The organism is Armatimonadota bacterium, from assembly GCA_022563855.1.
In the GTDB taxonomy this organism is placed as follows: domain Bacteria; phylum Armatimonadota; class Fimbriimonadia; order Fimbriimonadales; family Fimbriimonadaceae; genus JADFMN01.
Genome location: JADFMN010000010.1, coordinates 1 through 115343, shown reverse-complemented (window position 1 = coordinate 115343; position 115343 = coordinate 1). Strand labels below are relative to the sequence as shown.

Annotated in this window: 107 protein-coding genes and 1 tRNA gene (1 of these 108 running past the window's edge); 55 read left to right on the top strand and 53 right to left on the bottom strand. The window is 59.6% G+C overall.

Going from position 1 to position 115343, the window contains the following annotated elements; genetic code table 11:
• The 11 genes in view from rplN to rplC are tightly spaced (at most 23 nt apart) and all read right to left on the bottom strand, a layout consistent with a single transcriptional unit that may run on beyond the window.
• Positions 1–362: the 5' portion of a 50S ribosomal protein L14 gene (rplN, locus tag IH944_12365; GenBank protein ID MCH7905342.1), read on the bottom strand. Its footprint begins 4 nt before the window's first position; only the first 362 of its 366 coding nucleotides appear in the window; the start codon lies at positions 360–362; its stop codon lies off the left edge, out of view.
• Positions 359–691 carry a 30S ribosomal protein S17 gene (gene rpsQ / locus IH944_12360; GenBank protein MCH7905341.1) on the bottom strand — a complete coding sequence of 111 codons (333 nt, stop codon included), beginning with the start codon at positions 689–691 and terminating at the stop codon, positions 359–361. Before rpsQ ends, rplN begins: the two co-directional genes overlap by 4 nt.
• Positions 692–703: 12 nt before the next feature.
• Positions 704–898, bottom strand: coding sequence for a 50S ribosomal protein L29 (rpmC, locus tag IH944_12355; protein ID MCH7905340.1), 195 nt, complete (start codon positions 896–898; stop codon positions 704–706).
• A complete protein-coding gene (gene rplP / locus IH944_12350; protein ID MCH7905339.1) occupies positions 895–1314 on the bottom strand; it encodes a 50S ribosomal protein L16 in 420 nt (139 codons plus the stop codon). Before rplP ends, rpmC begins: the two co-directional genes overlap by 4 nt.
• Before the next feature lie 12 nt (positions 1315–1326).
• Complete coding sequence (gene rpsC / locus IH944_12345; GenBank protein ID MCH7905338.1) at positions 1327–2028, bottom strand: 30S ribosomal protein S3; 702 nt, start codon at positions 2026–2028, stop codon at positions 1327–1329.
• An 18-nt stretch (positions 2029–2046) separates the two neighbouring features.
• A complete protein-coding gene (rplV, locus tag IH944_12340) occupies positions 2047–2559 on the bottom strand; it encodes a 50S ribosomal protein L22 (protein MCH7905337.1) in 513 nt (170 codons plus the stop codon).
• 23 nt (positions 2560–2582) lie between these two features.
• A complete protein-coding gene (gene rpsS, locus IH944_12335; GenBank protein MCH7905336.1) occupies positions 2583–2882 on the bottom strand; it encodes a 30S ribosomal protein S19 in 300 nt (99 codons plus the stop codon).
• Between the two features lie 2 nt (positions 2883–2884).
• Positions 2885–3724 (bottom strand): 50S ribosomal protein L2, encoded by an 840-nt coding sequence (gene rplB, locus IH944_12330; GenBank protein MCH7905335.1) that lies wholly within the window; start codon positions 3722–3724, stop codon positions 2885–2887.
• A 2-nt stretch (positions 3725–3726) separates the two neighbouring features.
• Positions 3727–4110 (bottom strand): 50S ribosomal protein L23, encoded by a 384-nt coding sequence (rplW, locus tag IH944_12325; protein MCH7905334.1) that lies wholly within the window; start codon positions 4108–4110, stop codon positions 3727–3729.
• 15 nt (positions 4111–4125) lie between these two features.
• Positions 4126–4923, bottom strand: coding sequence for a 50S ribosomal protein L4 (gene rplD / locus IH944_12320; GenBank protein ID MCH7905333.1), 798 nt, complete (start codon positions 4921–4923; stop codon positions 4126–4128).
• Positions 4920–5177, bottom strand: coding sequence for a 50S ribosomal protein L3 (rplC, locus tag IH944_12315; GenBank protein MCH7905332.1), 258 nt, complete (start codon positions 5175–5177; stop codon positions 4920–4922). Before rplC ends, rplD begins: the two co-directional genes overlap by 4 nt.
• Here rplC and IH944_12310 point away from each other — a divergent pair.
• The 4 genes from IH944_12310 to IH944_12295 all read left to right on the top strand — a co-directional run bounded on the left by IH944_12310 (position 5163) and on the right by IH944_12295 (position 7333).
• Positions 5163–5732, top strand: a complete 570-nt coding sequence (locus tag IH944_12310; protein MCH7905331.1) for an aminotransferase class I/II-fold pyridoxal phosphate-dependent enzyme — start codon at positions 5163–5165, stop codon at positions 5730–5732. The genes rplC and IH944_12310 overlap by 15 nt on opposite strands.
• Positions 5729–6292, top strand: a complete 564-nt coding sequence (locus tag IH944_12305) for a hypothetical protein (GenBank protein MCH7905330.1) — start codon at positions 5729–5731, stop codon at positions 6290–6292. Before IH944_12310 ends, IH944_12305 begins: the two co-directional genes overlap by 4 nt.
• A 150-nt stretch (positions 6293–6442) precedes the next feature.
• The gene (locus IH944_12300) at positions 6443–6604 is read left to right on the top strand and encodes a hypothetical protein (protein ID MCH7905329.1); all 162 of its coding nucleotides are present in this window, start codon (positions 6443–6445) and stop codon (positions 6602–6604) included.
• Positions 6605–6826: 222 nt separating this feature from the next.
• Positions 6827–7333: a hypothetical protein gene (locus tag IH944_12295; protein MCH7905328.1), complete on the top strand. Its 507-nt coding sequence runs from the start codon at positions 6827–6829 to the stop codon at positions 7331–7333.
• A 264-nt stretch (positions 7334–7597) separates the two neighbouring features.
• Here IH944_12295 and IH944_12290 read toward each other — a convergent pair whose 3' ends face one another.
• Both IH944_12290 and IH944_12285 read right to left on the bottom strand, forming a co-directional pair.
• On the bottom strand, positions 7598–7849 hold the full coding sequence (locus tag IH944_12290) for a TlpA family protein disulfide reductase (GenBank protein MCH7905327.1): 252 nt from the start codon (positions 7847–7849) through the stop codon (positions 7598–7600).
• Between the two features lie 36 nt (positions 7850–7885).
• Positions 7886–8164, bottom strand: a complete 279-nt coding sequence (locus IH944_12285) for a hypothetical protein (protein ID MCH7905326.1) — start codon at positions 8162–8164, stop codon at positions 7886–7888.
• A 538-nt stretch (positions 8165–8702) separates the two neighbouring features.
• On the opposite strand from IH944_12285, the gene IH944_12280 reads away from it, so the two are divergent.
• Positions 8703–9584, top strand: coding sequence for an HDOD domain-containing protein (locus tag IH944_12280; GenBank protein MCH7905325.1), 882 nt, complete (start codon positions 8703–8705; stop codon positions 9582–9584).
• Positions 9585–9892: 308 nt separating this feature from the next.
• Here the strand turns inward: IH944_12280 and IH944_12275 are convergent, their stop codons facing one another.
• Entirely contained in the window at positions 9893–10180 is a 288-nt protein-coding gene (locus IH944_12275) for a GIY-YIG nuclease family protein (protein MCH7905324.1), read from the bottom strand.
• 216 nt (positions 10181–10396) lie between these two features.
• Between IH944_12275 and IH944_12270 the strand changes: the two genes are divergently transcribed.
• Both IH944_12270 and IH944_12265 read left to right on the top strand, forming a co-directional pair.
• A complete protein-coding gene (locus tag IH944_12270; GenBank protein MCH7905323.1) occupies positions 10397–11095 on the top strand; it encodes a trypsin-like peptidase domain-containing protein in 699 nt (232 codons plus the stop codon).
• Positions 11096–11372: 277 nt separating this feature from the next.
• Positions 11373–12125, top strand: coding sequence for a hypothetical protein (locus IH944_12265; protein MCH7905322.1), 753 nt, complete (start codon positions 11373–11375; stop codon positions 12123–12125).
• Between the two features lie 566 nt (positions 12126–12691).
• Here IH944_12265 and IH944_12260 read toward each other — a convergent pair.
• From IH944_12260 to IH944_12220, 9 genes are all read right to left on the bottom strand, one after another.
• Positions 12692–13399 (bottom strand): hypothetical protein, encoded by a 708-nt coding sequence (locus tag IH944_12260; protein MCH7905321.1) that lies wholly within the window; start codon positions 13397–13399, stop codon positions 12692–12694.
• Positions 13400–13567: 168 nt separating this feature from the next.
• A complete protein-coding gene (locus IH944_12255; protein MCH7905320.1) occupies positions 13568–13993 on the bottom strand; it encodes a hypothetical protein in 426 nt (141 codons plus the stop codon).
• 149 nt (positions 13994–14142) lie between these two features.
• The gene (locus IH944_12250; protein ID MCH7905319.1) at positions 14143–14559 is read right to left on the bottom strand and encodes a hypothetical protein; all 417 of its coding nucleotides are present in this window, start codon (positions 14557–14559) and stop codon (positions 14143–14145) included.
• A gap of 42 nt (positions 14560–14601) precedes the next feature.
• Complete coding sequence (locus IH944_12245) at positions 14602–15501, bottom strand: PD40 domain-containing protein (protein ID MCH7905318.1); 900 nt, start codon at positions 15499–15501, stop codon at positions 14602–14604.
• Between the two features lie 215 nt (positions 15502–15716).
• Positions 15717–16634: a PD40 domain-containing protein gene (locus IH944_12240; protein ID MCH7905317.1), complete on the bottom strand. Its 918-nt coding sequence runs from the start codon at positions 16632–16634 to the stop codon at positions 15717–15719.
• A 166-nt stretch (positions 16635–16800) separates the two neighbouring features.
• Positions 16801–17229: a hypothetical protein gene (locus tag IH944_12235; protein ID MCH7905316.1), complete on the bottom strand. Its 429-nt coding sequence runs from the start codon at positions 17227–17229 to the stop codon at positions 16801–16803.
• Positions 17230–17391: 162 nt separating this feature from the next.
• On the bottom strand, positions 17392–18381 hold the full coding sequence (locus IH944_12230; protein ID MCH7905315.1) for a PD40 domain-containing protein: 990 nt from the start codon (positions 18379–18381) through the stop codon (positions 17392–17394).
• A gap of 144 nt (positions 18382–18525) precedes the next feature.
• Entirely contained in the window at positions 18526–19434 is a 909-nt protein-coding gene (locus IH944_12225) for a PD40 domain-containing protein (protein MCH7905314.1), read from the bottom strand.
• A gap of 262 nt (positions 19435–19696) precedes the next feature.
• Entirely contained in the window at positions 19697–20698 is a 1002-nt protein-coding gene (locus IH944_12220) for a PD40 domain-containing protein (protein ID MCH7905313.1), read from the bottom strand.
• A 362-nt stretch (positions 20699–21060) separates the two neighbouring features.
• Here IH944_12220 and IH944_12215 point away from each other — a divergent pair, with 362 nt between their 5' ends.
• The 5 genes from IH944_12215 to IH944_12195 all read left to right on the top strand — a co-directional run bounded on the left by IH944_12215 (position 21061) and on the right by IH944_12195 (position 25609).
• On the top strand, positions 21061–21402 hold the full coding sequence (locus IH944_12215) for a VOC family protein (GenBank protein MCH7905312.1): 342 nt from the start codon (positions 21061–21063) through the stop codon (positions 21400–21402).
• 124 nt (positions 21403–21526) lie between these two features.
• Positions 21527–21988 (top strand): (2Fe-2S)-binding protein, encoded by a 462-nt coding sequence (locus tag IH944_12210; protein ID MCH7905311.1) that lies wholly within the window; start codon positions 21527–21529, stop codon positions 21986–21988.
• Entirely contained in the window at positions 21985–24057 is a 2073-nt protein-coding gene (locus IH944_12205; GenBank protein MCH7905310.1) for a xanthine dehydrogenase family protein molybdopterin-binding subunit, read from the top strand. The genes IH944_12210 and IH944_12205 overlap by 4 nt, the downstream gene beginning before the upstream one ends.
• 3 nt (positions 24058–24060) lie before the next feature.
• Positions 24061–25050: an XdhC family protein gene (locus tag IH944_12200; protein MCH7905309.1), complete on the top strand. Its 990-nt coding sequence runs from the start codon at positions 24061–24063 to the stop codon at positions 25048–25050.
• Positions 25043–25609 carry a nucleotidyltransferase family protein gene (locus tag IH944_12195; GenBank protein ID MCH7905308.1) on the top strand — a complete coding sequence of 189 codons (567 nt, stop codon included), beginning with the start codon at positions 25043–25045 and terminating at the stop codon, positions 25607–25609. The genes IH944_12200 and IH944_12195 overlap by 8 nt, the downstream gene beginning before the upstream one ends.
• Positions 25610–25629: 20 nt before the next feature.
• Here the strand turns inward: IH944_12195 and IH944_12190 are convergent, their stop codons facing one another.
• From IH944_12190 to IH944_12155, 8 genes are all read right to left on the bottom strand, one after another.
• Complete coding sequence (locus tag IH944_12190; protein MCH7905307.1) at positions 25630–27135, bottom strand: hypothetical protein; 1506 nt, start codon at positions 27133–27135, stop codon at positions 25630–25632.
• Positions 27132–27665 (bottom strand): RNA polymerase sigma factor, encoded by a 534-nt coding sequence (locus IH944_12185; GenBank protein MCH7905306.1) that lies wholly within the window; start codon positions 27663–27665, stop codon positions 27132–27134. Before IH944_12185 ends, IH944_12190 begins: the two co-directional genes overlap by 4 nt.
• A gap of 353 nt (positions 27666–28018) precedes the next feature.
• Positions 28019–28675, bottom strand: coding sequence for a PEP-CTERM sorting domain-containing protein (locus tag IH944_12180; GenBank protein ID MCH7905305.1), 657 nt, complete (start codon positions 28673–28675; stop codon positions 28019–28021).
• Positions 28676–29070: 395 nt separating this feature from the next.
• On the bottom strand, positions 29071–32091 hold the full coding sequence (locus tag IH944_12175) for a hypothetical protein (GenBank protein MCH7905304.1): 3021 nt from the start codon (positions 32089–32091) through the stop codon (positions 29071–29073).
• A 190-nt stretch (positions 32092–32281) separates the two neighbouring features.
• Positions 32282–32941, bottom strand: coding sequence for a hypothetical protein (locus tag IH944_12170; GenBank protein MCH7905303.1), 660 nt, complete (start codon positions 32939–32941; stop codon positions 32282–32284).
• Between the two features lie 302 nt (positions 32942–33243).
• Complete coding sequence (locus IH944_12165) at positions 33244–33822, bottom strand: hypothetical protein (protein MCH7905302.1); 579 nt, start codon at positions 33820–33822, stop codon at positions 33244–33246.
• Positions 33823–33877: 55 nt separating this feature from the next.
• Positions 33878–34063 carry a DUF2158 domain-containing protein gene (locus IH944_12160; GenBank protein ID MCH7905301.1) on the bottom strand — a complete coding sequence of 62 codons (186 nt, stop codon included), beginning with the start codon at positions 34061–34063 and terminating at the stop codon, positions 33878–33880.
• Between the two features lie 92 nt (positions 34064–34155).
• A tRNA-Ala gene (locus IH944_12155) sits at positions 34156–34231 on the bottom strand.
• A gap of 197 nt (positions 34232–34428) precedes the next feature.
• Here IH944_12155 and IH944_12150 point away from each other — a divergent pair.
• The 4 genes from IH944_12150 to IH944_12135 all read left to right on the top strand — a co-directional run bounded on the left by IH944_12150 (position 34429) and on the right by IH944_12135 (position 41763).
• Positions 34429–36762 carry a VWA domain-containing protein gene (locus IH944_12150; protein MCH7905300.1) on the top strand — a complete coding sequence of 778 codons (2334 nt, stop codon included), beginning with the start codon at positions 34429–34431 and terminating at the stop codon, positions 36760–36762.
• A gap of 78 nt (positions 36763–36840) precedes the next feature.
• Entirely contained in the window at positions 36841–39249 is a 2409-nt protein-coding gene (locus IH944_12145; GenBank protein MCH7905299.1) for a VWA domain-containing protein, read from the top strand.
• Positions 39250–39287: 38 nt separating this feature from the next.
• A complete protein-coding gene (locus tag IH944_12140; protein MCH7905298.1) occupies positions 39288–40673 on the top strand; it encodes an HD domain-containing protein in 1386 nt (461 codons plus the stop codon).
• Positions 40666–41763 carry an AI-2E family transporter gene (locus tag IH944_12135; GenBank protein ID MCH7905297.1) on the top strand — a complete coding sequence of 366 codons (1098 nt, stop codon included), beginning with the start codon at positions 40666–40668 and terminating at the stop codon, positions 41761–41763. Before IH944_12140 ends, IH944_12135 begins: the two co-directional genes overlap by 8 nt.
• A 135-nt stretch (positions 41764–41898) precedes the next feature.
• Here IH944_12135 and IH944_12130 read toward each other — a convergent pair whose 3' ends face one another.
• Positions 41899–42846 carry a hypothetical protein gene (locus IH944_12130; GenBank protein ID MCH7905296.1) on the bottom strand — a complete coding sequence of 316 codons (948 nt, stop codon included), beginning with the start codon at positions 42844–42846 and terminating at the stop codon, positions 41899–41901.
• A 125-nt stretch (positions 42847–42971) separates the two neighbouring features.
• Between IH944_12130 and IH944_12125 the strand changes: the two genes are divergently transcribed.
• Positions 42972–43133 carry a hypothetical protein gene (locus IH944_12125; GenBank protein ID MCH7905295.1) on the top strand — a complete coding sequence of 54 codons (162 nt, stop codon included), beginning with the start codon at positions 42972–42974 and terminating at the stop codon, positions 43131–43133.
• Between the two features lie 219 nt (positions 43134–43352).
• Here the strand turns inward: IH944_12125 and IH944_12120 are convergent, their stop codons facing one another.
• The gene (locus tag IH944_12120) at positions 43353–44969 is read right to left on the bottom strand and encodes a CTP synthase (protein ID MCH7905294.1); all 1617 of its coding nucleotides are present in this window, start codon (positions 44967–44969) and stop codon (positions 43353–43355) included.
• Positions 44970–45186: 217 nt separating this feature from the next.
• Here IH944_12120 and IH944_12115 point away from each other — a divergent pair, with 217 nt between their 5' ends.
• A complete protein-coding gene (locus IH944_12115; protein MCH7905293.1) occupies positions 45187–46386 on the top strand; it encodes a bifunctional 3,4-dihydroxy-2-butanone-4-phosphate synthase/GTP cyclohydrolase II in 1200 nt (399 codons plus the stop codon).
• Between the two features lie 425 nt (positions 46387–46811).
• Here the strand turns inward: IH944_12115 and ggt are convergent, their stop codons facing one another.
• Complete coding sequence (ggt, locus tag IH944_12110) at positions 46812–48503, bottom strand: gamma-glutamyltransferase (protein MCH7905292.1); 1692 nt, start codon at positions 48501–48503, stop codon at positions 46812–46814.
• Positions 48504–48659: 156 nt separating this feature from the next.
• On the opposite strand from ggt, the gene IH944_12105 reads away from it, so the two are divergent.
• A complete protein-coding gene (locus IH944_12105; protein MCH7905291.1) occupies positions 48660–49094 on the top strand; it encodes a DUF3276 family protein in 435 nt (144 codons plus the stop codon).
• Positions 49095–49248: 154 nt separating this feature from the next.
• On the opposite strand, the gene IH944_12100 is transcribed toward IH944_12105, so the two are convergent.
• Positions 49249–50076 (bottom strand): DUF559 domain-containing protein, encoded by an 828-nt coding sequence (locus tag IH944_12100; GenBank protein ID MCH7905290.1) that lies wholly within the window; start codon positions 50074–50076, stop codon positions 49249–49251.
• Positions 50077–50303: 227 nt separating this feature from the next.
• Between IH944_12100 and IH944_12095 the strand changes: the two genes are divergently transcribed.
• A complete protein-coding gene (locus IH944_12095) occupies positions 50304–51593 on the top strand; it encodes an adenylosuccinate synthase (protein ID MCH7905289.1) in 1290 nt (429 codons plus the stop codon).
• Here IH944_12095 and IH944_12090 read toward each other — a convergent pair.
• On the bottom strand, positions 51590–52567 hold the full coding sequence (locus tag IH944_12090; protein MCH7905288.1) for a hypothetical protein: 978 nt from the start codon (positions 52565–52567) through the stop codon (positions 51590–51592). The genes IH944_12095 and IH944_12090 overlap by 4 nt on opposite strands.
• The gene (gene dut, locus IH944_12085) at positions 52545–52937 is read right to left on the bottom strand and encodes a dUTP diphosphatase (protein MCH7905287.1); all 393 of its coding nucleotides are present in this window, start codon (positions 52935–52937) and stop codon (positions 52545–52547) included. The genes IH944_12090 and dut overlap by 23 nt, the downstream gene beginning before the upstream one ends.
• A gap of 83 nt (positions 52938–53020) precedes the next feature.
• Here dut and IH944_12080 point away from each other — a divergent pair, with 83 nt between their 5' ends.
• Genes IH944_12080 through IH944_12065 form a run of 4 tightly spaced genes read left to right on the top strand, consistent with a single transcriptional unit; the run spans position 53021 to position 55588 of the window.
• Entirely contained in the window at positions 53021–53668 is a 648-nt protein-coding gene (locus IH944_12080; GenBank protein ID MCH7905286.1) for an allophanate hydrolase subunit 1, read from the top strand.
• Positions 53665–54339, top strand: a complete 675-nt coding sequence (locus IH944_12075; GenBank protein MCH7905285.1) for a LamB/YcsF family protein — start codon at positions 53665–53667, stop codon at positions 54337–54339. Before IH944_12080 ends, IH944_12075 begins: the two co-directional genes overlap by 4 nt.
• Positions 54336–55217, top strand: a complete 882-nt coding sequence (locus tag IH944_12070) for a biotin-dependent carboxyltransferase family protein (protein MCH7905284.1) — start codon at positions 54336–54338, stop codon at positions 55215–55217. The genes IH944_12075 and IH944_12070 overlap by 4 nt, the downstream gene beginning before the upstream one ends.
• A 53-nt stretch (positions 55218–55270) precedes the next feature.
• Positions 55271–55588, top strand: coding sequence for a DUF393 domain-containing protein (locus IH944_12065; protein MCH7905283.1), 318 nt, complete (start codon positions 55271–55273; stop codon positions 55586–55588).
• A gap of 66 nt (positions 55589–55654) precedes the next feature.
• Here the strand turns inward: IH944_12065 and IH944_12060 are convergent, their stop codons facing one another.
• On the bottom strand, positions 55655–56005 hold the full coding sequence (locus IH944_12060; protein ID MCH7905282.1) for a hypothetical protein: 351 nt from the start codon (positions 56003–56005) through the stop codon (positions 55655–55657).
• Positions 56006–56231: 226 nt separating this feature from the next.
• Here IH944_12060 and IH944_12055 point away from each other — a divergent pair, with 226 nt between their 5' ends.
• The 3 genes from IH944_12055 (at position 56232) to IH944_12045 (ending at position 58891) form a co-directional block, all read left to right on the top strand.
• Positions 56232–57488: a DNA adenine methylase gene (locus tag IH944_12055; protein MCH7905281.1), complete on the top strand. Its 1257-nt coding sequence runs from the start codon at positions 56232–56234 to the stop codon at positions 57486–57488.
• Positions 57489–57498: 10 nt separating this feature from the next.
• Positions 57499–58245 (top strand): DUF2071 domain-containing protein, encoded by a 747-nt coding sequence (locus IH944_12050; protein MCH7905280.1) that lies wholly within the window; start codon positions 57499–57501, stop codon positions 58243–58245.
• Between the two features lie 145 nt (positions 58246–58390).
• Positions 58391–58891 carry a transposase gene (locus tag IH944_12045; protein MCH7905279.1) on the top strand — a complete coding sequence of 167 codons (501 nt, stop codon included), beginning with the start codon at positions 58391–58393 and terminating at the stop codon, positions 58889–58891.
• An 88-nt stretch (positions 58892–58979) separates the two neighbouring features.
• On the opposite strand, the gene IH944_12040 is transcribed toward IH944_12045, so the two are convergent.
• Positions 58980–59768: a hypothetical protein gene (locus tag IH944_12040; protein MCH7905278.1), complete on the bottom strand. Its 789-nt coding sequence runs from the start codon at positions 59766–59768 to the stop codon at positions 58980–58982.
• A 290-nt stretch (positions 59769–60058) separates the two neighbouring features.
• Between IH944_12040 and IH944_12035 the strand changes: the two genes are divergently transcribed.
• The 10 genes from IH944_12035 to IH944_11990 all read left to right on the top strand — a co-directional run bounded on the left by IH944_12035 (position 60059) and on the right by IH944_11990 (position 70392).
• On the top strand, positions 60059–60535 hold the full coding sequence (locus IH944_12035; GenBank protein MCH7905277.1) for a hypothetical protein: 477 nt from the start codon (positions 60059–60061) through the stop codon (positions 60533–60535).
• A gap of 169 nt (positions 60536–60704) precedes the next feature.
• Positions 60705–61781 (top strand): aromatic ring-hydroxylating dioxygenase subunit alpha, encoded by a 1077-nt coding sequence (locus IH944_12030; protein MCH7905276.1) that lies wholly within the window; start codon positions 60705–60707, stop codon positions 61779–61781.
• 281 nt (positions 61782–62062) lie between these two features.
• Positions 62063–62434, top strand: a complete 372-nt coding sequence (locus IH944_12025; protein MCH7905275.1) for a DUF423 domain-containing protein — start codon at positions 62063–62065, stop codon at positions 62432–62434.
• Positions 62431–63654 (top strand): MFS transporter, encoded by a 1224-nt coding sequence (locus IH944_12020; protein MCH7905274.1) that lies wholly within the window; start codon positions 62431–62433, stop codon positions 63652–63654. Before IH944_12025 ends, IH944_12020 begins: the two co-directional genes overlap by 4 nt.
• Before the next feature lie 55 nt (positions 63655–63709).
• Entirely contained in the window at positions 63710–63949 is a 240-nt protein-coding gene (locus IH944_12015; GenBank protein ID MCH7905273.1) for a TM2 domain-containing protein, read from the top strand.
• A gap of 39 nt (positions 63950–63988) precedes the next feature.
• A complete protein-coding gene (locus IH944_12010) occupies positions 63989–65203 on the top strand; it encodes a DUF1080 domain-containing protein (protein ID MCH7905272.1) in 1215 nt (404 codons plus the stop codon).
• Positions 65204–65377: 174 nt separating this feature from the next.
• Positions 65378–66436: a zinc-binding dehydrogenase gene (locus IH944_12005; GenBank protein ID MCH7905271.1), complete on the top strand. Its 1059-nt coding sequence runs from the start codon at positions 65378–65380 to the stop codon at positions 66434–66436.
• Entirely contained in the window at positions 66433–68361 is a 1929-nt protein-coding gene (locus IH944_12000; protein MCH7905270.1) for an alpha-L-fucosidase, read from the top strand. Before IH944_12005 ends, IH944_12000 begins: the two co-directional genes overlap by 4 nt.
• Complete coding sequence (locus tag IH944_11995) at positions 68361–69356, top strand: aldo/keto reductase (GenBank protein ID MCH7905269.1); 996 nt, start codon at positions 68361–68363, stop codon at positions 69354–69356. Before IH944_12000 ends, IH944_11995 begins: the two co-directional genes overlap by 1 nt.
• A gap of 115 nt (positions 69357–69471) precedes the next feature.
• The gene (locus tag IH944_11990; GenBank protein MCH7905268.1) at positions 69472–70392 is read left to right on the top strand and encodes a polysaccharide deacetylase family protein; all 921 of its coding nucleotides are present in this window, start codon (positions 69472–69474) and stop codon (positions 70390–70392) included.
• Positions 70393–70485: 93 nt separating this feature from the next.
• Here the strand turns inward: IH944_11990 and icd are convergent, their stop codons facing one another.
• The 8 genes from icd to IH944_11950 all read right to left on the bottom strand — a co-directional run bounded on the left by icd (position 70486) and on the right by IH944_11950 (position 81525).
• Positions 70486–71784, bottom strand: a complete 1299-nt coding sequence (gene icd / locus IH944_11985) for an NADP-dependent isocitrate dehydrogenase (GenBank protein ID MCH7905267.1) — start codon at positions 71782–71784, stop codon at positions 70486–70488.
• A 441-nt stretch (positions 71785–72225) separates the two neighbouring features.
• Positions 72226–73488 (bottom strand): BNR repeat-containing protein, encoded by a 1263-nt coding sequence (locus IH944_11980; protein ID MCH7905266.1) that lies wholly within the window; start codon positions 73486–73488, stop codon positions 72226–72228.
• A 93-nt stretch (positions 73489–73581) separates the two neighbouring features.
• Positions 73582–76350, bottom strand: coding sequence for a hypothetical protein (locus IH944_11975; GenBank protein MCH7905265.1), 2769 nt, complete (start codon positions 76348–76350; stop codon positions 73582–73584).
• Positions 76351–76793: 443 nt separating this feature from the next.
• Positions 76794–78140 carry a PD40 domain-containing protein gene (locus tag IH944_11970; GenBank protein MCH7905264.1) on the bottom strand — a complete coding sequence of 449 codons (1347 nt, stop codon included), beginning with the start codon at positions 78138–78140 and terminating at the stop codon, positions 76794–76796.
• Between the two features lie 66 nt (positions 78141–78206).
• On the bottom strand, positions 78207–78548 hold the full coding sequence (locus IH944_11965) for a cupin domain-containing protein (GenBank protein ID MCH7905263.1): 342 nt from the start codon (positions 78546–78548) through the stop codon (positions 78207–78209).
• A 4-nt stretch (positions 78549–78552) separates the two neighbouring features.
• Positions 78553–79470, bottom strand: a complete 918-nt coding sequence (locus tag IH944_11960; protein MCH7905262.1) for a carbon-nitrogen hydrolase family protein — start codon at positions 79468–79470, stop codon at positions 78553–78555.
• Positions 79471–79568: 98 nt separating this feature from the next.
• Positions 79569–80771 carry a TlpA family protein disulfide reductase gene (locus IH944_11955; GenBank protein MCH7905261.1) on the bottom strand — a complete coding sequence of 401 codons (1203 nt, stop codon included), beginning with the start codon at positions 80769–80771 and terminating at the stop codon, positions 79569–79571.
• Positions 80772–80898: 127 nt separating this feature from the next.
• On the bottom strand, positions 80899–81525 hold the full coding sequence (locus IH944_11950; protein ID MCH7905260.1) for a DinB family protein: 627 nt from the start codon (positions 81523–81525) through the stop codon (positions 80899–80901).
• A 105-nt stretch (positions 81526–81630) separates the two neighbouring features.
• On the opposite strand from IH944_11950, the gene IH944_11945 reads away from it, so the two are divergent.
• Together IH944_11945 and IH944_11940 are read left to right on the top strand one after the other, a co-directional pair.
• Complete coding sequence (locus IH944_11945) at positions 81631–82164, top strand: PadR family transcriptional regulator (GenBank protein MCH7905259.1); 534 nt, start codon at positions 81631–81633, stop codon at positions 82162–82164.
• The gene (locus tag IH944_11940) at positions 82161–82793 is read left to right on the top strand and encodes a LysE family translocator (GenBank protein ID MCH7905258.1); all 633 of its coding nucleotides are present in this window, start codon (positions 82161–82163) and stop codon (positions 82791–82793) included. The genes IH944_11945 and IH944_11940 overlap by 4 nt, the downstream gene beginning before the upstream one ends.
• Before the next feature lie 5 nt (positions 82794–82798).
• On the opposite strand, the gene IH944_11935 is transcribed toward IH944_11940, so the two are convergent.
• Both IH944_11935 and IH944_11930 read right to left on the bottom strand, forming a co-directional pair.
• Entirely contained in the window at positions 82799–85909 is a 3111-nt protein-coding gene (locus tag IH944_11935) for a glycosyl hydrolase (GenBank protein ID MCH7905257.1), read from the bottom strand.
• A 243-nt stretch (positions 85910–86152) separates the two neighbouring features.
• Complete coding sequence (locus IH944_11930) at positions 86153–87604, bottom strand: DUF4173 domain-containing protein (protein MCH7905256.1); 1452 nt, start codon at positions 87602–87604, stop codon at positions 86153–86155.
• A 132-nt stretch (positions 87605–87736) separates the two neighbouring features.
• On the opposite strand from IH944_11930, the gene IH944_11925 reads away from it, so the two are divergent.
• The 3 genes from IH944_11925 (at position 87737) to IH944_11915 (ending at position 89852) form a co-directional block, all read left to right on the top strand.
• A complete protein-coding gene (locus IH944_11925) occupies positions 87737–88258 on the top strand; it encodes a nuclear transport factor 2 family protein (GenBank protein ID MCH7905255.1) in 522 nt (173 codons plus the stop codon).
• A gap of 794 nt (positions 88259–89052) precedes the next feature.
• Positions 89053–89355 (top strand): type II toxin-antitoxin system RelE/ParE family toxin, encoded by a 303-nt coding sequence (locus IH944_11920; GenBank protein MCH7905254.1) that lies wholly within the window; start codon positions 89053–89055, stop codon positions 89353–89355.
• A gap of 32 nt (positions 89356–89387) precedes the next feature.
• A complete protein-coding gene (locus IH944_11915) occupies positions 89388–89852 on the top strand; it encodes a helix-turn-helix domain-containing protein (protein MCH7905253.1) in 465 nt (154 codons plus the stop codon).
• A gap of 134 nt (positions 89853–89986) precedes the next feature.
• Here IH944_11915 and IH944_11910 read toward each other — a convergent pair whose 3' ends face one another.
• Positions 89987–91045: a M20/M25/M40 family metallo-hydrolase gene (locus IH944_11910; protein MCH7905252.1), complete on the bottom strand. Its 1059-nt coding sequence runs from the start codon at positions 91043–91045 to the stop codon at positions 89987–89989.
• A 4-nt stretch (positions 91046–91049) separates the two neighbouring features.
• Here IH944_11910 and IH944_11905 point away from each other — a divergent pair, with 4 nt between their 5' ends.
• From IH944_11905 to IH944_11885, 5 genes are all read left to right on the top strand, one after another.
• Positions 91050–92483, top strand: coding sequence for a hypothetical protein (locus IH944_11905; protein MCH7905251.1), 1434 nt, complete (start codon positions 91050–91052; stop codon positions 92481–92483).
• A gap of 45 nt (positions 92484–92528) precedes the next feature.
• Positions 92529–93329, top strand: a complete 801-nt coding sequence (locus tag IH944_11900; protein ID MCH7905250.1) for a prepilin-type N-terminal cleavage/methylation domain-containing protein — start codon at positions 92529–92531, stop codon at positions 93327–93329.
• A 140-nt stretch (positions 93330–93469) separates the two neighbouring features.
• Positions 93470–94654, top strand: a complete 1185-nt coding sequence (gene rocD / locus IH944_11895; GenBank protein MCH7905249.1) for an ornithine--oxo-acid transaminase — start codon at positions 93470–93472, stop codon at positions 94652–94654.
• 17 nt (positions 94655–94671) lie between these two features.
• On the top strand, positions 94672–96027 hold the full coding sequence (gene nhaA, locus IH944_11890) for a Na+/H+ antiporter NhaA (protein MCH7905248.1): 1356 nt from the start codon (positions 94672–94674) through the stop codon (positions 96025–96027).
• A complete protein-coding gene (locus IH944_11885; GenBank protein ID MCH7905247.1) occupies positions 96024–97370 on the top strand; it encodes a copper amine oxidase in 1347 nt (448 codons plus the stop codon). Before nhaA ends, IH944_11885 begins: the two co-directional genes overlap by 4 nt.
• Before the next feature lie 38 nt (positions 97371–97408).
• Here IH944_11885 and IH944_11880 read toward each other — a convergent pair whose 3' ends face one another.
• Positions 97409–98236, bottom strand: a complete 828-nt coding sequence (locus IH944_11880) for an SDR family NAD(P)-dependent oxidoreductase (protein ID MCH7905246.1) — start codon at positions 98234–98236, stop codon at positions 97409–97411.
• Positions 98237–98814: 578 nt separating this feature from the next.
• Between IH944_11880 and IH944_11875 the strand changes: the two genes are divergently transcribed.
• The 3 genes from IH944_11875 to IH944_11865 all read left to right on the top strand — a co-directional run bounded on the left by IH944_11875 (position 98815) and on the right by IH944_11865 (position 101991).
• Entirely contained in the window at positions 98815–99690 is an 876-nt protein-coding gene (locus tag IH944_11875; GenBank protein MCH7905245.1) for a hypothetical protein, read from the top strand.
• Between the two features lie 111 nt (positions 99691–99801).
• The gene (locus tag IH944_11870) at positions 99802–100320 is read left to right on the top strand and encodes a hypothetical protein (GenBank protein ID MCH7905244.1); all 519 of its coding nucleotides are present in this window, start codon (positions 99802–99804) and stop codon (positions 100318–100320) included.
• A 162-nt stretch (positions 100321–100482) separates the two neighbouring features.
• The gene (locus IH944_11865) at positions 100483–101991 is read left to right on the top strand and encodes a proline--tRNA ligase (GenBank protein MCH7905243.1); all 1509 of its coding nucleotides are present in this window, start codon (positions 100483–100485) and stop codon (positions 101989–101991) included.
• Here the strand turns inward: IH944_11865 and IH944_11860 are convergent.
• Positions 101988–103514, bottom strand: a complete 1527-nt coding sequence (locus IH944_11860; GenBank protein MCH7905242.1) for an erythromycin esterase family protein — start codon at positions 103512–103514, stop codon at positions 101988–101990. The genes IH944_11865 and IH944_11860 overlap by 4 nt on opposite strands.
• A 127-nt stretch (positions 103515–103641) precedes the next feature.
• On the bottom strand, positions 103642–106242 hold the full coding sequence (locus IH944_11855; protein ID MCH7905241.1) for a hypothetical protein: 2601 nt from the start codon (positions 106240–106242) through the stop codon (positions 103642–103644).
• Positions 106243–106773: 531 nt separating this feature from the next.
• On the opposite strand from IH944_11855, the gene IH944_11850 reads away from it, so the two are divergent.
• From IH944_11850 to IH944_11830, 5 genes are all read left to right on the top strand, one after another.
• Complete coding sequence (locus IH944_11850; protein ID MCH7905240.1) at positions 106774–107724, top strand: glycosidase; 951 nt, start codon at positions 106774–106776, stop codon at positions 107722–107724.
• 327 nt (positions 107725–108051) lie between these two features.
• On the top strand, positions 108052–110367 hold the full coding sequence (locus IH944_11845; protein MCH7905239.1) for a glycosyltransferase family 4 protein: 2316 nt from the start codon (positions 108052–108054) through the stop codon (positions 110365–110367).
• Positions 110368–110635: 268 nt separating this feature from the next.
• Positions 110636–111829: a P1 family peptidase gene (locus tag IH944_11840; protein ID MCH7905238.1), complete on the top strand. Its 1194-nt coding sequence runs from the start codon at positions 110636–110638 to the stop codon at positions 111827–111829.
• Positions 111830–111897: 68 nt separating this feature from the next.
• Positions 111898–114000 carry a CehA/McbA family metallohydrolase gene (locus tag IH944_11835; protein ID MCH7905237.1) on the top strand — a complete coding sequence of 701 codons (2103 nt, stop codon included), beginning with the start codon at positions 111898–111900 and terminating at the stop codon, positions 113998–114000.
• Positions 114001–114259: 259 nt separating this feature from the next.
• A partial coding sequence (locus IH944_11830) for a hypothetical protein (protein MCH7905236.1) occupies positions 114260–115343 on the top strand: 1084 nt, incomplete at its 3' end.

The window sequence follows — 115343 nt, the reverse complement described above, 5'->3', positions numbered from 1 at the left end:
AGCACTTCCGGTGCAAGCGAAACGATCTTACGAAATCCTCGCTCGCGCAGCTCGCGCGCTACGGGTCCGAAGATGCGTCCCCCTCGCGGCTCATGGCCGTCGACAATGACTGCCGCATTCTCATCAAAACGAATGGAGGAGCCGTCGCTTCTCCGGTACGGCCGTCTCTGCCGAACGATGACTGCACGCACCACCTGTCCCTTCTTCACGCTCTTGCGAGGCTCGGCAAGCTTGACGGATGCCACAATGAGGTCACCGAGCTGTGCGTAACGGCGTCCTGTACTGCCAAGAACAGTGATGCACTGAATGCGCTTGGCACCACTATTATCGGCAACTTTGAGTATAGATTGAGGCTGGATCATACACGAGAAGTCTCCTCTATTACCTCGTCCTGCTCTCCTGGCGTCACTGCTCGCTCAAGTACGTCGACCACCTTCCAGCGTTTCCGCCGCGAGCGTGGCCGCGTCTCCTCGATAAGCACGGTGTCACCCAGATGTGCACGGCCTTGCGCGTCATGCACGAGGAACTTCCGTGAACGCCGCATCACCCGCCCCACGCGTGGATGTCGGAAAAGCCGTTCCACCTGAACCGTCACCGTCTTCTCCATTGCTGAGCGCACCACGACGCCGCGCACGCGCCTGCGGTGCTTCGCTTCTTTATTCGCTTCTTTAAGAGATGTCTCCTCGGGCATACCTGGAATACTCTACGCAGATTGCTTCCGTTCCGCAAGGGCTGTGAGAATGCGCGCGATCGTGCGCCTCAACTCCTGAACAATACGGATATTCTTCACGCGCCCCGCAGCCAGCTCGAAACGCGCTTGCCGAAGCTGTTCGCGCGTTTCGGCAAGATCGCGTACGAGTTCTGCATCCTTCTTCGTTCGGATTTCCTGTGCTTTCATGATTTTCCCTCGCGCTTCACAAACAAGGTCTTGAGAGGAAGTTTGTGGCCGGCAAGGCGGAAAGTTTCACGTGCGATCTCCTCGGGAATCCCATCCACCTCGAAGAGGACGCGCCCCGGCTTCACGGGTGCGACGTAGTGGTCGACGGCGCCCTTCCCTCCACCCATCGGCACCTCATTGCCCTTTCGGGTAACGGGATGGTCTGGAAAAATTCGGATCCACATTTTCCCGCGTTTGCGCACGGCGCGCACAATCACACGCCTCGAGGCTTCAAGCTGCCGCGAGGTGATGCGCGCGCCCTCTACTGCTTTCAAGCCGTAATTACCGAACGCGAGTGTCGTGCCACGGCCGGAACGTACCGCGCGCGCGCGGACTTTGTGCCACTTCCGATGCTTCATTTTCTTTGGGAAAAGCATAGATATAAACCCTTACGGTCGCTCATGAATTTGCTCACCTTGGCGTTTTTTCTTCTTTTCCTCGAATACCTCCCCCTTGTACAACCACACTTTTACTCCTATCACGCCCCACGTAGTGTACGCTTCATCTTGCACGTAATCGATATCGGCACGAATCGTCTGCAACGGCACTTTTCCGCCTTTGACCCATTCGCGCCGCGACATCTCCATGCCACCGAGGCGTCCGCTAATCTGAATCTTGGCCCCCTCGACGCCCTTAGCGACGAGCGCTCGCTCCAAGGTACGGTTGATTATACGGCGGAACGGTAGGCGTCGTTCGAGTTGCTCGGCAATCGACTGCGCGAGGACGGCGGCATGCGCGTCGGGGTTTCGCACGTCCTGTACCTCGATACGGATCTCTTCCTCCATCGGCTCTCCGCGGATCTCGGAGAGCTTCTCGCGTACCGCCTTACGTAGTTCTTCAATGCCACCTCCTCCTCTCCCGATAAGAATACCGGGGCGGGCAGTATAGATCGTCAACTCAAGTTTTCCTCCACTCAAACGTTCTATGTTCACCTCGGTGACATACGCACGGCGTACTTTCTTGCGCAACCACTGCAAAAGCAGAACATCTTCACGAAGATACTGTTTGAATAAACGCGTCGAGAACCAACGCGAGGACCACCCGCGGTTCACGCCGAGCCGAAATGCAATTGGATGAACCTTATTGCCCATAATCGTTCTGCCTACAATTTACACTGATTTCCTGCGGAAGATACGACGACCGATCTTCGGCGTCCGTAGGCGTGCCTTTTTCTTCTCCTCGCCCTTTTTCGTCGGCCGCAGCCCACGATCTCGATCACGCGTACCCTCTTCTCCGACTTCCTCTTGCGGTACTGACGTCGCGGCTTTTACCTCTACCTTCTGCTTCCGTTCCGTATCCGGCATGCGTAAAGCGATGAAGACATGGCTCGTCCGTCGCCCAATGGGATGCACCATTCCTCGAGAACGCGGGCGAAAGCGCTTCAACGTCGGTCCTTGATCGACACGACACGAAAGCACGTGCATCTGCTCGGGTGCGACGTCGGTGAGCGAGCGGGCGTTAGCGACCGCGGACTGCAGAAGCTTCTTGAGTGGCTTCGCGGCGAGTTCACTTCGCGCGCTGAGCTCAGCTTCCGCACGTCCCACAGGAAGCCCCGGGAGGAGCCTTGCCACTCGGCGAACTTTTCGGGGACTCATATTTAGATAACGCAGTTTCGCAGTCACTTGCATAAGCAAACCAGAGAGTTCTACGTGCTCTTCGCTCGCGTCTTCTCCTCGACCTGTTTCTGGAGCTTCCCACCGTGCCGGACGAACTTCCGCGTCGGCGAAAACTCCCCAAGCCGGAAACCAACCATATCCTCAGTGATGAAAACGGGGATATGCTCCTTTCCGTTGTGGACACCGATAGTAAAACCAACCATCTCGGGTGCGATCATGGACGCACGCGACCACGTCTTGATGACGGTCTGATCACCGCGCTTGAGCGCACGAACCTTCTTGAGAAGCTTCTCGTCAGTGAATGGTCCTTTCTTCAGTGAACGTCCCATATCTACCTGCGTTTCTTCTTACGACGCTGGATAATAAGCCGATTCGACGACTTTTTCTTATGACGCGTCTTCACGCCGAGTGCGTGCTTCCCCCACGGGGTCTTTGGATATTTCAACCCGATGCCCGCCCTGCCCTCGCCCCCGCCATGCGGATGGTCCACGGGGTTCATCGCAGATCCGCGAACATGGGGACGGCGCCCCATCCAACGGGCACGACCCGCTTTACCGATCGTCACCGAAGACCACTCTGCATTCGACACCAACCCGATGGAAGCGAAGGCATCCTCGGGGATACGCCTCACTTCGCTGGAAGGCAGTCGGATGTGCGCATACCCGCCTTCATGTGTGAGGATCCGCGCAGAGGAACCTGCTGAGCGTACGGTCTTTCCCCCTTTACCGGGAAAGAGCTCGATGTTGTGGATCTCGATTCCCACAGGAATGTGCTTCAGCATAAGTCGGTTACCGGACTGAAGCGGCGTCTTCTCATCAACAAGCACCGGGTCGCCAACACTGAGATCCTCCGTTGCGAGGATGTAGCGCCGGTCGCCATCCCGGTAACGAATGAGGGCCAAAAATGCCGTGCGGTTGGGATCATATTCGATAGCTTCCACAACGCCCGGCACCCCGAGCTTCCGCTGTCCGAACTCCACCTCACGCAGAAGCCTTCGGTGACCGCCGCCTCGAAATCGCGCGGTGGTACGGCCCGTGTTGTTTCGCCCTCCGCTGCGGCGCTTCCCGCGCGTCAGACTTTTCTCGGGTCGCTTCTTCGTGATAGTCGAGAAGTCGGGAACAGACATCCCGCGCCTTCCTGGGCTCGTTGGCCGATGAAGTTTCATGATAATTTTTACTTCGGCAACACGTCGATACTCTTCCCCTCCGGAAGGGTAATCATCGCCTTCTTGTAGCCAGACACCCAACCTTCGCTTCTCCCCAAACGCCTTCGCTTTCGCGGAATACGCACTGTCGAAACGCGCGTAGGTCGAATCCCGTAAACCTCAAAAATCGCCTGCTTGATCTCGGGTTTCGTCGCGCTCTGCCGCACTTGGAACACGTACTGGTTGAGTGAGGAGAGACGTCCTGCCTTCTCAGTGACATGCGGGCGCAGGAGAACACGATAGGCGATCGCCTCGCCCCGCCCGACACGACTTCGCCTCTTGCGGGAATCTGTTTTAGGGACTTCGTCCTGCTTGGACTGATCGCTTTTCTTCGTTCTGGGAAAAATCGCCATAATGCAGATCCTAATTCATCTCGCCTTTACTTGTCCGCCTTTCCGGCCAGGGGACGGAGAGCTTTTAGCTTTGGACTTCTCTACCTGCCGCGCCTTTGTCGCCACCCGCCTGGTCCGCTTCACCACGCTCGTTCTTGTCTTTTCCGGCTTCTCCCTGCGAACACGCATGCGGTCCTCAAAGAAAGGAATGGCGTCTTTGGAGAAAACGAGATAACGAGAAGAGAGCACATCGATCACGTTAAGATCCTTCGCTGGGCGTTCACGCAGGCCGGGGAGGTTGCGCGAGGCACGCGTCAACTTCTCGTCACGTCGGGCGGTCGCCACAAGTATCGTCGGCTTTCGCTTCGCAGTATCTACACCGAACACACCTGTCGAGATACTCTTGACCACTTCTGCCATGTATTTCGTCTTCGCCTCGGCGAGTTCGATTTTTTCAAGAACGGCGATCTCTCCCTCTCGCGCCTTCGCCGAAAGCGCGATTGCCAACGCCTTACGACGCATCGCCTGCGGTAGACTGCGCGCGAAATGCTGATCGTTTCTTGGACCGAACGTCACTCCGCCACCACGCCACAGAGGTGAACGGATCGAGCCGTGACGCGCACGGCCGGTTCCTTTCTGTCTCCACGGCTTGCGTCCTCCTCCACGTACTTCACTGCGATCTTTCGCATGGGCAAGGGTACGTCGCCTGCGCGAAGTGGCAACACGCACCGCCTGATGGAGAAGGTCAGCATTCATCGGAACGTCGAAAATCTCGTCGGGGAGATCGACGGTGCCTTTTGCTTTTCCTGTTTGCGTGTACAACTTCACTTTCATATCTCACGGATTTCCAAAAGTGTCCCGCGTGCGCCCGGTACCGCACCTTTCAGAGTCAAAAGATGTTTATCGGGATCAACGTGTACCACCTCAAGATTCCCTACGGTCACGTTCTTATAACCCATGCGACCGGCCATGCGCGTTCCCTTAAAAACACGTTGTGGCCAGGCAGACCCGATGGAACCGCCCTGCCGGAGCGCATGTTTCGTCCCGTGCGACGCCGGAGCACCATGGAAACCGTGCCGCTTCACCACGCCGGCGAAACCTTTGCCCTTGGTGGTTCCGACGACATCGACGACACCAACATCTTCGTCATTGGCGCGGCGACCAAAGGCCTACAGGTGCCCGGGATGCGCATCGGATGGGCGGTCGCGTCGAAGAAACACATTGAGATTTTCCGCAACTATTCGTCGTTCGGCATGGGCGGCGTGTCGCGGGCGTCGCAGATATACGTGACGAGACTGCTGCAGCGCGAGAGGGTGACTCAAGCCCGTCGCGCAATTTGCAAATTCTATGGCGAGCAGAGAAAACGGTACGGCGACGGGCTCGCGGACTTAGGTTTCGAGCTTCATACAGGAACCGGCGGCTTCTATCATTGGGGCAAGTTGCCGATGGGCCTGACGGGCGACGAGTTTAACGATCGCCTGTTCGAGCATGATGCGGGGATCTTGCCGGGACGTCTCTGCGATATGGCGCGAACGGACTCCGCGCCCAGCAGTCTGGATCACTTCGTCCGCTTCTCGTTCGGCCCGCTCAGCGCAGATTCCTATGACGACGATATGCGAATACTGCGCGAGGCGCTTGGGTGAGAAGCGAGGCTGCGCCCACCGCGGAGACCAAAGGAGAAGACCTCTGCTTTAGCTGGCGTTTTCTGAACAGTGAAGAGGAGAGTGTCGCTCAGGGAGGGTACGGGGTATCAGGCTATGCGTTGACTTGGTTTGTTGCATGGTTTGCTCTTGGCACCTGGCTACTGCCGTTCCTTCTGCGCGATATCGCACTGTTAATAACAACCGTACCGGCGACGATCATGGCTCTCTACTTTGGCCACAGAGACCTACCCCACTGGTACTACAAGAAGAAGTTGGGTTTTACGGGCCAGCGGATCAGGATCGCGGAAACAGGCGCATACTTGGAAGACGTGTTCGGTGCTCACGACGAGAAGTCGATTGTCTTGTTGGCGCTGGAACCGCTTGAGTTTTGGGACTGGCGGCGCGACAAGGACTGCGTGACTCTCACTCACAAGGGTAAGAGGCAAACCGAGCTGCACATCCACGACAGATACCTACGCGAAGACGGTGCGAAGGACAAGCTGTTGTCATGGATAGCTGAGCAAGGAATATCGGAAGCGGACAATCCGGTCCGCGATTGAGGGATGCCGTCGTGCCAAGCTCGTGCCCAGTTCCCTCCCCCTTGGGGGAGGGTTAGGGAGGGGGTGCTGTGCGGGACACGCATTCGCACAACAGTGCCACCCGTTAGCCTGGTCACCCGTCGCCGCCCCAGCCTAGTGTAGAATCGTCCCATGCGAATCATCGCCGTACTTGTCCTTGTCGGCGTGTTGCTGACACTCCTTGGAGGCTGTAGCGCCGAAGTCAGTGAAGATGAGGCCGAGTCCGATCAGCTAGATATCGAGGTGGGGAGAACGGACCGCGCGAACGGGATCACGACAGGGGAACCGGAATAGCAGCGAGGACGGGCTAGCCGGGTGCGCTCGCCAGCCGCCGGTCGCGTCCTGAGGCTTTGTCGCACTCTTGCGGACGAAAGCCGAAGCCTCCGGACGTGGCGGTACCCACTCGGTGCCGTGTGCCTGGCCCGTCTGGAGGAATGGAGGTTTCACTCTTCGGTCTTGGGTCAGTTTGAACGTACACAACCGGGCCAGGCGTGCACTTGATATACTCACCGTGTTGTGAAGAAGCGCAAAGCCTGGTGGATAGCTGGGGCGGTCGGATTCTTCGCCCTGTTATACGGCACTATCTCATTAATTGGGGCGAATACTCCCGATGCTCGGCTGGCAGCGACGCTCGAAGAGGTGTTCGAGGAGTACGGATTCGACCAGTTCGAACCCCGATGGGGGTCAAGCACGGTGCTATCGGAACGAATTGTTGCGTATAGGTCGCCTTTACTCTATGACAGGGAGATTGATGAGATTGCGGCTCGAATTCGGGACGAGTTTGGGTCGAGCATAGAGTGGCCAAGTATCGGGGAGTCAAGCCAAGACATCTACAAAGACGGGAGCCGGGTTCACTATTTTTACCTGGACAGCAGCCACTTTGAGGTCCGTGCAGTGGCTGTCGCTCAGGAATATGGGCATTATATTGAGCTAAGTGATCCAGGGCCGTGGTCAGTAATCATTGTGTGGCGGAATCGGCCACCGAGCCCTCTGGATCGGATAAGACGCGTCTGGCCCTGGTGAGATCGAATCGTCTATTATCGGCAAGAGAGGGTAGGGGAGCATCCCCCATAGCATAGAAAGCTCAAACTGACCCATTACACGCTCTTCGATAGCAGCTGAAGGTCAGGTAGTGCGCGTGGTGCTCTTCGTCGTGGCTCTCCCTTCGCTTGCGCTGCGTTGGCTGTTGGGTCTGCTGTGGCGGTTGCAACTGCCCTCACCCACCGCCGTTCGGCACACGCATCCGAACAACAGTGCCACCCGCCCGATCCCGGGCTAGAAGACGCTTTACTCGTTCAGTAGTTCCTGCACAACCCCCTCGAGATCGACGGGGTCGATGTCGCGGAGGACGCCCTTCTTGTCGATCACATAGACCGTCGGGTAGCCCAATAATCCGTAGGCTTTTTGCGAAGCCCCGTCGACGTCGTTCGTGATCGGGAACTCGATCGGAATCTCATCGACTGCTTTGACCGCTTCGTCCCAATCGTCGCAGTGGATTCCAATGAAGACCAAACCTTGGTCTTTATAGGCCTGGTACAGCGTGTTGTGCGCTGGTACCGAGGCCCGGCATGGGCCTCACCAGTAGGCCCAAAAATCGAGCACGACGACCTGTCCGAGATAGTCGTCGAGGTTCGGGACTGCTCCGTCGATGTTGGTGGAGTTCGCGACAGTGATCGACGGGGCTTTGGCGCCGATAGCAGGTGCGCCGTCGCCCATCGACATCTCGGGTGAGCTGGTCGCCACATTTTCCTGTGGTGAACTGATGGTCGGCTCCCGTGCCTGGGCACTGTCCTTGTTGCATGCGACCAACGCAAACGCGACGGCCACGCCTAAAGCGATGACATAAGACCTCATACCAATATTGTATCGGTTCCTGGCAGCATTGGATCAGATTCTCTCCTCAAATGTTCCTTTCGGACTCAGGACGGGGTAGCCGGGTGCGCTCGCCAACCGCAGGTCAGGCAGCGCGTGATGCCCTTCGTCGTGGCTCTCCCTTCGCTTGCGCTGCGTTGGCTGTTCGGTCTGCTGTGGCGGTTGCAACTGCCCTCACCCACTGCTGCTCGGCACACGCATCCGAACAACAGTGCCACGCCTCGCCGGTTTGCGCTCGCGTCGATAGCACTTGGCGAGCCCCTGACCGTTCCCTAGCTGATGTCCACAGGGCAGACTCAACTTGATTCTGGTGAGCTCGTCAGAGACCAAGCACCCAGCTGTCAAGAGCATCTATGAAATGCGTATGAAACGCACAGATATTCTTATGTTCCCCACGCGATTCTAGCTTCAAAACACAAGACAGGCGCAACAAACTGGAAAGGTCGGCCTATTGTTTGATACAGAATCTGGCACGACATAGAACAGGTGGATCAAAGAGGATGCTTATGGGGAGTCCGAAATGAAGAATCATCTTCGACTAGACGGTGCTAGCTTGGAGCAAATGAGGCTGCTCATTAAGCGCGGATCGCCTCACTTCTTGGGCGCAGAACATGCGTTGAAGATCATGGGGCTGATACGGTCCGACGCTTCCGCACAAGCAATCGAGAACGAGGCAAATCGAATGCCGACTCTTGCAGCAAGCCTCGTCAAGCTCGCCTCATCGGCTATGTTTGGCGCCATAGAAATCAAAAGCGTCAGGTTTGCGATAGAACTGCTCGGTTTCGACGAGCTTTACCGGATCATGATGACTCTGGCGATGTCAAGTCTGAGCGCGAATACATCTACGCGCGGCATTTTCGACGAGGAGGTGTTTAGGCGTCGCTCAGTGACGACGGCATTCATCTGTGATCATTTGGCAAGGCAAAACAATCGACCGGCACCTGAAAAGTACTATCTTGCCGGACTGTTTCAGGACATCGGGTACCTGTTCCTTGCTATTCACCAGCCCATTTCCTTGATGCACGTGCGTTCGGGCGTGGAGAGGACGCCGGATTGTTCGCTGATCGAGGTCGAAGAGCACTGCATGGGGTTCAACCACGCAGAGCTGTCTGCAGTGGTGGCCGAAGAATTCCAGCTCCCGAACGACACTGTCCTTGCGATTAGGCACCATCACTCGCCGCTGGACTGTCCGGACGAGGCGTGCACTTTCGCTGACATCGCCTGTGTGGCGTCGGCGGTCGCAGATTCGATGAATCTATTCGCGGTGCCCGGAATACAGAGTGACGAATTGGATGTTCTGGCCTGTGCTCGGCTCGGAATCGACCCTGCGGTTATGCCGAGTATCGGAGAGACTTCGTACGAGAAAGGCTCGGAAGTGTCTTCGTTGATGATGGCCGCCTAGCTACGGGCGACGCGGCGACTGCGCCGACAGCGTCGCAGAGCACGTACCCTGTGCCGTCCACCCCGTCGGAGATGGACGACAAGAAGAACGACTGATCCTCGCGCGGGGAGAGGGCTCCGAAGTTTAACTCTTCGATCGCAGCTAAAGGTCAGGCAGCGCGCGTGATGCTCTTGTCGTGGCTCCCCCTTCGCTCGCGCTGCGTTGGCTGTTGGCTCTGCTGTGGCGGTTGCAACTGCCCTCACCCACTGCTGCTCGGCACACGCATCCGAACAACAGCGCCACCCGCTAGCCTGGTCACCCGTCGCTGCCTACTTGTCCTGTTTGTTGTACTTTGGCTGTTGCTGCTTGATGATCCGCTTCTCTTGTTGCCTCGCCTCCGAGATAGACTTCTTCTGCTCGATCTGGACTTTCGTACCGGGCACGTAGTCCTTGCCGCCCTTGAGGTGGTCACCAACGCGCTCCTGCACGTTGCCCCTCTTCGCGATGCCGGTGTAGTTATTCTTGCCGCTGTCGGACTTGATCTTGTAGACTACTGGTTTGTCGTCAGGGAGTTTGTCGACCCCGGACTTGTTCATCCGTACTGTCTTTTTGGCCATGTAGACGAGTATACACTTAGTGGGCGAAGCGGTCCCGGGTCCAAGTTCAAGAACGAGTTGCCTCTTGTCTGCCTGGTAATCGCGACTCGCCCGGTCTGACACCCGTGCAGACCGGGAACGTGAACGGTATTTAGCAGCACGGTCTGCCCTGACGGGTCAGACCGTGGAGCACAATGTGAACGGGGCCAGCATCGATACCCAGAAACGAGCGCAGAAATGATCTTGAGACGAGACGATACATTTCGGGTAGTTCTCAATTTGAGAACACCGCAAAACGGCAAGGAAAAAATCGGCACGGGCATTTTCGTATCTAAGAACAGCACTGAGCCATACATCGTCACTGCAACACACGTTGCGAAATCATGCGGCGCAGATTCCAAAGTCGTACTAAGCGATCAAGCGGGGAAAAGCTTGGAATTGGCTCTCGTAGCGTTCAGCCCAAAGTTAGCCTGGCGCCATCATCCTGTTGCGGACATCTCCGTCCTGCCCCTTACCATGACCCCTGCAATTGAAGCTCATATGACAAAGCGCTTCTTTCCTCTTGATCACTTTCACTTACAAAAAACACCTGTTTCAAGAGACTTCGAGTTGACCTCCGTCGGTTTTCCACATGGGCTCGGTGCCCAAGGCCTGTTCAGCCCGCTAACTTACAGATCTTACGCGTCATCGGCACTTATCACGCTGTTGCGATCCGATACTCATACCCCATGCGAGTTCTTTTGCTTAGAGAACCCAAGTGTCGGCGGATACAGCGGATGCCCGATATTTGACTTAGCCTATATGGTCGTGGGAGGAATGACGTCGACGCGGGAAAAGACCTTGTGCGTTGGGATCATGCACGGCACGATTTCCGATGACACAGGTGGAAAACTGTCAGCAGTTACACCAGCCTATTATTTGGACGGTTTCATCTAGAACTAACAATCAACGCACCACATCCGTTAACGTGATTGAGTTCTGGTAGGTCTATCACGCTTCTCAGTACACGACCGCCGTGCCTTAGGTTCAAACGAACCTGTGGGTGGGGTTTGTGCGCCGTTCACAACGTGCCGGGAGTGAGCCCGGCCCGTCCTACGGCCTGGAACAACGGTGCCACCCGTTACCCTGGTCACCGGTCGCTTGCGGACTTCTTCTCTCTTGACGAAATGATACTGAACGGCACGTGGAATAGCAACGGCTAAACTCGAGGCAAGTGAAAAAGCTCTTCTACGTCAGCAGTACCGGCAACGCCCTGGTCACCCCACTAGTCGCTTTCGCCTCATACCTGGATGAAAAGCTTGGCGTGCAAGCACGTATCGACAGCGACCTGCAGGAGTGCGAGGCAGCGCATGTGCTGCTGAGAAGTTCATTGCAGATGTTTCTGAATTCCGCCAATCGCTACATTTCAATTGTGCAAGACAATGCGTGGCAAATAAAGGAATCTGATCTAATCCCAGAGGGCATTGACGAAATTTGGGCGGCTCGCGATGCGAAGTCCAAGCAGGCTGAAGCGGAGCTTGAAGTACTTGTATCTGGCGTGCTCAATCACTTCTACGTGTTCCAACAGCACTTGCTCGAATTCACAAGACAGCTTCAGACGCTGCATGGCGTCCTAGTGGTACAGACTATGGTGGGTAAGGACTGGGAGGAGAAAAAGTGGGAGAAACTACTACGGCGACATTTGGGAGAAATGTACGACCCTAAGCCGGACAGCTCAAGGCTTGCCAACTACCTTAAGATCATGGAATTGCGCAGACAGCGAGTCCACGAATTTCATTTATACGTGCACGCCATTGACGACGGCGAATGGAGCGTCTGCTTCACGCACAGTCGACAACCATGGAAAGACTATGCAGATCCAATACTGACAAATCGAGACCTCGAGAACGCCTGGAATGAACTAAATGACTTTTTGGCGTGGTATCTCCAAGTCTGCGAGAGCATTCTCGGGCCTCGAGAGGAGTGACTGATGGGTGGCCAAGCCGATCCTTTGACACCTGTGCCGAGAACTGAGGAAGCTGACGTTCCAAACATGCGAGCAACGTCTGATTAGGTTCAAATGAACCTGCGGGTGGGGTTCTCGGGAAACGTCGCCCGCTACGCTGTCGCCTGGTTGTCGTCTGCCTTCGGCGTCGCCGTGAAAAGGGAGGGACATGTCGTCCGCTACGCTGTCGCCTAGTTGTCGTCTGCCTTCGGCGTCGCCGTGAAGGACGGCCCAGGGGGAACGTCGGCCACTTCGTTGTCGCCTGATTGTCGTCTGCCTTCGGCGTCGCCGTGAAACAAGCTGGGTGCACGTCGCCCGCTTCGCTGTCGCCTAGTTGTCGGTTGCCTTTGGCGTCGTCTGGAATTGCACCCTTCTCTGTCGGTGAGCAGCGCGAGTTCAGCTTGCAAGGCATGGAGGACCACTTCCGCACCGGCGTTCTGTCTGCGGTCTCGTCCGCTGTGACCGTGCCTTAGTCTGTCCCCTGGGCGGCGCGCGTCGCCCCAGTTTCCGTTGTTGTCGTATGTCATCGTGACCGGACCGCTGTTCGGTTAATCTTCCGACCAGGGATAGGTGTACCGAAGCTGGCCACTCTTTATGTTATAAGTTAGCCAGGTATAGGCGTCAGGTGTCAACGGTAAGTGTGCAATTTCAACGTCTACCTCTCCGCTCCCCTCGCCGATACCGAAATACCGACACCGGAATTCGAGCTCCCGCAGTCGATTCGTTCTCATCCAAACTAGAAGCTTCTGGGCGATTAATGTATTCAATTTGAATTGATCGGAGGTTTCTACGTGGCTCGACAGAGACAGCTCATCGTGTTCGCCATCTGGCCCTCCTTTGAACACAACCGTCGCTAGCAGTTCGGTTGCCACCCGGCCTGGTCCGACTGCAGGCCCATCCGTCGGGCGCAAGATGCGAAGAACAGAATTCCCTGTCTCCGTATCTGCGGACAGCTCAACATTAAACGGCGTCTGGAACACGTCTGTCGCCGCCAGTCGATCGACTTGCCGGGCCAGTCGATCCTTGTCAACCCGAAACTGCTCCTCAGGATCAATTCCGATGCTCGTGGCGTTCGACGTATTCGTCTCTGTCAAACGCTCCTCACTTTGCCCCTTGGCCTTCACGTACTCCTCGCTGGCACGTTCTGCCCCACCTTCTCCATTAGAGGACATGGTCTCCGTGTAACTACACCCGAGCGAGAACATCAGGGGCGTGGCCGCTATTGCGATCAAGACCAGTCCATACAGCTTGTTCATCCGTCAATCCTCTCTTGTCTCGCCTCCGCGTCCGCAGAATCGGAGGTTAGGCTTACATCCACTATACAACACGGGAGCGTCGACCGCTTCGCCGCCCCGACTGTAGTTGCTTTCAGTCGCTTTAGATCACCAGGGCCACCAGGACTTGACTCGATCCCAGGGGCTAGTTTAGAACCTCTTGTCCTGCAATTGGATATTTAGCGAGACAACGTCACCGCCAGGGCTCGTGTAGAAATATACGTAGAGCGCCAGACTCTGAGAGTCATCAGAGTGCCACATCGTTCCAGTACCCCCTTTCGTTATCTCGCTCCGCGTGCCGCCCTTGCACGCCGAGTCAAGCCTTTCCTCGATTCTCTTGATCTCACTTTCGTCCAGCCCCTTCGCTTCGTAATACTCGGGTGCCGAGAATCCGGGGGCATAATTAATCAAATACCCGGGTTCAACTTGTACGAAGCCATATTCGCGCACGATCGCCAGGGCCTCACGGTGGAGCTTGTCTGGAGTGGGCCCTGTCAACCAGCCGAAGGCTCCGGAAGCGACCACGAGCAACACGAAGCTCCCGACGATCCACCAGATCTTCCGCCTATTCGTCACACCTCTACTATGCCACGGCTTTTAGCAATCAACGCCAGTTCCGCGTGCAAGGCATGGAAGACAACGCCCGCGTCGGTTTCTTGTCAGCGGTTTCGACTGCTGTTACAGTTCCTTAGCTTTTGCCGGGGCGGTGCGCCGGTGTTCAAGTGTTAATCTTCGAACATCGGCGTGCCGTCCGCTCGCTTGACGTCAGTAAAAGGACGAAGGTCGGTCGCGAACCAGTACTCCGTCGACCACTCGTTATCACGCTTGACGTTGACGATAAACTGATGATGCACTCCGAGGAAATGTGGCTCCATGTAGTCGAGCTTGTATTCCTCGACGGCCCCAAACTCCTCGTCCAGGGCAAGGAAGTCTTCCGACACGTATTTGAATATCGGATTTGCGTTCAAGTGATCTGTCTCGCCACGTATCGAGGACTCGTAGGCCGCAGCAATCTGCTTAGGATATAGTTCGCCTGCATCGGCACGACGCTGGCCAACCATTCCGACGAACGAACCAACCTGCCAACTTACAAAGAGTAAGAGGATGCCAAGCACGGCTAGCAAAATGTGCGGCTTCTTCATGATTCAATCTTTGCACGTCGCGAATTGGTGTTCGTTCGCCGGTCAGTTCGTCTTGACAAGCGCAACGGACGGATCCATACCGATACGGTCGGATTTCGTCAGCCGAATCACGCCTGTGCCGTCCACGTTCATGATGAATATTCCCAAAACCTCGTTCCGATGGGACATGAACACGATCTTTGAACCGTCTGGGCTGAACGCAGGGTCGGAATCCGCCGACTCGTTTCTCGTCAACCGCGTTACCGCTGTGCCGTCCGCATTCATGATGTAAATGCCCCCAAACGCTATTTTCGCTCCGTCAGGGCTAAACGTTGGAGCGTCGCCGCTAACCGGAATTTCGTTACTTGTTAACTGTATCTTTCCTGTGCCGTCTGCGTTCATCACGAAGATGTCGGAGGTGTTCATGGCCAGAATATCGGAGGTGTCCACGCCGTATGCGTGATACACGATTTTCAAACCGTCTGGGCTGAAGGCAGGATCCCGCCCGCCAGATGTCGTTAGCCTCTTCTGCCCGGAGCCGTCCGCATTCATGACGAAAACATCGGGGGTATCGGCAGCGTACGACTCATATACGATCCGCGAACCGTCTGGGCTGAACGCGGGGTTGTTATCTTGCTGAAAGTTATTCGTCACTCGTCTTTCGTCGGTGCCGTCTGCGTTCATGACGTAGATTTCGCGGTTGCCGTCACGGTTGGACGCAAATGCGATCTTCGAACCATCAAGGCTAAATGCGGGCCGCCAATCTACAGCCTCGTTGTGTGTCAATCGCGTTATTGCTGAGCCGTCCGCATTCATGACGTAGATGTCCCAGTTGCCGTCATGATCGGAAGTGAATGCGATCTTGAGTTCACCTTCCTTGCCAGCGTCGGCATCCTGTTGCGCGCCGCTTTGTAGCGGCGTGACCGCGAGTGCGATTAGAACCAATCCGTACAGCTTCTTCATTGTTCCATCCTCGCTTGTCTCGCCTCCGCATCGTCAGGATCGTCGGCTAGGCCTGCATCCACTATACAACACGGGGACGTCGCCCGCTTCGCTGTCGCCTGGTTGTCGTCTGCCTTCGGCGTCGTCTGGATGTGGACCCTTCTCTGTCGGTGAGCAGCGCGAGTTCAGCTTGCAAGGCATGGAGGACAACTTCCGCACCGGCGTTCTGTCGCCGGTCAGTTCTTCTTCGGAAGGAGCGGGAAGGAAGGACTGGCATCGCGGGCCGCGCTGTTAGTCAGCCGCGTCTGTCCAGAGCCGTCCGCGTTCATGATGTAGATCTCAAAGTTGCCGTCGCGGTCAGACGCAAACGCGATCTTCGACCCGTCAGGGCTGAACGCAGGCTGCCAATCGTTAGCCTTGTTGGTCGTCAGCCGCGTTACCCCTGTGCCGTCCACGTTCATGACATAGATACCATAGGGGCCGTCGCGGCCGGACGTAAACGCGATCTTCGACCCGTCAGGGCTGAACGCAGGCCCGTTATCCCAAACAGCGCGTTTCGTTAGACGCGTCTGTCCTGTCCCGTCCGCGTTCATGATGTAGATGTCCCAGCCTCTGCGGCGGATCTCGGAAACAAACGCGATCTTCGAACCGTCAGGGCTGAACACGGGCTGAGGGCCGAAAGTTGTCGCAAAATCTTGGTCCACATCAGTCGTCAGCATCGTCACTCCCGTGCCGTCCGCGTTCATGACGTAGATGTTATAGTTCTCGTCGCGCTCAGACTCAAACACGATCTTCGACCCGTCAGGGCTGAACGAAGGCTCGTCCTCGATAGTCGAGTTGTTCGTCAGCCGCGTCACTCCCGTGCCGTCCGCGTTCATGACGTAGATCTCGGGGTTGCCGTCGCGGCCGGACACAAACACGATCTTCGTCCCGTCAGGGCTGAAAGACGGATCGTTGCCATCCGCGTGATTCGTCAGGTTCGTCTGTCCAGAGCCATCTGAGTTCATCACGTAGATCTGTGAGTTGCCGTCGCGCCATGATGCAAACGCGATCTTGAGTTCCCCTTCTTTCTTAGCGTCAGCATCCTGACTCGCGCTACCATGTAGCAACGGGACCGCTAGTGCAATCAAAACCAGACCATACAGCATCTTCACTGCTCAATCCTCTCTTGTCTTGCCTCCGCGTCCGCAGAATCGGAGGTTAGGCTTACATCCACTATACAACACGGGGCGGGGCGCGCACGCCGCCCCGACTGTAGTTGCTTTCCGTCGCTTTAGATCACCAGGGCCACCAGGACTTGACTCGATCCCAGGAGCAAGTTTAGGGAATCTTGTCGTACAAGATGATGTCTAGCGATACACCGTCACCGTTAGAGCTTGTGTAGAATGATACGGAGATCGCCAGACTCTCAGATTCCGCAGGGTGCCACATCGTTCCAGTACCCCCCTTCGTTATCTCGCTACGCGTGCCGCCCCTACACGCCGAGTCAAGCCTTTCCACGATTTTCTTGATCTCGCTTTCGTCCAGCCCGTTTGCGTCGTAGAACTTGTATTCCGGAATCCCGAGCTCCCAGCCAGTCATCGGCACGGGTCTCTGTACTTCAACGAAGCCATATTCGCGCGCGATCGCCAGGGCCTCACGGTGGAGCTTGTCTGGAGTGGCCCCTGTCAACCAGCCGAAGGCTCCGGAAGCGACCACGAGCAACACGAAGCTCCCGACGATCCACCAGACCTTCCGCCTATTCGTCACAGCTCTACTATGCCACGGCTTTGAGCAATCAACGCGAGTTCCGCGGGCACGGCATGGAAGCCAACGCGCGCGTCGGCGTTCTGTCAGCGGTTTCGTCCGCTGTGACCGTTCCTTAGCTACGCACCGGGGCGGCGTTCCTCCGCCCCGGTGTTCGTTCGTCGGTCAGTTCTTCTTCGGCAGGAGCGGGAAGGAGGGTTCGAAGTCGCCTGCCGCGTTATTCGTCAAACGCGTCACACCTGTGCCGTCTGCATTCATGGTGTATATCTCACTGTTATCGTCTTGCCGCCAGCTAGAAAACGCAATCTTCGATCCGTCGGGGCTGAACGCAGGATCATAGTTTCCGTCAGAATCATGCGTAAGCCTCGTCACTTCCGTGCCGTTCGCATTCATGATATAGATGTGTCCGGCGAGGTCGTCGCGATCTGAATCGAACGCAATCTTGGACCCGTCGGGACTGAAAGCTGGACGGTAGTCGACGACCGGGCCGTTGGTCGTGAGCCGCGTCACTCCTGTGCCGTCCGCGTTCATGACGTAGAGCTCCACGTTGCCGTCTCGCAGGGACTCAAATGCTATCTTCGACCCGTCGGGGCTGTAAACAGGGTCGCCATCTCGATGTGGGTGATTCGTCAGGTTAGTCACGCCTGATCCGTCCACGTTCATTACGAAGATATCTGTGTTACCGTCCCGTCCGGATTGGAAGGCGATCTTCGATCCGTCGGGGCTGAACGCCGGTCCACGATCGTAGGCCTCGTGGCGCGTGAGGTTTGTCTGCCCAGAGCCGTCTGTGTTCATGATGTAGATATCAGCGTTGCCGTCGCGGTCGGACGTGAAAGCGATCTTGGACCCGTCAGGGCTGAACGCAGGGAGATAATCGGAGGCGGCGTTATCTGTCAGCCGCGTCTGCCCGGAGCCATCCGCGTTCATCGTGTAGATTTCCCAGTTGCCATCACGGTCGGACATGAATGCGATTATTACTTTGCTGGCATCGAATTCTACGGCGCCTGTGGGCATATCGCTTTCGGTCGGTTCCATGGCGGCATTTGGTATGCCAGACGAGTCGCCGTTGGCTGAGGCGTCACCACGACAAGAGAGTACGGACACGAGCGGCAGGGCCGCGAATGCGGTCAAGAGCAAAGCGCACGGCTTCTTCATCGATCAATCATCTATTTCCTCGCCTCCGCGTCCGCAGAATCGGAGGTTAAGCTTACATCCACTATACAACACGGGGACGTCGCCCGCTGCGCTGTCGCCTGGATGTCGTCTGCCTTCGGCGTCACCCCGGTGTCCGTTCGCGGGTCAGTTCTTCTTCGGAAGGAGCGCGAAGGAGGGACTATCATCGTCGGCCTCGTTTTTCGTCAGCCGCGTCTGCCCCGTGCCGTCAGCGTTCATAAGGTAGATCTCACGGTTGCCGTCACGTTCCGAGACAAATGCAATCTTCGAACCGTCAGGGCTGAACGCAGGAGAGCTATCGACCGCAGCGTTGTTCGTCAGCCGCTTCAGCCCTTTGCCGTCGGTGTTCATGACATAGATATCCGCGTTGTCGTCACGCCTGGTCATAAACGCGATCTTCGATCCGTCAGGGCTGAACACAGGCTGAAATTCGACATCCTCGCTGAACGTCAGATTCGTCTGCTCGGTGCCGTCCGCATTCATGACGTAGATATTGTAGAAGCCGTCGCGTGAGGACCTGAACGCGATCTTCGAGCCGTCCGGACTGAACCCCGGCTGACCATCCCAGGCTGGGCTGTTCGTCAGGTTCGTCCGCCCTGTGCCGTCCGCGTTCATCACGTAGACGTCCGCGCCGTAATCGCCGTGGCTGGACACAAACACAATCTTCGACCCGTCGGGGCTGAACGCAGGAGACCAATCCCTAGCCGCGCTGTTCGTCAGATTCGTCAGCCCAGAGCCGTCAGCGTTCATGATGTAGATACTCATGTCGTCGTCGCCGACGCGCTTGGAATGAAACGCGATCTTAGAGCCGTCTGGGCTGAACGCAGGATATCCATCGTAGGCCGCGTTGTTCGTCAGGTTCGTCTGCCCGGAACCGTCCGCGTTCATGACGTAGATCTCGCTGTTGCCGTCGCGCATTGATGCAAACGCGATCTTGAGTTCCCCTTCTTTGCCAGTGTCAGCATCTTGCCGAGCGCTGCCTTGCGGCGACGAGACCGCTAGTGCAATCAAAACCAGGCCGTACAGCTTCTTCACTGCTCTATCCTCTCCTGTCTCGCCTCCGCATCCTCAGGATCGGAGGTTCGACTTACATCCACTATACAACACGGGGGCGTCGCCCGCTACGCTGTCGCCTGGTTGTCGTCTGCCTTCGGCGTCGTCTGGATGTGGACCCTTCTCTGTCGGTGAGCAGCGCGAGTTCCGCGTGCAAGGCATGCAGGACAACGCCCGCGTCGGCGTGCTTTCTGCGGTCTCGTCCGCTGTGACCGTTCCTTAGTCTGTTCCCCGCGGCGGCGCGCTACCGCCGCCCAGACATTCGTTCGCCGGTCATTTCTTTTTTTAGCTGCATCGAGAAGGATGGATCCGAATCACTGTGCCTGATGCCCGTCGCGGGCACAATAGCCGTACCGTCCAAGTTGATCGAGTAGATTCTGTAACCGCGAGACCTGGAGGATACAAACTTGATTTCCGAGCCGTCGGCACTGAAGACAGGATACAGGTCATTTGCCTCATCATGCGTGACGCGCCGCTGATCCGTGCCGTCCGAGTTCATCGTGTAGATTTCTTGGTTCCCATCGCGCTCGGACGCAAATACAATCATTGAGCCATCTGGGCTGAAGGCGGGCTGCCAATCGACCGCTGCATTGTTGGTCAACTGTGTTATGTCCGTCCCGTCAGCATTCATTGTATAGATGTCAAAAGTCGGTACCGTACCAGACACGAATGCTATCTTCGATCCATCTGAACTGAACGTAGGTTCTGCATCATAGACTAAGTTGTTCGTTAATCGCCTCGCTCCGCTGCCATCCGGTTTCATCACGTAGATTTCCCAGTCACCGTCTCGATCCGACATGAACACGATCAGTGAACCATCGGGGCTGTACGACGGTTCTCCATTCCTTCCCACACCGCTCGTCAGGCGCTGCAATCCTGTTCCGTCTGTGTTCATCAAGTAGATATCACTGTCACCGCCCCTTTCTGAAACGAACACGATTTTCTCGCGTTCAGGGCTGAACGCAGGCGACCAGTCGGCTTCTTCATGATTGGTTAACCGAGTCCGACCAGAGCCGTCTAAATTCATGATGTAGATATTGTCGTTTCCGTCGCGGCCCGACGTATATGCGATCTTGCCATCCTCAGATACGCCCTGTGCCGCACTGGCATTTGGTTGGTTCCAAACCGCCCCTGTAACTTCCTCGCTCTTGCTCGACGACATCCTCTCTGTGCAACTACACCCAAGCGAAAACATCAATGGCGTGATTGCAAGTGCGATCAAGACCGGTCCGTACAGCTTCTTCATTGCTCAATCCTCTCTTGTTTCGCCTCCGCATCCTCAGGATCGGAGGTTAGGCTTACATCCACTATACAACACGGGAGCGTCGCCCGCTTCGCCGTCGCCTGGTTGTCGTCTGCCTTCGGCGTCACCCCGAAAAGGCTGGGAAACGTCGCCCGCTTCGCCGTCGCCTGGTTGTCGTCTGCCTTCGGCGTCGCCCGCTACGCTGTCGTCTGGTTGTCGGCTGCCCTCAGCGTCACCAGGCGACGACTAGGTGACGTCGCCCCGAAGACTCGGCGAAACTTCGAACGGTCGTGACTATTCGGCGCAACGACGTATAGAATCAGTTGCAGGAAACCACCATGCCGACGATTCAAGGCAACAGGCACGTGCTCGCAGTGCAGAGCGTCGAGACCAGCAGCCGCTACTACCAAGACGTCTTGGGTTTCGAGGAGACGCTGGCAGTCGGCGACGACTGGCGATTCCTCTCGCATGGCTCGTGCCGTATCATGCTGGGCCAGTGCGTGGACGAGGTCCCTGCGGGCGAGACAGGGAACCATAGTTACTTCGCCTATTGGGACGTCGACGACGCGGCTGCAATTTATGAGTCCTGGAAAGAGAAAGGGGCAGAGATACTCAAGCCGCTCACGGACGAGTCCTGGGGGCAGCGCGAATTCACCGTGCGCACGCCCGACGGCCACAGGATTACAGTAGGAGAGGACATCGCTTAGCATCCGTGGCTTCGTGGCACGAAACTCGGGGAAGCGCTCAAAAACCCCGTCACAGCAGCAGAATCCTCGAACGGTGGTGACTATTCGGCGTTAAGACGTATAGAATAGATCGCAGGGAATCACCATGCCGGTTTACAAGATCAAAGTCAACGGTGTGGAACGGACGGTGACCGCCGTCCCGGACATGCCTCTTCTCTGGGTTCTGCGCGACAAGCTGAACCTCACTGGTTCGAAGTTCGGGTGCGGCGTGGGCGCGTGCGGCGCGTGCACCGTACTGATCGGCGGCGACGAGATGCGCAGTTGCCAGTTCCCGATTAGACTGGTCGGAACCGACGAGGTCACGACGATCGAGGGGCTTTCTGAAGACGGCTCTCACCCGATGCAGAAGGCGTTCGTCGAGTACGACGTGCCGCAGTGCGGATTCTGCCAAGGCGCAAAAATCCTCGCGGCAGTCGCACTGATCAACAGGAATCCCAACGCGACCGACGAAGAGATCGACGGAAAGCTCGGCGGGCACATCTGCAGGTGCGGGACGTATCAACGCATGCGCGATGCGATCAAGGCCGGGGCGGAGGAGATGAGATGATCCAGACCACACAACTCAGCAGGCGGACGTTTTTGCAGGTCGTTGGTGTCGGCGGCGCGGGCCTCGCGCTCGGTTGCTACACGGGCCCTGCGCTTGCGGCAGGTAGCGATGCAGAATCGCTGATTGCCAACGCGTTCGTCATGGTCGATCCCGACGGCAAGGTGACGATCACCGTCGCGCGGTCGGAGATGGGCCAGGGCGTGCGCACGTCGATGGCGATGATCGTCGCCGAGCAGATGGACGCCGACTGGAAGCACGTCGTCGTCGTTCAGGCGCCCGGAGACGGCGCTAAGTACGGAAGCCAGAGGACTTGGGGCAGCCAGAGCACGCTCTCGCAGTACGACCGATTGAGCGACATGGGCGCGGCTGCGCGCGTCATGCTCACTGCGGCTGCGGCAAAGAAGTGGGACGTCGAACCAGCGACCTGCCGGACCGACGCCTGCATCGTCTATCACGACGCAAGCGGCAGATCTGCCACGTACGGCGAACTGACAGAAGACGCTGCCAAGATGCCGATCCCCGAAGAGCCGAAGCTGAAGGACAAGTCCGAGTTCAAGATCATCGGACAGCCGCTGCTTCGGGTCGATAACCAGGACGTAGTCACCGGCAAAGCGATCTACACGCAGGACGTCCAGATCCCCGGCGCGGTCCACGCGGTCATCGAGCGGTGCCCCGCGTTCGGCGGCAAGCTGATCAGCTTCGACGACTCTGCGGCGCGCAAGGTCGATGGGGTTCTCGACGTCATCGAAGTTTCGAACGGCGTCGCAGTCATCGCAGAGCACACGTGGGCTGCGTTTCAGGGGCGCGACGCGCTCGACATAGAGTGGGATCTCGGTCCTAACGCAACGCTCGACTCAGCCGAGATCAACCGTCGGCTCCGTGCGGAAGTGAAAGAGCATCCGTCGGTGCCAGCTGGTTCCAAGCTCGTCGACGCGACCTATGATTTCCCTTATCTGGCGCACTTTACGATGGAGCCGCAGAACGCGATCGCAATCGTCAAGGCCGGCAGCTGCGAGATATGGGCTCCTTCACAAGCGCCCGATATGTTGCAACAAAACGTTTCGCGCTCGCTAGACCTTCCGATCGAGGCCGTAACGATCCATGTGCCTTTGCTGGGCGGAGGTTACGGCCGCAGAGGAAGAGGCGACTTTGCGATGGAGGCGGTCGAGGTCTCGAAGAAGATCGCCAAGCCGGTCAAGCTCCAGTGGTCGCGCGAAGACGACACGCGGCACGACTACTACCGCCCGCAGTCGCACCACTCTCTTCGCGGCGCGGTTTCAGCGGGCAGGCCCGTAGCTTGGAACCACCAGATGATCAAGGCTGGTGGTCGCGGTGGACGTGGGGGCGCGGCGCCGATTCCGTATGCGATCGAGGGCGCGAGCATGGTAACCGGCTCGGCTGCTTCGTCTGTGCCGACCGGCGCGTGGCGCGCGGTCGATCACGGCATGATCGGCCCGGCAGTCGAGTGCTTCATCGACGAAATGGCGGTCGCGGCAGGGAAGGACCCTTACGAGTTTCGCCGCGATAACTTGAGGGAGATGTTTAATCGGGACGGCACGAAGGACGAGCGGATGCTCAACATCCTCAATCTCGTCGCCGAGAAGTCAGATTGGGGCAAGTCGATGGGCGAGAACCGGGGACAGGGCATCGCGTGCTTTGACGGGTACGGCTGCCGAATCGCGCACGTTGTCGAGGTGACGATCAACGAGTACGACGAGATCAAGGTTGATCGCGTGACGATCGCTATCGATCCCGGTCTGGCGATCAATCCGAAAGGCGTCGAGGCGCAGTTGGAAGGGTGTTGCATAGACGCGATCTCGGCGACTCTTCTCGCGAAGATAACGATCCGGGATGGAGGCGTCGTCGAGGCCGATCCGAACGATTACCTGTGGGCACGGATGTACGACTCGCCAAAGATCGAAGTCCACATGATCAACGACACCGCGAGACCGGGCGGCATGGGAGAGACCGGTTTCCCGTCGATGCCGGCGGCGATTGCAAACGCTGTTTTCGCTGCGACCGGCAAGCGTGTTCGAAAGTTCCCGATCGTCCTGGACGAGCTAGTTTAGCCGATGCGCGACGTTCTACCCGCGCTACAGCGTTGGGCGGACGCAGGCGATAAATTTGCGCTTGCGACGGTCGTTAGGACGTGGGGGTCGTCGCCCCGTGCGGTCGGCTCAGTCATGGGCGTTCGCGCAGACGGTGCGACTTGCGGTTCTGTGAGCGGCGGGTGCATCGAGTCCGCCGTCATCGAAGACGCCATGCAGGCTCTGAGTTCGGGAGAGGCACGACGACTGCACTTCGCACACATCACTGACGAGATGGCGTGGGAAGTCGGCCTGTCGTGCGGCGGTGAGGTGGACGTCTGGATCGACTGCCTGCCTGCGGATCGCGACCGGAAGCTCTGGGACGAGCTGGTCGCAAAGCTTGAGCACGATGAACCGTGTGTGTTGGCAACTCTGTACGATCCCTTTCGTCAGCTCTTGTGGACGCCCGGTCAGGACGGCACGGAAATTCAAGCGGCGTACGACGCCCGCAGGAGCCAGGAGGTTGAAATCGACGGGAAAAAGTGGTTTTGCAACGTCCTCTCTTGCCGTGATCGGCTCGTCATCATCGGTGCAGTTCACATCGCGCAGTCGCTCGTAGGTTTTGCGAAGGCGGTCGGTTTTGAGACCGTCGTCATCGATCCGCGGACTGCGTTCGCGCAGAATGAACGGTTCAAGACCGAGCCGGATAAGATGATCGCAAAGTGGCCGAAGGAGGCACTGGAGAGCGTTGCCATCAACGAAGACACGTACGCGGTAGTTCTCACGCACGACCCGAAGATCGACGATGCGGCTCTTGAGATTCTGCTGCGCAGCCCGGTCGCGTACATCGGAGCGCTCGGAAGCCGGACGACTCAGGCCAAACGGCGCAATAGCCTCGCGGCCAAAGGTTTCACAGACGAAGAGCTTGATCGCATCCGCGGCCCGGTCGGGCTTAAGATCGGAGCGAACAGCCCGGAAGAGATCGCGCTCAGCATCATTGCTGAAATCGTTCAGGTAAAAAGATCGCGTGGTTAGCGCAGTCGTTCCTGCGGCGGGCATTTCCCGGCGAATGGGAGGACCGAACAAGCTGCTCCTCCCTTGGCATGGCGAGACTGTGCTGCGGGCGGTCGTGGACACTCTGCTCTTCTGCGAGTTGGAGGTCGTAGTCGTAACGGGGCGCGATGCGGAAGACGTTGCAGAGGAGGTCCCGCCAGCGCGCACGGTGTTCAATCCGGAGTTTGCTCAGGGGCTTGGCTGCTCGATAGCCGTCGGCGTCGAGGCGTGCCGACCGGGGATTCCAATCCTCATCGCTTTGGGCGACATGCCTCGTCTTGATCCAGAGGTCGTTCTCTCGATCGTGGCTCGCTGGCAGCAGGAGCCGGACGACGCGATCATCGCACCGGTGTATTCTGCGGAGCCGGATCGTTATGGCCATCCGGTGCTGTTCGGGCCTCCGTACCGCGACGCGCTGCTGGCCTTGTCGGGCGACGAAGGCGCTCGCTCGATCGTCAAGGCGAACCGCGAGCGGCTGGTGACTATCGACGTCGAAGGCTCGTTGACCGGGATCGAAGTCCCTGCCGACATCGCGCCTTAACCCCGATTCATGCTGGCGTGTTATTCACGTGAGCGTGGCCTGCTCAGTATTTGCCGGACAGCATCCAGCCGCCGGTGCGCATCGTCGAGCGAATACGGCCCGAACCCCTGCTCTTCATGTTCGCGCATCAGGCGCAGTTCCTCCTCGATCCAATGTTCGGCCTGCTTCCAGTCCTCGCTGTTCTCGTAATATCGCGCGAGCGAGGTTGCGCGGAAGAGCTGCGCCTTCATGTCGTGTGAGAACTCCGAGTATTGGATCTGTGCGAAGATATCAGGCCGCCATTCACAGCTCGGCTCGTCGAAGACGCCGTTCCAAATCTCCTCCAGCGGCGGAAGAGCCGCAACGTCCACGCCCAGCGTGTTCGGCATATAATGGAACCCAATGGTGCCGTCCGGGCGGCTGCTGACTCCGCCGACGAACAGCACTGGCTCGCGCGCGTCGGTGAACCGCATCGAGACCTTGACAGTACGCTTTCGCCATGCTTTGTCCGGAACGAGCTGTACGAGCACTTCCCTTTCGATCCGACCGTCTGGCGACTGTTGTGTTAGGTCGTCGTCAAAGGACAGCAACGAGGACGAAGGCGCATAGACTGTGCCGATGTCGTCGGTGACCGTCAGCCGGTACCCGCGCCAAGACCGTGTCTTGTCCCCGACTTGATAGGTGACGAACACGGTTCCATCACGCGCGACGTCGACGCTCCTCACGACGAGCCGTCCGCCCTTGATGTCGATCGTCGCAAGCTCTGTCGCCGCAAGTTCACGAAAGAGGTCGCTCTTGTCATCGTCTTTAGAAATGACGGGCACGCCAGGCTTCAAGAAAAAGTGGCCTTTCGGGAAGTTCGGCGAGTAGTCGAACGTCATCTCGCCTCGCAAGCGCCACACGTCCTGTTCGTTCGAGTAGTGCTCGACGCTGATCGGCAACAGCGTCCTGGCATCGGCAAAGATCAGCATGCGCTCACGCAGCCCCGTTGAATCGACAGTAGCGATCTTGACATCCGCCCCCCTAAACTTTCCGTCGGTCAAGGTGACCTCCTTACTGTTCATCCCGCCGGAGCTGAGCATCGAGGAGAGCCCTAGACCTTTTGTGTTGTGACTGAACGGGCCGGACGGCATCGAGGAGCGCACGTATCTCCCCGCTGCCGTATCGAGGCGGTATAGCCCGCCGTCGAACCACACGCTGTCCTCGTTGCCTGTCGTCAACCGCCAGCGACCTTCGTAGTAGGCGATCGTGCCCTGCGAGATTCGCGAACCGTCTTCCAAGATCGCAAAGCTCTCCATGCGGACGCTCTTCACATCGTCGAGCGCGCCGGCGACCTGAGCGAGGGTCGGTTGCGCCTGGGCACGCGGGAAGATGAAGACGCTCAGCACCACCGCCGCAGCGGCGCCGAGCGTTGCGCCCCATCTCCTTGCTTTGACCGAGGTCGTTGCCCGCTTCAGTTTCGCGTCGATCTTTTCGTCGAGCGCAGGTCGCTCCGTGATCGGTTCCATTGCGCTTTTCAGCGCGTGTTCGAAAGTTGTCTCGTTCATTTCGTTTCTCCTTCGGTCGCACGCCCGGAATAGTCACGGACGCGGTTTCGCGCGCGCTGAAGAAGGCTGTTGGTGGCTGGGTAGGTTCTGCCAATCACCTCGGCGATCTCAGCGATGGACATCTCCTCGAGCACTTGCATCGACAGCGCGTCTCGCTCCTCGTCTGGAAGTGAAAAGAGCGCCCGCATCGCCTGCTGCGACACGAAGTTTGCGACGAACTCTGCGAATAGGTCCGCCGATGGCTCTTCCGAACCGCGGATCGACCAGTCTTTTCGCCTGCGGTACGAATCGGCAATCTTGCGCCGTGCGATTCCTAGCAGCCAGAGACGCGGTTCGCCCTTCCTTCTCTTCCAGTGCCGGAACGCGTTGGCGAAGACCTCCGCCGTCACGTCCTCGGCCTCTTCGACCGGCCTGACCCGGCGTGAGACGAAGGCGAACACCAGCGACTGGTACAGCCTCCGCGCCTCAGGAAAGTCGATGTCGACGGCCTCCTCGACCATCGCATCACTCTGTGTTATTGATCCGCTCACCAACAGCTCCGTTCAAGCATACGCCTATAAGGGGAGTTCGCGCGGGAGCCGACTTTCTATCGAAATCTCCGAGGGTTCGCAACCTCGATCGACTTTAGACGTCAACGGTTGGAGCCTCGGACGTAGCTTGTCGCAGACCAACTGCTGTTGAGAGCGCGTCCTGAGGCATGAACGCATGAAGCGCCCGTCCACGGGCAATGCGGTTGCTTGCCCGTGCCACCCGGAGAGTTATCGCGTGCAAGCCTCCACGTCATGCTGCGCGCGGATGTGGAGGCAAACAAAGGAACACAGAAACCGGTGCCCTGCCTCTGGCGGAGGTAGGGCACCGCATCACTTGCTGGCTCGCGTGAGCCTTACTTTCGGCGTCGCCGCGCGGCGAGCGCTGCGAGGCCGATGCCGAGCGCGATCATCGAGGCGGGCTCCGGAATGAGCTGGAGCGAAGCGTTGTCCACGAACCCGGAGTTAGCTCCGATCGAGGCGTTGGTAAAAGCAACCTCGACCCCGACCCAGGTGGCAGGCCCAGGGATCGCCGAACGGTAGTACAGCCCTTGCCAGGTGGACGCGTCATTGTCCAAGACCATGGCCCGACTGTCTACGCTCAACGGGTTGCCCCAGTCGTTGGCGGTCTGAAAATAATGCAGTTTGAGCCTTATATCAGCGGCGGTAGCGTCCGAGTTGTACCAGGCCTCCACTTCCAAGATGCCTTGGGCGCCTCTGTTGGAAATGTCAACGAATTGAAAGGCCTGCGTTTGGGTCAAGTTATCGTCATCCATCTTGAGCATCCAGCTGCCCTTATAAGGAATGATGCCGTTGGTCGGACCCGTGTCACGAACGGCTACCTCGACTCCCCAGAGTCCAGGCTGGAGCGGGTTCACAATGCCCGCAAGGGGTACGACGTTATCAGTCTCAAACCCTCCCTCTATTAGGAGGTTTTGCGCGCTCCCGAGCGTTGGAAGCGCAAGGACCGCCAAGCCGGCCAAAGCAAGTTTGATCCTACGTGTCATTTTCATTCTTTGCTCCTCGATGCTAAGCGCCATCTCAACGATGGCCTGCCTAGTCCTTTACCATTGTGTCAGGTTTCCTGGCCCGCCGCGCCTAGCAAAAATACTAGCTTGTGGGCCTCCAGATCGCCCACACAAACAGAATGGCGAGGCTAGCGACGACGGCGTCGAGCCAACGCGACCAACCCAAGGCGGGCGCAGGCATCATGCAGGGCGCCTGTCGGCATCCGGATAGAGAAGTCGAACAAGACTCGCTAGCCGAACATCTTGCGAGCCGGAGCAGGTTGCTGTCTATATCGCTGTAGAAGGAGTCGGCGGATGGGAATCATGCCGCGACACACGCCAAAGCACCTTGGTAGCCTTACATGGCGTTCCGCATTGACGAAATGAAGGAAGACGGCTCGTCAGTCGTAAGGGTTGAGCTTGACTTCCAGCACGTCTCCCGGCTTTAGCACGAGGCCGTCTTTGAACTCGATAGTGACGCGTTGGCCGATCACCCTTGTGACCGTGTCCATCTTCTCTCCGTTGACCGAGATCGAAGCCCGGCCGCCCACGCTACTCGTCAGATCGAGTTTCTTCAGAGCCAGTTCGCCCCAAACGATCTCGATCCTGTTCGTCTGTGTGTTGCCGTTGATCGTCTGGCTGAAGGAGCCCCAGCCCTCGGCAGTCGTGAACGCCGCCTTGAAATCCTCGGGCGTGATGCGTGGGTCGAAAGCGAGCCGACCCGCCGGGCCGTCGTACTCGAATCCCAGCAGCGCAAGATACACGCCCCAGCTTGCGAGCGCGCGGGCGTAGTGGTCGCTGCACTCAACCTCGTTGTACGGGTTGCGTTTTGCTGGGTGGTAGCGGTCGTGGACCGCGCGGCAGATCGCAAGCCCCTCTTCGACCATCCCTTCCCAGATCATGTTCCCGGCGACTTGGTACTCGATGCCGGTCCAGACTTCGTTGCGGTATCGCACGGGCGTCTCCGGCCTTCCACCGTTCGGCCATGTGCAGATGAAAAGCCCCGCCTCGCTCGGCACGGCGAAGTCGCGCTCCGCCTTCCAAAGCTTGTTCTGCGGCGCGACGTCCGGCGCCCAGTTGTACTTCCACACGGCTTTCAACGAAGACAGGACGTTCTCTTTCGGATAGATGTAGCCGAGTCCGACCTGGTGCGCCCACCCCTGTCCGAACATCATGTCGGAGATGCACCCCGGCCCGTACTGGTATCTCGTGTGCTTCTCCGCATCCACGTCTTGGAAGTAGTACTCGCCGTTCCAGATGCGCTCGGTCGATTTTTCTCTACCGCTTTCAAAAATTGTGCGGCACTGGACTGCGAAATCACTGTCGCCTGTCAGTTTCGCCATCTCTTCGCCCGCTCTTAGTGCGGCGAGATACAGCGACCCGACGAACGTATTCGGCCCCTCGAAGTTGATGTCGAACGTGTTGTGCTGGCTGTCCTCGATCAGTCCGTCCTGATCCGGGTCGTGGCCGATCATGAACTGCAGCGCCTTCTTGATCTTTGGGTAATTGCGCTTGAGGAAGCCGTCGTCCGCGCTCATCAGGTGTTCGCGATACGCCTTCAGCACCGTGCCGCACTGGCCGTCGGCGGCGTAGGCGCGGTTGCTGCGGAAACCGACCAGCCCAGTCTCCTCGTCGAAGCCGTCGTCGAAGTCCTGCCGCTCTCTGATGTTGCGTTCAAGCTCCGGGAACAGCCGCGCGAGCGCGTGCTCGTAGTTCCAAACGTGCGTGCAAGTGCCTGCACAGCACACGACGCCCTCCCACGCCCAGAACCGCCCCGAGCCCCACCACTCGGTCGTGCCGGTCGCGAGGTTTCCGACCGTCGAATGCAATCTGTCGAGCAGCCAGTAGGGAAGGGAAGAGTCGTAATACGTATCGACCCACTTCTTGGTATCGCCGCTGAGTCGGTCGTAGTTTTCAATGATGTATTCAACGACTTCTCCGGCATCAGCGAACCAGTTTGCGTACTGCCGACCACGCTGGTGATTTGGGAAGTGCCAGGCGACGACTATTGTTATGGTCTCACTCTCACCCGGCTTGAGCTCGATAAAGTTGGATATTACGGATGAGTAATGCGGTTTGGCAAAGTCGTATGAGCCCTCGCCGCTGGCGTCGCCGCTGCTCAGGATAGCCAGCGCGAGCGTGCCATGGTCGTGGTTTGCGTCGCCGCGCCGCTTCCTAACATCTTCGCGGCTTCGGACAGTGTCAGCCTGCTCGATGTGGTCGATGTTGATGTGCCCCCATCCGCCGGTCGCAGTATCGACAATGACGAAGTGCGCCCTTTTCCCGTTGAACTCCGAGACGTTCCAAGTCTCCCATAGCAGCTCTTCGTCGTTCAGCCCTGTCGCCGTTCGCACGACTTTGCCATCGACGATCAGGTTCATGCACTCTTCACCGGGGTGGTTTCCTCCTCCGATCTTGAAGTTAATGTAGCGACGCTCAATCGTGAACTCCGGCGATGTGAGAGTGCCCGTCGTGCCGTCGCCTTGCAAGAAGGTGTTGACCAGTCCTTCGCCGACGTAGCCGCTAACGTTGTTCTGGTTAGCCAGCGTGCCACGTGCGGGACCCGTGCCGAACGAGTCGCCCGTCGCGATCCAACCGCCGTAGTTTTCGGCCTCGAAGTCCTCGATCAGTATCGAGGGGCGCGGATCGGTGACGTCTTCCTCGAATTCGTCAGTCGCAGGATCGGCGCTGTTCACGGCCATGCTCATATCAGAGCGAACAATGCACTTCGTATGTCTTTCGCGTCCGCCCGGATTGTCCTCCGCCGACCGCGCGACGGCGTTTTCCAGATTTGAACCGACTTTGAAGCGCACGTCTGCGTGCGAGGTGTTTGTGATCGTGACGTCAAAGATCGTCACAGGAAGAGACGAGTCCTTGGCATTCAGTGGGATGAACGGCGAATAGACCCGGCTCGTGGCTTGTAGCGGGCAGTCACCGGTTTCGTAGTTGACCGTAGCGACGGGGTACTGTCCGTTGAAAGTGATGTGGTCAAAGCCGTCTTTGTTTAGTTGCCACGCTCTTAGCGGAACTTCACCGTAAATGCGTAGGCCAATGATGTGATACACCGGCTTTCCCACAGAACGCTTGGCGTAGTTCGTCGCGCCGTAGCTGAGGAACTTGTGTTCGTTGAACACCTCCCAATGCCCGAGGGTGCCGTCGCCGCAGACGTACATCTGGCCCGCCGCGATCCCGCCACAAGGCATGCCGATGGACTCAAGCTCCGCGCCGCTCCAAACCTCTTTCACGCCCCGCTGGAAAAGCGCGTCCCGCCACGCCTTCGGCAGGTTCTTGTCGACAGGGATGAAATGATCTTGAACCACGATAGAACCGTCCTGAAGGAACTCGATGACGCCGGAAGCGAGCGGCACCGTCCCGGCCATCTGCAAAAAGTCGCGCCGCGTAAAACCTCTGAACCCCGCCATCGAATCGCTCCTTGAGCGAGTTTAACCCGAACTGGGCAAGATCGACAGCTAAGGAATCGTCATGAAGGTGCAAAGCCGATGATTTGGTATTTAAGTGGTGGTGCGGCTTGGTGGACGATCAGTGCACCCCTAGCGGCTTGGTCTGGAAAATCATGATGATGGTGTGCTCGGGCATAGCCAGGATGGCCAATCAGATGCGCAAGAACCTAACGAAGAAATAGTGCAAGAAGAAGCCTAACAGTCCAGTGCTGCATCCCCATATCCACGACTGCGGCTGCCCACCGTCAGACAGGAGATGCGTGCCTGAACCTACCATAAGTCCAAGGACGCCTCCGCTAAGAACAATCCAAATGACGACGATCAAGCAGAGCCGATGATATCTGTATTGCCCTGAAGTCTCCTCTTGCGTCTTAGAGATGAAATTCGACATGCTTCTTTCGGTCCCGGTGGATCCGGTCTGCTTGATCCACGTCTGGTGCTCAAGGGCCGTCTCACCCAAGTTCAGGGTCTGCTCGATGTTAAAGCCGGCCCAACCTAGACGGAGCATTTCGACAGTCAGAATCGAGAGTGTTATGAACATGCCCCAACTGACAACCCCCAAACCCATCAGTGCGAATGGCAACAGCTCTTTCAGATCATCGGCTACTGACGTGTCCGTAAGAGCGACCGACGCCACAACTAGTGCGACGACTAGCGTCGCAGCGGACGAAATCATTCCTCCGAGAAGCTTCGTTTCAAGCTCGATGATCTCGTTTCTAATTGACTTGTAGGTTTCAAGTAGGGCATGGTTCCGAAATGCCTCTGACACTCGTCGCCTGTCGTCCAGCAACGCGTCTATGCGCAGTAGCAATGCACCAATGCGATTCGTGGACCATGAACTTGAACCCCTGTCGGTCATATGTCGCACTCCTTCCCACAATCTCCTAGGCGTCGTGAACATTAGTGATGATACTCGGTTTGGGATTCATTGCTCCACAATACTGGCCACAGCCGGTAGCACGTATTCCGATTGCTCGTAGCCGACAGAATGAGGGGTTTTAACAGCTCGAATGCGCCACCATTGCGGGACGTACTGCAATACGCCGTCTGGTTTCTCGACAACTGAAATCGGTCGAATGCCCCTCGGCTACAGCCGGGGGGCGCGATTTTCGTTTAGTCGCCGAAGGTCTTTGTGATGGGGCGAGCGTTTGCGGCAGTGTCGCCTCGCGTGTGAAAATCTATCTGCCTTAGACATGTATCCAGTTCGTCCATCATGCCAGGAATGGATTTTTTAAGACCAGCCTTGAGAGCGACATAGTCGCTGTTCTGAACGCTAGTGAAGCCCGATACTCTCATGCCCAGTACGTCAATCGCACGGTCAAGTTTCGAGATGTTTGCTAGATGCTCATATAGGGCGTTCGCGAGATCGGAATCGAGCGGCAGATTGAGCGAATCGCTCGCGAGGAACTGAAGGATCGGCGACGGGTCTAACCCCGCAACGACTTGGTCCAGGCTTAAACTGTCTTCCAACTCAATCAGGCGTGACTTGTGATTGAGCAGTTGGCTGGCCAAGAGCCGCAGAGCCGCCTCCCGCTTCCTTCGACGTGTGCTCGCGTCGATGCAAAGGCGATAGACATGGGCTACGGCTACACCGATGAGCGCTGAGAACACGGCGACGCGGATCGGGTCTTTGATGAGTTCCGAGTACAAGGTTGCTATCGCTTCTGGGTTGATTGTTGTGAATTGCCTCACTTGATGCGCTTGGCGTTAATGTCCTCTGACTACGGTCGGGGGGCGCGTTTTTCGTTTACTCGGCACTCTTTTCGAGTGAATCGGGAGCGAACTGCCCAGTTTGCTTTTTCGTTCCGGAAAACCAGATGCAGTTAGCTAGCCGACTCCCCATGTAGTCCCCGATACTGTCGACGGTCATCGTTGGGCCGCCTGACTTCAATCGAACTGTGTCGCCTGCTTTAATGTCCGTTTGTTCGTTCATAATGTTCTTCTCGTGTGTTAGTTGGTGTGTTAGTTTCCTCGTGCTGGATTCCCGCCTCTCGGGACAAATCGTTCTGTTTCAGGTTGAAGTAGTGGTGGAGCCAAGGGGATTTGAACCCCTGACCTCCTCCATGCCATGGAGGCGCTCTCCCAACTGAGCTATGGCCCCACGTTGAAGGCGCCGCGACCAGCGCCAGAACTAACATGATACCCTCGGCGAAGTCGCGCGTCAAAGCAATGAGGGACTCCGATCTCGACGCGTCTGTCGGACCCCTCGAGTGAAAGAGCCGATGCTCCGCAGTGTGAAAAGGCAAAGTTTCCTTGAACGATCCGCGGCGCGTCTAACACTAACAGGTAGGGAAAACCATGATTGGGTCAATCGTTGTGTCGTTGGCGCTGTTGGAAGCGCTTCAGTCTTCGCCCGTTACTCCAGGACAGCTAATCAGCCCCCCTCAGCGAGAGGGTGAAGCGGTCCGCGTCCTTCCGCTCAAGAGCACGGACGTCACCGTGGACATCGCCGGACTAGCCGCGCGGGTCACCATCGTCCAAACGTTCACCAACCCGTATTGGACGCCTATCGAGGCCGTCTACACCTTCCCGATGAGGTCTAGCGCCGCAGTCAATCGTATGCGCATGAAGATCGGCGAGCGCATCATCGAGGGCGAGATCAAGCGCGCCGAAGAGGCGCGGCGGATTTATGAGGCGGCCAAGGCCGCCGGCCAGGCAGCAGCGTTGCTCGACCAGGAACGCCCCAACATCTTCACGCAGTCGGTCGCGAACATCATGCCCGGCGAAGAGGTTCGGATCGAGATCAGCTACGTCGACGTGCTGGATTACGAGGACGGCGAGTACGAGTTCGTGTTCCCGATGGTCGTCGGCCCGCGCAACGCGATGAACGCCGCCGATCCGAACGCGATCGTTCCTCCGATCATTCCTAAAGCCACGCGCACCGGCAGCAACATCTCGATCATGGTGAAGCTCGACGCGGGAGCAGACCTCGACAGAGTGACTTCGCAGCTGCACGCGATAGACGTAAAGCGGCGGGGACTGGCCAACTTTGAGATCAGCCTCGCCCGCAAAGACGAGATTCCCAACCGAGATTTCATCTTGAATTGGCGACCCGGCGGCGACGGGCTGCAAGAGAGCTTTCTGACGCACGCAACGGGCGGACACGGCAGCTTCTGCCTGACGATCCTCCCGCCAAGGCACGTGACCGCGCAGCAGATTCAGCCGCGAGAGGTGATCTTCGTCATCGATCAGAGCGGCAGCCAATCGGGCTTCCCGCTTGAGAAGTCGAAGGAGCTGACGCTGGCGATGATCGACACCCTGCGGCCCGAGGACCGGTTCAACGTCGTCACGTTCACCACTGGCGTGGATACGCTGTGGCCGGAGCCGGTACCGAACAACCGCGAGCGAGTCAACGAGGCGAAACAGTTTATTCAGGGGTTGGTGGCTGACGGCGGAACGGATTTCATTCCGGCGTTGACGGCTACGATCAAGAGCCCTCCTCGAGACGGTCGCTTACGCTTGATCGTTTTCAACACCGACGGTTACGTGGGCGACGATTTCGCGATTCTCAACTTGATCAAGGAGAATCGGGACAACGCACGCCTGTTCACGTTCGGGATCGGCAACTCCGTCAACCGGTTCTTGATCGACGGAATGAGCGCCGAAGGGCGGGGCGGTTCCGAGATCGTCACGCTCGGCACGGACGTCGGACCGACGATCGACCGGTTCATCCAGCGCACTCAGAGCCCGATCCTAACCGATGTTCACATCCAGGTCGAGGGTGGCAGGGTTCACGATCTAACGCCGGAGCTTGTGCCCGATTTGTTCAGCTACGGCCCACTAGTCGTGTTCGGCAGGTACGAAAAGCCCGGCCCCGCGAAGATCACGATCGTCGGCAAGCTCGGCGGCAAGCCTTGGACGCGAACGATCGACGTGAACTTCCCAATCGCCGGCGACAGCGGCTCGGGCATCACAACGGTCTGGGCTCGCAAGAAGCTCGACGACATGATGCGCGAGGATTGGATGGCCGGACGAAGGTCGCTGGGCGGTGATGACACTTATGAGCCGAGGACAGAGGCGATGATTCGTCACGCTCTCAAGTTCGGGATCATGTCGCAGTGGACGTCGTTCGTCGCGGTCGAAAAGCGCGTGATCAACATCGGCGGCAAGCAGCGCACGGTCCGCGTGCCGGTCGAGATGGCAGACGGCGTGAGCATGGGCGGTACGTTCGATGACGGCTTGCGCTTGACGATGGGCGCTCCTGCAATGTATGGCGCTCAGGGAGTAACGGGCACGAATTGGCAGTATCAGCGTGGGACTGTGACCGCTGGTGCCAGACGATCTCAATTCCGAAGAAGTGGCGGAGGCGGCGTGGCCACCAGGAAATCCTCGCTGAGCGGCAAAGCCATGTTTGGGTTGGAATTGAGCGACCTCGATATGGAGACCGGGCTTCCACGACCCGAGTTCAAGATCCACAAAGACATCCGTGACAAGAAGTCCGGAAAGATCGAGGTTCAGGTGCTCGTCAGCGAGTGGCCCGAGGACTGGAAGAAGCTGCTGAAGGAAGCTGGCTTCAAGCTCGAGGACTCCGACGAAGGACTGAAGGTGGTGTTCGGCACGATCGACGCCAAGATGCTGCTCGAACTCGCCAAGCTCGAGTTCGTCACCGAGATCAGGCCGCTCGAGGATTAACGGTGGAACGCAGAAAAAGATTTACAGCAGGATTGAGTTCCATGTAACCCAATCGGTCAGTCACAGACAGGAGAAGAAATGACATCGTCGTTATTAGTCGCAATGGTGCTTCTAGGCACCCCACAGCACAGCAACGTTTACCCTGGCCAGCTCCGAGGCCACCCCGAGAAACCCGGTGGCCCGGCAAGAGTGCTACCGCTTCTCGACACGAGCGTCACAGCCGACATCGCGGGCATCGCTGCGCGCGTGACAGTCGTGCAGACTTTCAAAAACCCGTACAACACTCCGATTGAAGCGGTCTACACGTTCCCGTTGAGATCGGGCGCCGCCGTCGACAGAATGCGGATGAAGATCGGCGACCGGATCATCGAGGGCGAGATCAAGCGCGCCGAGGAGGCGCGACGGATTTACGAGGCGGCCAGGGCCGCCGGGCAGGCTGCAGCATTGCTCGACCAGGAACGCCCCAACATCTTCACCCAGTCCGTGGCGAACATCATGCCCGGCGAAGAGGTCCGGATCGAGATCAGCTACGTCGACGTGCTGGAGTACAAGGACGGCGAGTTCGAGTTCGTGTTCCCGATGGTCGTCGGCCCGCGCAACACGATGAACGCGCTGGACCCCGACAAGATCTTCCCGCCGATTACGCCGGAGGGGACGAGGACCGGCGCGAACATCGAGCTGAGCGTGTTCCTCGACGCCGGAGCCCCGTTACAAAGCGTGACCTCGGAGCTCCACGCGATCGACGTGCAAAGGCGCGGCCCAGGGCAGTTCCAGGTGAGCCTCGCCCGCAAGGACGAGATTCCCAACCGCGACTTCATCCTCCGCTGGCGCCCCGAAGGCGAGGGGCTAGCTGAGAGCTTCATCACGCACGCCGAAAACGGCGGCGGAACCTTCTGCCTGACTATCATCCCGCCGAAGTTCGTGACCGACAATATCGTCAGCCCGCGCGAGGTCATATTCGTGATGGACCAGAGCGGAAGCATGACGGACTTTCCGATCGAGAAGTCGAAGGAGCTGACGATCGCGATGATCGACAAGTTGCGCAAGGATGACACCTTTAACGTGGTCACGTTCAATACGAGCGTCAACTTACTCTGGCCGGAGCCAGTGCCGAACAACCGTGAGCGCGTGCGCGAGGCCAAGCAGTTCGTCCGCGGGCTTACTGCAGGCGGGGGCACAAACTTCCTTCCGCCGCTGACGGCGGCGCTTGGCAGTCCGCCGAGAGACGGCAGGCTAAGAATCGTCGTGTTCAACTCCGACGGCTACGTCGGCGACGACTTCGCCATCCTCGCGATGGTCAGGAAGAACAAGCGGAACGGCCGCCTGTTCACGTTCGGGATCGGCAACGCGGTCAATCGCTTCCTGATCGACGGCATGAGCTACGAGGGCCGCGGCGACTCCGAGATCGTCACGCTCGGTATGGATGCCGGCCCACCGATCGAGAGGTTTATCAAGCGGACGCAGAGTCCGATCCTGACCGACGTCACTATCATGACCTCGGGAGGCGGGATCACCGACGTGACTCCGTCCGAGGTGCCGGATCTCTTCGATGGCGCGCCGCTCGTGATATTCGGTCGCTACAGCACGCCCGGCCCGGCGAAGATCATACTGGGCGGACAGCTCGGTGGCCGCCCCTGGTCGCGCACGATCGACGTGGTTCTTTCGGTGACAGGCGACAGCGGGGACGGCATCACCAAGGCCTGGGCTCGCAGAAAGCTGGACGACATGGTGCGGCAGGACTGGATGGTCGCGATGGAGACCACGCGCGGCGGTAAGACCTACGAGTCGGACAACGAGCCGTTCACCCTTTTCGCGCTCACGCACGGCATCATGTCGCAGTGGACTTCGTTCGTCGCGGTCGAGAAGCGCGTCGTCAACATCGGCGGGCGTCAGCGCACTGTTCGCGTGCCGGTCGAGATGGCCGAAGGCGTGAGCTACGATGGGATCTTCGGCAATTCACAGATCGACACGTTGCTTTCTTTCTTGCTCGGCCAAGGCCGCGGCGGGAGCCCGGGCGTGGCTAGCAGCAAGCGCACGCGCGGCGGTCAAGGTGGCGGCGGATTCGGCGGCGGTGGCGGTGGCCAAGGCGGCGTTGGTCAACTTTCCGGCACACAGGGCTTGCTGGCGAAAGGTATTACCAGTGTCGTTTACGATCCGACCACGAACTCATATATCGTTGTGGGAACGGACGGTAAGATCAGACGGCTCGACGAGGTTGGTTTCGCCGAGTTAATGATGCACGAGGATGGCGTCGCCGAGTTGAAAATACACAAAGACCTCCTCGAAAGGAAATCCGGTGAGATGGAGGTTCAAGTGCTCGTCAAGGAGTGGCCGGAAGGCTGGAAGAAGCTGCTGAAAGACGCTGGCTTCGAGCTCGAGGACTCGCTCGAAGACTTGAAGGTCGTGTTCGGCACCATCGACGCCAAGATGCTGCTCGAACTCGCGAAGCTCGACTTCGTAACCGAGATTAGGCCGCTAGACCAATAACAGCAAACTGCCAACTGCTGACTGCATACTAGCTCTGGATGTCCCATCCGGAGCTAGGCCGCATTGCAAAAGCGCTGAGAGGCACGGAGTTCGAAGGCCGCGCCTGGCTGGTCGGCGGCGCCGTGCGCGACGAACTACTGGGCCGCGCCGTCGGCAACGACATCGACATCGTCGTGCGGGGCGATGCTTCGAAGGCTGCCGATATCCTGTGGCAAAAGAAAGTCGCGTCGATCGCCCCTGTCACCTATCCGCGATTTGGAACCGCGATGGTACGGGTAGGCCATAAGCAGATCGAGTTCGCGACGGCGCGCAAGGAATCGTACGACGACGATTCCCGCAAGCCGACCGTCGAGCCAGCGACGATTGAAGAGGACGCGAGCAGGCGCGATTTCACGGTCAACACGCTCTTGCGCGACCTCTTTTCAGGGGAGCTAGTCGATCCGCTGGGCACCGGCGAGCGCGATCTGAGAAACAAAGTTCTGCGAACGCCGCGCGACCCCGTCGAGACGTTTCACGACGACCCGCTGAGGATGCTCCGCGCAGTCCGCTTCCGTTGGCAGCTCGGCTTTGCGGCCGCTCCCGGCCTGTACGACGCGGTCAGAAACGAGGCGGAAAGGCTGAAGATCATCAGCTCTGAGCGCATTCGGGACGAACTCACGATAATGCTCGGCCTCGACGACGGACACAAGTGCCTCGCCGACCTCATGGACCTTGGGCTCATGCACCATATCGCGCCTGAGTTCGAGACGGGGGTCGGCGTCGAGCAGGGGCCGTATCACTACCTCGACGTCTGGGATCACACGCTCGAAGTCGTGAGAAACACGGGTTCAGGCGACCTCACCCTTCGCCTGGCGGCGTGGCTGCACGACGTCGCAAAACCCCAGTGCCGAACTGTCGAAGGCGGCAGGATCAAGTTTCTCGGCCATGAGCAAGAAGGCGCGAAGCTTGCCGAGGCGATCCTTCGCCGACTGACGTTCTCGCTGGACGAGTGCAAAGACGTCGCCCTGCTGGTGCTGCACCACATGCGGTTCACCGGGATCGAGCAGTTCTCCGACACAGCCGCTAGACGAATCTTGCGCGACCTCGGCGAGCAGACAGAGAGGCTGGTGCAGCTAGGTGAGGCGGACGCTGCCGCTCACGCCGAAAATGTAAAACGTCCGGACTTTAACGAAGTTCGCAACGTCCTTCAACGTGTCGCAGAAGAGACGCCGCCCGAGCGATTGCAGAGTCCTCTGAGCGGCGACGAGATAATGGAACTCACCGGTTTGTCGGCTGGCCCGAAAGTGGGCAAGGTAAAACACCACCTGAGCGAAATGGTGATTGAAGGCGCTCTCGATCCGGACGATATGGCGTCGGCGCGGACAGTGGCGCTCGAATTCGTGCGCGACTCGGCATCGAAAGAGAGAGACACGGCTTATGACTGACCACCTGGAACAAGGCCACGGCAAGATCATTTTTTGGCTGCTCACGATCATGCTGCTCGCCGGCGCGGGGATTCTCATTTGGCCGTTCGTTCCTGCGCTCCTTTGGGCGACCGTCCTAAGCGTTCTCTTCTACCCGATGTACCGGCGAAGCCAAGAAAAATTCAAAAAGCGGAAGAGCTGCGACACGATGGCGGCCTTGAGCACGACGCTGTTCACTGCTGCGGTCATCATTCTGCCGCTGGTTGGACTTGCAGCGATCGGAGGCATTCAGGTGTACAACCTTGCCACCGAGATGGTCCTGGAGTCTGGAGACGGGCAGGCGCCGACCGCCGGCGAGTTGGCGGGCAAGATCGATCAGCGGATCGACCCTATTCTGAAACGCATCGGACTCGAGGACTTCAAGCTCAGCCGATGGATCGACGAGAACAAGGAGGAGATCGCACAGGCGCTCACTGGCCCAGCGCTCAACGCCGGCAGGCGACTGGTCGTTACCATAGTGACGCTGGTGATCGCACTGCTGACGATGTTCTTCATGCTTCGCGACGGGCATCGACTCATCAATCCTGTCGTCGAGCTCATTCCGCTTCCGCGTGATCATTGTATCGAGATCATCAAGAAGATGGGGGGCACGATCAGGAGCGTATTCTGGAGCGTTTTCTTCGTCGCGATCATCCAGGGATTGATGTGCGGCGCCTTGTACTGGTGGCTCGGTGTCGACCCTCCGGCGGTCTGGATGCTCGTAACGGCAGCGCTGGCGCTGATCCCGTTGCTGGGGGCGCCGATCGTCTACATTCCAGCATCGCTGATCTTGATGCTGGAAGGGAATACGTGGCAGGGCGTGACCCTGTTGCTCATCGGGTTCCTCGTCGTTTCGCAGATCGACAACCTGCTCAGGCCGATGTTCATCAGCATGGGATCGAAGCTGCACACGATGGCGGTTTTCTTTTCCCTTTTGGGCGGGGTGCTTGCTCTCGGTCCGATCGGCCTGATGGCGGGTCCGATGTTGCTGACGCTGATCCTCGGGTTGACGGACGTGCTTCGGGAGCGCCGTCGAATCGCCGATGGGCTGGAGCCTGTCGCAGAGTCGTAGCCGCATCTTTTAGGTTGCGTACCGGGCACGTCGGCTCGCGCGTGTACTCGGTCGTCGGCGGCACGGCGCGCAAGCTGAAGCATGCGGCTACAGTTCTACCAACCCGTCGCAACCTTGGGCTGGCGAAAAACGCAGCTAACGTTTTGGAGGACGCCTGCGGCCCGGTGGCCTGCCACGGCTGCCACCGCTATCGCGACTTCCGCGATACGGCCGGCCACCTCGGTTATCCCGATCGCCTCCGCCGCGATACGGAGGTCTTCCGCCTCTATCGTCTCGCTCGCGATACGACGGCCTTCCGCCTCTGTCGTCGCGGTCGCGATACGGCGGTCTTCCGCTTCTGTCGTCTCGGTCGCGGTACGACGGCCTTCCGCCTCTGTCGTCGCGGTTGCCGCGATACGGCGGTCTCCCGCCTTGGCCGTCTCGATCGCGATACGATGGCCTTCCGCCTCTGTCGTCGCGATCGCGATACGATGGCCTTCCGCCTCTGTCGTCGCGATCGCGGTACGACGGTCTTCCGCCTCTGTCGTCGCGGTCGCGATACGGCGGTCTTCCGCCTCGGTCGTCGCGGTCTCGGTACGGAGGTCTTCCGCCCCGGTCGTCTCGATCCCGACTCCCGCGGCTGTCGCCTCGGCCTCCGTGGCGGAACGGTGGCCGGTCGGAACGCTCTTCGCGGTCGAGACTGTAGTTACGCAGCTTCACCGCGCCGGTCACATACGACCCGCCGAGATCGGCGACGAACTCCCAGACCAAGTCACGCCGGTCGGGCGTGATCAGCGTTCGAAATTCTTTCACTACTTCTGCCGTGCTCGCCTCCCAAAGCAGGTCGAGGTGCTGCGCCATCGCCTCCAGATCGCGCGGATGACTGTGCGGCACCTCGATCTCCGAGGCGAACAGCCGCGTCGCCATGCCGGGCTTCTGCATCAGCTTCTTAGGCTCGGGGAACGCGTCCTCGACTAGCTTTGTGAACCGCTCGAACCACTCCTTGCGCGCCTCCTTCTGGATGGGCACAGACCGCCGCATCAGGTCGATGCGGTAGGCGTCGAACCTGCTTGCGTCACGGGATTTGCGCGAGTCATGGGCCATGGGAACATAGATTATGACGCCGACGCCGGATTTCGGGTTGGGTAACAGGCAGATTTGCCGGCCATGAGGCCGCACTGGTCAGTGCCATCAATCGTCATCCTGTCTGGAGCTTGACGAAGGAAAGGATGGCGCGAACAAGGTCAGAACACCCAATCGTCATCCTGCGCGAGCCTGTCCTTAGCTTGACGAAGGAAGGGATGCTGCCAACAAGGTTAGAACACCCAATCGTCATCCTGAGCGGATCGAAGGAGCGCGATTGGGGGTTAGCGCTTGGCGCACAGCTATGATATAGAGCTCTACAAATCAAAGTTCACCGCAAACCACCGCCCCAGAACCATGCTCCTTCGATCCTTCGACATGCTCAGGATGACGTCGCTCAGGATGACGGTTCTGGGGCTAGTAACATGACCTTCCCCAGATTCCGATAGCAGCGTAATTCAGGCTGGTAGTCTGAAGCCGACCACACCTGAGGTCGCAAAGGTGGACGACCCTCCATCATCGATGACCTAAGCCAACAGCTTCGTATGACGCTTGAGCGCGGCTTTTACCAGCCCGTGGAACAGCGGGTGCGGTCTATTCGGGCGGGATTTGAACTCCGGGTGCGCCTGCGTCGCGACGAAGAACGGGTGGTCGGGCAGCTCGATCATCTCGACCAGCCGGTAGTCGGGCGAGACTCCGCTGATCACCATGCCTTTCTCGATCAGCAGTTCGCGGAAATCGTTGTTCACCTCGTACCGGTGCCGGTGCCGCTCGTCGATCCGTGTGTTGCCGTACAGCTTGTGCGCGATCGTGCCGGCAGTCAGGTTGCAAGGGTACGACCCGAGCCGCATCGTGCCGCCCATTTTGTCGATGCCCTGTTGCTCGGGCATGATGTGGATCACCGGGAACGGCGAGCTGTCGGTGAACTCTTCGCTGTTCGCGCCCTCGAGCCCGCAGACGTTGCGCGCGTATTCGATCACGGCCATCTGTAGGCCGAGGCAGATGCCGAGAAACGGGATTCCTTCCTCTCGGATGTGCCGCAGCGCTTCGATCTTGCCTTCGATCCCGCGACCGCCGAAACCTGGCGCGATGATCACGCCGTTGCACCCGGATAGAAGCGCGGTCGGATCCTCGGCCTCGTCGAACGAACTGCTTTCGATCCACTTGATCTCGACGCGGCACTCGTTCGGGATGCCTGCGTGCACCAGCGCCTCCGCGATGGACTTGAAGGCGTCGCCGTTGCTCGTGTACTTTCCTACGATCGCGATCGTGCAGCACCGCGTGGGGTGCTTCAGGTTTGCGACGAGGTCTTCCCATTCGCCGATGTTGCTGTCGCGCGCCTCAAGCTCCAGTCGCTCGACGACCAGGTCGCCGATGCCTGCTCGCTCGTAGATCAGCGGCACTTCGTAAATCGTTTCGGCGTTCATGCTTTCGACGACGGCCTCCTTTGGCACGTCGCAGAACATGCTGAGCTTCTCGCGGACGTCGTCTGGCAGCGGAACTTCCGTGCGGCAGATGAGCATGTCCGGCGAGATGCCGATCTGGCGGAGGTTGATCACGCTGTGCTGCGTCGGCTTTGTCTTGATCTCGTGCCACGGCCCGACCTGCGGAATTAGCGTAACGTGAACGAACAGGGTGTTCTCCTTGCCGAGGTCCTTTCGGAGTTGGCGGATCGCTTCGAGGAACGGAAGGCTCTCGATGTCGCCGACCGTGCCGCCGATCTCGGCTAGCACGACGTCGGCCTCTTGCTGTTTGCCGACATCGATGATCAGCCGCTTGATCTCGTTCGTGACGTGCGGAATCACCTGCACGGTCCCGCCCAGGTAGTCGCCGCGCCGCTCGGCCTCGATGACGTTCTGGTACACCTTGCCAGCCGTCACGCAACTGCCAGCCGAACAGCTGACGTCGATGAACCGCTCGTAGTGGCCGAGGTCGAGGTCTGTTTCCGTGCCGTCGTCGGTCACGAACACCTCGCCGTGCTGGAACGGGTTCATCGTGCCGGCGTCGACGTTGATGTACGGATCGAGCTTGACGGGTGCGACGGTGTAGCCGCGGTTCCGGAGCAGTCGGCCCAGGCTCGCGCACGCGATGCCTTTTCCGATCGAACTGACCACTCCTCCGGTCACGAAAATGTACTTCGTCATCCCAGCAATCCAACTGACCCGGCAAGGTAGTCGGACAGCGCAATGCGCAGAACGACCAAGGGGTCTTAGAGATTATACGAGACTCGCGCCTGGAATGGACGGGAAATTGTCAAGATTCGCGAGAAACAGATTCGGGCTAGGCTGGGTGAAACTGGCCCTAGCTTGCGACCATCATCCCCAAGCATTGGACGAAAATGGACGTAGAATGAACCGTATCATGGAGTTTGCTAGCATCCCAGAGGCCGTCGAAGACATCCGCGCGGGCAAGATCGTCATCGTGGTCGACGACCCCGACCGCGAGAACGAGGGCGATCTGATCTTGGCCGGAGAGGCGTGTACGCCTGAGACGATGAACTTTATGATCACCCACGGTCGCGGCGTGCCGTTCATCCCGACTACGAAGGAGCGGCTCGAAGAGCTCGGCATCCCCATGATGACCAAGCTCAACACGGCCCGCATGGGCACTGCGATGGCCGAAACGGTCGATGCCCGCCACGGGACGACGACAGGCGTCAGCGCCGCGGATCGCGCGAAGACCGTGCGGGTGTTCTGCGACCCGGACGCGGTGCCCAGCGACCTGATGCGTCCGGGCCACGTGATCCCCCTGCGCGCAGAAGAGGGTGGAGTTTTGAGACGCGCAGGCCATACAGAGGCAGCCGTCGATTTGTGTAGGCTCGCAGGCGTAAAACTTGTCGCGATCGGAGTCGAAATCATCGACGACAATGGCGAGATGATGCGCCTAGTTCAGCTAGTTCCGTACGCGAAGAAGCACGGCCTGAAGATCATCACGATCTCCGATCTGATCGCGTACCGCCGTCGAACTGAGATGCTCGTCGAGAAGGTGGCAGGCCCGATCAACTTCCCGACGAGGTACGGCCAGTTCCAGCTTTACGCGTTCGAGACCAGTGTGGAGAGCTATCCGTACATTGCGATCGTGAAGGGCATCATCGACACCGACGAACCGGTACTGGTACGCGTCCACTCGTCGTGCCTGACCGGCGATATCCTCGGCTCGCTGAGATGCGACTGCGGCGACCAGCTCTCGATGGCGCTGAAGATGATCGAGCAGGAGGGACGCGGGGTCGTGCTCTACATCGCGCAAGAGGGGCGCGGCATCGGGATCATCAACAAATTAAAAGCGTACGAGCTGCAAGACCAGGGGATGGACACGGTCGAAGCGAACCAGGCGCTCGGTTTCCGGGCCGACTTGCGAGACTACGGCCTCGGCGCGCAGGTGCTGACGACGCTGGGCGTCAAGAAGATGCGCCTCATGACGAACAACCCGAGCAAGGTGAAAGGGCTGCAGGGGCACGGGCTTGAGATCGTCGGCCACGTACCGATTATCACAGAACCGAGCAAGCACAACGAGCGTTACTTGCAGACCAAGAAGGACAAGCTCGGCCACGATCTTCCTTGATTCCCCCTCCTCCATTTTGTCAGGCGAAATGGAGGAGGGGGTTAGGGGGTGGAGGTTGCGGCGCACGAAGCTCACGGGCTATCGCGCCGTTCGCCCTCGACTGAGCGGATGACCATCTCGTTGCGGAGGGTGGCACGTCATCCTGAGCGAGCCTGTCCTGGGCTTGACGAATGAAAGGATCCCGCCACACCGCGCTTGCGCCAGAATCTCACGCAAGCGTAGCGGAAACAGAGGGTGTCCCTGGGAGGGCGAGCGTTCCCGCGAGCCGCATTTCGGGGTGCGGCGATTCATCGCCGTTTTCACTGCCGTCTGCTACTTGCTTTGCCGGTACGCACCCAGGCCCAACGGGCCGATCTATGAAAGGCCAGGGCGTTGCCGATGGCTGCCATAGCTCGGCCTTTGAGGCCTGAGCCTTCGCACCTGCGTCAGTCAGGCCAACTCGCGCCAGCCCCGATTGTGCGGGGGTCGATGCCCGCAAGCAGGGTGCCGTCTGCGCCGACCATGATCGCGTGGCAAGAGCCCATCCGTGCCGGCCTCGCGGCCAGCGTGTGTCCCATCGCCTGGAGGGTGAGCCGCGTTTCTGCACTCAGCCCGAACGGCTCCCATCTGATCACATCGGGCATCCATTGGTGGTGGAAGCGCGGAAAGGCTACCGCCTGCTGCACAGTCATCCCGTGTTCGACGACGTTCAGGAACGAGTGCATCACGGTGTTGATGATCGTCGGGCCGCCGGGCGAGCCTGTGACCATGAACAGCTTGCCGTCCTTCACGATGATCGTGGGAGTCATGGAAGAGAGCGGGCGCTTACCGGGCTCGATCGCGTTGGCCTCTCCTTGGATCAGACCGTAGGCGTTCGGCACCCCCGGCTTGCTGGTGAAGTCGTCCATCTCGTTGTTCAGCAGCACGCCCGTGCCCTCGGCGATGACGAGCGACCCGTAGCCCGTGTTGAGCGTGTAAGTGTTGCTGACCGCGTTGCCGTCTTTGTCCACCACGCTGAAGTGCGTCGTGTTCTCGCCCTCTTTCGGCGGGAAGATACCGGCTTTGATCTCCGTCGATGGAGTGGCTTTCGTTGTGATCGATTCGTTTAGTTCTTGTGCGTACTGTTTGTCGATCAATTGGTCGACGGGGAGGTTGTTGTAGTCCGGGTCGCCCATGTGCGCGGCGCGGTCGGCGAACGCGCGCTTCATCGTTTCGACGAGGCGGTGAACGTAGCTCGCGGAGTTCGGTTCGTACCGCCCGATGTTGTGCGGCTCGAGCATGTTGAGCATCTGGATGACCGCCGCTCCCCCGGAGCTCGGTGGCGGCATTGTGATGATGTCGTAGCCCTTGTACGTGCCTGTGAGCGGGGTGCGCACTTTGGCGACGTAGTTGTCGAAGTCCGCACGCGTGAACGGCCCGCCGTTGTTGCGTGCGTCTTCGACGAACAGTCGCGCGGTCTCGCCTTTGTAGAATCCGTCGCGCCCGTTGTCGCGGATGCGCTGGAAGGTGCTTGCGAGATCGGGCTGTATCAAAAGCTCGCCCTCTCTGTAGAAGTCTCCGTCGCGGTTGAGAATACGGTAGGTGTCCTTGAACTGTTTGAAACTGCTTGCTCTTGCTCGCAGGCTGCTAGCCCGAGCCGCGCTGACGACGTAACCGTCGCGCGCGAGCCGATAAGCCGGTTCGACGACGTCGCTCCAATCGAGCCTTCCGTACCGCCGGTGCGCTTCCCAGAACCCCGCGACCGTCCCCGGAACGCCAGCAGCCCACCGCCCGACCAGCGACTTGCCGGGGATCAGCTCGCCGTGCTCGTCGAGGTACATTTCACGGTGAGCCGCGGCCGGCGCCATCTCGCGGTAGTCGATGGCGACGGTCTCGCCGTCCGCCATCCGCACGACCATGAACCCGCCGCCGCCGATGTTGCCCGCAGAAGGGAACACCACCGCCAGCGCAAACCCCGTCGCCACCGCCGCATCGACCGCGTTCCCGCCTTTCCGCAGAATCTCCGCCCCGACCTCGCTAGCGATGGTCGAGTCCGAGACCACCATGCCACCCGTGCTGGACTGGGGATGTATTTGGGCATGACTGAAGCCCGCGAACAAGACGGCGACAGCGGCAAACAGGCTGCGCATGGATGTCATGAGTCGATTCTATCCGCAAAGAGCCGAGATGCGCCTCGGATGCTCACGGGCTATCGCGCCGTTCGCCTTCAACATATGCACATCTGATCCGCTATATAATACAAGGCAGAGGTCGCTTCGCGGCAGCACTACCGGAAGGGCGGCTGGAGGTGAGACATGAAGTCAGGTCATACAGAGCTCTATGCGGGCCGCCAACAGACTGGCAACCGCACATATTTCTTCGACGTCAAGAAGGGGCCCGCAGGTCAGGTGAGGCTGGAAATCACTGAGTCCAAGCGCAAAGAAGACGGATTCGAACGGCATTGCGTCATGGTCTTCGAAGAGGACGTTTCCGGATTTGTAGGCGAACTGATGAAAGCTGTGAGCGCCATTGGTGAGGTCGACGAGGGAGGACAGAGGCCGCCGGTGCCGCCCAGAATAGCTGAGATACGTGCCAAGCACCCGAGAGCCTATGAGAAATGGAGCGAAAAGGAGAATGATTGGCTCCGTCGGGAGTTGGACGCTGGTATCGCTGTCGCAGAGATTGCGAAGCTCCACAAGCGTCAGCCTAGCGCGGTGAAGTCGCGAATCAGACACCTTGAAACCCAATAGCGCTTCTGATGCTTACGGGTTATCGCGCCGTTCGCTTCTATTGGAAGCCTGCGTCTAGGAGCCGTGGGCCGTAGCTAGCATGACATCGGTGCAACGGTAGCGCCGAAACGCGCTATCTTACGGCACCGAGTTCTGAACTGGTAGCTCTCGTTTTCTAATCCTGCGAGTCTTCTTCTTCGAACAAGCCCATCTGCCGCACGATTCCGTCCCGGGTCACGATCAGCGAGTCGGACGAACTGTCGAGTCCGCCGAGCCGGTTCATCGTCTTCACGATCCGAGGCTCGCAGTACGACGCCATCTCCTCGCGCACTTGAGAGCCGTTGAAGCGCAGCACGCTCCAGCCGAGCGAGGTCAGAGCGTTGTTGCGCTTGTTGTCCTCACGTATCCGGGATCGCCCCGAGTGCCACGTGTCACCGTCCGTCTCGATGTCGATCTTTCCCTTTTTGCAGAACACCGCAAAGTCGAGCAGGTACCACTCGCCTTCGTCCTCCACGGCATACTGCCGCTCGGCATTGATGCGTAGCTTCCTGAGCCGTTTCCACACCGCCTCCTCCAGCGGGCTTTCACCGTACAGGTCGTTGATCTCTTCCGCAGTCATCAACTGGTGCATCGTCGTCGAAATAAAAACGATCAGCCGGCGCCGGAGGCTGAAGACGGGCTCCGGCAGTTCTTCGATCTTCTCAAGGAAGACCTGATAGTAGAAGCGGCCAGACTTCTCGCCAGAAGGCTCGTCCGGGAACAGCTCGCGCCTGGTCGCCGTCCGGATTTCGGTGACCTTTCCGAAGTATCGAACAGCGAACGCCTCGTCCTCGAACACTTTTGTCTGGTAGAACGCGATCCACTTTGGCGGCCAGTGGCGCGGTGCCGTGTCGATCGGCACGCGGTACCAACCTGCCTCGCGCACGATCTTCCAGGCCGCAGGGTCATTCATTATTGCGACCAGCACCTCCCCTTTCTTCGAAGGCTTCGTATGCCGCGCCATAGCCAGATTCTAACCGCTACGCGTCTCATTGGCGAACAAATCCCTGGCTGGTTGTCGAAACCTGTTGTAGAATAGGAGTAGTCGAGAAAAGGCTCAACGACTTCAGGTCGGCGGATCCTCGCACAAAGCGTCCGCCGGCGTTTTTATTTTGGTTCGGGTTAGTTCGGGTTTGTCCGGCTTGGTTCGGGTTGGCGTAGAGGGCTGGCGGGCATGAGGAAACAGATCATATGTCAACGCTCGTGATCGTCGGCGCCCAGTGGGGCGATGAGGCGAAGGGGAAGATGGTGGACGTGCTCGGCAACGAGGCGGACGTCGTCGTGCGCTACTCCGGCGGCAACAACGCCGGCCACACCGTCATATTCGGCGGACAGACCTTCAAGTTCCAGCTGCTCCCGTCGGGGATCCTGCACCCCGGCACCGTCTCGGTTCTGGGCGGTGGCATGGCGGTCTGCCCGAAGAGCCTGCTCGAAGAGATCGCCACGACCCGCGAGCAACAGGCAGAGCTTGGCGAACTGGCGATCAGCCCTGCCGCTCACGTCGTTTTCCCCTACCACCGTCTGCTCGACCGCCTGGAAGAGGAAGCGAGAGGCGAGAACAAGATTGGCACGACCTCGCGGGGGATAGGCCCGGCGTATACCGACAAGGTCCAGCGCATCGGCATCCGCATGGGCGAGTTCGTCTGTCCAGCTACCTTCAAGAAAAGACTGCGGGAGGTGCTCGCGGCCAAAAACCGGCTCATGCAGATGTTCGACCAGCCGCCGATCGACTTCGAAAAGCTGTACGATGAGTACGCGGACTATGCCTTGAGACTCAAAGGGTATGTCAGGGACACGGACAGCCTGATCCAGAACGCGGTAAGAGAGAACAAGCGCGTGCTGTTCGAGGGCGCACAGGGAACGTTCCTCGATCTCGACGGCGGCACCTACCCCTACGTCACCAGCAGCCACCCGACCGCAGGTGGCGCGTGCATCGGCACAGGTATCGGCCCGCGCGATATCACAGGCGTGCTCGGGGTCTGCAAGGCGTACACGACGCGCGTCGGCGAAGGCCCGTTCCCGACGGAGCTGCTCAACGAAACAGGCCAGCTAATAAGAGATCAGGGCCACGAGTACGGCACGGTCACTGGCCGTCCGAGAAGGTGCGGCTGGCTCGACCTCGTCGCTCTGAAGTACTCCGCGCGGCTCAACTCGCTCAGCGGCCTGATCGTCACTCGCGTCGATGTGCTCTCGGGAGTCGGCGATCTGAAAGTTGCAACCGGCTACGCACGCGGCGGGCAGAAGCTCGAGGGCATGCCCAGCACCGTCGCTGACTGGAAAAGCGTCGAGCCGACCTACGAATCGCACGAAGGTTGGGACGGCGACATCACCGGCGCGAGAAAGCTCGAAGACCTGCCGGAGAGCGCGAGAAAGTACCTCGACTTCATCGCCGAGTACGTCGGAGTGCCGGTCGCGATCGTCAGCATCGGCCCAGACAGGAAAGAGACGATCATCGCCAGGCCCGACCTCATTTGGGGTTAGCCGCCAGCTCGCCAAACATCGTAGAAGATCGCGGGCTCGCCCCCCTCTTCCTGCGACTCGACGTAAGCCGCTGTGGACATGGTCCCAACCCAGAGAACGTGCTGACCGTCCATGAGGCGCACCTTTACCTCTTGGTAGTAGTCGTAGCTTCGCATTAAGGCCGCAACGATCTGAGTGGCGACCTGTTCCGGATTCTCCGTCTGCGCGATCGCTGCCGTGACTTCAAGAAATGGTTGCCCCATCTCCTTGGTGACCCGGACGACCCTCGGCAGTCCGCCGAGCTGCTGATTGATCGATCCCATCACGGTGATCTCCGCCAAAGACGTCCCGTCTGTGGCAGCCCAGGGCGCTGTCACCTCAGTAGGCGATGGTTCTTCGCTGCTGCCGTCTGGACTCCTGCCCGGCGTCACGTCGATCGTCTCGGAGATAATGGAGTTCGTATCCGGGTCGCCGGCCTGAGCCAGGTTGGTGCCTAGGAAGAACCCGACGACGCCGATGATCGCTATGAAGATAGCTGTCAGGAAGACGTACTGTTGGGCGCGCGGCTTGGTCGTCGGCAGGCCGAGCTGCTCCGCGGACTCCGCCGCTTCTTGTTGTGTTATGCGCTGCTGAACGGACTCGAGCTTGCGCTGGTCGTTCTCAGATTCAGGTCGCAAGTCTAGCGCCATCTCGAACCACTGGGACGACTGTTCGAGGTCGCCCTGCTCGGCGTAGATGTCGCCGAGCAGCGTGTGCGCGGTGCCGTTGTTCGGGTACCGCTTGAGAATGGTGAGGCATTGGTTGATCGCCGCCTTGTAGTCGCCGCGAATGCGATGCAGGTTTGCCTGCGTGATCTCGCGATACACTTCCGCGTCGCTGCCCTCGGCACCTGGCTCGTCGCTGAGCGGCACGCCGCACTCCACGCAGAAGGTCGCCGCCGGATCGTTTACCTCGAAGCACTTCGGGCAAACCTTATTCTGATCCTGTGCTGCCAAATCCGCCTCCGCCGCGCGCAGTTTCGTCCAACGTCTCTACTCCGATCAGTACGGCTTGCGACACCGGAACAATGACCAACTGCGCAATCCGTTCACCTGCTTCTAGTATTACCGTTTTGTCGCTCAGGTTGATCAAGATCACGCCGATTTCGCCTCGATAGTCGCTGTCGATCGTGCCCGGAGTGTTCACGAGCGTGATCCCCTTCTTGAGCGCCAGGCCGGATCTCGGCCTAACCTGACCCTCGTAACCAAGCGGTATCGCAATCTTCAGCCCCGTAGAAACGCGCTTTCTCTCAAGCGGTGCCAGTTCGGCGCTTTCGACAGACCGTAGGTCCATTCCAGCAGAACCTGCTGTTTGGTACTCAGGCATGGTTGCCCCGTTCTCGAGCACGACGCGTACTGTCGGTTGATCGTCCACAGTCACTTTTTGTCCTAATGGCGTAAGCTTGGCGCATGAGGATCGAGCCGCTCGGCGACGCTGCGTTCATCGTACGCGACATCGACTTTGCGCCGGCGTTCGTCGTCGCCGCAAGAGTCGAGCGGCTGAACCTTCCCGGCGTTCTGGAGGTAAGCGCTTCTTACGATACGCTCGGAGTTTACGTCGATCCATCCGAGTTTGACCTCGAAGCCCTTCAGGGAGCGCTGGAACAATCCACACCTTATCAGCAGGGGGTTGTGGGAAAGTTGCACGAAGTGCCGGTCTGCTACGACTTGGGCGAGGATTTAGAGTCGAGCGCCAGCGAGCTTGATCTATCGCCAGATGATCTGGTGCGACACCACACGTCGGTCGAATACACGTGTTACGCAGTCGGGTTTTCGCCTGGGTTTCCGTATTTGGGCTACTTGCCTTCGCAGATCGCGGGACTTGGGCGGCTGGCTGCCCCGAGGCTCATGGTTCCGAACGGAGCGGTCGCTGTAGCGGGGCGACAGACCGGCATTTACCCCGGCGGAAGACCCGGCGGTTGGAGGCTGCTGGGCATCACGCCTCTGGAAATCGTGAACATGTCGGAGGATTACTTTCCGATCAGCGCCGGAGATCGGGTCGCATTCAGGGCGATCGGATTGCGCGATTATAAGAGCCTGCAAGGAGAGAGGCTGTGAAGGTGATCGACATCAACGTGGACGTCGGCGAGGGGTTTGCTTTCGACGGCGAGCTGCTGCGAATAGCCACGAGCGCGAACGTGTGCTGCGGCGCGCACGCGGGCTCCGTCGATCTTACGATGGCAACGGTCGCGAAGTGCATAACGGCAGGGGTAAGGGTCGGGGCGCACCCCGGTGTGCCGGATCGCGCAGGGATGGGGCGCACTCCCTTGAGAATCACAAGCAAAGAGGAGCGCGACGATCTGCTATCAAGCCTTGTGGATCAACTGGAGGTAGCAGAGTGGGATTACGTCAAGCCGCACGGCGCGCTGTACAACGGCACGATCGTTCCCGGCCTCGCGGCGGATGCGGTGGCCACTCTTTTGTCATCGGGCAAGGAGCCGTTGCTCGGAATGCCGGGCACGCACCATGAAGAAATAGCGCGGGTCGCTGGCGTTCGGCTGATTCGCGAGGGTTTTGCCGATCGCGCGTACGATTCGGACGGAATACTCGTCGCCAGATCGCAGAGCGGGGCCGTTCTTTCGAGCCATGATGAGATCGCAGCACAGGTCTTGCGCCTGGCCCGGCGGGTTGACTCAATTTGCGTCCACGGCGACACTCCAGGCTGCGTTGCGATCGCAGAGCACGTGCTGCGCACTCTGTCTGACGCCGGCTATGAGGTTAGGGCGTGAAGATTGAGATCGGGCGAATGATCGGGATCGCGTCGCTGGAAGACGCCGGTCGGCCTGGCAGACGGAAGCACGGCGTCCCGCCGGGAGGCGCTTTCGACCGCGAGTCTTTTGCGCTGGCAAACGCCCTGGTGCGGAACGACCTGGGTGCGCCCTCGATCGAGTTCGCGCTTGGAACGCTTGAGTTTGAAGCGCTCGAAGCGGGTGCGATAGCAGTGGTCGGCGGGGCGCGGGACGTATCGGTCGACGAAAAGACGTATCCAGCCCGGTCGCTTCTGCAACTGCGGAAAGGAGACCGCGTGGAGATCGGGCCGCCGGTCGTCGGTCTGCGGACGTACGTTGCAGCCCCCGGGGGTTGGTGCGCCAAGCCGATTCTCGGAAGCGCGTCGGGCACGATCGTCGATTCCGGCGATGTGCTTTGCAGCGCCGAAACGCGGAGCGCTGCTCAGCCGACCTCACTTGCCGACGAACCCGCCTCGATGACGAGCAGACGTTTGCGCTACATCGGCCCAGACGAAGCGCTGCACGGTCAGTACCAGGTCACACGCGAGATCAACCGCGTCGGATTGCGTCTCCGAGGTACGCCGGTTGCTTCTGCTCCCGCTACGGAGATCAGCGAGCCGTCGGTGTTCGGCTCGATTCAGGCTTCGGAAGATGGCACTATCATGATCCACGGACCGGATGGCCCGACAATCGGCGGCTACCGCAAGCTCGGCACGATCATTCGTGCGGACCTGGATCGGCTAGGGCAGCTCATGGCTGGCGCTGCCGTTTATTTCGAGCGGACGACCTGCGAGGCGGCACAGGAGATTTGGGGCGAGGACGAACTTCGACGGTCCTCGCAGCTCAAGCTGATAAGCTTGTTGGTTAGCGGGCATTGATGGACGACCGGCACTGGATTCTTTGGGACGGCGGATGAGGGCTGTGACGCCGCATGGTCGCCTGGGCCAGGCGAAAAGACACACAGCGCGTTTTCCAATCCGCGCCGTATCAAGAGGCGCCGACGCCCCCGATGACGTCAGATATTTTCAAAGCGTGCGAGCGCGCCGTCCACGTCGTGACGAACGACGGCCGTGTGCTGAAGGCGGGACGGGCAACGCTGTTCGTATTGGAGCGCGTCGGCTGGGGTTGGTTCGCGCGCCTGTTGTCGTATCCGCCGCTCGTGTGGCTTGTCGAGATCGGCTACTGGATCTTTGCGCACGGACGGTCGTTCTTCGCGCTGTTCATGTTCAGAGGGGATAAAGACGACTAGATTCCGTGTATCGACGCATGCTTAATCGCCGCGCAATCGGACTGTCGATCGGCGACATAGGTATGGCTACCCGGGCAAGGACTTGAGAATCGAGCATCTCACGGACTCTGCCAGAACCTCAACGTTTGCCGGGGCGGTGGCGAGCCTGACAGTGGGTACGCCGCTGACAACGTACTCGACAGTGAGCGCCCAAATGCAGACCCTTCGGTCGAGCGTGCACGCAAGGCTGTGTGCGAGCATCGGGATGATCGCTGGCTTGCTGTCGAATGTGAACGAAACGTATGCGGTTCCGTCGCTGGCCGATGGGCTGCGATCGAGAATCACGATTCCAGGATGCTCCTCTAACGCTGCGACCAGCAGCTCTATTTCGCTGCTGAACTCGATCCTATCGTCAGAAAGCTGTGGACTCTGTAGCACTTTGTATAGATTGGCCGGTCGGATGCGAAACTTTACCCATTCATGCTCTTTGAGACAACGACCATGGGCGGTCTGACGGTACCAGCATTAGGTACAACGTAGGTTCAATCGCCCCTCGATGACTCGCTACAAATGCTATAGTTGAATTCGACAGCACCATCGCCAACTTCTTGGCTGGAGACGTCCGATAAGCGACTATGCGGTGACGCCTGAGCATACGAAATTGATGCCGTACGATGCGCGGCAACACGCGGCCGCCAGCACGGAGGAGTATGCGTACAACCAGGTGATTCCGTACATCGGCAGCAAGCGGAAACTGCTTGATCTGATTCAAATTGCGCTGCGCCGATGCGACCTAAATGAAGACGCTGTATTTGTCGATCTGTTCGCTGGCAGCGGCGTCGTGTCTCGTCTCGCAAAGACGCTCGGATACAAGGTCATCGCCAACGATTGGGAGCCGTACGCGAGGTGCATCAACGGTTGTTACATCGGCCAGAACAAGCCGCCGGAGTTTGCGTCGTTCGGCGGCTATGTTTCAGCGATCAAATTGCTGAACGAGCTTCCCGGCCGAGTCGACTGGGTCACCGAACACCTGTGCCCGCTGAGCGACGACGATTACGACGTGAGCCGTGACCGCATGTTCTACATGCGGAAGAACGGGATGCGTATCGACGCGATCCGCGTGCAGATCGAAGAGTGGCTGCAAGGTGGAGCGATCGACCGTGCGGAGAGCGACTGTCTGATCGCTCCGCTGCTGTACGAGGCGTGCTACCGCAGCAACACGAGCGGAGTGTTCAAAGGGTTTCACAACGGTTGGGGCGGGAAGACGGGGACCGCGCTTTACCGCATCGCGACCGATCTGAAACTCAGACCCTCGGTGTTCCGCGACAACGGCAGAGCGAACGAAGTCGTCTGCGGAGATGCAAGCGAGGTCGCTCGCAGCCTCGCCAGCCGCAGATTAGACGTCGTCTACATCGATCCGCCGTACAACCAGCACCCTTATGGTAGCAACTACCATGTGCTCAATTCGGTCGCCCTTTGGGACAAGCCTTTGTTGAGCAAGCGTATCACCCCAGGAACAAAGGCCGCGATTCGACTCGATTGGCGAACCGAGCGCAGAAGCGCCTACAACTCTCGATCGGACGCAATAGGCGAGTATAGAAGCCTGCTGAGGGAGATCAACGCGCGCTACGTGCTGACCAGCTACTCGACGGACGGCACGATCCCGCTGCGGGAGCTGATCGAAGCGAACGTCGCGCTTGGTCGCGTCTCGATCGACATGAAGGTGTACAAGCGGTACAGAGTCAGCGCTCAGCGGTACTCAAAGAAGCCGGTCAACGTCGAGTTCGTCCTCACGCTCGACACAGAGCGCGCAAGCTCTGCCTGCGTCGACGAACTGATGCGGTCGGTGTGGGAGACAGAATCGCAGGCCTTGAGAAGTTATGGAGATGTAACTGTCGCTGGGTCAGGCGACGGTATATGAAGGAGATGAAATGCAGACCGAAGCATTGCTCGCCCTAAGAGACAGGCCCGACCGCAGTCCAGCGATGTTTCACACTTGGCGGCACTTGAGTTTTCTGCACTGGGAAGCCGACGCAGCGGAAATGCAAGCGCTGCTGCCCGATGGGCTGACGGTAGAGACGTATGAGGGGAAGGCGTACGTTGGGCTCGTGCTGTTTACAATGAACGGGATACGCTTCGCGTGGCTTCCAGAAATACCTGGAGCGAACGCGTTCCACGAGACGAACGTGCGCACGTACGTCACGGACGAGAGCGGATCACCAGGCGTGTGGTTCTTCTCGCTCGACGCTGCAAACCTCTTCGCAGTGCGCTTTGCCCGCTGGTGGTTCGGACTGACATACACGCTTGCCAAGATGTCGATCGACGACGACGGACACGGGCTTGCGTACGAGTCTGAGCGGCTCCGGCCTCCGCCCGGCGGCGCGAAGTGTCAAGTAAGGATGGGTGAGTTCGGCGACGTCTTCGAGGCATCACCGGGCACTCTTGAGTTCTGGATCTTCGAGCGGTATCTGTTGTTTGCGAAGAAAGGGGACAAGCTGATGACCGGCCGCGTCTGGCACAAGCCGTATCCGATTCAAACGGCCGAGTGCCTGGAGTGCGACGAGTCGCTGACCGCCGCGCTCGGCATCACCAAGTCCGGCCCGCCTGATCTCGTCCACTACTGCAAAGGCGTCGACGTCGAGGTATTCGCGCCGCAACAGATTGAATTCGAACCATAGTCCGAAATTGTGGTGCGGGTCTCCAGACCTGCACGTCCAGGAGCGTAGCTAGAGAGGCTTTCTATCGATGGATTTCCTTCAAGCAGTAGCACGTGAAGACAAGAGATCTCGTCTAAAGAGAGGTTCGTGTATTCTGCGGGATCGAATGCTCGCGGAGATCGTCGAAGACGTCATTCTGTTCAAACGAGGCGAACGTCACTCCGTCCACGCTTGGTGCGTCATGTTCAATCATGTGCACGCGATCGTGACGATGTCTAGACTTCTCTCACTGAACGACTGGCTTGGCTCAGTAAAGAAGTTCTCGTCCAGGCGGATCAATCAAGAACTGGGGCGCGCTGGTACACTCTGGGAGAGAGAATCGTTCAATCACCTTGTCCGGTCGGAGGCGAACTTTGCACAGGCATGCAAGTACGTTGAGATGAATCCGGTCGAGGCTAAGCTTTGTGCATCACCTGGTGACTGGCCGTTTAGTTCTGCACGAGAATCCGCATTCCGAGATCCTCTCGAACACTTTGCGCCACCAAGTGATACGCCGTTCGTCGTGCCGAGGGACAGAGGGGAACTGACTCACATAATAAAGGAAGAAGGCACGTACTTCGTCACGTTCAGATTGCTGGACTCAGTAGTGCTCAATCGACGGCGCTGACTCGCGCAGGTCTGGAGACCCGCACCACAATCTTGACGCGTGCAGGTTAGGAGACCCGCACTACGATGGAGCGTGGGCGCTGGGGCTCTCAGTCCAGCCCCAACTGCTCTTTGAGCCGGCGTAGCTCTAACTCCATCTCCGGCGTCATCTTCATCTCTTCTCGCTTCTCGCCGCCGATCTGGCGGGCGCTCCATTCGATGGCGTACTCCTCGCCTTTCTCCTCAAACCTGGCGGCGTAAGGGCCTCCGGCCCGCTTCTCGACCGGCGCAGCGCCGTTGAACGGAGAGAACGCAGTCATGTCGATCTCGATCACGATCAGCTGCGCGTTTCCGCCATCGATTCCGACGCTGGCGTCGCCGCTTTCGCCGAGGCCCATGCTGCCGCTGACGCCCGCGTCGCCGCGGATCGTAAAGTCGAGCGTCTCGCGCTTCTCCTCCGGGGTTGCAATCATCAGGGTCAGGTTGTCGCCGTCGAGTATGCCGACGAGCGGAAACGTGCGGGTCGGGTCGAGGTCGGTCATCTTGCCTCCGACCTTTGGCTGGAACGAGATCGACATTCCGGCCGGTGCCGGGACCGTGACTTTCGGGAGGCCGATGACGATAAGCTCCGCGTCGTACTTCAACTCGATCTCTCCGAACGCCTCGCCGTCGGCGTTCATCGCGAACCAGAACTCGAACTCGACAGTCCGTGTGAGCGTGCGGACCTCGTCGTTCATCAGCTTTTCGCTCGCTGTGCCGTCGCCCTCCCAATACCCGCTGGGCGTAGCGTGGCCCTCTTCTTCGCTCTGGGCCGGCTCGCTCGCGGAGCATCCTGAGATCGCCGCTGTCAGTACGATTGCGCCAACGTAGGCGCTCAATGTCCGAATCCGTAATTCCATGGCTCTGCGGGCATTGTATCCCGCCCGGGCGCGCGGGTGTGGAGTGCAGCGGCTTGCCGCGCTCTTCCAGGTCGAGGTCGCCTTCGACCGGCTCTTGCTTCGGCTCGTCTTCGGCCAAGGGAGGAGTGTTGCTCGATGCCGATCTCGCTGGGGGTGGGAGGGCGAGCGTCTTCGCGAGCCGCGCTACGCCGCTCGCTATCGTTGGCGATACGTCTTCTGCTCAGCAGGCGCTGATGCAATCAAGAAATGAAAGCACGAACCGAAGGTACGACCTGTTGTAGACTAGCTGTATGGAAAGTCAACTGGAAGAAAGGGTGTCTCAACTCGAGAGGAACAACGGACTGCTGACCGTCGTTTGCATCAGTCTTGCCACGATTTCTTTGCTCGTTGCTTTGTTCAGCAACATGGTCCCCACTCGGGCTCGAGCAGTTACTCAGGACAGACTGCATACGTCGTCTGTGTCGTCACAGTCAGATATTGCAGAAGTTGTTAGGGCGAGCCGATTTGAGCTAGTCGATGCCGAGGGGAAGGTACGTGCAGAGCTAGGGTTTACGTCCTTTGGAGTAGCTCGCCTTATGTTGTTCGACGAGACTGCGCCGCGCGTTCTCCTTTTTGGAGGCAGCGAAGCCGGAGGGCCGTCCATCAATCTTGCAGACCAAAAAGCCCCTCGCCTCACACTTAAGCTCGAAGATGACGACAGTCCGGTGATCGTACTGCAGAATTATCGTGAGGGCGAGTCGCTAGTCTTGCGTCCAGGGCAAGACTAAGGATCGTCAGCAACCCGGTTAGGCGACCGTTTATGCTTTACGGCTCGCGAGGACGCTCGCCCTCCCCGGGGCGCTCAATGTTGGAGGGCGCAGCTCCGTAATGGGAGGCAAGCGGTGCAACTCGGGACTCGGGACTGAAGACTCGTGACTCTCCTGGTAGCCTCGCGCTATGCCGCGATTCGAGATGCACGAGGACGTGACACGGGCCTCGACGATCCCATCCGCCTTCTACACCGATCCCCAGCTGTACGAAGAGAGCAAGGAGAGGATCTTCGCAAAGTCGTGGCAGTTCGTCACGCACCTCGACAGTGTGCAGGTGCCTGGCCAAACGTATCCGTTCACGCTTCTCGAAGGGTGTCTCGACGAGCCGCTGCTGTTCACCCGCGACATGGACGACCGGGTTCACTGCATGAGCAACGTCTGCACTCACCGCGGCAACATCGTATGCGAGGGCGCGGGCCAAGCGAGTTCGCTGCGCTGTCGGTACCACGGCAGGCGGTTCAACCTCGACGGCTCGTTCAAGTCCATGCCGGAGTTCGACGATGTACAAGGTTTTCCGAGCGAGAAAGACAACTTGCCAAAGGTCGACTTCGCACAGTGGCGGGGGTTCTTCTTCTGCAATCTCAGCCCGCAGTTTCCATTGAACGAGCAACTGAAAGAGGTCGATGATCTCTGCGGATTCATGCCGATCGAGGATTTCGTCCACGACGCCTCTGGCCAGCGCGACTACGTGGTCAAGTGCCACTGGGCGCTGTACGTCGACAACTACCTCGAGGGGTTTCACATCCCTTTCGTCCATGCTGATCTGAGCGAAGCGTTGGATTACGGCGACTACAGCACGATTTTGCACAAGCACGGCAATCTGCAGCTCGGCATCGGGAGCGACGAGTGTTTCGATCTTCCGAGAGGGCATCCGTATGAAAAGGAAAGCGTCGCGGCGTTTTACTTCTGGCTCTACCCGAACCTCATGCTGAACTTCTATCCGTGGGGGCTGTCGGTCAACGTCGTCCGCCCGGTCGGCCCATCGCAGACCAAGGTGACGTTTATCCCGTTCGTGTGGGACGAATCGAAGCGAACATCAGGTGCCGGTGCCGCGCTCGACCGTGTCGAGCGCGAAGACGAAGCGATTGTGGAGATGGTGCAGAAGGGCGTTCGTTCTCGATACTACGACCGTGGCCGCTACTCGCCGCCGCGCGAAAGCGGCGTCCACCAGTTCCACCAGATGATCGCAGAATCGATGCGCTAAGGAGTGCGGTGGCTTGCCGCCGCTCTGTCGTCGCCGAGGAGGACTGAAAGGACGTAATCACTGCACGGCAAACTCATCGCAACGCCCATGGCTGCTTCGCACAGTCATCGAAGCAACCATGCCACTCGTGCCGTACATTCATGGCTGGAGACCCGCACAACAGTGGCGGGTGGCACACGGCGATCGGCTAGTGGGTTCGGGAGTGGAAAACTCGGGACTCGGGACTTGCGACTTCCCAATACAGTCCGAGCTCCGATTCGCGCAGGAGGTAGAACGCAGGCATGAACCGGTGGGTCACGTTTGGTGCGGTCAATATGGCAGTTGGGGTAACGCTCGGGGCGTTCGGCGCTCATGCGCTGGAAGACCGTTTCGACGCGCGGCAGATGGAGCTGTGGATGACCGCGCAGCAGTATCAGATATGGCACGCGCTCGGGCTGATTCTGATCGGGCTGCTCGCCGCCAAGACAGGCAAGGACCTCAAGTGGCCGGGTTGGCTTTTGACGATAGGGATCGTTATCTTCTCGGGCAGCCTCTACTTGCTTGCGCTCACCGACGCAAAGTGGCTGGGGGCGATCACGCCGTTCGGCGGTGCGTGCTTCATCGTCGGCTGGCTGGTGTTGGCGATAGGAATGAAATCGGCTCGAACGCAATGAGCATTTCGGGCGACCACCGGGTCGCAGTCAAGATGGTCGCCGTACTTGCGGCAGCGCAGCTGTTGGCGATGGCGCTATGGTTCTCTGCCAGCGCAGTCGTTCCTCAATTGGAACTAGAGTGGGGTCTCGACGCCGGACAAAAGGCGTGGCTCACGATGTCCGTTCAGATCGGTTTCGTGATCGGTGCGCTAGCCAGTGCGCTGACAAACCTCGCCGACAGGATATCAGGGCGTTGGCTCGTAGCGGGCGCTGCTCTGCTTGGAGCCGCCTGCAATCTCGCGATTCCGCTGTTCGACGTCGGTCCGCAGACTGCGATGGTGCTGCGTTTTTTGACCGGATTCGCGCTCGCGGGCGTGTACCCGCCGGCAATGAAGCTCGTCGCGTCTTGGGTCACGTCGTGGCGGGGCCTCGCGATCGGTATTTTGATCGGCGCAATCACTGTCGGCTCCGCGGTGCCACATTTGATGAACGCGCTTGGCGGCACGGGCATCCCCGAGTGGCGCTCTGTGATGTACGCCAGCTCGGCTATGGCGGTCGTCGCAGCGCTAATCAGCGCTGTATGGGTGAGGCCCGGTCCGCACCTCGCCCAGTCCGCGCCGTTCAACTGGAAGTTCGCCCTCGAAGCGTTTCGCTACAAGCCGACCCGGCTCGCGAACTTCGGGTACCTCGGTCATATGTGGGAGCTGTACGCGATGTGGACATGGGTGCCGCTGACCTTGGTCGCCAGCTTTGAGGTGGCTGGCATCCAAGCTCAGTGGGGCAGGCTCGCTGGTTTCGCGACCATCGCTGTCGGCGGGGTGGGTTGCGTCGTAGCAGGGAAGATGGCCGACAGATTCGGGCGCACGAAGGTCACTGTGTGGAGCATGGCCGTCTCAGGGTTCTGCTGTCTGATCGCCGGCTTCTTCTTGCACAGCCCGTGGCTGCTTGCTGCCGTGTGCCTGGTCTGGGGGTTTGCAGTCGTCGCCGATAGCGCGCAGTTCAGCACGGCGATCAGCGAGCTGTCCGACCCGCGCTACGTCGGCACGGCCTTGACATTGCAAACGAGCCTCGGATTTCTGCTCACGCTCTTGACGATTCGCTTGGTCCCGACGTTGCAGGCGTCCATCGACCCTCGATTCGTGTATGCGTTCCTCGCCATCGGTCCGCTGTTCGGCATCTGGAGCATGCTGAAACTGTCCCGCCACCCTGAGGCCAAGAAAATGGCTGGGGGTAGGTGCTAGACTGTGGCTGAGGCGTTCAGGAGATTCTGTCCGTCTCTCTTTGATAGAGGGTCATATGTCTATTCCTGGCGCAGAAAAGAAGGTAGTGGCTGGCATTCTCGGCATCTTGCTGGGATGGGTTGGTGCCCATCGATTCTATCTCGGCGACACAAAAGGAGGTCTGATACGCCTTGCTCTGACCTTGTGCTTCGGTATCGGCTGGATTATCGGGATCATAGAGGGGATCATCTACCTGACCAAATCCGACGAAGATTTCGTCGAGATATACATCAACCAGAAGAAAGAGTGGTTCTAACTTGACATTCGCATAGGGTGGTTGCCGTAAAATGCGGCCATGCTCGTGTCTCTGGTGATGTTCGCCGTCGGTCAGCCAAACGCTGACTGGCAGGATCTCTTCGACGGCAAGACCCTCGACGGCTGGACTCGTCGCGGCGGCGAGGCGAATTACCGCGTTGAAAACGGGGTACTTGTCGGTTCGACCGTTCCGAACACGTCCAACACATTCCTCTGCACTGAGAAGATATACGGTGACTTCGAGCTGGAGTTCGAAGTCAAGGTCCACACCGAGCTGAACTCCGGAGTGCAGATCAGAAGCAACTCTGTGCTCGGATACCAGAACGGTCGCGTCCACGGGTACCAAGTCGAGATCGACCCCTCAGAGCGCGCCTACTCAGGCGGGGTCTACGACGAGTCGCGCCGTGGATGGCTGCAGGACCTCTCCGACAACGAAGCGGGCCGCAACGCGTTCAGGAACGGCGAGTGGAACCAGTTCCGCGTTGTTGCTGTTGGCGATCACATTCAGGTCTGGGTGAACGGCGTCAGCACTGCTGACCTGCACGACGACATGACGCGCCACGGCTTCATCGGTTTGCAGGTACACGGGGTCGGCAGTCGAGAAGACGCGCTCGAAGTCCGCTGGCGGAATATTCGCATCAAAGATATGGGAGTTCCGGGCGTAGTGCCACCCGAAGGAGCGACCGTCTTACTCGCCAGCCCGGCCGACATGGCTAAATGGGAGGTATCCGGCAAGCCGGGCGAAGACATTGGTTGGGAGTGGAAGGACGGCTACCTAGAGGTCGTGCCGGGCACTGGGAGCATCGTCACTCGCAAAACGTACACGAGCTGCATTTTGCACGTCGAGTTCGCCGTTGACGAGAACAACAGGAGCGGACAGGCCAACGGAAACTCCGGCGTGTACCTCCAGGGCAGATATGAGGTTCAAATCTTGAACTCTGCGGGCCAGGAGCCTGCGGACAATATCGCCGGTGGGATTTATGGGGTGAGGGCGGTCGATTTCAACATGGCCTATCCCGCTTATGAGTGGCAGTCGTTCGACATCTATTTCACTGCGCCGAAGTGGGACGGGAATACGAAGCTGAGCAACGCAATGATGACCGTGTTTCACAACGGGACGCTCATCCATCGCGACGTGTCGATCTCGAAGGGAACGACCGCTGGCTACGCGGAGGACACGGCCCCTGCGCCGATCTATCTGCAGAACCACGGCAACCGAATTCGGTTTCGCAATATTTGGATTCTTCCGCAGTAGTCAGCGGAGTGCGGCGGTTTGCCGCCGCCTTTCTCGCCGGAGCTTGCTCCGGCGTCCTCTGATGCTCACGGGCTATCGCGCCGTTCGCCTTTACAGCGCAGGTCTGGAGACCCGCACCACAATGGAGGGTCGATACTTCCGCACTAGAGCCGGTCTCGGACATACTAGCGGCGTATGGCGACGATGACCGGCGCGCTCCTGCCAGGCGACAGTTCGACCGAGCTTCGCGAGTTCGACGTGCCCGAGCCGGGGCACGGCGAGGTCTTGATCAAGGTCAAGTCCTCGACGATCTGCGGCAGCGACATCCGTTGCATCTATCGCGAGCACCTCGGCGAAGGCCCAGAGAGGTACCAGGGCGTCATCGCAGGGCACGAGCCGGCGGGTCAGATCGTCAAATGCGGACCAGGCTTACGGCGATTTAAGGAGGGTGACCGGGTCGTCGTCTATCACATCTCCGGGTGCGGGGTCTGCAACGACTGCCGCCGCGGCTACATGATCTCCTGCACAAGCGAGTATCGCCGGGCGTACGGTTGGCAGCGTGACGGCGGCATGGCTGAGTACATGCTGGCCGAAGAGAAGGACCTCGTACTGCTCCCTGATTCGCTGACCTACACCGACGGCGCGCAGGTCGCCTGCGGATTTGGAACGGTCTATGAGGCGATCAAGAAGATCGGCGTTTCTGGGGAGGCCGCGGTGCTGGTCACCGGCCTCGGCCCGGTCGGTATGGCGGCGCTGATGCTTTGCAAGGCCATGGGAGCGAACAAGCTGATCGGCACCGACGTCGTGCCGGAGCGGCTGGACCTAGCCAAGAAGCTCGGTCTCGCTGACGTCGTCATCCCCGCCGGATCCGATGCTGCGCGGCTGGTCCGCGAAGCGACAGGCGGCCACGGCACAGAAAAGACGATCGAGTGCTCCGCCAACGACTCTGCGCGACTCACGGCGATCGTGGCGACGCGCAGGTGGGGCGACATCGCGCTGGTCGGAGAGGGGAACGCCTGCACCTTTACGCCGTCGCCCGACCTAATCCACGACCAGAAGAAGATCCACGGCTCGTGGGTGACGAGCATTTGGCTGATGGAGGAGCTGGTCGAGCGGCTCGACCGGTGGGGGCTGCACCCAGAAGACTTGGTGACGCACCGTTTTCCGCTGGAGAAGGCAGGTGAAGCGTATGCGCTGGTGGCTGAAGGAAAGTGCGGCAAGGTCGCGGTCTGTTTTGACGAGGAACTGAAATGAGAAGAGAACTCTTTTTTGCAATCGCACTGCTGTCAACGTGCTTCGCGACAGCGCAGCAGCCGTACCAACAGAACTGGGAATCGCTGAGTAAGCACAACGAGGCGCCCGAGTGGTTTCGGGACGCGAAGTTCGGCATCTACTTCCACTGGGGCGTGTACTCCGTGCCGGCTTTCGGCAGCGAGTGGTACCCGCGCAACATGTACCTGAAGGGCAGCAGCGTCAACAAGCACCACATCGAAACCTGGGGCGACCCGAGCGAGTTCGGCTATGAGAAGTTCGTGCCGTTGTTCCGCGCGGAGAAGTTCGACGCAGATGAGTGGGCGGACCTGTTCGTCAAGTCCGGTGCAAAGTTCGCAGGCCCAGTCGCCGAGCACCACGACGGCTTCGCGATGTGGGACAGCGACGTCACGCCCTGGAACGCCGCCGACATGGGCCCGAAGCGCGACATCACCGGCGAACTTGCCAAGGCAATCCGCGCAAGAGGCATGAAGTTCGTCACGTCGTTCCACCACGCGCGCAACAGTCTTTGGCAGAACGGCGGGAATTGGACTGGCCACTACGACGGTGCGTACAAGAACTACCCGTCGGTGCTCGAAGACGCAGGGGTCGCGCAGATGTTCGGCTACATGCCGCGCAAGCAGTTCCTCGACGCGTGGTACGGCAAGCTCGAAGAGGTCATCGACCAGTACCAGCCCGACATCATCTGGTTCGACAGCTGGCTCGACCAGATCGACGAGTCCTATCAGCAGCGTTTTCTTCAGCACTACTTCAACAGCGCAGCAAAGTGGGGCAAGGAGGTCGTCGTCACTACAAAAGGGCTCGACTTCCCGCGAGACGTCGCAGTCGAGGACTTCGAGAAAGGCCGCGCCGACGACTTGACCCCGTACCCCTGGCTGACCGACGACACGCTCAGCTGGGGCAGTTGGAGCTACACAGAAAACCTAGAAATCAAGACGGCAAAGACCGTGATCCACACACTGATCGACATCGTCAGCAAGAACGGACAGCTCCTTCTAAACATCTCTCCGATGGCCGACGGCACGATCCCGGGGAACCAGCGCAAGGTCTTGCGCGAGATAGGCCTGTGGCTGTTATTTACTAACGGCGAGGCGATCTACAACACGCGCCCCTGGCTGATCTACGGCGAAGGCCCGACGCAGATGAGGAAGGGCGGGCACTTCGTCGGCCGCGTAGACTACACGAGAGAGGACATTCGGTACACACAGAGCAAGGACGGCAAGACGCTCTATGCGATCATGCTCGGTGTCCCGAACGGCGACGTCACGTTGAAGTCTGTCAGTGCTAGCGGGATAACCAACGTCTCGATGCTCGGCATTGGTCAATGGCAGGTCGATTGGAGTTCGAACGAACTTGGTCAGTTGGTCATTCAGGCTCCGGATCTCGTCTCGCACTTTGAGGAGACTCCGCTCTACCTGAATCATAGTCCGAAGAAGCTAGTCGCATACGTGTTCGTATTGACCGGCCCTGACTTTGAAGTTCACCCCGACGCGATGTTCGGCTCGAACAACGTGATACGTCTGTCCGCAGAGAACGCAGTCGTCGAGGGCGGGAAGGCTGGAACCGAGACGCATGGCGAGCTGACGAACATCGGGTTCTGGAACGACGCGAACGAGAAGCTCCACTGGCTCGCTTATATCAAGAAGCCCGGCGAGTACCGCGTGCGCGGCACGTTCGCGACAGCGTCGGGCGAGACGAAAGTTCGGTTGAGTGTAGAAGGGCAGTCGGTCGATTTCGAGATACCAAATTGGGGCGACTGGCGAACGCCGCAAGTAGTCAAGCCGAGCGGCACAATCCGATTTGAAAAGCCGGGAGTCTACAAGTTCACCCTCGCCCCAACGCCGGGCGTCGAGTGGCACGCGATCAACGTGTTCTCGATCGAGCTGGCGCCGCCGCTTGGAAACTAATGGTCGATCCTTCGCAAGTACCGACGAAAAAACTTGCAAACGGGGACACGATTCCTACGCTCGGGCTCGGAACGTTCGGCAGCGACAACTACACCGCCGACCAGATCGCACAAGCGGTCTATCAAGCCGCGCAGGTCGGTTACCGCCATCTTGATTGCGCAGAAGTCTATGGCAACGAGGGCGAGATCGGCGAGTCGATTGCCAAGCTGCTGAGAGAAGGGATCCAGAGGGATGATCTGTGGGTGACCTCCAAGGTCTGGAACGACCACCACAGCGACGTGCGATCCGCTTGCGAGAACTCGCTGATGAACCTCCATCTCGACTACCTCGACAGCTACCTCGTCCACTGGCCGTTCCCGAACTTCCACCCGTCCGGCTGCGACGTCGACGAGCGCAACCCCGACGCGAAGCCGTACATCCACGAGCAGTACATGGCGACATGGCGGCAGATGGAGGGGATAAAAGAGGAAGGCCTCGTCCGCCACATCGGCACCTCGAACATGACGGTCCCCAAGATGCGCCTGCTCCTCCGCGACTGCGATGTCAGACCGTCGATCAACCAGCTAGAGCTGCACCCGTACTTCCAACAACAAGAGCTGTTCGACTTTCTCATAGCAGAAGACATCCTCCCTATCGGCTTCTCCCCCATCGGCTCCCCAAGCCGCCCGGAAAGAGACCGCACGCCCGAAGATACCCACGACACAGAAGACCCTGTGATTGTCGCCATCGCTGACCGGCTGAACGTCCACCCAGCGATCATCTGCATAATGTGGGCAGTCCAAAACGGACAGGCGACCGTCCCCTTCTCGGTCAAGGGCCACCAGTTTGAGGCGACTATCGACTCCGTCTGCGCCGAACCCCTAACACAAGAGGATATGCAAGCCATCGCAGAGATCGACAAGAACTGCCGTCTGATCAAAGGCCAGGTCTTCCTCTGGAAAGAGAATCAACCCTGGCGCGATCTTTGGGACGAAAACGGCACGATAGCGCAGTAAATTGTGGTGCGGGTCTCCAGACCTGCACGCCGAGAGCTCACGGCAGTAACGATCAGCGACTCGAATCGTCCGCACAGATAGGATGAGGAACTCGTGGGTTGTTTGGGGATGTATCGTGTTGGCGTCTCTCTGTGCGGTTCGCTTGGGTGACTCTGTCATTGAGCGACGCGAGGTTGCGATTCTCACAGAAGTGGTGGACGAACGCGCGGACTACACCGACCTCTTCGCAGTGCCGGTGCTGATGTACCACCGCGTGAAGGACCTCACGCCGAAGGAAGCGCAGAGCCCGCTGTTGCGCGACCTGACCGTCAGTCCAGAGGAGTTCGAAAAGCAGATTGCCTGGCTCGTCGAACAGGGGTTCACGTTCCTCTTCGCGCGCGAGGTCGAGCAAGCCGTGCGCGAAGGCACGATGCTCCCGGAGAAGTCGGTCGCGATCACGCTCGACGACGGCTACCTCGACAACTTCGAGCAGGCGTACCCGATCCTGAAGAAGTACGGCGCGAAGGCGACGATCTTCATGACGACGGTCAACCTGACGCGCCCCGACAGGCTCCACGCGATGCACCTCGTCGAGATGCGCAAACACCAGGTGCGGTACGGATCACACACCGTCCACCACTACGACCTCGTCTCGCTCGACCCCGACGTTCTGGACTTCGAACTGGTCGAGTCGAAGAGGGTGCTGGAAGAGATTTTGGGCGAGGAGATCGACTCTCTTGCGTATCCTTCCGGCGAATACAATCAAGTAGTGGTCCTGCACGCCCTAGGCGCCGGCTACCGCGCAGGCTGGAAGAAGGGCGGCGGCATGGTCACCCCCGACGAAGACCTCATGCTCCTCCCCCGCGTCCGCGTCAGCGGGCGGCACACGATGATCGACTTCGAGCGCAAGATCAACGCACGGCTCGCGTCTCTTAAGCGTCTGCGCGAAGGCCTCAGCATCGAGGACCTGCGGCAGGTGATGGCGAAGTCTAAAGCGGCGCAACCAGAGCCGTCCTCCGACGAGATCGATCCCGAGGAGTGGCCACAGGCCGTTTAATCTGGCTGGAATGGGCCGCCTAATGCTCACGGGCTATCGCGCCGTTCGCTTTCGCCGTGCAGGTCAGGAGACCCGCACCACAATCGCGCCGAACTACATATTTGCGATGATCGCGTCGCCGAACTCGCTGCACTTGAGCAGCGTTGCGCCGTCCATCTGTCGCTCGAAGTCGTAGGTCACAGTCTTTGCGCCGATCGCGCCTTCGATGCCCTTGACGATCAGGTCGGCGGCCTCGGTCCACTTCATGTATTGGAACATCATCTCGCCGCTGAGGATCACGCTTGAAGGATTGACTTTGTCCTGGCCGGCGTACTTCGGCGCGGTGCCGTGGGTCGCCTCGAAGATCGCGGTGCCGTTGATGTAGTTGATGTTTCCGCCCGGCGCGATTCCGATACCGCCGACCTGCGCGGCGAGCGCGTCGCTGATATAGTCGCCGTTGAGATTCAAAGTTGCGATGACGCTGTACTCTTTCGGGCGCAGCAGAATCTGCTGCAGCATAGCGTCGGCGATGAAGTCCTTGATGACCAGCCCCGCGCCCGGTTTGCCGTCGGGGATCACGTGCCATGGCCCGCCGTCGAGCGGCTCCGCGCCGAAGAAGTCGCGCGCGACCCTGTAGCCCCACTCCATGAACGCGCCCTCCGTGTACTTCATGATGTTGCCCTTGTGGACCAGTGTCACCGTCGGCTTTTCGTGGGCGATCGCATACTGGATCGCGCTGTGCACCAGCCGCTCCGTTCCGAGGTAGCTGACCGGCTTGATCCCGAGCCCGACTTCGACGCTCGACTTGCGCGCGGGCATGCCGATCCCTTCGAGCACCTTGTTCCACGCGGCGTTTTTCTCAGCGCTGCCGAAGCGGATCTTGCCGAACCGGTCAGGGAAGTTGTCGGCCAAGAGCGATAGCATCTCGGCGTTCTCCTCACTGCCCGCCTCGAACTCGATGCCGGCGTAGATGTCCTCGGTGTTCTCGCGGAAGATCACCATGTCCACGTCGCCCGGGTTCTTGACCGGAGAGGGAACTCCTTGGAACCACCGCAAAGGCCGCAGACAAACGTAAAGGTCAAGTTTCTGCCTCAAAGCTACATTAAGCGAGCGGATCCCGCCACCGATCGGCGTGGTGAGCGGACCCTTGATCCCGACGAGATACTTTTCGAAGTCTGCCAAGGTCTCGTCCGGCAGCCAGCTTCCGGTCTTGTCGAACGCCTTCTGCCCAGCGAGCACTTCGTGCCACTCGATCTTGCGCTCTCCGCCGTACGCCTTCTCGACCGCCGCGTCGAGCACACGCACGCTCGCAGCCCAGATGTCGGGGCCGATGCCGTCGCCTTCGATGAAGGGGAGGATCGGGTCGTTCGGGACGCTCAGCCCCTTGTCGGTCATCGTGATCGGTGTGCCCATGTCTTCGGCGATTCTACCGGAGCAGGAACGAGGGGTCAGGGTCAAGGGTAACGAGTCAACGATAACTGCCACAGTCAGGCCCGGAGGGTTTGTCCTTGCGTCCGAGTTGGGTTCTATATGGAGCGCGGACTCTTAGTCCGATGCAGGCGGCGACCGATAGCTAAGGTCGCCTAGGAGGACGACCCTCCATTCGCGAAGTCTAAATTCTTGAATCCCGGGCCCGAGCCAGCCCTAACCAATCCGACGAAACCGAACAGATTAGTCCCGTGCTTATTGAGATTCATCGGAAAGGACTTTGTTGCTGCGACCCCTCACCCTGCCCTCTCCCTCAAGGGGAGAGGAAACGCCTGCAGCCCCAAACTGGGTGTCGTTGGGAGGGCGAGCGTCCTCGCGAGCCGCTCGAGCAAGGCCCGCAGGTCAGGAGACCCGCACTACAAAGCGCTAGCGCAGCCGTACTTCTAAAACCGAAACGACGGTCGGTTCCGTCTCGGCCAGCCCCTCAGCATCTATCTGATCGACCTTCTGAAGGAAAAGATGAAGCTCTCCCTTGTGTTTCCAGAGAGCGCGGTCGTACGTCGGTTCCCACATGCCGACCGACTTGGACGTCAGGTCGGTCTGCGTCCACACGCCCTCTCGCTTCCAAGCCAACACGACTCGACCACCCCGCTCTTCGTCGCGGTAGACGACGAGCGGGCCTGCCTTGCCGACCATGACCTGCGGTCGAGATAGCGGAAGCCTCTTCGTCCCGCCACCGCTCAACTTGAAGTCGAGAGTTCGCTCGCTCACCTGCTCGGTCTTCCATCCATCCTCAGTCAACGAGACGAGCATCACCTGAGGCGCGCTCGCCCCAGAAGGACGCCAGTATCCAGCGATAACTAGGTGGCTTTCCTTGGTGGCCATCGAGGTCTGGTTGATCAACTCCGAGTTCTGCTGGATGCGAGCAACGACCTGCGCATTCTGTTCGTTGATCTTGCCTTCGTAGACAGATCCGTCGGAGCGCCGCCACGTCACGCCTGCATCTTCGCTATAGGCGTAACAGAGGTCGTGGTTGGTCGCGACGTCGCCCGTTTCGCGCCAGACCCAAGAGATGTGAAGCCCGCCGTTCTCATCGACGCACGCCTGCCAGTAGGCGTTTCGCTCACCCTCACCGTCGATCAGGTTATTGTGCAGCTGTGTCCAGCTTTTCGTAACGTGGTCGTACCGGTTCAAAACGACATTGCCGTTTCCAGATCCCCCGTCACGGTAGAAGAACAGCAGCCTGCCGTCGGGGAGGCGGAAGAACTGCGGGTAGGTGACAGAACGCTCGACACTGCCGGTCATGCTTCGCTTCTCGCCGAGCTCGATCGAGCCAGGGCTCGTTGCCGTTACGTAGTTGAGCGGGTTGCCGTGGTGGTCCCAAGATACGTGAAGCAGTCCAGAGCCATCGACACCGATGCTGATTCCGTTGTGCGCATCAGACGTGTTGCCTTTGTACTGCGTCCTGTTCTTCTCCCAGACGGTCGAAGACAGCTTTCGCCTGGCGATGACCATAGTGCTGTCGCCGTCGTAATACGCAACGTACTGCGTCTCACCGAACGATGTGACAGACGACTCGCGGAACACGGTTGCGTTGACCGAGTTCTTCGACCAACCAAGACCGATCGGCACGACGCGGGTTTGTACGTCGTCACTAGCGAGCAGCAGCCCAAGAGCGAGAGCAAACATAACTAACCGCCGATGAGGCCGGGAGGGCGAGCGTCCCCGCGAGCCGCTATGGCAGGGCGCACAGGTCTGGAGACCCGCACCACAATTGCTTGGCTACGCTCCGTCGTCGTCCTCCACCGGCGCAGGATCGAGCTGGTCGCGGAACAGCGCGGCGTTGAAGAACAGAGGGTAAGACCCCACCGTCTGACCCCGCCAGAACGGGTTGAACGAGAACAGCAGCACGTGTCCTTCGCCGACTTTGCAGTCGATCAGCGCGGGCTTGCCCGCCAGCTCGTCGGCACCGACGAGCATTCCCGCGACGAGCAGATCCTTCTCAGCGGCGAACCGTAGCAGCACGCGCGGAGCGGTCGGTCGCGGGCCGGGACCGGGTCGTTCGGAGTCGCCCTCCTTCGCTTCAGGCACGTACTTGCCCCGGCCTTGCACGACGTCCGGGTCGGTGAGAGAGCCCCTGCCGCTGACACGACCGCGCGACGCTCCACCGCCTCCGAAACGCCGGCCGAAACCGCCTCCGCCAATCGAGAAGACAGGCAGCGAGTTGGCGTTGAAGTACACCGCCAGCGTGTCGTCAAAACCGCTGAGCACCTTCGAGTCGTCGTCGGCGCGCTCGGTCAGGTAGACGCCGCCGGGAGCGTTCAGCTCGTTCGGACGCTGGATAGTTACGTCGCTCACGATGCCGAACTCGATCGGTACGCGCGCCATGTTCCCGATGCAGACGAGCAGCCCGCCGTTCTGCACAAAGTTGCGCAGGTTGATCACGCCCTCCAGCTCGATCCCGCCACGGATGTCGTCGCTCGTATCAGGCCCGCCGAGGTTCGGCATCATCGTCGTCGGCTTCCACGGAATCGGGTCGCCGACCATCGGTCTGCCGGTGACGATCGACAGCCCCGAGCCGCGCGTCTGCGGCATCAGGATCACGTCGTACTTCGCGTTGAGGTCGTCGTTGTCGCGCAGCTCGTGAACGGATACGTAGTCGTACTCGATGCCGAAGTTGTCCAGCGCGATCCTCGCCCAGCCTTCGTCTTGTGTAGATGTCCATGTGTGGACGAGCGCGATGCGGGGCAGGCTTAGTGGACCGATGTCCAGGCCGGAAAAGATTTCTCCGGATTTCCGTGTGAATCCATTCGAGATGAAATGATCCCGATATTCTGTCACGGCGAATATCGAACCCTCGGGCACGTCTTCGGAGCCGCTTATCGCCATCGTGACAGTAGACTTACTCGGCCAAAATGCATCCGCAGTCGGTGGCAGGACAAATGTCTGGAGGCGCGGTCCGGAATGCCAGAACCCGAATCTGAACTCCGACATGCTTGCATCAAGAATTACAGTGTCGGTAATTCGCTGAACTTCAACATTGAAAAGAGGCCCGAGTTGCCAGCCAGTGTCGTCGTATGATCGGGGATCGTTTGGATTGTAGTACTGCTTGTCGAGCAACATATCGACAAGCCGAGAGTACGGCTGATTCATCGGGACCAGGAAAGTACCGCTCTTGAATTCTCCGTCTTCCGTCGTTACGTCTTCTTTGAGTTGATACGTCTCAATTCCGTGTGCTTGTAGTGATTCAAGCAACAACCTCTGATTGATCTTGCGCTCTTCCTCTGGAGGAAACACGTACGCTGCTGGGCCCTCTTTGTACGGTTTCTCGACCGATCGCTTCGACTTCAGCCAGAAGTTCCGCATGAACTTCCGCCGCTCGGTCGCGACCTTGTGCAGTCCGAGCAGCACGCCGGACTGCATGATGTTCGTGCTGTTGCGGATCGACCAGCGCACTTTGGGGAACGCCGGGTTCGGGCGGAACCAAGCCCGCGTATTGCTGCCAGAGTTGCGAACGCCGGTGTCAGCGCCACCGGCAGAAAACGTCTCATAGAACCGGCCGATACCGTTGTGCCCGTGCGCGACGGTGAACCCGTAGCTCGCCGCCCACCCGTCGTAGAAGTCGTGCGTCCACACGCCCGGAACGCCGCGCTTGGTCAGTTGCCCGACCTCGTTGTAAGCCAGCTCGTGCCACTCGTCGATCACGATCGGGTCGAGCCACGGGTTGTACGGCCCGGTGCCCGTCGAAATGTAAAGGTAGTTCGACGCCTCGTGCAGATCGTGGAACACCAGCGGCTTGTACTCCAGCCACTTTCGCGTGATCCCCTTGCTCAGCTCGAGCGACAGCAGCATCGCGTCGCGGTTGTCGTCGTGCGCGACGTATTTGCCCCAGTACACCAGCGGAGTCGCTGGCTTGTCGGGGTTGCGCTTCCGGTCCATGTAGATGTCGACCACGCGGTCGCGCCCGTCGACGTCGAGCACCGGCGTGATCATGACGATCGAGTTGTTGCGGATGTCTTGAATGTTCTCTCTTTCTGAAACCGCGAGCCGGTACGCCAACTCCATCAGCATCTCCGGCGGGCCGGTCTCGGGCGCGTGCATCCCGCCGGTCAGCCAGTACATCGGCAGCGCTATCTCGATCAGCTCTTCTGCCTCTTCGTCGGTGGTCTTGCGCGGGTCGCCGAGCTTTGCGTTGATCTTTTTGTAACGGTCGAGGTTTGCGATGTTCTCCTCGCTGCTGATGAACGCAACGACCATCTCGCGCCCTTCCTCGCTCATGCCGAGCCGCTCGATGTGCACGCGCGGCGAGACCTCGGCGAGTTTGTAAAGGTACTCGTTCGCGACGGAGCTGTACGTCAGCACGTTCGGCGCGCCGACGATGTGCCCGAGGTAGTCGAATGGCGTCGGGACCGTGTCGCTGGCCGGTAAATGGTCGACCAGATCGGTCAGGAAGAACTCCTCGGTCGTGTATTCGAGAATCTTGGCCGTGTACGCCTCGTCGATGCGGTCCTGCGGCGCGGCGAGGGCGAGAAGAGCGAGTGCAACGTTCATGCGGCGCAGTGTACAGCACGGAAGTAGGCAGATTGCAGTTTGCAGAAGGCAGGGTCAAGGGTCTAGGGACAAGGGTCGAGGGTCTCAGGTCGATTATCCGACCCGTATGGAGAGCGTCACGTCATTCTGAGCTTGTCGAAGCTCGCTTCGGATGCTCACGGGCTGCCGCGCCGTTCGCCTTGCAGGCCTGGAGACCTGCACCACGACCGAACATGGGAGGGCGAGCGTCCCCGCGAGCCGCGCAAGCCGAGCTCTGCGACCCGCACGGACAAATCCTTCGGACCTGACCGTGCCAAACCGGTTGATTACGGCCTGTCGCGCCGTTCGCAACTCAGGTCTGGAGGTCCAGCACGACATGGGTGGGTGGCGCTCCTGCGACACCGCGCAGGCGACGAGGTTTTTGCGCTCTCAAGCGTCCGGGCTGATGCCTGCTCCCCCTCACCTTAATCCTTTTCCTCCAAGGGAGAGGAGACCGTTATGTAAATCGGATCAGCGACCACTTTCACGCGGACGTTGCTGTCGATGCCAAGCTCCTTGGCGAGTTTGTTATACCTACCGAGAAACACTGTCACCTGAACCCGATACTCTCCGGGATTATCGAGGGGCGTACTGGCAACACCAGGGTGACCGAAGTATCCGCCCGATTCAAGCTTAACAAAGTCGCTTGGCGAATCAGGTGGAATTATTCGCGGCACCCGGTAGCGGTTCTCATAGTCCACAGAATTGCCGTCTGCATCATAGATGTCGAGACTGAAGTTCCATCCTCTGGCAAGAAGATATAGAATGGTAAAACTGCCGCTGGACGTGTTCACGATTCTGACGTCGAACGTGATTTCCTCACCTACTTCGTACAGTTGCTTCTCCGTCGATACGATTACTTTCACCCAGTCAACGACTGGCTGCACTTCTTGGACCGTGTTCATGACGTATATCTCGTCATTGCCGTCGCGGTCAGTTTGAAACACGATCAAGGAACCATCGGGGCTGAATGCGGGAGCCCTGTCATGCGCTGGGTGATTCCTCATTCTTGTCACGCCTGAACCGTCGGCGTTCATGACGTATATCTCGTCGTCGCTCCATGTATCAGCGGAAGATCCATAAGTGATCTTTGACCAGTTCGAGTTGAACGTACCCACGTTGCCGCCCGTTGGATTCTGGATCAGGGGTTGCTCATCCGTGCCGTCCGCATTCATGACGTATAGAAGGGTGTTGGTGTAACGGAAGGACATAAACGCGATCTTCGATCCGTCAGGGCTGAACACAGGGTGATAATCGTAGTGTTCTTCGTCCGTCAGACGCGTTTGTCCAGAACCGTCTGTGTTCATGATGTATACGTCCGACCAGCCGTCGCGGCCGGACTGGAAAGCGATTTTGGATCCGTCTGGACTGAAAGCGGGCCATTGGTCATAAGCTTCGCTGTCGGTCAGCCGGGTTTGCCCAGATCCATCCGCGTTCATGATGTAGATATTATCGTTGCCGTCGCGATCGGACATGAACGCGATCTTCGATCCGTCGGGGCTAAACGTAGGTAACTCGTCGTAGGCTTCGTTGTTCGTCAGCCGGGTTTGACCGGTGCCATCTGCGTTCATGATGTAAATCTCCCGGGCTTTGAATTCGTATCCCTGGCCATCGTAATCCCGTTCGGACACAAATGCGATCTTAGTCCCGTCCGGACTGAACACCGGCGATCCGTCGTACGCTACGTTCTTGGTCAGCCTCTTTTCCCAAGAACCGTCTGGTTCTTGCACTACGCCGGTGCATGCTACAAGGGTCAGGATTGCGGTCAACATGTCGCTCTTTCTATATCTCCTACATCTAGAAGGATACACGCAGCGTTGCGCGAATCGTTGCTCGCGCTACCGATCGATGCCGGTTTTGTCGCTCGGGGGTGAGAACACGTCAAGGACGACCGAGTCCTCGGCGGCGATCGCGCTGTGCTTCAGGTTCGAAGGCAGATGCAGCACCTGACCGGGGAACAGCTCGACCTCCTCTTCCTCTTCGCCAAGCGTGAACAGCATTCGGCCAGAGAGCAGCACGGCGAACTGCTCGTTCTCGTGCGAGTGCGCTGGCACGATCGTACCGGCAACCAACACAACCCGCGAAAGCATCGCCTTCTCTCCGCGAATGAGGCGCCGGCAGATGCCAGGCATCGGCTGATCTTCTGAAACGTCGTCCCAGTCGTACCGCAGTTTGCTCATGTCCTCAAGAATCCTCCAAGCTAGCGTACCGCTTCCTGTCCACCGTGAGTTTCAGAACCTGTGGCCTAGAGTAGTGCCCGGTCGGATCGAAGCTCTGGCGCTCTCTCAGCACGTCGTCGTAGTCTAAATCTGCGAAGATCAGTTCTTCATGACCGACGACCGGCTCGACGACCCACTCTCCGTCCGGTCCCGCGATCGCAGAGCCGCCGTCGTAGAACACCTCTTCGTCGCCGATCATCTCGTCGCGATAAGGCACGCCGTCCGGGATGTCGGATGGTCGGATGATCCCGCTCGCCGAGATAACAAACGACCGCGACTCTTTGGCGATGAACTTCGTGATGTCGTGGGTGAGTCGGAGGCACCCGGGCCAGAGCATGACGTGCAAGTCCTCACCCTGTGCGTAGAGCGCGGTGCGCGCTAGCGGCATCCAGTTCTCCCAGCAGCTGAGCGCCCCGACGGTGAACTCCCTAACCGGGTGTGTCACCAGGCCCTTGCCGTCGCCGTGGTCCCACGCCAGCCGCTCTTCGTGCGTCGGCACGAGCTTGCGGTGAACGCTCAACACTTCGCCATCAGAAGAGACGAACACCCGTGAACAGTAGATCGTGTGACCCGCTCGCTCGGCGACTCCGACGATGACGCTGATGCCGTTCTCTTTGGCAGCTTGCTGGATCGGAGCGAAGTGCTCGACGATCACAACGGCCTCGCGCAGATACAGCGCGTGCAGCTCCTTCTGGTCGGCCGATTCGAATCGCGCGCCATCGGTGCGGCTGAGCCAGAGCGGGTATGCCGGGATGAACGACTCGCCGAAGCACACGAGCTTCGCGCCCTGCGCCGCCGCGTCTCGGATCGAATCAACGACTTTGGCAGTCGTCGCTTCTCGATTGAGGAAGACCGGCGATATCTGGGCGATGGCTACCTTCACAGAATGATTCTGTCACGATTCTTCGTATTGACACAATAAGGTGCCCGAGTCCGGCTAAATAGGCAAACTCGGGCACTTCCAACTAACTATGGCCAGACTTACTTGCCTCGCTTCTTTGCCAGCGCATCAGCGATCGTCTTCGTGATGCCTGGTCCTCGCAGAGTGCTAACATCCGCCAGAATCTCGCCGGTGTCCCCGTCGATCAGCAAGACCGCAGGGATAGACCGGATCCCGTACAGCTTCGCGATCCTCGCGTTCCAGTACATGCCGTCGTAGATCTGTCGCCAAGGCATGTCGTTCTTCTTGGTGAAGTCTGCCAATACTTGTGCTTTGTCGGCTTGATCCAAGCTGATGCTCAGGATTTCAAAGCCCTGATCGTGCAGCTCCGCGTACGCCTTCTTCACGTTCGGAAGCTCGGCGATGCACGGTCCGCACCACGTCGCCCAGAAGTCGAGCATGACGAGCTTGCCTTTATACGTCTCCGGGAACTTGATCTCTTTCCCGTCGGTCGCGGTCGCTTCGAATGAAATGGCAATCTGACCAACGTTCAGGTTTGGCGGTGCCACGAGCTCAGCAACTGTGGCGGATGAGACCTCAGTGCCGAGTACACAGTCGTTCGCATAGGTGAGATCCAGATCGTAGGTCGTGCCGCCGATGTTGAACGGCTTGTTCGGATCGTAAAGCTCAAACCTGCTGTCGTACTTGCCGTCACCGTTTATGTCGATCAAGAACTGCGAGCCTTCGCCAGTGAAGTCGCCTTTGGCCATCCGATCAGCGAGCATCATGTTGTAGCTCTTGCCACCGAGCTCGATCTCTCCGACCATCGCGTAGTCGCAGTAGTACAGGATGATATCCGCGTACGCAGCACGACTGGGAGCCGTTGCGTCGAACCGGTAGGCGTTCATCGTTAGGTGCTCAATGTTGCCAGCGAGCTCTAGGTCGATATTGAACGACCCCCGGTGCGACGTGGACCCGCCAGGTTCGACAGCAGTCCAGATCGGCTCCGGATCGTCCCAAAGGTCGCCATCGCCGTTTGAATCCACATACATCGTGCCGTCCTCTGCAAGCCCGATGAAGTAATCTTTTTCCTTGCCTTTCGGCCCGAAGTTCAATACTCCGAACTCCACGATGCCTATGGCGGAGGAGCGCAACAATCCGGGAGGCGGATCTGGGGAGAGATATAGGCGTTGAGGCATATAACTGCCGATTATCGCGGTTGCGCCCTTCGTCAGCATCTGCAATTGCACATCGTCGGTCGTTGGCTGGCCGACCGCGACCGCTATCAGTAGTTCAAATATCATAATGTTCACCTTAAGACGGCAGGATAAGTCTGGCAGGTCGTGTATCGGCGCTCCCCGTTACGACCTATCGCTGCGCTCCGTTAACCGTACTGCATTCCGGCGCAGTTTGGTTCCAGAGGAGGCTCGATCACGTGACCGACGCGCGCGGAGCCGTCGCCACGACGTTCAACGGATATCCGCTGATCCGCTGCAGGCGATCGATCTGTCGCAGATGACGATCGTTGTGCACCAGAATAATCTTGAAAACGTCGCCGAGCTGGAACCTCAAGAGCCGCGAGACAGGTGACCTCACCTTCGTCTTCATCAGATCCGCGCCGATAGATTCAGTGATGATCACATCGACTCCCGCTAGCTGGTCCAAGAACAGAGTGGTGACGTTTCTTGGCAGCGACTTCATGTGCGGCTCAAACTTCTTGGGGACGGGCATGCTGAAGTTTCCGTCGGGGCCCACAGCTTCAATGAACCTCTGTCCAACGCGGTTCGGGCTGTACTCCTGATCCTCCGGCTCGCGAGGCCTACGACCACGGATGACTTCAGCCGCTGCCTTCAGGTAATTGTCGTTGAGGATTCGCATGTGTTCGACGATTTGAGCCATGCACCAAGATTCGTCGTTTGGCCTCCATCGGAGTTGCTCTTCGGACGGCCGACGCAAGAGAGTCTCGGCGTACGTTCGCTGCTCCTGAAAAGCCGCCTGCAAGAAGTGGCGATAAGTCAAAGAGTCCATGATCCTGCTCCAAGGCCAATGGTTGGCCATGTCACGATGCTAGTATATGTCGGTTTTGGTGCGTCTGTGCCAGAAAAATCGCCTCCTCGGCTTCACAGGCAGGGCAACGGGCTGAGGATCAGGTAAACACCGGCGGTGCGCAAGCTGAGCCACCTCGCTTATATCGCCCTCGGAGTGATCGCTCGCTCCGGCCCCTGCACAGCCTACGCCGTGATGAAGGAGTTCCGGCAGTCGCGCTCTTCCTACTTCAGCGGTAGCGCCGGGGCGATCTATCCCCTGGTTCGGCGGCTAGAGGCGGCAAAGCTGATCAAGGCCGAGCGTAGCCGGATGGGAAGTCGCACGAAAAAGCGGTACTCGTTGACCGAGAAGGGCTTCATCAGCCTCCGGCAGTGGCTATCTGCGCCGATACCAGCCGAAGAGGTCTCATTCAACGTCGACCTGCTTCGATCACGCGTGTTCTTCTTCGATCAGCTCAAGCCGACAGAGAGGAGAAAGTTCATTGTAGATGCGCGCGAGAAGCTGCGGGCGCAGATCGTGCTCCACAGCAACGCCGCCAAGAGATTGCGCAAGGCGAAGAACAAGCACGGCGTCATCGCGATTCGGAGCGTGATACTGATCGACCAGGCGCGGTTGAAGTGGCTTGACGAGCTGGAGCGGCAGACCAAGTGACCGCAGCAATCGACCCGGACATTCTGGCGTTCTCGGTGCTTGCGGTGATGCTCGCGATTACGCCGGGCGCTGACACGATGATCGTCTTCAAGAACGCCGCCGCCGGCGGAACGCGGCGCGGCCTTCTGACGATGGTTGGCGTCAAACTTGGCACGGCTGTGCACGCCCTGCTCGCGGGAGTTGGTGTTGCGACGATTCTGCTTCAGTTCTCAACCGCTTACACAACGCTGAAGCTGGTCGGCGCAGCGTATCTCGTTTGGCTCGGATTCCAGTCGATCTATCGAGGTTGGAGACCCAATAGTAGCCGCGAGAAGGACAGCAAGCCCGCTGGTGGCAAGGCGCTCGCGGAAGGGTTTTTGTCGAACGTTCTCAATCCGAAAGTCGTGTTGTTCTACGTCGCCGTTCTGCCGCAGTTTGTCGGCCCGAGCGACGACATTTTGGCTCGTTCGGCGCTGTTGGCGTCCATCCACATCGCGGCGTCGATCATTTGGCTGACGCTCGTGTCGGCGTTTGTCGGCACAGCCCAGCGGTGGCTTGAGAACCCGAGGGTCAAGAGGACCATCGATACCGTTTCCGGGCTGGCCATCGCCGCGTTCGGCGTCAAGCTCGCCCTGTCCGGCAGGCAGTAGATCGGCTAGTCGTTCATGCCCTTAGGCACCACCGGCTCTGCGCCTTTCGCCGTCACCTTCGTGTTGAACGCCTTCAGGTCGTTCTCGACGAGCGTTTGCATTTTTTCCAGCTCCGTATCGAGCAGCGACGAGAGCATGTCGAACACCTCATAGCTCTGCTTCGTAGGTGCGAAAGGACCGCTGAGTACGACGCCCAAGAGCGCTGCGATCCGGTTGTTCAGCCTGATCGGGTAGTTCAGCAGATCCTGCCCGGCCTGAGCCTTGGTCTGATAGATCGCGCGCTCGACTTCTCCGAATTTGGCCATCATGCTGTCGGCATCACCCTGCAAGTCTGAGTGCTCCTCCACGATCGACTCGACCTGCTCGCGAATGCTGCGGACCTTTACGACGATGTCGTTCGCTTCGTTCGTGCGCTTGGCGATCAGCCGGGCGAACTCGAACTGCTCGACGAGGTCGGCGTCCGTTGCTCCAGATCTTGGGTCGCCTTTCCAAATGAACTCCGACTCTGCCTCGAAGCCGTCTGCGATCATCCGGACTCGGTACACGCCCGGTGGGGCAGTTATCGGTCTCGGACCAGCAGCCCACATCAACATGCCACGGGGGTTCGTGAAGGAGCTGTACTGAAGCCACTGCGAAGTGCGGTGCAGGCCAGCTGTCTTGGTCGCGGACGAACTGGTCGCTACCACATCGCCAGAGCCGTCCAGATACTCGAACTTCAGTTCTTCGACGTCGTTCGGCAAGTAGTAGTTGACCACAACTCCCGTCAACGGATTTGCGCCGGTCGGTTCGCGCTCTCCTGAACCCCCACCCCGGCGGCCTCGTCCGCCTCCGCCGCCTCGGAATCCTCCACCTAGCCGCACGGCGTAACTGTCTTGTGGAGTGAACAGGACGGGCTTGTCGGCTGACCGGAGACGACGCGACTGACGTAGCGGCGTCAGATCGTCCAGAACCCAGAACGATCGACCGTGCGTCGCTGCAATGAGGTCGCCGTTCTTCACGGTGAGGTCGTGTATCGGCACTATCGGCAGGTTCATCTGCAGCGGCTGCCATACGTTGCCGAAATCGAAGCTGACGTACACGCCGGTCTCTGTGCCGGCGTAGAGCAACCCTGGTCGAACCGGGTCTTCGCGCACGACGCGCACGAACGCTTCGTCACCGATGCCTGCGACCGAGTTCTGCCACGTCCTGCCGTAGTCGTTTGTGATGTAGATGTACGGTGCGTAGTCGTCGCTCTCGTGGTTGTCCAGGGCTAGATAAGCCGTAGCCGGATCATAGTGCGACGGCTCGATCATGCTGCAAAGACCCCACTCCGGCATTCCACCGGGGGTGACGCGCATCCATGTGCTGCCGGCGTTCTGGCTCACGTGTACGAGCCCGTCGTCGGAGCCTGCCCAGAACAGCCCGGGTCGTATTGGCGACTCGGCAAACGTGAACACGGTCGCGTAGATCTCAACTCCCGTGTTGTCCTTCGTGATCGGTCCACCGCTTGCTTGAAGCGTGATCGGGTCGTTCTTGGTCAGGTCGGGCGATATCTTTCGCCACGACCCGCCCATGTCTGTGCTTCGCAGAACGAACTGGGAGCATGTGTACAGCACGTTCGAGTCGTGCGGAGAGAACAGGATCGGGAACGTCCATTGAATCCGCTGCACGAGGTCGATCGCGCCGTGCCCCATCGGGTTGTCGGGCCACGCGTTGACGTTGCGCCTCACGCCGGTGCGGTGATTGCGCATCGTCAGCAATCCACCGTAGCTTCCGCCGAAGACGATGTCCGGGTCGTCGGGCTTCACGGCGATGTAGCCGCTCTCTCCGCCAGCCGTGGACTCCCAGTCGTCGCGGGAGATCCCACCCGGCGCTCGGCTTGCAATCCGCACGGTGCTGTTGTCCTGCTGGGCGCCGTAGATGCGGTACGGAAACGCGTTGTCCGTCGTGACGTGGTACATCTGTGCCGTCGCAAAGTCCTGGGACGTCCAGTTGCCGCCGCCGTTCTTGCTGACATTCCCACCGCCGTCGTTGGCGTTGATCATGATGTCCGTGTCGTCAGCGCTGATCCAGAGGTCGTGGTTGTCGCCGTGGGGAACGCCGATTCCACTGAAGCTTTCGCCGCCATCGGTCGAACGGTAGAAACCGGTGTTGAGCACGTAGACCTTGTCTTTGTCAGCCGGGTCTGCGTAGATCCGAGTGTAGTAAAAAGCGCGCTGCCGGTATCTGCGATTCTCGTTGACCTTCTCCCATGTCGCGCCTGCGTCGTCGCTGCGGAAAACCCCGCCGTCGAGTGCTTCGATGATCGCGTAAATTCGGCTGGAATCTGCACCCGAAATCGAGACGCCGATCTTGCCGAACATCTCCTTCGGCAGACCGGGGTTGTTGCTGATGTCCGTCCAAGACTCTCCACCGTCGGTCGACTTGAACAGCTTCGAGCCGGGGCCGCCAGAGTTGAGGCTGTAGCCCGTTCGCCAGACTTCCCAAGTGCCTGCGAACATCACGTCCGGGTTGTTCCTATCGACGCTCAGGTCGACCGCGCCCGCTCGCTCGCTGACAAAAAGAACCAGTCTCCAAGTCTTTCCGCCATCGGTCGTCTTGAAGATTCCGCGCTCGGGATTCGGTCCGTAGATGTGGCCGAGCGCCGCGACCCAGACGGTGTCCGGATCGGTCGGGTGAACGCGCACCCGCGCGATCGCCCGCGTTTCTTTCAGCCCGACGTACGTCCACGTCTCGCCACCGTCCGTCGTTTTGTAAACGCCGTCGCCGTGGCTGACGTTGCCGCGCAGCTGCGTCTCGCCCATGCCGACGTAGACCACGTCGGGACTCGACGGGCTGACGCCGATCGCGCCGACGGAGCCGGTCTTGAAGAACCCGTCGGACACGTTCTCCCAGTCCACGCCCGCGTTCGTCGTCTTCCACAGCCCACCGCCGCACGAGCCCATGTAGTACTCGTCCGGATGTCCGGGGATGCCGTGGACCGCCACGGAGCGTCCGCCTCGGAACGGGCCGATCTCTCGCCACTCCATTCCGGCGAACAACTCGGCGTTGACCGTCTGTGCCAGGGCCGGTACCGCTGAGGCGGCGAGCGTCAGCACCAGGACGAATCTCAGTAAGTTAGCAGAACGTTTTCGCATTCGATCCTCTCAGATGTGGGATCGTTTTACCTGTAATAGCGACACCACGAGTTTTTGCTACCTGCCGGGGCCAGTGCTCGACCGCCGCGTGGGAGGGCAAGCGTCCTCACGAGCCGCGTCTTGCCGAGCGGTTTCAACTGCCGCTGACCGGTGTCGCAGGAGCGCCGCCCTCAACGTAACTCAACGTCGGGAATTTGCTTCACTGCGCGCTTCGGACTTAGTCGGCTCGCGGGCCAGTCTGCGTCACTGCAACCGCGCAACCGCCGTCGTTGCGAGCTCTCGCGAGATCGACTTGCTGCGCCAGTCGGCCTCTCGCTCTTGCCATTGCGAGCGCAGTAGCTGGGCCAGCTGTTGTCGCTGACCGGAACTGACGTGCTCCCAATTAGAGACGATCGTCGGCACCGCGTCAGCACTAAGGCTGGCGAGATGCGCTACGTCGAGTCTCACGTTTTCGTTGAGCTGAGTCATGTTGTACCGCGCGATCATCGCATCGGGGTTGACGAAGTTGAGCCCCGTTACCACCACCACCGCCGATACGAGCGCGCCCGGTGCGAACAGTTTCACTTTGCCCGTATAGAGCATCGCGACAAACCACGCGAACACAAGTGCAAGCCAAAGCATGAACGCGCTCGTCGATACGCGCAGCTCGCTCAGGCCGTACGCGCTGACGTACATCCCCATGCGGTAGACGGCGGACGCTATCACGATGAACAGAAGCGACGCGAGCCCGGTCAGAAGGAGTCGCAGCGCTTTCCTTTGCCTCTCGGTCTCGACGTTTGCAACGGAGTTCGCGCCGACCAGGAGCGGAAGCATCAGCCCCGCCACCCAGACCAGTTCGAAGAACCCCTTGCGGGCGTAGTCGGCGTACCCCAGGCCGGTCGCCAACAGAATCTGGTCGGTCCCGCCGAAGAGGTAGCGGAACTGGATGCCGACGAACAGCGCGAACATGACGAAAAGACTTCCGAGCACGACACAGACCTCCGTCATGCCGATCTTCATCCCCACCTTCGGAGGCCTCTCGACGGCCTCCGCGTCGATCTTGTCGCCAACGATATGCGGATAGACAAGAGCGGCGCCGACGAACGCGAATACGATGAAGAGGAACACCGTCGTGACCACGCTGTTTGCGTCGATCTGAAATGCGTTCACGACGGTCTTCTCGAACATCGCATCGGCGCGTGAGAAGAGCGCCCCGAACAAGAGAAGCGGAGGCACCGCGAGGACTGTGCCCCGCAGGACCGCCGCCCTGCGCTTGGCCCTGGGCCCCTCCCGGAACTTCGCCCACGGCATCTCGCTCATCAGGATGACCGGGTAGGCGATGGTCCGGCCGACTCGGCTAACGATGCCACCGGTGAACTCCCAGGCAGAGGCCGACCACGCGCTCCCGCGCACGGCTCGCAGAGCCGCGACGGAGACCAGCGATCCCACTACCAGCCAGTTCGCAATTCTGAGGTGAGCCGAATCGCGCCATACGAGGAAGAACGAGAAGGCGAGCGCCACCGCCAGAAGAGCCAGGGCATGGCGTCGAACGCCAACGACCCCCTTGTTCCACGCGAACGCCATCACAAACCCAACAGACAACAACCACAAGAAGACATTGAGCCCCGCCCCCGCGTCTTTGAACAGCGCCGCCCCGGTCACACCCATGACCAGCGCCGCACCCCCCGCGAAGAGCGCACGGTCTTTTCGCTCCATGTTGGGGCTAACGCTCGGGTGTCGCAGTTCGTTTCCGAGTGGGACGTTCGGGGGAGATGAGGGAGGCAGGATGAGGGACGATTTCCGAACTCACGAACCCACATAGCTCGTTAGTGACAAACTGGAGACAGCATGGTTTCAATCACTATCGCCTCAGTCTTGCTCTCTGCGCTGGCAGCGCCCGAGCCCGAGTCCGCAACCATCGCTCAAGATCATTCGACGCCGAACGCCGTCGTTCTCGGGCTTTACAACGTCATTTCCGGCCCGGCAGGGAAGAAGCGCGATCCGGAGCAGTTCCGCGCGCTCTTCCACGAGAGCGCGAAGATGGTCTCTGTCGCCGGCGCCCAGGACGGCAAGGTCCGGTACAACGTCTTCACGATAGAGGATTACATCGAGCGGAACTTTCCGTTCTTGGAAAATCGCGGATTCTTCGAGATGGAGGTTAAGAACGTCACCGAAGAATACGGCAACGTCGCGCACGTCTTCAGCACTTACGAGAGCCGTTGGAAGAAAGAAGACGAGGAGCCGTTCGCGCGCGGCATCAACAGCATCCAGCTCATGAACGACGGCGAGCGGTGGTGGATCATGAGCATCGTCTGGCAGAGCGAGACGCCTGACATTCAGCTGCCTGCCAAGTATTTGCCTGGGGGTTAGGTCGAGACTTTTTTTGGGAGTGCGCGGGCCGTCATCCTGAGCCTAGCTTGTCCTGAGCTTGTCGAAGGATCGAAGGACCGCGCTTTGCATTGCGTCGGCTTGACGACGCGAGTTGGGATCCGTTCGTGAGTGGACGTGTGGCATGGTTGTCACGATGCCCGTGCGGGGCAGCCATGCGCCAACTGCACGTGAGCGCCAAATCCTGACGATGCCCTCACCCAACCTCTCTCGCTCACGAGAATCTGGCGTCGTCGGCAGTGAGCAGAGCGGGAGAGGGACTGCCTAATAGTTCAGAAGTGCGCCACGGTCAGGCCCGAGGGGTTTGCCCGCGTTCGACTGGAGGGCGACGCTCCTGCGACACCGCTCTCTCAGCCCGATGACGCATAGGCCCCCTCCTGCCTCCCCCGGCCAAGATATTCTTGAAGATTAGAGAGCACCAAGGCCGGGGGAGGGAATCTCAATTTGTGCGGAACGGAGCGCGGACTCTTAGTCCGCATCCCGGCCATCGGACTCTCAGTCCGATGGACGCGACTGGCCAAAGCTAAGGTCGCCCAGGAGGACGACGCTCCAAGGGAAAGTCCCGATGTTCGAGCGGGGGAGGCAAGTTCGTGACATGCTTGTTCGCACCCTCCGGGATCGCGACGCCGACGCCGGGCCGCGCCCAAATATCGCAGGTATTCGTGTAGAACCTGAGTTGCCTCTTATTCAGCGCCGTTTGTCCAAATTTTCTCATGTGTCACCCTATAGGTGATATTTCAGCCTGATTCATGGTATAATATAAGTGCGAGGTTGACATGAACTTTGCATTTGATGATAGGAAGCTGCAAACGCTCTACATCACGGGCAAAGGCAAAATCGCTCGCCAGCTCGCCCGTGAGATCATCGACAAGTTCTTCATATCGCTGGAAATCGTAGCCTCAGTAACAAGCACCGACCAGCTCCGGCAATTCCGCGGCCTCAACTACGAAGCGCTGAAAGGCAACCGGAAAGGACAGCACAGCCTACGGCTGAACGACCAGTACAGATTGATCGTCGAGGAGTCAGTGGACGGCAACGGTCAAATACTACTAATCATTGAGATCGACGACTACCACTAGGAGCGGTCTCCTCGACCGGGACAAGCGAAACCATGAGTAGTACCAAAGCAACAAAAAAGATAACGCCCGCAGTCATGTTCGGCCCTGGCCGGATTCTGAGCGATGAACTCGACGCGCGTGAGATCACGCAGGAAGACTTCGCAACTGCGATCGGCAAGTCCCGTCAGTTCGTAAACGGACTGATCGGCGGCTCGCGGCGTCTGACCTTCGAGGTAGCAGTTCTCCTAGAGGCCGCGCTAGGCATCGACTGCGACCTATGGCTCAAGATGGAGTACAACTACCGTCGGCACCAGGAGGCCAGGGCGATCCGGAAGATGCAGCTCGGCGTTCGCAAGCGCGTCATCGAAATGCCCGCCGAGATTACAAAAGCGTTCATGATCGCGGCGCTCAAGAAAAAGAAGGCTTATACGTCAGTCGCCGCCAAACAGCAACGAACAACCGGGACAGTATCGAGCAAGCGACGCACCACCGCGCGTACCAGGAAAGCGGCTAAGTAGCCCTTCTGTAGCTGATCGCCGTCGCGCGCGCGGACCTGCGGCATATCGAGCCCATCTTCTCGCCCAGCTCGACGGAGCTGCGCTTCCATAAATGGCGACGCCGGAGCGACGCCCTCCATTCCGAACTCCCGAATCTACCCTCCGTGCAGCTTCTCCCACGCCTCCGCGTACCGCCTGGCGCGTTCCTTTTCGGGGTTCCACTTCGGGGCGACCGGATCGTTGGCAATGTCGAGAGTCGCGTACACCAGCGCGCGGACCACTTGTACCATGTTCTTGTAGTTGATCGTCTCCCAGTGGTCGTTCGCTCTATGGTATTCCGGATCCTCGTACCCCACGCTGACGGTGTGCGCCGGGATGCCCTTAGCCGCAAGCGCGCGATTGTCTGATCGCATGAAGAAAGAATCGCTAGCGCTCTCGTCCATGATCGCGTCGATTCCAGCCTTCTTGCAGGAGGCGGTCAGCCTCGCGCCGATGTCTGTGTAGTCGAATCCGGTAACCCCCAGCTTCCCGGTCCAGTCTTCCAGCTCGCCGCGCTTCGACCGGTCGGCGGAGTACTTGATCGTCCGACCGATCATCTCGATGTTCAGCATCGCTATCGTCATTTCGAGAGGGAAGACAGGGTTGTCGCCGTAGTAGCTCGATCCCCCCATGCGGCGCTCCTCGCCGAAGAAGCAGATGAACACGATAGTGCGCTTCGGTTTGGCTCCCGACGTTGTGAGCGCGCGCGCGATCTCCATGACGGCGACCGTGCCGCTGCCGTTGTCGTTCGCGCCGTTGAAAATCTTGTCGTCGCCCGACGCGCTCTCCAGTACCCCAATGTGGTCATAGTGCGCTGTTATCAGCAGGTAGGTGTCCTTCAAATCGGGGTCCGAGCCCGGCAGGACTCCGACGACGTTTTTGACAGTGGGCATGCCGTCTTCGTTCAAGCGCGAGTCGGGCGCCTCTTGGAAGTAGTCCTCATCCACCGGCTGCAGTCCGTAAGCGCGGAACTGGGCCGCGATGTAGTCTGCGGCCAGATCGAGCCCTGCTGACGGGGTTGCCCGGCCCTCCAACAGGTCAGACGCCAAGTACGACAGGTGTCCGCGCAGAGAACTCGCCGAAACGACTGACGCAGGCGATTGATCCTGAAGGACAGGAGGAGGAGCCGCAAACGTGCTGCACGCGACGATCGTCGCAATAAGCCGAGAGAACATTCTGATGATAGTACCGAAGCGGTTCGTTCAAGATTCCCGGGAGACCAAACCAGCCAGCGGTAAGATCGCTTTTACTTTGTCCCTGCCGACGGCCGGCAAGATCGCCAGCCCATACGCTCGAGGCTCAATCTCGGAGCTACTGACCCAGAAAAGGATTTTCTGGTTCTTTATGCCCCTTGCGCTCTCGTGGATATTCATGTCCCTGGAGTCGCCGATCGTTGCGGGCATCATATCGCGACGGGGGGGCGCAGAGCTGGCGCTTGCCGGCCTGGCCCTGTTGTGGCCTATCTCAATCTTGATCGAGGCGCCGGTCATCGATCTGTTGTCGACGTCGACGACGCTGGCCAAGTCGCACCAGAACTACGTCCAGATTCGCAAGTTCGCCGTGATGCTGATGGTGTGGGTGACCCTAGCCCACGCTGCGGTGGCCGCCAGCCCGTTCTACTGGATTCTGATCGAGCGCTGGATCGGCGCCGACCACGAGGTTGCGGTTGTGCTTCGGACCCCGATGCTCATCTTGATTCCGTGGGCGGCGTTCGTCGGCTGGCGGCGATACCTGCACGGTGTGCTGATCCGTTTCGACAACACGCGGCCGGTTGGGATGGGAACGTTCATCAGGGTCGTCACCGTTGTCGTCGTCGGCATCGGCGTCTTTCTATCGACGTTGCTTCCCGGCTTGACGATCGCGGCTATCGCGCTGTTGTCGTCGGTCGCGGCAGAGACGGTGTTCATTCACTTCGTGAGCCGACCGATCATCAGAAAGCACCTGGATCCGACCAAGGGGCAGCCGGACGGCGATCTGTCGCTCAGAAAGCTGAGCGAATTCCATTTCCCCCTGACAGCGGCTAGCGCGACGATGATCCTGTCGATGCCGCTCGTGTCGTGGGCATTGGCAAGCTCGCCCAACGGAACTCTGATGTTGGCGGCGTACGGAATCGCCATGGGCATCATTTTCACGTTTAGGTCCGTGACCTTCGCTCTGCCTGAGACCGTGATCGCTCTGTACAAGAACGAGCAGTCCAGAGATGCGCTCGCCAAGTTCTGTCGAAACGTCGGGCTGATCTGCTCAGGCGCGCTCCTGCTTGCGTACTTCACCGGCGCGAGCGATCTGCTCTTCTTGCGCGTCTTGAACGCCGAGCCGGACGTCGCAAAGTTGGCCAGCCTGGCTTTGTTGGCGACGTTGGCTCTGCCAGCGTTGAACGGGATCGCCGCGCACAAGCGGGGTGTGCTGACTTTCCATCACCTGACCAAACCGCGCCTCGTTGCGATCGTCATTGCGGTCGGCGCGCTGTTTTCGACCTTGCTCATCGGGGTTTCGCTCAATTTGAACGGTATTCTCGTAGCTGGCGCCGCGATGACCGTTCAGCACATCGCCGAGCTGAGCGTGCTCTCAGTGCTCTGGAAACGGAACCAAAGCACTATTTCAGACGTTTCGTGAACGAAGGATACGAAACGACTCGTCGAAAACTCGCGAGGTATTGCGATGCGGAAGACTGCATTTACACTTATTGAGCTACTCGTTGTGATTGCGATTATCGCAATCCTCGCAGCTATTCTGTTCCCGGTCTTCGCTTCGGCGAAGCAGTCCGCCAAGCAGACTGTCTGCATTCTCCACATCAGGCAACTGGGAATGGCGCTGGCGCTGTACCGCGCCGATTTCGACGACAGGTGGGCTCCAGCCTCGAACACGGTCCCAGTCGGGCCCGAGTTCTCGCCTCTGCAAATGTGGATCGGCTATGACAACAACAACACGCCGCTAACCCGTGGCTTTACCGGAAAGGTCAATGAACCGGCAGTCAACCGTCCCAGACTTGGAGCGATCGATCCGTATATCAAGAGCGAAGCGATCAAGTCGTGTCCGAACCAGCCGCGAAAATGGCAGATGGCCGTGGCGTACAACTGGTTCAACCCTACCAGGCCATCGGAGTACTACGAGACGAACCCGCGCGCCAAGGGCAAGGAGTACGGCCCGGGCTCTCGCGAAAGTTGGCTGGATTCACAGGGGTATCTCAATCACCTCGCCATCCGGGACTCTGAGATGCAGGAAGCAACAAACACGCTTGTATTGTGGGAGCACAACGCGCGCGTGCCGCTGTGCAACTTCTTGCAACCGATCGACTGGGAAGAGAACCCGCCCGTGCATCTTCAATACCTGGCAGATCACTTCAGCTTTCTGCACCGCGGCGGCTCTGTCACTCTCTGGGCCGACGGCCACACGAAACGCATTGTCTTCGCCCAGTTGAAGCGTCGGATGTTCAGCGTAAGAAAGGACATCTACGACTAGTCCGTCAGCCTCGATTCCGTGCACTGACGCCGCCAACTCCGTCAAAATAGAGCATGGTCCAAGCAGGCACTGATCTCTGGCAGAAGATTGCTGATCAAGGGGTTCTTTCCGTCGTCAACTCTTTAAGTGACGCGGACTCCATGGCAATCACCGAGCGCTACGGCGCTCACAACTACCACCCGATGCCGGTCAACATCGTGCGCGCTGAGGGCGTGTTCGTCTGGGACGGCAGCGGCAAACAGTACATCGACTGCGTCGGCGCGTATTCGGCGGTGGCGCACGGCCACCAAAATCCGGCCGTTGTGCGCGCGTTGATCGAGCAGCTTGGCAAGATCGCGCTGACCAGCCGAGCGTTCTACACGACTGAGGTCGCGCTCTTCATCCAGGCGCTCGCCGAATACAGCGAAATGGACGTGGTCTGCCCGATGAACACCGGCGCGGAGGCCGTGGAAACGTGCATCAAGCTCGCGCGAAAGTGGGCGTACAAAGTCAAGGGCGTGCCAGACGGCCAGGCCGAGATCATCGCTTGCAACGACAACTTCCACGGCAGAACCACGACGATCGTCGGCTTCAGCACGGAGCAACAGTACAAGGATGGGTTCGGTCCGTTCACTCCGGGTTTCAAAGTGATTCCGTTCGGCGACATCGATGCGCTCCGGACCGCGATAACGCCGAACACGGCCGCGTTTCTCTGCGAGCCGATTCAGGCCGAGGGCGGCATCATCATTCCGCCCGATGGGTGGATGGCCGCTGTGCGAAAACTCTGCGACGAGAACAACGTACTGCTTGTTTGGGACGAGGTTCAGAGCGGTTTCTGCCGGACGGGAAGAAAGTTCGCGTGGATGTACGAGGACGCCAAGCCTGATCTCATGTGCGTCGGCAAGCCGCTGGGCGGTGGTCTGCTGCCGGTTTCTGCAGCGATCGGCAGCAGCGAGGTGATGGAGATGTTCACACCCGGCGACCACGGCAGCACGTTTGGAGGGAATCCGCTGGGTGCGGCGGTCGCGCTCGCCGGGCTCGCAGAAATGGAGACGAAACGGTACGCGGAGCGCAGCGAGCGGCTTGGAAACAGGCTGATGGCAGCGTTCCGGGCCTGGGATATCCCGAACGTCATCGACGTTCGGGGGCGCGGCCTGCTGGTCGGCGTTGAGGTGGCAGAGGGCGTCGACACCGAACGCTTGGTCGATGCCTTCCTACAGAACGGAATCCTGACCAAGGAGACACGCAGCCGAACGTTCCGATTCGCCCCTCCCATCACGATTGAAGACGCCCAGATCGACGAGATCGTCAAGAGGGCAGAAGCGACATTCCGTTCGGTCTGCTAAAGTAAGCGAGATCGTCGATGGCTAGGTTCGAGAAAGTACGACGGATCGTGCGGCTCACCGTCGTGCGCCCGATCACCGCGTTCACGCAGTCGCAAGCTGCGGGCGGAGTTCTCCTGCTTATCTGTACGGTCACCGCGCTCGCCTGGGCAAACTCGCAGTGGGGGGACTCCTATCAAGACCTATGGGAGACTGATTTTGCCATCAGCTTTGGCGGACTGTCGCTTGAGCTGACCCTGCACCACGTCATCAATGACGGCTTCATGGCCGTGTTCTTCCTCTTGGTCGGGCTGGAGATCAAGCGCGAGATGCTGGTTGGCGAGCTCTCGACGCTGAAGAACGCCGCCCTGCCGATCATGGCTGCGGTCGGTGGCATGGTTGTTCCGGCGCTCATCTTTTTCGCCATAAACAAAGGCACGCCTAGCGAGGACGGTTGGGCGATTCCGATGGCGACGGACATCGCTTTCTCGCTCGGCATCCTCGCCTTGCTCGGGACGCGCGCGCCGCTCAGCCTCAAGATATTCTTGACCGCGTTCGCGATCGTCGATGACCTCGGCGCCGTGATGGTCATTGCGGTCTTCTACTCCAGCGAGCTGAACGTCACCGCGCTGCTGATCGCCGGCGGCCTCACTAGCTTGCTCATCGGACTGAACATCCTGAAGATTCGCAATCTGATGCCGTACCTGCTGATCGGCGTCTGCCTTTGGCTTGCCGTCCTCAGTTCAGGCATCCATGCGACGGTCGCAGGCGTCGTGCTGGCGTTGACGATACCGACGCGCGTCCACCTGAACGTCAGCGAGTTCTTGCAGAAAGGGCGCGCCCTGTTCGACCGCTTCGAACGAGGGCAGACGATCGATGAGTCGCACGCCCTGCTCAGCGAAGAACGGCAGAGCGCGCTGTACTCGATCGAAAAATCTTGCGAAGAGGTGCAGATGCCGCTTCAGCGCCTGGAGCGCACCCTGCACGCTCCCGTCAACTTCATCATCATGCCGGTCTTTGCGCTCGCGAACGCGGGCATCGTCTTGAGCGGCGTGGGGGTGCAACAGCTCACCCAATCGGTTACGCTGGGTGTCGTGCTCGGCCTGGTCATCGGAAAAGTGGTCGGTATCTCGCTCTTCGCATGGATCGCCGTGAGGACGGGCATAGCCGTTCTCCCGCGATTCATCAGTTGGAAGCACATCGTTGGCGTTGCGTTCCTCGGCGGTATCGGATTCACGATGTCGCTGTTCATCGCTGATCTCGCGTTCATTGATGAGTCGCTCGGCACCGGCGCCAAACTCGGTATCTTGCTCGGATCGTTGGTATCCGGCATTGTCGGTGCAATCGTTCTCAGCCGCATCAAGCGCCGCGCACCGGCTCGGGAGGATGAAGCGTGATCGTCACGGCTTTGCTCGCTTCCGTCGTGCTTTCCGGCTCTACTGCAAGAGATCTGAGGCTCGGGTTGTACGTCGATCGCAAGCCTACCGAGCGAGAGGTGCGAGCGAACTTCACGGCAGCCAAGCACGAGCCCGCTTACGGATGTTATCTCGGTGCCTACATCGATCTCGACTCCACGTTGACCAAAGGTTACGACGACTCGATCGGGCGAACGCGGCGCCTGCCGGAGGAGTTCGAAAAGATCGTTGGCAAGGTGCACGCGTCGTACTACTTCTACCTGGGTTACGGGCGCCCGATCCCTAAGGACTGGGTCGCGCTTCTCGGCATGCAGGAGAAGATCGTGCACATTGCTCTCGAGCCGAACCGCGGGATCGAGTATGTGCTGGATGACGAGTATCTGACACGGCTCGCAAAGGACATGGAGAACACGGGCGCAAAGATCTTTCTGCGGTTTGCCAGCGAGATGAACGGCGCTTGGGTCGAGTACGGAAAAGACCCTAAGGTCTACAGAGAGAAGTTCCGACTTGTATCGCGCGTCATGAAACGGCACGCGCCGAACGTCGCCATGGTTTGGTGCCCCTACACCACTCCAGCAACAACGATCGACAGCTACTACCCCGGAGACGAATACGTCGACTGGGTCGGCGTGAACATGTACAGCGTTACTTATTTCAATCAAGACCGCTCGATGCCGGCGCGGCACGTGCATCCGGTCGATATGCTCGACAAGGTGTATCGGAAGTACAGCAGGAAGAAGCCGATCATGATCGGGGAATACGGCACGACGCACTTTTCCGCGTTGGAGAATAAGTCAGTGACGGATTTCGCGTTGCGGAATTTATACGGTCTTTATGCCGCGCTCCCGCGCAAGTACCCGAGGGTGAAGGCGATCAACTACTTCAACGGGAACAACTTGGAGCTGTCGCACAGGATGAACAACAACTACGCAATTACGCAAAGCGCGAAACTGCTGAAGGCGTACAGACAACTGATCGACGCCCCGTACTTCTTATCGACGAGCGCGGCCGCTCAAGACTTGACCGAAGATGGAGAAGGAAGCTCCAGCGACGGCTTGCCGATCTCTCCATTTCCCCTTCGAAACGGCGACGTAGTCTCCGGCAAGATCGACTTGTCCGCCTGGTGTCGGACGACAGATCTGTCGCTCATGATGAAGTTCCGCATCGACGGCAGACTGCTGTACGAAGGGCACGGAAAGCAGCACTGGTACGTCACGATCGGCGCGTCGCGCCTGACTGAGGGGTGGCACGTCTTCAGCGTCGAGGCGTGGAGCAAGAACCGCAAGCTGGCGACGTCGTCGGCTCGAGTCAAGGTCGTTCACTAAGAGTCCCCTCCCCCCTGGGGGAGGGTTCGGGAGGGGGTTCAAGACTCGTCAAAGTCCGTGTTGACCGAGACCTCCTTCCAGTCGGAAAAGTCCTTCTTCATCTCGTCGATCTTCTCGTGCGCCCACTCGAACGCGTCCGGCCCGAGCAAGAGCCGCAACGGCGGGTCGCTACTCTCCACGACCTTGATCATCGCGAGGCACGCTTTGACCGGATCGCCAGGCTGAGTCCCGTGGATCTCCTCGTACTTTTTAATCGAGTCCTCGGTCGTCTCCTTGTACGCCCCGTCTTTGACTTTCGGAAGTCCGAGCGACCGCCCGGAGAAGTCCGTGCGAAACCGACCCGGTTCGATGAGGGTGACCTTGATCCCGAAACCCTCGACCTCCTGCGCCATCGCCTCGCTGATCGCCTCCACCGCGTGCTTGGTCGCGCAGTACATCCCGACGAACGGGAACGAAGCGAGCCCCGCGATCGAAGATAGGTTCAGCACGTGCCCCGAGCCCTGCGCGCGCATGATCGGCAGCACCTCGCTCTGCACTCTCATGAGGCCGAACACGTTGGTGTCGAACTGCCGCTGGGCGCGCTCGATCGTGAACTCCTCGATCACGCCCATCTCGCCGTACCCCGCGTTGTTGACCAGCACGTCGATCCGCCCGAACCGGTCCATCGCCGCTTTCACCGCGGTCTTGATCTCCTCCGGCTTCGTGACGTCGAGCGTCGCGCAAAGGCAGTCGTCGCATGCGAGGTCTTCGATCGTCGAGACCTTCCGCGCCGTGGCAACGACCCGCTCTCCCTTCTTCAGAAGCTCTTCGCACAACACGCGACCGAACCCGGTCGAACAACCGGTGACGAACCAGACCTTACTCATGCGGCTAGGCTACCGCTATCACGGTTCGTTGTGTGATGCCGATCCCCTCAACCGTCGTCCTGAGCGGATCGAAGGGGTCGGCGGGACGGGTTCCGTCATGCCCCGCCATCATCTTCGATACGGACACTGCCAAACCCTTCGGGCCTGACCGTGGCACACCGGGCTCAGCAATCCCTCACGGTCGTCCTGAGCGGATCGAAGGATTGGGAGGACAGGCTTAGTAATCCCCCACCGTCATCCTGAGCGGATCGAAGGAGTGCGGTGGGGGATTACGGCTTTAGCCACAGACACGAAAAATACCAGGCCGAAGAATCCAAGCCCCCGCGCCTTTCGAGATCGGACGTGACTCCGATGTAGACGGCGGGGTTCTTCACCCTGGCGTGAACTTTACCGCGAAGCGACCGCCCCAGACCCGCGCTCCTTCGATCCGCTCAGGATGACGGGTATGGGGCTGGGCCAGCCGTCTTTCGATCCGCTCAGGATGGCGAACGACCGCTTTCAGATCGACCCTCCCGGTGCCAGACACCCCTGGCCCATGAGCAATGAACTCCGGCCGAGCGCCGTTCTATAATTGTTTCATGAAGCTTGACCGGCGAACTCTCCACGAAGACATCCTCGCGCTTTACCGCAAGGAGCACGCGAGCCTCGGCGATAAAGGAACCCTTGAGCACCTCGACCGCGCGCGACGGTGGAGTCTCGCTCCGACGCTTGAGAACGGCGGCGTCCTCGTGTTCCCCCACGCCGGCGTCCACGACTGCGGCTACCAGATCGCCGCCTGCGTCAACGCGTGCCTCGACTCGCAGGCCGACCACGTCATCGTCGTCAGCGTCCTGCACGCGTTCACCGACGAAATGCAAGAGGCGCGGGTCAAAGTTGCGGAAGGCGACGACCCTTCAAACTTTGCCCATTGGGGGATCCAAGGCACCGACCTGCAAGGCAGAGAAGAGTGGAAGACAGACCACGCGCCCATGAGCTGGCGGCACTTCTGGGCCGCGGAAACCAAACGAAGGGGGATCAAAGGCCCGAAGGTGCACGAGCGGTATCCGTACCTTGCCGGCGGACACCCCGAAAACCTCCCCGGCATCGACGAGCTTGCGCGCCTCGCCGAGAACGCGGTGATCGTTTCAACGGCGGACGCGTTCCACCACGGCATCGGCTATGGCGACGCACCCGAGGACTCCAAGGACCCTGACGAAGAGGGTCTCGCGCTCGCGCAAAAGACAATCGAAGAAGGCATGCGCATTCTCGGAGAGGGCGACTACTGGGGCTATAACCAGCACTGCGTGACGGCGAAGAGCGACGCGCGCGATGCAGGCCAGGTCTTCCGCTACCTCCGCGGCCAGATGCAGGGCCAAATCATCGACATCACCCACACCGACGCCAGCGACCTCTACCACCAGCCAAAACCGACGTGGGTTGCAGCCGCGCTCATGGAGTGGGTGCTGGCAGAGTAGTTTGTGGTGCAGATGTCTTCATCTGCACCGTGCAGACAGGATGCCCGCACCACAATGTCGTTTCGACCATGAGGCATCAAACCTTCATTGCTCGGTACCATCGTTGTGGAAGTGTCACGAGTCTCTCCAGAACTGAAATCAGAGCAAGCACGGCTGGTAACCGAGATTGACAAGGCCTTCTCTGGCGTTTCTCGCGAGGGTGGCGTGTCTTGGAGTGAGTCCGTGATCATCGACGAGTACGGCTCGGATGCCAAGCGCACAGCGGCTCGCGCGTGTGACAAGGACACATCCTGGAATGAGCTTGTCGATGACGAGGGTTGGGACGCTAGCACGGGTGTTGGCGGATGGTCGTTCTTGGATTCTATCGGGTTTCGATACTACCTGCCTGCTGGGATGTTGCGCGAGCTGTCCGGTGACGCGCTGGACGGGTTCCCATTCCAACTAACCCTCGGACGCGTTTTTCTCCGGGACTACACGCTTGGGCAATGGTCCTTGCTGAACGAGCGCCAGAAGAAGTGTGTTGGCGACTTCATCCGCTTTCAGGCTAGACGATACGAGGAAGAAGGACACGACTATTCTTCGAAGCAGTGGTTGAAGGCTTATCGTAGCTACTGGATTCAGTATTCGTGACGAGATCGCTGCGTCTGGCCCGATTGGGCGTCACTCGCCTCTTGCTCGATCAGTTTTGGAGGCTTCCAGCCTGCTCAGTGCAAACAGGATGTCCGCACCACAATAGGATGCGACCCTCGACCCTCAACCCTTGACCCTCCCTATGCCACAATCCCAAGGTCAATGAGCAAGGAACTCGGGATCACCCCCCGCAGCGAAAACTACGCCGAGTGGTACAACGACCTGGTCAAGCGCGCGGACCTGGCGGAGAACTCCGTCGTGCGCGGCTGTATGATCATCAAGCCGCACGGTTTCGCGATCTGGGAGCTGATGCAGCGCGCGCTGGACGACATGTTCAAGGCGACCGGCCACGTCAACGCCTACTTCCCGCTGCTCATCCCGAAGTCGTTCCTCGCCAAAGAGGCCGAGCACGTCGAAGGGTTCGCCAAGGAGTGCGCCGTCGTTACCCACTACCGCCTAAAGGAGGTCGACGGAGAGTTGATCGTCGACCCCGATGCGAAGCTCGAAGAGGAGCTGATCATCCGCCCGACTAGCGAGACGATCATCTGGAATACGTATAAGAATTGGATTCAAAGTTATAGAGACCTGCCGCTTCTCATCAACCAATGGGCGAACGTCATGCGCTGGGAGATGCGGCCGCGGCTGTTCCTGCGGACCACCGAGTTCCTGTGGCAGGAGGGCCACACGGCGCACGAGACGTACGACGAGGCCGAGCAGGAGGCGCTGACGATCCTCAACGACTGCTACGCGACGTTCGCCGAAGAGTGGATGGCCGTGCCGGTGCTGAAAGGGCTCAAGAGCGAGAACGAGAAGTTCGCCGGCGCGGACCACACGTACTGCATCGAGGCGCTCGTGCAGGACTTCCGCTCGATCCAGGCCGGAACGTCGCACCACCTCGGCCAGAACTTCGCCAAGGCGTTCGATGTGAAGTTCCAATCGCGCGAAGGGAAACTGGAGTACGTCTACGCGACTTCCTGGGGCGTCTCGACTCGGTTGATCGGAACGTTGCTCATGGCTCACAGCGACGACAAAGGGCTTGTCGCTCCGCCGAAGCTCGCGCCCGTGCAGGTCGTGATCGTTCCTATCGGTCGGGGCGATGCGCTCGAAGCGGTAATGGTCGCGGCGAACAAACTTGCGGACGAATTGAAAAACGCAGGCTGGTCCGGCGCGCCGGTCCGCGTCAAAGTAGACGACCGAGAGAAGATGTCCCCCGGCTTTAAGTTCAACGACTGGGAGCTGCACGGCGCGTGCGTGCGCGTCGAGCTCGGTCCGCGCGATCTGGAGTCCGGCAACTGCGTCCTCGCGCGCCGCGACCTCGAAGATAAAGAGACTGTCTCACTGACCGACGCCCGCGCCAAGATCGCCGATCATCTCGGCACGATGCAACAGGCGCTCTACGACAAGGCGCTCAAGATGCGCGAGGACAACACACACCGCGTCGATACGTGGGACGACTTCAAGGCGTGTTTCGAGGGCACTGGCGGCGGCGGTTTCGTGCTCGCCCACTGGGACGGCACGACCGAGACGGAACTGAAGATATCCGAGCAGACCAAGGCGACCATCCGCGTGATCCCGCTCGAGTCGCTCGCCCCCGGCGACGACGAGCCCGGCAAATGCGTGCTTACTGGCAAACCGAGCAAACAGCGCGTGGTTTTCGCGAAGGCATATTAATGGCGCGTCAAGGCTCGACTGCTTCGTATCCGATTGATGAAGACAAGTCCGTCGAACATTTCTGTTGCTGAGAGGACTTCGTAGTATCTCTCTGGCTGACCAGGGTCGTATGAAGCACCGATGCCCCTAATAGGCCTCGGCTTCTTGAGCCATTCGTAGGTCTCGGGGTCGAGGTCGTTTAGGCTAAGGAAGAACGTCGGCTTTCCAGTCATCGCGAGGTATGAGCCGAGTGATCCAGGTTTCGCTTTGTCGGCTGTGAAGTGTCGGATCTTTCCCTGTCTACTCGCCCTGAACGAGCCCTCATTGAACACGAACCCGACCGGAAAGTACTTCGACCCGATCGAGTTATCGAGGTGTGCCCCCATCATGAACGGTCGTCCGTTGTGCTCAAAGCGAGAAGCGTGACTGTTGTGACCCCAGAAGACGACTTTCGATCCGGGTATGAACGTTTCCTGGATCCACGTCACGTTAGCCGCCATGTTTCGATCACGATTGGCTGCGATAGGGTTGGTTGCGAGTTCTATGGTCAGCGCCACATACCTCAGTACGTCTGCCGCCTTCTGCGCGCTTTCGCCGTCGATTGCGCGCAGTTCCACTTCTGCAGATTGCAGTCGTGCAAGGCTGGGCATCTGTCTGGAATCAGAGGTGACATAATCTGAGACACCATCGAGAATTTCTTGTGACTTGGCTGAGAGTTGCAGTTTCGCGCCGAGATTCGGCATTTTCTTGGAGGTCTCCTCGATGTGAGGGGCGACGTCGATTCTTAGCTCCCAAAGTTGTTCGCCTTTGCTGATTAGTGCCAAATGCCACAACATCTTCGAAAGGAGATATTGGGCGTGCTCCAAGACCAGCCTCTCCTCATGTGAAATCGACACTTCGAGCGCTTCGAGTGCATTTTGGGTGTGCCTCTCCATAATAGGAACCAGTTTCTTAGGATCAGCGTCGTTTTCATACGTGAGGCCCGCAAACCAGTTTGTGTCCTCCATTTCAGGAAGTGCCGTTCCGGCTCGCTTGTACTGGTCGATCAGGAACCGCTGGACTTCGTAAGAGTCTTGGGCATCGACGCCGACCACTCGCAATTGTCGGTCAGGAGGGGTTACAGAGTTATATGCATGCATCCACAACAAGAGGTCGCGGACCTCCTCAGTAGCCCATGTCCAAAACCCTTGTTCTAAAAGAGCTGCCGTGGCATCGCCTTGGCCTGTGGTTACAAACCGATCCATGTCCAATGTCGAGGCGAAGTCGGACTCTAGCGCTAAGACTCTGAAGCCTTGGTTCTCGACGAGATACCTGAACATCTTGGCCTTTGCCAAGAACACGTCCCTGCTTCCGTGAGTGCATTCACCGAGTCCGACGACGGTGACGTGATTGATCGCGTTTCCGAACGTACCGAATTCTGAAGGGTTCGCCTCTCTCAGAACCAGGTTGAAGGGTCTCGCAACCTTAGCTATTCTGCTAACGGCTTCCTGGTCTGTGATGTCTCCTATTTCGTTGATTGCGAACAACAATAACGCGCTAACCACAGTCTAACGATACCCGGATCGGCCCGCCGCTCTATTCAGGATTCGTCATGTGCTACTAACAACCGGAGACGAAGAGCCTTGCGCTTAGATGACTCTGAGAATCCGAGTGAGAAGCGTGTGGTCTAAGCTATTTCTTCGCGCTGCTCTGACCTTCAGCCACACGACGGTTCTCTTCCGGATCGTCCAAATCCGGCCGGGGGTCGAAGAACTCCCAGGGGAAGTCGCGCTCCGGGAAGGCGAAGTGCCACGCCGCCTGCGCGACGATGTCTGCGTCGGCTTCGTCCACCTCGCTCCAGTCCAGTTGCATCGACTTCAGCGTCAGCTCGCGAGCCAAGAGATCGGTCTGCTTCTCCGGACGCTGCGTGTACTGGTCGAGCGGGACCCGGTTCGGGCGCTTCGTGTACGGCGTGAAGTCGGGCGTCGAGGTGAAGCACTCCAGCAGCGGGTGTGCGGCGCGGTCGAACCGCGTCATCGCCGGCATCCCGAGCACTAGCCCGATGGTTCGAATAAACGACGTCGTGTTGTACATCGTAGAGATCGTCTCGCCGCGCTTTGTATAAGGCGATGCGACGAACGCGAACGTCCGGTGCCCGTCGACGTGGTCGATCCCGAGCTGCGCGTCGTCCTGGATTCCCAAGATCAAAGTCTCCGGCCAGAACGAAGAGTTCGACAGCATCTCCACGATGCGACCAAGTGCCAAATCGTTGTCCGCGACCGCCGCCCAAGGCGTCGGATAGTCGGGTGTGAATCCTTGCGTGTGGTCGTTCGGAATCAGCATGACGATCAGGCTCGGCATCTCGCCCGCTGCCTCCCACATTGCGAGGTCGGCCTCGAACTGGTCGACGCGCCACTGGTCGCTCACGTTGCTGGGGAAGCCGATGTAGTTCGGGTGAAGCACCGGCTCGAGCGCTTTCAGCGTCGTGTGCGCCTCGATAACATACATCCCTTCGCCGCTCTTGTAGTCCGCCCAGATCTCCTTGAACGTGCCGCTCCTGCCGGTCTCTTTGTGCTTGATCGAAGGTTGGTCTACGAACTCGCCGAACACCCGCACGCTCAGCCCGCTCTTGATCGCCGCGTTCCAGAGAAACCCCTCCGGCGAATACGCAAGCGGGTCGTCGCCGTCGTACGGGTAGCTGCGCGCGTAGGCACTGTAGCTGTGCTCCATATAGGCGTTCGCGATGCTGGAGCTGGTCCACATGTGGCCGTCGGCGGAGTTCGTCCCGCTGACATAGGTGTTGTCGAGCAGGACGAAGTTGCGGGAGATCTCGTGGTGGTTCGGCGACACCATCTCGGGGAACATGCAGAGGTCGGCGCGGCCCTTGCCCTCGCGCATGTCGCCGAGCACCGAGTCATAGGTCAGGTTCTCCTTGATCACATAGACGACGTGCTTGAAGACGCTCGGCTCTCCGACTCTTGCGGGGATCGGCACCGGGTCGATTCCCTTGCGCGGTGCAAGTTCTTTCGCCCAAGAGTTGTTGCTCGCGACCATCTCAGTCATGCGGTCGATGTTGCGGATCTGGTCGAGTCCGACGAAGTGGACCGTGCCGACGTTGTTGTGGATGTAGTAGAGGTCTTCTTGGAACTTTATGCCATGGCGGGTCACCGAGCCCACGCTCGTGATCTCGGTGCGCGCGCCGATCCCTTTCGCGCACGGCACAATGATCTGGTCACCGACCAGCGCGACGTCGATCGGGAACCATGCGGTGGGGAAGTACCCCTCGATCTTGATGCCGTCGGTGATGTCGCACACTGCGACCGCGTTCGCGCCGCCGAGCGCGACGTACATCTTCGTGCCGTCGTCACTGATCGCGAGCCCGGTCGGCATCTGGCCGAAGTGCGCGTCGTCCGGCGGGCGCATTGAGGCGTGCTCGATCCTGTCTGGCCCGACGAAGGTGACCATGTCGGAGTCGGACATTGCTATGTAGAGCCCGCCGTTTGCGACGGCCATCGCCCCAGGCTGGCGGCCGCTGGCGATCCGCTCGGCCGCAAAGGAGCCGAGGTCGATGCGCAACACGGTGCCCATCGCCGCCGCGTCTGTGAGCGGGTCGACCCTGACACGCGTTCCGGCTGCGTCCGCTGCAAAGATGCGGTCAGGCGAGGCTTCTATCCCACCCCGGCAGGCGACGTACAGCGACGAGCCATCGAGGAGAACGTGGTAAGGCGCGACGTCCGTCTCGACTACCCGTGAGACCGTGCTCGCTTCTAAATCGTATTCGACCAGCGCGTTGCGAATCCCCAGAGCGACGTACAGCTTTGAGCCGTCGGAAGAGATCGCCAGCCCGTTGCCCTGCGGGTTGCCGCTCTTGCCTTCTAGGTCGATGTTGATCTGCGTCCGCGCCCACTTGCCGTCGTCGGTCCGCTCGAGCCGTGCGACGAATCCGTTGTTCTGCGAGGCGTAGACCGTCGATCCGTCCGGCGCCCAGGCGATCCCCAGCGCCGCACCTCCGAAACCTGCCTTGAAACTCTCCTCGCCATCCAAGTTGTAGAAGTGGACGCCGTCGGTCGCCAGCACCGCGACAGTCTGTCCGTCGGGGGAAACGGCGATGTCCTTCGGGCGCGCAAAGACCGTCTTCACCATCTTGCCGACCGGCGTCAGCGTCTGCCCGGACGGGACGAGATACGAGCCGTCGGGCTGCAAGCCCAACTCAGTGCGCGATGCGTACCATGTTGTCGCCCCGGCTACTATAACCAGCGCGACCCCTGTGCCAATCCACTTCCCACGTGCCATGCGGGCAGTATAGCGGGCGGGTTGGTCCGGGGCGGTTCTGGGGTTCGGCGGATTGGGAGGGCGAGCGTCCCCGCGAGCCGCGCCGGCTCAGGACTCACGGGCTGTCGCGCCGTTCGTCCTGAGGCGGGTTCGTTGAGAGTGCGGGGACTGCGCCCTGCTGGATAGCATCGGCTTGACGATGCGATATCGAGGAGTCGGTCGGCCAAGCGACCTTATCCAGCGGTGTCGAGCCGCGGCACCCCCTGTCACACGCCTTCTCTTGGGTCGCGGAGGCCAGCCATATGTCCAGGCTTTCCTGCCTCTCTGCCGATAAACTCAAACGAGACCAGGTCCGGAAACTCAGACTATGAACCCCTCAGCACCTAGGCTGGTTCGTCAAATTGATGGTAGCGGTTGAACTCGACGGGTGGCATAACGGTGTTATTGCCGTCCCCCGGGAGTCTAGAACCTAGCTAAGATACGGATGCGGTCATTAGCTGTTGACGCCGACAATTTTGCCTGATGCCTCCCGTATCTAACCTTAGAGGTAAGATGATTAACGGTCACGTGAGAGAGCTTTTTAAGCGGTACGAGGGAAACCCTATACTGACCCCCGGGCAATGGCCTTACTCCGCCAATACGGTTTTCAACCCCGGCGCCACCCTACTGGACGACGGCGATACTCTCCTGCTCGTGCGGGTGGAGGACCGGCGCGGCATCTCGCATCTGACCGCAGTCCGTAGCCACGACGGAGTGACCGACTGGAGGATCGATCCGAAGCCGACGCTGATTCCGAATGAAAACCCGGGCTCGGACGAGCTATATGGGATAGAGGACCCGAGGATCGTGTTCCTGCCAGAGATGGAGTGCTATTCCGTCCTTTTCACGGCTTTTTCAGAGAGCGGTCCGCATGTGAAACTCGCGCTCACCAAGGATTTCGTCGAGTTCGAGCGCATAGGGAGCGTCCTGCCCCCGGAAGACAAGGACGCCGCGCTCTTTCCGAGGCGGTTTGGCGGCATGTGGCACATGATCCACCGGCCGGTCAGCGCCAGCGCGGGCTCTGCGGACATGTGGATCAGTTGCTCCCCGGACCTGATTCACTGGGGCCGGCACGAGGTGATACTCCCTGCGCGCCGAGGGGCGTGGTGGGACGCGAACAAGATCGGTCTCTCGCCTCCTCCCGTCGAAACGTCGGAAGGGTGGCTCCTGTTCTATCACGGGGTACGCATCACGCCCGCGGGCTGCATCTACAGACTTGGGGTCGCTCTGTTCGACCTCGAAGATCCGTGCAAGTTGATCTCGAGGGGAAGCGAATGGATATTTGGACCGGAAGAGGAGTATGAGCAGGTCGGTGACGTCGGCGACGTGGTCTTCCCGTGCGGCAGCACCGTCTGTGAGGACGGCGACACGCTGAGGATCTACTACGGGGCGGCGGATTCGTCAGTGGCGCTCGCGACGGGGAGCATCCGGGAGATTCTGGACTGGCTGAAATGCCAGGTATAATTAACGGGATACGGGTGCCGTGGCGCTTGGGTAACCCGAGCTTGCTAGCCGTACAGCGAAGGGGCTAGGCGGCCACCCTTAGGATTTGGAGTGTGATCCATGCAGGCTTCCAGCAGGAATGCGCAGCGTTCGCCAGGGGAATACGGACTTTGATCCACTTGGCACGCCCCGCATACGATGGGCCGCCTTGGTTGCGGACCTCCTTTCACACGTCCGGAATCGTCGTCATACCTTCTCGTGCCTATTTCCGCAATCGGCTTCCCGCATACGGCTGGATCCCAGGTCAAGGGTCGCGAATCGGCCCAAGAAGGTTCAAGGAGGATGTTCGTGCTAGGGTCTAAGCGACCCCACGGCCCGCGTCTCGCAATCGTAAGCACTTACGTTCCGCTTCGCTGCGGTCTTGCGACGTTTGCTCGGGATTTGGCGGCCCATTACGGCGCCTCCGAAGTCGCAGGAGGAGAGGCCTTCCCAAAGGTCGTCGCCGTGTCCCCTGAGGGCGCCGACCTTGACTATCCGCCGGAGGTCGTTTATGATATTCGTCGGGACCGGCAGTCGGATTATCGAACGGCGGCGGACTTCCTGAACCGGTCGCCGGTCGACATTGTCAGCCTTCAGCACGAGTTCGGGATCTTCGGCGGTGAGGACGGCGATCTCGTTCTGGGGCTGCTTGCTGCATTGAAAAGGCCTGTGGTTGCGACGTTGCACACCGTCCTGCGAGACCCGACCGACGGCCAGCGCGAGACGCTCAAGCAAGTTTGCGATCATGCTGCGGCAGTTATGGTTCTGGCGCAGGCCGCTAAGCCGATCCTCGAAGCGGTGTACGACGTTCCGTCTGAGAAGATCGTTTTCATCCCGCACGGCGCGCCTGACCTGCCGTTCTCCGATCCCGCGTTTTATCAGGAGTCGCTCGGCCTCGCGGGCAAACGGGTGGTTATGACCTTCGGCCACCTGGGCCCAGGGAAGGGAATCGAGATGGCGCTTGAGGCTATGGCCCGGCTTGCGCCCGACTATCGCGACGTCGTTTACCTTGTGGTCGGGGCGACACATCCGGAACTTCTCAAGTGGGAGGGCGAGGCCTATCGAGAGGGTCTTGAACGGATGGCGGCCGACTTGAGCCTGACTGACACGGTTCGGTTCGTGAACCGCCACCTGACCGACACGGAGGTAGAGGAGTACCTCCAGGCCGCCGACATCTACGTGGCGCCTTATACGGGTGCGGATCAGATCGCGTCCGGTCCTCTCGCCTACGCCGTGGCCGCAGGCAAGGCGGTGGTTGCCACGCCGTTCGCCGCAGCCCAAGAACTGCTCGCTTCGGGCCGAGGGCTGCTGACACCGTTCGACGACCCGGATGCACTGGCTCAGAACCTTCGAGACCTGCTGGACGATCCGGTCAAAAGCGTGAAGATGCGCAAGGCGGCGTACCGACACGGCCGCGGGTTCACGTGGCCCAGCATCGGTAGCACCTATCGGGAACTGTGCTCTGAGTTGGCTGCAGGAAGCCGTCCTGTCCCCGTCGCTGCCCACGCCCGTGCGGCGCAAGAGCCGGAACTGCGTTGGGATCATCTGCTGGCGCTCTCCGACGACACGGGCGTTTTGCAGCACGCGAAGTACGCCATCCCGGACCACAGCCACGGCTACTGCGCTGACGACAACGCCCGCGCTTTGCTCGTCGCCTGCGCCCAGTGGCGGCTGAACGAATGCCCCGAGGCGCTCGCCTTGATACATCGCACGCTGTCTTTCCTCTCATACGGTTTCAACGACGCCAACTCGCGTATGCGGAACTTCATGTCTTACGACCGCACCTGGTTGGAGAAAACCGGCTCTGAGGACTCGCACGGTCGCACGGTTTGGGCCGCGGGTTATGCGGCCGCGCATGCACCGCGCCATTCAGGCCAGCGCGTGGCCTTCGAACTGTTCCACAAACTGCTCGTCAAACTGCCCAAGTTCACCAGTCCGCGGGCGTGGGCGTTTTCGCTGCTCGGAATATCCGCCTATCTGTCCCGGTTCGAAGGCGAATTGGCCGTGAGGCACGTGGGCCGGAGGCTGGCCGAACGCCTTGCCGACAGATATGAAAGCGCGGCCACGCGGAAGTGGCGGTGGTTCGAGGAGATAGTGGCGTATGACAACGGCCGCCTCCCGGAGGCGCTCCTCGCGGCCTCGGTGTGGGGCGGCGACGAGCGATTTCGCCGTTACGGTCTCCAGTCGCTGGAGTGGCTGTTCGACGGGTGTACGGCGGATGACGGCCACATAAGCCTAGTCGGTTGCAGTGGGTTGTGGCGAAAGGGAAAGGGCAAAGCGCGATTCGACCAGCAGCCGCTTTGCGCCGCCGCGATGGTGGCCGCCGCGAGGCGGGCGTTCGAGGTCACCGGCGATGCCGTTTGGATCGAGCGCGCGACGACCGCGTTCGAGTGGTTCCTCGGCCGGAACGACATCGGAACGCCCCTGGTGGACCCGCTGTCCGGCGGATGCGCCGACGGCCTCACACCACTCGGCGTGAACGAAAACATGGGGGCGGAGTCCACGCTCTCCTGGATGCTCGCGGCGTCGGACATTGCCGAACTTCGAGGGCACGATGAAGGCGTTGTTCTAGAGACGGTTGAGGCCGCTCACGCAACTGAGCGCGACCTGGCGGCTTCCAATTGAGCGTCGGCCTGCCGGATACCGCTGGCAACTGACCTCGAGACCGTTCGCCCGCGCGGTCGAGGGGCGACGGTTCGGGAGGGCGAGCGGTCATCCTGAGCGGATCGAAGGAGCTCGGGAGCAAGGTTAGAAGTGAGCTGACCCACGGAGCGCGGACTCTCCGGTCCGCACCCCGGTCGGCGGACTCCTAGTCCGCCTTCGGACACTTAGCCGCGCACCCAACCCGGCAGTGTATCCTCTGAACCATGCGAAACACCGAATCGGAGGGGCGATGACAACCGCGCTGCTGGCCTGCCTGTCGATGGCCTTTGTGACGGCTCCGACTGAGCAAGACGCACAGAAGAAACGACCGCGCGAGCTGGGAGTGATCGTCGGCTCGCTGCCGACCGGGCCGAACAACGCTATCACCGATGTGCCGGGGGTGCTCGTCGGGCACTTCACGCTCGACGACGGCGAGAACCTCCACACCGGCGCGACGGCGATACTGCCGCACGGTGGAAACTTGTACGAGGACAAGGTTCCGGCGGCGATCTACGTCGGCAACGGCTTCGGCAAGCTCATGGGCGTGACCCAAGTACGCGAGCTTGGCGAGATCGAGACGCCGATCGTGCTGACCAACACTCTGAATGTGCCCGAAGGCGCGAGCGCGGCGATCGAATGGACGCTCGATCGCAACGAGAACGCGCGCTCGGTGAACGCCGTGGTCGGCGAGACGAACGACGGCTACCTCAACGACATCCGCGGTCGGCACTTGACGCCTGCGATGATCCGTCAGGCGATTGAAGCTGCAAAGGGAGGCCCGGTGCAAGAGGGCGCGGTCGGCGCTGGTCGCGGCACGATCTGCTTCGGCCACAAGGGCGGTATCGGCACGGCTTCGCGCAGGGTATTTCCCTACAGTGCTGGGCGCTTAGGTCGGCCGGGGGATTTCACACGAACGCGCGACCCCGTTTTTTTCGACTACTCGAAAGAGTTCCCGACCACAGTCGGTGTTCTCGTTCAAACCAACTTTGGAGGGAACCTGCAAATTCTCGGAGTTCCCATAGCGCAGTACGGTCTCGGACCAGAACTGTCTGCGATGCAAGACGGCTCAATCATGATCGTCGTCGCAACCGACTTCCCACTCTCCGACAGAAACCTGGAGCGGCTCGCCAAGCGCGCGTTGCTCGCTCTCGGCAAAGTCGGATCGAGTATGTCCAACGGCTCGGGGGATTACGTCATCGCATTCAGCACCGCAAACTCCGTCCGTCGTACTCCTGAGAGACGGCAGAGTGCGTCCGAGATCATCGACTTCCCGAACTCACAAATGACGCGGCTGTTTCAAGCTGTCGTCGAAGCAACAGAAGAAGCGATCTACAACTCTCTCTTCATGGCCGAGACGGTAGAGGGCCACCGGGGAACGGTCGAGGCACTGGACGTCGACTACGTGCTCGACCTCCTGAGAAAGCACGACCGGATCAAGGGCTAGAGGGCCGAGCGTCGCGGACTGGGGTAATTTGGTTGGTCGGTGCTGTGAAGCATGAACGAAGAGGAATCATGAACACCTATCTTGCGAGAGGATCGTTCGCGCTCGCCGGGCTTGTTGCACTGGGGATCGTGACCTCGGGTTTTGGTCCTGTCGAGGACGAAGAGTCAACCCTGAGCCCCGCCGCCCACGGCGACGAGGACATGGACGCCGCGCGTCAGGCGATGGTGACGTTCGCATACGCGACGGCGGTTTCCGACGGGGAGGCCGCGGCCGCCGTCCTGCACGACGACGTAACGACAAGCTGGGGCGCGACGAAGGAGGGTGTCATCGCTCAGGTGGCCAGGCCTCGACCGTGGACGAAGAGGATTGTTCTGCGCCACGCGTTCTTTACGAAAGTAGGCAAGCGGATACGCGTCACGCCGGTCGTGCATTACGACGGTACGTGGCGGTTGTCGTTAACGTTCGAGCTTGAAAAGCAAGAGAAAAAGTGGCTGATCGTGAGAATCGAGATGGACGCCGAGACGCCTCTCGAACTCCAAGAGGCGGACGACCGGCTTCCTGAGCACCACTTGCTGTTCCCCGTTGAAGTACGCCTGCGAGATGCGGCCACGGGCGAGCCGGTCTTCGCCCGCGTCAGCGTGACCGACAGCGACGGTGATTATTGGCCGCCCGAGGGCCACGTGAAAAACATCCACACCGGATGGAACCCTGACGTCGGCGGCGATGCGATGGTGGGCGAGAAGTCGTTCGCCTACGTCCCGGCGGACTTCACGCTGCCGCTGCCGGTCGGCTCATACGACATCGAGGTCGTGCGAGGCATAGAGTACGAGCCGTTCACGTCGCACTTCGAGGTCACAGGCTCCAACGACGTGACGCTGGACGTCGAATTGGAGCGCTGGTCGAACGTTGCGCAGGACGGGTGGTACTCCGGCGACACGCACGTCCACTTCATCGATCCCACCAACGGGATGCTGGAGATGAAGGGCGAGGACTTGAACGTCCTCAACATCCTTGTGACGAAGTGGGCCGAGCTGATCACGAACGCGGAGCACTTTACGGGCGCCCCCAGCCTGCTCTCGGAGCCCGAGCACATCGTCTACGTCAACGAGGAGAGCCGCCACGGGTTCATCGGGCACACGATACTGTTGAACCTGAAAAAGCTCGTCTATCCGCTTTCGTGGGGCCCGCAGACCGGCGGCGGCGTCATCGGCGGCCATGACTTCCCGACCATGGCCAGCGTGCTCGACCGGACTCACGAGCAGGGAGGGTTCGCGGCCTGGGCGCACTTCCCGTTCCCCTCGGGCGAGCTTGCCGTCGACATGGCGCTGGGGAAGGTGGACTCGATAGACCTGATGACTATGGGGGACGCCTTCAACGACGTCTTCGGGCAGCTTGGACCGGCCGATACTTGGTACCGGTTCCTCAATTTGGGCTTTCGGGTGCCGGCGACCGCCGGGACCGACAAAATGACGAACACGCAGGTTCTGGGCTCGGTCCGGACCTACGTCAAGATTGACGGGCCGCTTTCTTACCAGGGCTGGATCGACGGGATTCGCGCCGGCAGGACTTTCACGACCACCGGGCCGATGATGAAGCTCAGCGTTGACGGCGCGGCGATCGGTGACACCATCACCACCTCGCAGGGCCAGACGGTTTCCGTTCATGTCGAAGTGTCGAGCCGGATTCCGATGGAGCGGATCGAGATCATCCGGGGCGGTGAGATCGTCGCGACGAAGGAGAACCCTACCGGCGCTCGGAAAGTGAGCTTCACTGTGGACGTGCTGATCGACGGAAGCACGTGGATCGCTGCGCGCACGTCGTCGTCTGAGCACCTTCCGTTCAACCAGAACATTCCGGTTTTCGCGCATACGAGCCCGATCTACATCGATGTTCCGGGCAGGCCGATCGGCTCCCCCGAGGCCGGCGCCTATTTCGCCAAGCAGTGCGAGGACGCTATCGAGTGGGCGAAGACGAAGGCCAAGCTGCTCGACGAGTCGCAAAGGGGCGAGATGATCGCGCTCTACGAAAAGGCGCTGCAGATCTACCTCGAAATGGCCTCGACAAGTCAGCCCCAGAACCGTCGTTCTGAGCGGATCGAAGGAGCGCTGTTCTGGGGCGGTCGCCCGAGCATGCAAGCTTCGCGAACCGGGCCAGTTCTCTCTTTCCGTTGAGATTCCTGGTTAGGCCTCAGGCCGCGCTGGCCACGAACAAAGTACTTCGGCGAGCCACGGCCTGAGAGTTCTAAAAAAAGAGCACAAAAGAATAAGGAATTAGAAGGCCAGGCGTGGCACGCCCAGAACAATTACTGGGTTTTTGCAGGGGTATTGCAATCAGTTTGCATTTGGGGTACACAGAAGCTCTTAGTAGGTTCAAAAACGCGGTTGAGCAGCGCTTGACTACAGGACTGATCTTTTTTTGGAGAGGAAACGAATGAGACGATATCTGATTCTATCGGTCGCTATTGCGGCCATTCTAGTGCCTGTCATCGGCCTCGGTCAGACGGTCAACATCGACAACGGCGTCGGCGGCGTCGGCCATCTCGACGTCAACATTGACGCGTACGGTGCATACGGCAACTGGAATGCGGCATACGTGGACAACTTCGAACCGGCCGTGGGGGGCCCGGGCCAGCCGACGTTCTCGGCGGGCTTCCGGCTCTTTTCCGGGAACGACCGGGTGGTTCTCACCGACATGCCGGAGTGGACCGGCACCCTTTCAGGCGGCACCTGGGCCAGAAATATCACCACTCCGGTCTTCAACGTCAACGCGTTCACGGCTTCGAGTTCCTTCGAGCTGTTGGCCGGGCGTACGGTGGTTCTGGAGTTCGATGTGCGGCAGGTTGTCACTTCGGTAAGCGCCGGGGTCGCAATGCTCGAACAGTTCTACACGATCACGAACGTCAGTGGGGGCCAGCTGGACTTCGCGATGAATCGCGTTTTGGACGCGGACCTGATCTGGGGTACTAGCTTCACAGACGACCACGTGGCGGCAGCCGACGGGCTCGAATGGGTGGTCATGCACAACCCGAACAGCACAGTCCAGGCGATGGCTATGAGAGCAGGCGCTGGCGATCCCAATAGCTTCTACTGGGGCGGCAAGCAGTCTCACCAGCCCACCGGCGGCCCGCCAGCCTTCGGGTTCGGCTCGGACGTCGTAGTCTGGGACAACTTCGGGCTGCCGACAACCTGGGAGAACTACATAGCCTATGTCGGCTACAACACGGTCGGAGACAGCGGCACCGTTAACCAGGACGGCCAGGTCGGCCTCGATTGGCGCTTGAGTCTTGCGGAAAATGCTACCACCACCCTGACCGTACAAACCTTGTACGGCCTCGTGCCAGCGCCCGTGCTCGTTGAGCCAGACAGCTTCTCGCTGTTCCGCGGGATTCTGACCGGCGGCGGGTTGACCGACCTGCTCGCCAGCGACGACAGCTGGATGACGGTGCTGCCGGGGATCACGCTGAACCAGGCTGAGCGGCAAGTGCAGCTCGTCATCGTCGGCACTTCTCCGACTG

Bases quoted from the DNA above. Each gene is read 5' to 3' on its own strand.
- IH944_11840 (MCH7905238.1), top strand. From the start codon at position 110,636: ATGACAACCGCGCTGCTGGCCTGCCTGTCGATGGCCTTTGTGACGGCT.
- IH944_11875 (MCH7905245.1), top strand. From the start codon at position 98,815: ATGAAGCTTGACCGGCGAACTCTCCACGAAGACATCCTCGCGCTTTAC.
- IH944_12250 (MCH7905319.1), bottom strand. From the start codon at position 14,559: ATGAAGAAGCCGCACATTTTGCTAGCCGTGCTTGGCATCCTCTTACTC.
- IH944_12230 (MCH7905315.1), bottom strand. From the start codon at position 18,381: ATGAAGAAGCCGTGCGCTTTGCTCTTGACCGCATTCGCGGCCCTGCCG.
- IH944_12150 (MCH7905300.1), top strand. From the start codon at position 34,429: ATGATTGGGTCAATCGTTGTGTCGTTGGCGCTGTTGGAAGCGCTTCAG.
- nhaA (MCH7905248.1), top strand. From the start codon at position 94,672: ATGGCTAGGTTCGAGAAAGTACGACGGATCGTGCGGCTCACCGTCGTG.
- IH944_12120 (MCH7905294.1), bottom strand. From the start codon at position 44,969: ATGACGAAGTACATTTTCGTGACCGGAGGAGTGGTCAGTTCGATCGGA.
- IH944_11855 (MCH7905241.1), bottom strand. From the start codon at position 106,242: ATGGCACGTGGGAAGTGGATTGGCACAGGGGTCGCGCTGGTTATAGTA.
- IH944_12145 (MCH7905299.1), top strand. From the start codon at position 36,841: ATGACATCGTCGTTATTAGTCGCAATGGTGCTTCTAGGCACCCCACAG.
- IH944_11955 (MCH7905261.1), bottom strand. From the start codon at position 80,771: ATGATATTTGAACTACTGATAGCGGTCGCGGTCGGCCAGCCAACGACC.
- IH944_11980 (MCH7905266.1), bottom strand. From the start codon at position 73,488: ATGTTTGCTCTCGCTCTTGGGCTGCTGCTCGCTAGTGACGACGTACAA.
- IH944_12200 (MCH7905309.1), top strand. From the start codon at position 24,061: ATGCGCGACGTTCTACCCGCGCTACAGCGTTGGGCGGACGCAGGCGAT.
- IH944_11970 (MCH7905264.1), bottom strand. From the start codon at position 78,140: ATGTTGACCGCAATCCTGACCCTTGTAGCATGCACCGGCGTAGTGCAA.
- rpsQ (MCH7905341.1), bottom strand. From the start codon at position 691: ATGCCCGAGGAGACATCTCTTAAAGAAGCGAATAAAGAAGCGAAGCAC.
- IH944_11920 (MCH7905254.1), top strand. From the start codon at position 89,053: ATGAACTTTGCATTTGATGATAGGAAGCTGCAAACGCTCTACATCACG.
- IH944_11865 (MCH7905243.1), top strand. From the start codon at position 100,483: ATGAGCAAGGAACTCGGGATCACCCCCCGCAGCGAAAACTACGCCGAG.
- rpsC (MCH7905338.1), bottom strand. From the start codon at position 2,028: ATGGGCAATAAGGTTCATCCAATTGCATTTCGGCTCGGCGTGAACCGC.
- IH944_12210 (MCH7905311.1), top strand. From the start codon at position 21,527: ATGCCGGTTTACAAGATCAAAGTCAACGGTGTGGAACGGACGGTGACC.
- IH944_11925 (MCH7905255.1), top strand. From the start codon at position 87,737: ATGGTTTCAATCACTATCGCCTCAGTCTTGCTCTCTGCGCTGGCAGCG.
- rpmC (MCH7905340.1), bottom strand. From the start codon at position 898: ATGAAAGCACAGGAAATCCGAACGAAGAAGGATGCAGAACTCGTACGC.
- dut (MCH7905287.1), bottom strand. From the start codon at position 52,937: ATGCCTGAGTACCAAACAGCAGGTTCTGCTGGAATGGACCTACGGTCT.
- IH944_12115 (MCH7905293.1), top strand. From the start codon at position 45,187: ATGGAGTTTGCTAGCATCCCAGAGGCCGTCGAAGACATCCGCGCGGGC.
- IH944_11935 (MCH7905257.1), bottom strand. From the start codon at position 85,909: ATGCGAAAACGTTCTGCTAACTTACTGAGATTCGTCCTGGTGCTGACG.
- IH944_12160 (MCH7905301.1), bottom strand. From the start codon at position 34,063: ATGAACGAACAAACGGACATTAAAGCAGGCGACACAGTTCGATTGAAG.
- IH944_11900 (MCH7905250.1), top strand. From the start codon at position 92,529: ATGCGGAAGACTGCATTTACACTTATTGAGCTACTCGTTGTGATTGCG.
- IH944_12285 (MCH7905326.1), bottom strand. From the start codon at position 8,164: ATGAGGTCTTATGTCATCGCTTTAGGCGTGGCCGTCGCGTTTGCGTTG.
- rplD (MCH7905333.1), bottom strand. From the start codon at position 4,923: ATGAAAGTGAAGTTGTACACGCAAACAGGAAAAGCAAAAGGCACCGTC.
- IH944_12180 (MCH7905305.1), bottom strand. From the start codon at position 28,675: ATGAAAATGACACGTAGGATCAAACTTGCTTTGGCCGGCTTGGCGGTC.
- IH944_12205 (MCH7905310.1), top strand. From the start codon at position 21,985: ATGATCCAGACCACACAACTCAGCAGGCGGACGTTTTTGCAGGTCGTT.
- IH944_11835 (MCH7905237.1), top strand. From the start codon at position 111,898: ATGAACACCTATCTTGCGAGAGGATCGTTCGCGCTCGCCGGGCTTGTT.
- IH944_11880 (MCH7905246.1), bottom strand. From the start codon at position 98,236: ATGAGTAAGGTCTGGTTCGTCACCGGTTGTTCGACCGGGTTCGGTCGC.
- IH944_11915 (MCH7905253.1), top strand. From the start codon at position 89,388: ATGAGTAGTACCAAAGCAACAAAAAAGATAACGCCCGCAGTCATGTTC.
- IH944_12100 (MCH7905290.1), bottom strand. From the start codon at position 50,076: ATGGCGCGGCATACGAAGCCTTCGAAGAAAGGGGAGGTGCTGGTCGCA.
- IH944_12065 (MCH7905283.1), top strand. From the start codon at position 55,271: ATGGTCGCCTGGGCCAGGCGAAAAGACACACAGCGCGTTTTCCAATCC.
- IH944_12050 (MCH7905280.1), top strand. From the start codon at position 57,499: ATGCAGACCGAAGCATTGCTCGCCCTAAGAGACAGGCCCGACCGCAGT.
- IH944_12020 (MCH7905274.1), top strand. From the start codon at position 62,431: ATGAGCATTTCGGGCGACCACCGGGTCGCAGTCAAGATGGTCGCCGTA.
- IH944_12190 (MCH7905307.1), bottom strand. From the start codon at position 27,135: ATGAACGAGACAACTTTCGAACACGCGCTGAAAAGCGCAATGGAACCG.
- rplW (MCH7905334.1), bottom strand. From the start codon at position 4,110: ATGGCGATTTTTCCCAGAACGAAGAAAAGCGATCAGTCCAAGCAGGAC.
- rplP (MCH7905339.1), bottom strand. From the start codon at position 1,314: ATGCTTTTCCCAAAGAAAATGAAGCATCGGAAGTGGCACAAAGTCCGC.
- rpsS (MCH7905336.1), bottom strand. From the start codon at position 2,882: ATGGGACGTTCACTGAAGAAAGGACCATTCACTGACGAGAAGCTTCTC.
- IH944_12135 (MCH7905297.1), top strand. From the start codon at position 40,666: ATGACTGACCACCTGGAACAAGGCCACGGCAAGATCATTTTTTGGCTG.
- IH944_12005 (MCH7905271.1), top strand. From the start codon at position 65,378: ATGGCGACGATGACCGGCGCGCTCCTGCCAGGCGACAGTTCGACCGAG.
- IH944_12095 (MCH7905289.1), top strand. From the start codon at position 50,304: ATGTCAACGCTCGTGATCGTCGGCGCCCAGTGGGGCGATGAGGCGAAG.
- IH944_12045 (MCH7905279.1), top strand. From the start codon at position 58,391: ATGCTCGCGGAGATCGTCGAAGACGTCATTCTGTTCAAACGAGGCGAA.
- IH944_11975 (MCH7905265.1), bottom strand. From the start codon at position 76,350: ATGAACGTTGCACTCGCTCTTCTCGCCCTCGCCGCGCCGCAGGACCGC.
- IH944_11905 (MCH7905251.1), top strand. From the start codon at position 91,050: ATGATAGTACCGAAGCGGTTCGTTCAAGATTCCCGGGAGACCAAACCA.
- IH944_12270 (MCH7905323.1), top strand. From the start codon at position 10,397: ATGATCTTGAGACGAGACGATACATTTCGGGTAGTTCTCAATTTGAGA.
- IH944_11930 (MCH7905256.1), bottom strand. From the start codon at position 87,604: ATGGAGCGAAAAGACCGTGCGCTCTTCGCGGGGGGTGCGGCGCTGGTC.
- IH944_11910 (MCH7905252.1), bottom strand. From the start codon at position 91,045: ATGTTCTCTCGGCTTATTGCGACGATCGTCGCGTGCAGCACGTTTGCG.
- IH944_12025 (MCH7905275.1), top strand. From the start codon at position 62,063: ATGAACCGGTGGGTCACGTTTGGTGCGGTCAATATGGCAGTTGGGGTA.
- rocD (MCH7905249.1), top strand. From the start codon at position 93,470: ATGGCAATCACCGAGCGCTACGGCGCTCACAACTACCACCCGATGCCG.
- IH944_12245 (MCH7905318.1), bottom strand. From the start codon at position 15,501: ATGAAGAAGCTGTACGGATTGGTTCTAATCGCACTCGCGGTCACGCCG.
- IH944_12300 (MCH7905329.1), top strand. From the start codon at position 6,443: ATGCGAATCATCGCCGTACTTGTCCTTGTCGGCGTGTTGCTGACACTC.
- IH944_12280 (MCH7905325.1), top strand. From the start codon at position 8,703: ATGAAGAATCATCTTCGACTAGACGGTGCTAGCTTGGAGCAAATGAGG.
- IH944_12125 (MCH7905295.1), top strand. From the start codon at position 42,972: ATGGCGCGAACAAGGTCAGAACACCCAATCGTCATCCTGCGCGAGCCT.
- IH944_12010 (MCH7905272.1), top strand. From the start codon at position 63,989: ATGCTCGTGTCTCTGGTGATGTTCGCCGTCGGTCAGCCAAACGCTGAC.
- IH944_12080 (MCH7905286.1), top strand. From the start codon at position 53,021: ATGAGGATCGAGCCGCTCGGCGACGCTGCGTTCATCGTACGCGACATC.
- IH944_12055 (MCH7905281.1), top strand. From the start codon at position 56,232: ATGCCGTACGATGCGCGGCAACACGCGGCCGCCAGCACGGAGGAGTAT.
- IH944_11950 (MCH7905260.1), bottom strand. From the start codon at position 81,525: ATGGCCAACCATTGGCCTTGGAGCAGGATCATGGACTCTTTGACTTAT.
- IH944_12130 (MCH7905296.1), bottom strand. From the start codon at position 42,846: ATGGCCCATGACTCGCGCAAATCCCGTGACGCAAGCAGGTTCGACGCC.
- IH944_12105 (MCH7905291.1), top strand. From the start codon at position 48,660: ATGAAGTCAGGTCATACAGAGCTCTATGCGGGCCGCCAACAGACTGGC.
- IH944_12260 (MCH7905321.1), bottom strand. From the start codon at position 13,399: ATGAACAAGCTGTATGGACTGGTCTTGATCGCAATAGCGGCCACGCCC.
- ggt (MCH7905292.1), bottom strand. From the start codon at position 48,503: ATGACATCCATGCGCAGCCTGTTTGCCGCTGTCGCCGTCTTGTTCGCG.
- IH944_12275 (MCH7905324.1), bottom strand. From the start codon at position 10,180: ATGGCCAAAAAGACAGTACGGATGAACAAGTCCGGGGTCGACAAACTC.
- IH944_12030 (MCH7905276.1), top strand. From the start codon at position 60,705: ATGCCGCGATTCGAGATGCACGAGGACGTGACACGGGCCTCGACGATC.
- IH944_12140 (MCH7905298.1), top strand. From the start codon at position 39,288: ATGTCCCATCCGGAGCTAGGCCGCATTGCAAAAGCGCTGAGAGGCACG.
- IH944_12000 (MCH7905270.1), top strand. From the start codon at position 66,433: ATGAGAAGAGAACTCTTTTTTGCAATCGCACTGCTGTCAACGTGCTTC.
- IH944_12040 (MCH7905278.1), bottom strand. From the start codon at position 59,768: ATGGAATTACGGATTCGGACATTGAGCGCCTACGTTGGCGCAATCGTA.
- IH944_12015 (MCH7905273.1), top strand. From the start codon at position 63,710: ATGTCTATTCCTGGCGCAGAAAAGAAGGTAGTGGCTGGCATTCTCGGC.
- IH944_12035 (MCH7905277.1), top strand. From the start codon at position 60,059: ATGGAAAGTCAACTGGAAGAAAGGGTGTCTCAACTCGAGAGGAACAAC.
- icd (MCH7905267.1), bottom strand. From the start codon at position 71,784: ATGGGCACACCGATCACGATGACCGACAAGGGGCTGAGCGTCCCGAAC.
- IH944_11850 (MCH7905240.1), top strand. From the start codon at position 106,774: ATGATTAACGGTCACGTGAGAGAGCTTTTTAAGCGGTACGAGGGAAAC.
- IH944_12175 (MCH7905304.1), bottom strand. From the start codon at position 32,091: ATGGCGGGGTTCAGAGGTTTTACGCGGCGCGACTTTTTGCAGATGGCC.
- IH944_11995 (MCH7905269.1), top strand. From the start codon at position 68,361: ATGGTCGATCCTTCGCAAGTACCGACGAAAAAACTTGCAAACGGGGAC.
- IH944_11965 (MCH7905263.1), bottom strand. From the start codon at position 78,548: ATGAGCAAACTGCGGTACGACTGGGACGACGTTTCAGAAGATCAGCCG.
- IH944_12220 (MCH7905313.1), bottom strand. From the start codon at position 20,698: ATGAAGAAGCTGTACGGACCGGTCTTGATCGCACTTGCAATCACGCCA.